The organism is Microbacterium helvum (genome assembly GCF_014779795.1).
Taxonomy (GTDB): Bacteria; Actinomycetota; Actinomycetes; order Actinomycetales; family Microbacteriaceae; genus Microbacterium; species Microbacterium helvum.
Genome location: NZ_JACXZS010000001.1, coordinates 567,336 through 682,678 on the forward strand (window position 1 = coordinate 567,336; position 115,343 = coordinate 682,678).

Annotated in this window: 98 protein-coding genes and 1 pseudogene (2 of these 99 cut by a window edge); 50 read left to right on the forward strand and 49 right to left on the reverse strand. The window is 70.7% G+C overall.

The genetic code is table 11. The annotated features are described in order from the left end of the window. The 5 genes from IF188_RS02525 to IF188_RS02545 all read left to right on the forward strand — a co-directional run. Positions 1-1,250, forward strand: the 3' portion of a protein-coding gene (locus IF188_RS02525; protein WP_191170183.1) for a beta-galactosidase. It extends 1,033 nt beyond the left edge of the window; 1,250 of the gene's 2,283 nt are visible here — the last part of the coding sequence; its start codon lies beyond the left edge, outside the window; it ends in the stop codon at positions 1,248-1,250. Beyond that, positions 1,247-2,554, forward strand: coding sequence for a glycoside hydrolase family 27 protein (locus tag IF188_RS02530; RefSeq protein WP_224751291.1), 1,308 nt, complete (start codon positions 1,247-1,249; stop codon positions 2,552-2,554). Before IF188_RS02525 ends, IF188_RS02530 begins: the two co-directional genes overlap by 4 nt. 365 nt (positions 2,555-2,919) lie before the next feature. Further along, entirely contained in the window at positions 2,920-4,047 is a 1,128-nt protein-coding gene (locus tag IF188_RS02535; RefSeq protein ID WP_224751383.1) for a Gfo/Idh/MocA family protein, read from the forward strand. Between the two features lie 5 nt (positions 4,048-4,052). After that, positions 4,053-5,270 carry a dihydrodipicolinate synthase family protein gene (locus IF188_RS02540; protein WP_191170185.1) on the forward strand — a complete coding sequence of 406 codons (1,218 nt, stop codon included), beginning with the start codon at positions 4,053-4,055 and terminating at the stop codon, positions 5,268-5,270. Continuing rightward, on the forward strand, positions 5,267-6,151 hold the full coding sequence (locus tag IF188_RS02545) for a sugar phosphate isomerase/epimerase family protein (protein ID WP_191170186.1): 885 nt from the start codon (positions 5,267-5,269) through the stop codon (positions 6,149-6,151). The genes IF188_RS02540 and IF188_RS02545 overlap by 4 nt, the downstream gene beginning before the upstream one ends. Positions 6,152-6,446: 295 nt before the next feature. On the opposite strand, the gene IF188_RS02550 is transcribed toward IF188_RS02545, so the two are convergent. Together IF188_RS02550 and IF188_RS02555 are read right to left on the reverse strand one after the other, a co-directional pair. After that, positions 6,447-7,364 carry a carbohydrate ABC transporter permease gene (locus IF188_RS02550; RefSeq protein WP_191170187.1) on the reverse strand — a complete coding sequence of 306 codons (918 nt, stop codon included), beginning with the start codon at positions 7,362-7,364 and terminating at the stop codon, positions 6,447-6,449. Next, positions 7,354-8,289, reverse strand: a complete 936-nt coding sequence (locus IF188_RS02555) for a carbohydrate ABC transporter permease (RefSeq protein ID WP_191170188.1) — start codon at positions 8,287-8,289, stop codon at positions 7,354-7,356. Before IF188_RS02555 ends, IF188_RS02550 begins: the two co-directional genes overlap by 11 nt. Positions 8,290-8,409: 120 nt before the next feature. On the opposite strand from IF188_RS02555, the gene IF188_RS02560 reads away from it, so the two are divergent. From IF188_RS02560 to IF188_RS02570, 3 genes are all read left to right on the forward strand, one after another. Then, complete coding sequence (locus tag IF188_RS02560; protein WP_191170189.1) at positions 8,410-9,411, forward strand: LacI family DNA-binding transcriptional regulator; 1,002 nt, start codon at positions 8,410-8,412, stop codon at positions 9,409-9,411. Beyond that, positions 9,408-10,529 carry a dienelactone hydrolase family protein gene (locus tag IF188_RS02565; protein WP_191170190.1) on the forward strand — a complete coding sequence of 374 codons (1,122 nt, stop codon included), beginning with the start codon at positions 9,408-9,410 and terminating at the stop codon, positions 10,527-10,529. Before IF188_RS02560 ends, IF188_RS02565 begins: the two co-directional genes overlap by 4 nt. Positions 10,530-10,784: 255 nt before the next feature. After that, the gene (locus IF188_RS02570) at positions 10,785-12,080 is read left to right on the forward strand and encodes an ABC transporter substrate-binding protein (RefSeq protein WP_191170191.1); all 1,296 of its coding nucleotides are present in this window, start codon (positions 10,785-10,787) and stop codon (positions 12,078-12,080) included. A 63-nt stretch (positions 12,081-12,143) separates the two neighbouring features. Here IF188_RS02570 and IF188_RS02575 read toward each other — a convergent pair whose 3' ends face one another. Next, the gene (locus IF188_RS02575) at positions 12,144-14,438 is read right to left on the reverse strand and encodes a beta-L-arabinofuranosidase domain-containing protein (protein WP_191170192.1); all 2,295 of its coding nucleotides are present in this window, start codon (positions 14,436-14,438) and stop codon (positions 12,144-12,146) included. A gap of 95 nt (positions 14,439-14,533) precedes the next feature. Here IF188_RS02575 and IF188_RS02580 point away from each other — a divergent pair, with 95 nt between their 5' ends. The 7 genes from IF188_RS02580 (at position 14,534) to IF188_RS02610 (ending at position 22,971) form a co-directional block, all read left to right on the forward strand. Then, positions 14,534-15,568 carry a LacI family DNA-binding transcriptional regulator gene (locus IF188_RS02580; protein ID WP_191170193.1) on the forward strand — a complete coding sequence of 345 codons (1,035 nt, stop codon included), beginning with the start codon at positions 14,534-14,536 and terminating at the stop codon, positions 15,566-15,568. 227 nt (positions 15,569-15,795) lie between these two features. Next, positions 15,796-16,800 (forward strand): LacI family DNA-binding transcriptional regulator, encoded by a 1,005-nt coding sequence (locus tag IF188_RS02585; RefSeq protein WP_191170194.1) that lies wholly within the window; start codon positions 15,796-15,798, stop codon positions 16,798-16,800. A gap of 215 nt (positions 16,801-17,015) precedes the next feature. After that, positions 17,016-18,368 (forward strand): Gfo/Idh/MocA family protein, encoded by a 1,353-nt coding sequence (locus IF188_RS02590; RefSeq protein ID WP_191170195.1) that lies wholly within the window; start codon positions 17,016-17,018, stop codon positions 18,366-18,368. Next, on the forward strand, positions 18,365-19,327 hold the full coding sequence (locus IF188_RS02595; RefSeq protein WP_191170196.1) for an NAD-dependent epimerase/dehydratase family protein: 963 nt from the start codon (positions 18,365-18,367) through the stop codon (positions 19,325-19,327). The genes IF188_RS02590 and IF188_RS02595 overlap by 4 nt, the downstream gene beginning before the upstream one ends. Then, complete coding sequence (locus IF188_RS02600; protein WP_191170197.1) at positions 19,324-20,223, forward strand: 5-dehydro-4-deoxyglucarate dehydratase; 900 nt, start codon at positions 19,324-19,326, stop codon at positions 20,221-20,223. The genes IF188_RS02595 and IF188_RS02600 overlap by 4 nt, the downstream gene beginning before the upstream one ends. Before the next feature lie 128 nt (positions 20,224-20,351). Next, entirely contained in the window at positions 20,352-21,431 is a 1,080-nt protein-coding gene (locus IF188_RS02605; protein ID WP_396652733.1) for a mandelate racemase/muconate lactonizing enzyme family protein, read from the forward strand. 40 nt (positions 21,432-21,471) lie between these two features. After that, positions 21,472-22,971 (forward strand): aldehyde dehydrogenase (NADP(+)), encoded by a 1,500-nt coding sequence (locus tag IF188_RS02610; protein WP_191170198.1) that lies wholly within the window; start codon positions 21,472-21,474, stop codon positions 22,969-22,971. Between the two features lie 103 nt (positions 22,972-23,074). Here IF188_RS02610 and IF188_RS02615 read toward each other — a convergent pair whose 3' ends face one another. Both IF188_RS02615 and IF188_RS02620 read right to left on the reverse strand, forming a co-directional pair. Next, on the reverse strand, positions 23,075-24,103 hold the full coding sequence (locus IF188_RS02615; protein WP_191170319.1) for a magnesium and cobalt transport protein CorA: 1,029 nt from the start codon (positions 24,101-24,103) through the stop codon (positions 23,075-23,077). A 244-nt stretch (positions 24,104-24,347) separates the two neighbouring features. Continuing rightward, positions 24,348-25,484: a glycerate kinase gene (locus IF188_RS02620; RefSeq protein ID WP_191170199.1), complete on the reverse strand. Its 1,137-nt coding sequence runs from the start codon at positions 25,482-25,484 to the stop codon at positions 24,348-24,350. Positions 25,485-25,525: 41 nt separating this feature from the next. Here IF188_RS02620 and IF188_RS02625 point away from each other — a divergent pair, with 41 nt between their 5' ends. Beyond that, a complete protein-coding gene (locus IF188_RS02625) occupies positions 25,526-26,212 on the forward strand; it encodes a ThuA domain-containing protein (protein WP_191170200.1) in 687 nt (228 codons plus the stop codon). Between the two features lie 279 nt (positions 26,213-26,491). Next, entirely contained in the window at positions 26,492-27,469 is a 978-nt protein-coding gene (galE, locus tag IF188_RS02630; RefSeq protein ID WP_191170201.1) for a UDP-glucose 4-epimerase GalE, read from the forward strand. 54 nt (positions 27,470-27,523) lie between these two features. On the opposite strand, the gene IF188_RS02635 is transcribed toward galE, so the two are convergent. The 3 genes from IF188_RS02635 to IF188_RS02645 form a co-directional block, all read right to left on the reverse strand. Continuing rightward, positions 27,524-28,114 carry a hypothetical protein gene (locus IF188_RS02635; protein ID WP_224751292.1) on the reverse strand — a complete coding sequence of 197 codons (591 nt, stop codon included), beginning with the start codon at positions 28,112-28,114 and terminating at the stop codon, positions 27,524-27,526. Positions 28,115-28,125: 11 nt separating this feature from the next. Then, positions 28,126-28,458, reverse strand: coding sequence for a hypothetical protein (locus IF188_RS02640; protein WP_191170203.1), 333 nt, complete (start codon positions 28,456-28,458; stop codon positions 28,126-28,128). A gap of 105 nt (positions 28,459-28,563) precedes the next feature. Further along, positions 28,564-29,577 carry a LacI family DNA-binding transcriptional regulator gene (locus IF188_RS02645; protein WP_224751293.1) on the reverse strand — a complete coding sequence of 338 codons (1,014 nt, stop codon included), beginning with the start codon at positions 29,575-29,577 and terminating at the stop codon, positions 28,564-28,566. 135 nt (positions 29,578-29,712) lie between these two features. On the opposite strand from IF188_RS02645, the gene galT reads away from it, so the two are divergent. The 3 genes and pseudogenes from galT (at position 29,713) to IF188_RS02660 (ending at position 33,449) form a co-directional block, all read left to right on the forward strand. Further along, positions 29,713-30,894: a galactose-1-phosphate uridylyltransferase gene (gene galT / locus IF188_RS02650; RefSeq protein ID WP_191170204.1), complete on the forward strand. Its 1,182-nt coding sequence runs from the start codon at positions 29,713-29,715 to the stop codon at positions 30,892-30,894. After that, entirely contained in the window at positions 30,891-32,090 is a 1,200-nt protein-coding gene (gene galK, locus IF188_RS02655) for a galactokinase (RefSeq protein ID WP_318152733.1), read from the forward strand. Before galT ends, galK begins: the two co-directional genes overlap by 4 nt. Positions 32,091-32,601: 511 nt before the next feature. Then, positions 32,602-33,449, forward strand: a pseudogene (locus IF188_RS02660) (alpha/beta fold hydrolase). 160 nt (positions 33,450-33,609) lie between these two features. On the opposite strand, the gene IF188_RS02665 reads toward IF188_RS02660, so the two are convergent. After that, entirely contained in the window at positions 33,610-35,901 is a 2,292-nt protein-coding gene (locus tag IF188_RS02665; RefSeq protein WP_191170205.1) for a beta-glucosidase, read from the reverse strand. An 87-nt stretch (positions 35,902-35,988) separates the two neighbouring features. After that, the gene (locus tag IF188_RS02670; RefSeq protein ID WP_191170206.1) at positions 35,989-37,287 is read right to left on the reverse strand and encodes an MFS transporter; all 1,299 of its coding nucleotides are present in this window, start codon (positions 37,285-37,287) and stop codon (positions 35,989-35,991) included. A gap of 153 nt (positions 37,288-37,440) precedes the next feature. Between IF188_RS02670 and IF188_RS02675 the strand changes: the two genes are divergently transcribed. Further along, positions 37,441-38,031, forward strand: coding sequence for a TetR/AcrR family transcriptional regulator (locus tag IF188_RS02675; RefSeq protein ID WP_318152734.1), 591 nt, complete (start codon positions 37,441-37,443; stop codon positions 38,029-38,031). A gap of 71 nt (positions 38,032-38,102) precedes the next feature. Here IF188_RS02675 and IF188_RS02680 read toward each other — a convergent pair whose 3' ends face one another. Both IF188_RS02680 and IF188_RS02685 read right to left on the reverse strand, forming a co-directional pair. Further along, on the reverse strand, positions 38,103-39,302 hold the full coding sequence (locus tag IF188_RS02680) for an ROK family transcriptional regulator (RefSeq protein ID WP_191170208.1): 1,200 nt from the start codon (positions 39,300-39,302) through the stop codon (positions 38,103-38,105). A gap of 53 nt (positions 39,303-39,355) precedes the next feature. Then, positions 39,356-40,153 (reverse strand): histidine phosphatase family protein, encoded by a 798-nt coding sequence (locus tag IF188_RS02685; RefSeq protein WP_191170209.1) that lies wholly within the window; start codon positions 40,151-40,153, stop codon positions 39,356-39,358. Positions 40,154-40,340: 187 nt separating this feature from the next. Here IF188_RS02685 and IF188_RS02690 point away from each other — a divergent pair, with 187 nt between their 5' ends. Beyond that, entirely contained in the window at positions 40,341-41,654 is a 1,314-nt protein-coding gene (locus tag IF188_RS02690) for an MFS transporter (protein ID WP_191170210.1), read from the forward strand. Between the two features lie 24 nt (positions 41,655-41,678). Further along, the gene (locus tag IF188_RS02695) at positions 41,679-43,178 is read left to right on the forward strand and encodes a carboxylesterase/lipase family protein (RefSeq protein ID WP_191170211.1); all 1,500 of its coding nucleotides are present in this window, start codon (positions 41,679-41,681) and stop codon (positions 43,176-43,178) included. Positions 43,179-43,458: 280 nt separating this feature from the next. Here the strand turns inward: IF188_RS02695 and IF188_RS02700 are convergent, their stop codons facing one another. The 5 genes from IF188_RS02700 to IF188_RS02720 form a co-directional block, all read right to left on the reverse strand. Next, the gene (locus IF188_RS02700) at positions 43,459-44,445 is read right to left on the reverse strand and encodes an LLM class F420-dependent oxidoreductase (RefSeq protein WP_191170212.1); all 987 of its coding nucleotides are present in this window, start codon (positions 44,443-44,445) and stop codon (positions 43,459-43,461) included. Positions 44,446-44,542: 97 nt separating this feature from the next. Further along, complete coding sequence (locus IF188_RS02705; RefSeq protein WP_396652734.1) at positions 44,543-45,601, reverse strand: DNA-methyltransferase; 1,059 nt, start codon at positions 45,599-45,601, stop codon at positions 44,543-44,545. A gap of 71 nt (positions 45,602-45,672) precedes the next feature. Beyond that, a complete protein-coding gene (locus IF188_RS02710) occupies positions 45,673-46,722 on the reverse strand; it encodes a lipoate--protein ligase family protein (RefSeq protein ID WP_191170213.1) in 1,050 nt (349 codons plus the stop codon). A 191-nt stretch (positions 46,723-46,913) separates the two neighbouring features. After that, complete coding sequence (locus tag IF188_RS02715) at positions 46,914-48,461, reverse strand: glycoside hydrolase family 6 protein (protein WP_191170214.1); 1,548 nt, start codon at positions 48,459-48,461, stop codon at positions 46,914-46,916. A gap of 161 nt (positions 48,462-48,622) precedes the next feature. After that, positions 48,623-49,474, reverse strand: coding sequence for an alpha/beta hydrolase (locus IF188_RS02720; RefSeq protein WP_191170215.1), 852 nt, complete (start codon positions 49,472-49,474; stop codon positions 48,623-48,625). A 72-nt stretch (positions 49,475-49,546) separates the two neighbouring features. On the opposite strand from IF188_RS02720, the gene IF188_RS02725 reads away from it, so the two are divergent. Both IF188_RS02725 and IF188_RS02730 read left to right on the forward strand, forming a co-directional pair. After that, positions 49,547-50,020: a MarR family winged helix-turn-helix transcriptional regulator gene (locus IF188_RS02725; RefSeq protein ID WP_191170216.1), complete on the forward strand. Its 474-nt coding sequence runs from the start codon at positions 49,547-49,549 to the stop codon at positions 50,018-50,020. 5 nt (positions 50,021-50,025) lie between these two features. Beyond that, on the forward strand, positions 50,026-51,363 hold the full coding sequence (locus IF188_RS02730) for an MFS transporter (protein ID WP_191170323.1): 1,338 nt from the start codon (positions 50,026-50,028) through the stop codon (positions 51,361-51,363). Between the two features lie 138 nt (positions 51,364-51,501). On the opposite strand, the gene IF188_RS02735 is transcribed toward IF188_RS02730, so the two are convergent. From IF188_RS02735 to IF188_RS02745, 3 genes are read right to left on the reverse strand one after another with little or no spacing between them, the layout of a single operon-like run. Further along, on the reverse strand, positions 51,502-51,873 hold the full coding sequence (locus tag IF188_RS02735) for a DUF202 domain-containing protein (protein ID WP_191170217.1): 372 nt from the start codon (positions 51,871-51,873) through the stop codon (positions 51,502-51,504). Further along, on the reverse strand, positions 51,870-52,232 hold the full coding sequence (locus tag IF188_RS02740) for a YidH family protein (RefSeq protein ID WP_191170218.1): 363 nt from the start codon (positions 52,230-52,232) through the stop codon (positions 51,870-51,872). The genes IF188_RS02735 and IF188_RS02740 overlap by 4 nt, the downstream gene beginning before the upstream one ends. Before the next feature lie 4 nt (positions 52,233-52,236). After that, entirely contained in the window at positions 52,237-53,493 is a 1,257-nt protein-coding gene (locus IF188_RS02745) for a D-arabinono-1,4-lactone oxidase (protein ID WP_191170219.1), read from the reverse strand. A 147-nt stretch (positions 53,494-53,640) separates the two neighbouring features. On the opposite strand from IF188_RS02745, the gene IF188_RS02750 reads away from it, so the two are divergent. Continuing rightward, on the forward strand, positions 53,641-55,314 hold the full coding sequence (locus IF188_RS02750; RefSeq protein ID WP_191170220.1) for an N-6 DNA methylase: 1,674 nt from the start codon (positions 53,641-53,643) through the stop codon (positions 55,312-55,314). A gap of 58 nt (positions 55,315-55,372) precedes the next feature. Next, positions 55,373-56,557 (forward strand): hypothetical protein, encoded by a 1,185-nt coding sequence (locus tag IF188_RS02755; protein ID WP_318152736.1) that lies wholly within the window; start codon positions 55,373-55,375, stop codon positions 56,555-56,557. 126 nt (positions 56,558-56,683) lie between these two features. Here the strand turns inward: IF188_RS02755 and IF188_RS02760 are convergent, their stop codons facing one another. Continuing rightward, complete coding sequence (locus IF188_RS02760) at positions 56,684-57,352, reverse strand: aspartate/glutamate racemase family protein (RefSeq protein ID WP_191170221.1); 669 nt, start codon at positions 57,350-57,352, stop codon at positions 56,684-56,686. 49 nt (positions 57,353-57,401) lie between these two features. Between IF188_RS02760 and IF188_RS02765 the strand changes: the two genes are divergently transcribed. Next, positions 57,402-57,854: an NUDIX hydrolase gene (locus IF188_RS02765; RefSeq protein ID WP_191170222.1), complete on the forward strand. Its 453-nt coding sequence runs from the start codon at positions 57,402-57,404 to the stop codon at positions 57,852-57,854. An 86-nt stretch (positions 57,855-57,940) separates the two neighbouring features. Next, a complete protein-coding gene (locus IF188_RS02770) occupies positions 57,941-58,807 on the forward strand; it encodes an AraC family transcriptional regulator (RefSeq protein ID WP_191170223.1) in 867 nt (288 codons plus the stop codon). 56 nt (positions 58,808-58,863) lie between these two features. Here IF188_RS02770 and IF188_RS02775 read toward each other — a convergent pair whose 3' ends face one another. Next, entirely contained in the window at positions 58,864-59,883 is a 1,020-nt protein-coding gene (locus tag IF188_RS02775) for a LacI family DNA-binding transcriptional regulator (protein ID WP_191170224.1), read from the reverse strand. Positions 59,884-60,060: 177 nt separating this feature from the next. Here IF188_RS02775 and IF188_RS02780 point away from each other — a divergent pair, with 177 nt between their 5' ends. The 6 genes from IF188_RS02780 (at position 60,061) to IF188_RS02805 (ending at position 67,573) form a co-directional block, all read left to right on the forward strand. Beyond that, positions 60,061-60,468: an L-rhamnose mutarotase gene (locus tag IF188_RS02780; RefSeq protein WP_191170225.1), complete on the forward strand. Its 408-nt coding sequence runs from the start codon at positions 60,061-60,063 to the stop codon at positions 60,466-60,468. Next, a complete protein-coding gene (rhaI, locus tag IF188_RS02785; protein ID WP_191170226.1) occupies positions 60,465-61,631 on the forward strand; it encodes an L-rhamnose isomerase in 1,167 nt (388 codons plus the stop codon). Before IF188_RS02780 ends, rhaI begins: the two co-directional genes overlap by 4 nt. A gap of 111 nt (positions 61,632-61,742) precedes the next feature. Further along, a complete protein-coding gene (locus IF188_RS02790) occupies positions 61,743-62,807 on the forward strand; it encodes an alpha/beta hydrolase fold domain-containing protein (RefSeq protein WP_224751294.1) in 1,065 nt (354 codons plus the stop codon). 92 nt (positions 62,808-62,899) lie between these two features. After that, entirely contained in the window at positions 62,900-64,936 is a 2,037-nt protein-coding gene (locus tag IF188_RS02795; protein ID WP_191170227.1) for a bifunctional aldolase/short-chain dehydrogenase, read from the forward strand. A 280-nt stretch (positions 64,937-65,216) separates the two neighbouring features. Further along, positions 65,217-66,581, forward strand: a complete 1,365-nt coding sequence (locus IF188_RS02800) for a rhamnulokinase (RefSeq protein WP_224751393.1) — start codon at positions 65,217-65,219, stop codon at positions 66,579-66,581. Then, positions 66,578-67,573, forward strand: a complete 996-nt coding sequence (locus IF188_RS02805) for a serine hydrolase domain-containing protein (protein WP_191170228.1) — start codon at positions 66,578-66,580, stop codon at positions 67,571-67,573. The genes IF188_RS02800 and IF188_RS02805 overlap by 4 nt, the downstream gene beginning before the upstream one ends. Positions 67,574-67,612: 39 nt before the next feature. Here IF188_RS02805 and IF188_RS02810 read toward each other — a convergent pair whose 3' ends face one another. The 3 genes from IF188_RS02810 to IF188_RS02820 form a co-directional block, all read right to left on the reverse strand. Continuing rightward, positions 67,613-68,980, reverse strand: coding sequence for a Gfo/Idh/MocA family protein (locus tag IF188_RS02810; protein WP_191170229.1), 1,368 nt, complete (start codon positions 68,978-68,980; stop codon positions 67,613-67,615). 11 nt (positions 68,981-68,991) lie between these two features. Further along, positions 68,992-69,903 (reverse strand): carbohydrate ABC transporter permease, encoded by a 912-nt coding sequence (locus tag IF188_RS02815; RefSeq protein WP_191170230.1) that lies wholly within the window; start codon positions 69,901-69,903, stop codon positions 68,992-68,994. Between the two features lie 67 nt (positions 69,904-69,970). Further along, positions 69,971-70,921: a carbohydrate ABC transporter permease gene (locus IF188_RS02820; protein WP_396652730.1), complete on the reverse strand. Its 951-nt coding sequence runs from the start codon at positions 70,919-70,921 to the stop codon at positions 69,971-69,973. A 288-nt stretch (positions 70,922-71,209) separates the two neighbouring features. Here IF188_RS02820 and IF188_RS02825 point away from each other — a divergent pair, with 288 nt between their 5' ends. The 4 genes from IF188_RS02825 (at position 71,210) to IF188_RS02840 (ending at position 76,379) form a co-directional block, all read left to right on the forward strand. Beyond that, on the forward strand, positions 71,210-72,532 hold the full coding sequence (locus IF188_RS02825) for an ABC transporter substrate-binding protein (protein WP_191170231.1): 1,323 nt from the start codon (positions 71,210-71,212) through the stop codon (positions 72,530-72,532). 86 nt (positions 72,533-72,618) lie between these two features. Next, the gene (locus tag IF188_RS02830) at positions 72,619-74,265 is read left to right on the forward strand and encodes an MGH1-like glycoside hydrolase domain-containing protein (protein ID WP_191170232.1); all 1,647 of its coding nucleotides are present in this window, start codon (positions 72,619-72,621) and stop codon (positions 74,263-74,265) included. Between the two features lie 52 nt (positions 74,266-74,317). After that, positions 74,318-75,319: a LacI family DNA-binding transcriptional regulator gene (locus tag IF188_RS02835; RefSeq protein WP_224751295.1), complete on the forward strand. Its 1,002-nt coding sequence runs from the start codon at positions 74,318-74,320 to the stop codon at positions 75,317-75,319. Between the two features lie 37 nt (positions 75,320-75,356). After that, positions 75,357-76,379 carry a helix-turn-helix transcriptional regulator gene (locus IF188_RS02840; protein WP_224751296.1) on the forward strand — a complete coding sequence of 341 codons (1,023 nt, stop codon included), beginning with the start codon at positions 75,357-75,359 and terminating at the stop codon, positions 76,377-76,379. Positions 76,380-76,434: 55 nt separating this feature from the next. On the opposite strand, the gene IF188_RS02845 is transcribed toward IF188_RS02840, so the two are convergent. Both IF188_RS02845 and IF188_RS02850 read right to left on the reverse strand, forming a co-directional pair. Further along, a complete protein-coding gene (locus IF188_RS02845) occupies positions 76,435-80,493 on the reverse strand; it encodes a S8 family serine peptidase (RefSeq protein WP_191170234.1) in 4,059 nt (1,352 codons plus the stop codon). Positions 80,494-80,629: 136 nt separating this feature from the next. Beyond that, a complete protein-coding gene (locus tag IF188_RS02850; RefSeq protein WP_224751297.1) occupies positions 80,630-81,700 on the reverse strand; it encodes a LacI family DNA-binding transcriptional regulator in 1,071 nt (356 codons plus the stop codon). A 127-nt stretch (positions 81,701-81,827) separates the two neighbouring features. Between IF188_RS02850 and IF188_RS02855 the strand changes: the two genes are divergently transcribed. Next, positions 81,828-81,974 carry a hypothetical protein gene (locus tag IF188_RS02855; RefSeq protein ID WP_191170235.1) on the forward strand — a complete coding sequence of 49 codons (147 nt, stop codon included), beginning with the start codon at positions 81,828-81,830 and terminating at the stop codon, positions 81,972-81,974. Between the two features lie 24 nt (positions 81,975-81,998). On the opposite strand, the gene IF188_RS02860 is transcribed toward IF188_RS02855, so the two are convergent. The 3 genes from IF188_RS02860 to IF188_RS02870 are packed head-to-tail and all read right to left on the reverse strand — an operon-like array spanning position 81,999 to position 85,446. After that, positions 81,999-82,844 (reverse strand): transglutaminase family protein, encoded by an 846-nt coding sequence (locus tag IF188_RS02860; RefSeq protein WP_191170236.1) that lies wholly within the window; start codon positions 82,842-82,844, stop codon positions 81,999-82,001. Continuing rightward, entirely contained in the window at positions 82,841-83,773 is a 933-nt protein-coding gene (locus IF188_RS02865) for an alpha-E domain-containing protein (protein ID WP_191170237.1), read from the reverse strand. The genes IF188_RS02860 and IF188_RS02865 overlap by 4 nt, the downstream gene beginning before the upstream one ends. Next, on the reverse strand, positions 83,767-85,446 hold the full coding sequence (locus IF188_RS02870) for a circularly permuted type 2 ATP-grasp protein (RefSeq protein ID WP_191170238.1): 1,680 nt from the start codon (positions 85,444-85,446) through the stop codon (positions 83,767-83,769). Before IF188_RS02870 ends, IF188_RS02865 begins: the two co-directional genes overlap by 7 nt. Before the next feature lie 97 nt (positions 85,447-85,543). Between IF188_RS02870 and IF188_RS02875 the strand changes: the two genes are divergently transcribed. Together IF188_RS02875 and IF188_RS02880 are read left to right on the forward strand one after the other, a co-directional pair. Then, positions 85,544-87,214, forward strand: a complete 1,671-nt coding sequence (locus tag IF188_RS02875) for a molybdopterin-dependent oxidoreductase (RefSeq protein ID WP_191170239.1) — start codon at positions 85,544-85,546, stop codon at positions 87,212-87,214. Positions 87,215-87,357: 143 nt separating this feature from the next. Continuing rightward, entirely contained in the window at positions 87,358-88,041 is a 684-nt protein-coding gene (locus IF188_RS02880) for a FadR/GntR family transcriptional regulator (protein WP_318152738.1), read from the forward strand. Between the two features lie 24 nt (positions 88,042-88,065). Here the strand turns inward: IF188_RS02880 and rocD are convergent, their stop codons facing one another. The 5 genes from rocD to IF188_RS02905 all read right to left on the reverse strand — a co-directional run bounded on the left by rocD (position 88,066) and on the right by IF188_RS02905 (position 92,057). Further along, positions 88,066-89,256, reverse strand: a complete 1,191-nt coding sequence (gene rocD / locus IF188_RS02885) for an ornithine--oxo-acid transaminase (RefSeq protein ID WP_191170329.1) — start codon at positions 89,254-89,256, stop codon at positions 88,066-88,068. A gap of 70 nt (positions 89,257-89,326) precedes the next feature. After that, positions 89,327-90,223 carry a dimethylargininase gene (gene ddaH / locus IF188_RS02890; RefSeq protein WP_396652731.1) on the reverse strand — a complete coding sequence of 299 codons (897 nt, stop codon included), beginning with the start codon at positions 90,221-90,223 and terminating at the stop codon, positions 89,327-89,329. 157 nt (positions 90,224-90,380) lie between these two features. After that, positions 90,381-91,406, reverse strand: a complete 1,026-nt coding sequence (locus IF188_RS02895; RefSeq protein ID WP_191170240.1) for an NAD(P)-dependent alcohol dehydrogenase — start codon at positions 91,404-91,406, stop codon at positions 90,381-90,383. Between the two features lies 1 nt (position 91,407). Then, positions 91,408-91,623, reverse strand: coding sequence for a helix-turn-helix transcriptional regulator (locus tag IF188_RS02900; RefSeq protein ID WP_191170241.1), 216 nt, complete (start codon positions 91,621-91,623; stop codon positions 91,408-91,410). Beyond that, positions 91,623-92,057, reverse strand: a complete 435-nt coding sequence (locus IF188_RS02905; protein WP_191170242.1) for a hypothetical protein — start codon at positions 92,055-92,057, stop codon at positions 91,623-91,625. The genes IF188_RS02900 and IF188_RS02905 overlap by 1 nt, the downstream gene beginning before the upstream one ends. A gap of 202 nt (positions 92,058-92,259) precedes the next feature. Here IF188_RS02905 and IF188_RS02910 point away from each other — a divergent pair, with 202 nt between their 5' ends. Then, the gene (locus tag IF188_RS02910; protein ID WP_191170243.1) at positions 92,260-93,276 is read left to right on the forward strand and encodes a LacI family DNA-binding transcriptional regulator; all 1,017 of its coding nucleotides are present in this window, start codon (positions 92,260-92,262) and stop codon (positions 93,274-93,276) included. Positions 93,277-93,445: 169 nt separating this feature from the next. Here the strand turns inward: IF188_RS02910 and IF188_RS02915 are convergent, their stop codons facing one another. The 7 genes from IF188_RS02915 to IF188_RS02945 form a co-directional block, all read right to left on the reverse strand. Then, entirely contained in the window at positions 93,446-94,429 is a 984-nt protein-coding gene (locus IF188_RS02915; protein ID WP_318152739.1) for an arabinan endo-1,5-alpha-L-arabinosidase, read from the reverse strand. A gap of 17 nt (positions 94,430-94,446) precedes the next feature. Beyond that, entirely contained in the window at positions 94,447-95,958 is a 1,512-nt protein-coding gene (gene arfA / locus IF188_RS02920; RefSeq protein WP_318152740.1) for an arabinosylfuranosidase ArfA, read from the reverse strand. Between the two features lie 81 nt (positions 95,959-96,039). After that, on the reverse strand, positions 96,040-96,747 hold the full coding sequence (locus IF188_RS02925) for a YesL family protein (protein WP_191170246.1): 708 nt from the start codon (positions 96,745-96,747) through the stop codon (positions 96,040-96,042). After that, entirely contained in the window at positions 96,744-98,033 is a 1,290-nt protein-coding gene (locus IF188_RS02930; RefSeq protein WP_191170247.1) for an arabinan endo-1,5-alpha-L-arabinosidase, read from the reverse strand. The genes IF188_RS02925 and IF188_RS02930 overlap by 4 nt, the downstream gene beginning before the upstream one ends. Positions 98,034-98,035: 2 nt before the next feature. Further along, complete coding sequence (locus tag IF188_RS02935; RefSeq protein WP_191170248.1) at positions 98,036-98,995, reverse strand: carbohydrate ABC transporter permease; 960 nt, start codon at positions 98,993-98,995, stop codon at positions 98,036-98,038. Between the two features lie 8 nt (positions 98,996-99,003). Then, the gene (locus tag IF188_RS02940; protein ID WP_191170249.1) at positions 99,004-99,909 is read right to left on the reverse strand and encodes a carbohydrate ABC transporter permease; all 906 of its coding nucleotides are present in this window, start codon (positions 99,907-99,909) and stop codon (positions 99,004-99,006) included. Positions 99,910-100,028: 119 nt separating this feature from the next. Then, positions 100,029-101,366, reverse strand: coding sequence for an ABC transporter substrate-binding protein (locus tag IF188_RS02945; protein ID WP_191170250.1), 1,338 nt, complete (start codon positions 101,364-101,366; stop codon positions 100,029-100,031). Positions 101,367-101,644: 278 nt separating this feature from the next. On the opposite strand from IF188_RS02945, the gene IF188_RS02950 reads away from it, so the two are divergent. Next, positions 101,645-102,490: a PIG-L deacetylase family protein gene (locus IF188_RS02950; RefSeq protein ID WP_191170251.1), complete on the forward strand. Its 846-nt coding sequence runs from the start codon at positions 101,645-101,647 to the stop codon at positions 102,488-102,490. An 86-nt stretch (positions 102,491-102,576) separates the two neighbouring features. Here the strand turns inward: IF188_RS02950 and IF188_RS02955 are convergent, their stop codons facing one another. From IF188_RS02955 to IF188_RS02965, 3 genes are all read right to left on the reverse strand, one after another. Continuing rightward, entirely contained in the window at positions 102,577-102,783 is a 207-nt protein-coding gene (locus IF188_RS02955) for a hypothetical protein (RefSeq protein WP_191170252.1), read from the reverse strand. Between the two features lie 62 nt (positions 102,784-102,845). Further along, entirely contained in the window at positions 102,846-103,316 is a 471-nt protein-coding gene (locus IF188_RS02960) for a GNAT family N-acetyltransferase (RefSeq protein ID WP_191170253.1), read from the reverse strand. Positions 103,317-103,456: 140 nt separating this feature from the next. Continuing rightward, positions 103,457-107,194 carry a proline dehydrogenase family protein gene (locus tag IF188_RS02965; RefSeq protein ID WP_191170331.1) on the reverse strand — a complete coding sequence of 1,246 codons (3,738 nt, stop codon included), beginning with the start codon at positions 107,192-107,194 and terminating at the stop codon, positions 103,457-103,459. A gap of 163 nt (positions 107,195-107,357) precedes the next feature. On the opposite strand from IF188_RS02965, the gene IF188_RS02970 reads away from it, so the two are divergent. The 4 genes from IF188_RS02970 to IF188_RS02985 are packed head-to-tail and all read left to right on the forward strand — an operon-like array spanning position 107,358 to position 110,067. After that, positions 107,358-108,239: a LysR substrate-binding domain-containing protein gene (locus IF188_RS02970; protein WP_191170254.1), complete on the forward strand. Its 882-nt coding sequence runs from the start codon at positions 107,358-107,360 to the stop codon at positions 108,237-108,239. Positions 108,240-108,267: 28 nt separating this feature from the next. Further along, positions 108,268-108,963: a hypothetical protein gene (locus tag IF188_RS02975; RefSeq protein WP_191170255.1), complete on the forward strand. Its 696-nt coding sequence runs from the start codon at positions 108,268-108,270 to the stop codon at positions 108,961-108,963. Then, complete coding sequence (locus tag IF188_RS02980; protein WP_318152741.1) at positions 108,953-109,558, forward strand: hypothetical protein; 606 nt, start codon at positions 108,953-108,955, stop codon at positions 109,556-109,558. The genes IF188_RS02975 and IF188_RS02980 overlap by 11 nt, the downstream gene beginning before the upstream one ends. After that, positions 109,543-110,067 carry a hypothetical protein gene (locus IF188_RS02985; protein WP_191170256.1) on the forward strand — a complete coding sequence of 175 codons (525 nt, stop codon included), beginning with the start codon at positions 109,543-109,545 and terminating at the stop codon, positions 110,065-110,067. The genes IF188_RS02980 and IF188_RS02985 overlap by 16 nt, the downstream gene beginning before the upstream one ends. On the opposite strand, the gene IF188_RS02990 is transcribed toward IF188_RS02985, so the two are convergent. Both IF188_RS02990 and IF188_RS02995 read right to left on the reverse strand, forming a co-directional pair. After that, entirely contained in the window at positions 109,971-111,338 is a 1,368-nt protein-coding gene (locus IF188_RS02990; RefSeq protein WP_191170257.1) for a hypothetical protein, read from the reverse strand. The two genes, IF188_RS02985 and IF188_RS02990, sit on opposite strands and share 97 nt — an antisense overlap. An 86-nt stretch (positions 111,339-111,424) precedes the next feature. Next, a complete protein-coding gene (locus tag IF188_RS02995; protein WP_191170258.1) occupies positions 111,425-112,033 on the reverse strand; it encodes a hypothetical protein in 609 nt (202 codons plus the stop codon). Positions 112,034-112,278: 245 nt separating this feature from the next. Here IF188_RS02995 and IF188_RS03000 point away from each other — a divergent pair, with 245 nt between their 5' ends. Beyond that, a complete protein-coding gene (locus IF188_RS03000) occupies positions 112,279-114,228 on the forward strand; it encodes a bifunctional diguanylate cyclase/phosphodiesterase (protein WP_191170259.1) in 1,950 nt (649 codons plus the stop codon). Here IF188_RS03000 and IF188_RS03005 read toward each other — a convergent pair. Next, positions 114,220-114,522 (reverse strand): DUF7882 family protein, encoded by a 303-nt coding sequence (locus IF188_RS03005; RefSeq protein WP_191170260.1) that lies wholly within the window; start codon positions 114,520-114,522, stop codon positions 114,220-114,222. The genes IF188_RS03000 and IF188_RS03005 overlap by 9 nt on opposite strands. Positions 114,523-114,564: 42 nt before the next feature. Between IF188_RS03005 and IF188_RS03010 the strand changes: the two genes are divergently transcribed. Continuing rightward, a complete protein-coding gene (locus IF188_RS03010; protein WP_191170261.1) occupies positions 114,565-114,822 on the forward strand; it encodes a hypothetical protein in 258 nt (85 codons plus the stop codon). Positions 114,823-114,858: 36 nt separating this feature from the next. Here IF188_RS03010 and IF188_RS03015 read toward each other — a convergent pair whose 3' ends face one another. Next, on the reverse strand, positions 114,859-115,343 hold the 3' portion of the coding sequence (locus IF188_RS03015; RefSeq protein ID WP_191170262.1) for an EAL domain-containing protein. 304 nt of this gene lie beyond the right edge of the window; the window shows 485 of its 789 coding nt (coding positions 305-789); its start codon lies beyond the right edge, outside the window — the gene reads right to left on this strand; the stop codon is at positions 114,859-114,861.

Here is a 115,343-nt window from a genome sequence, read left to right on the forward strand (position 1 = left end):
AGACGCAGGCGACGGGCTACCCCAACGACATGACACCGCGCGGGTACGACTTCCACGCGCCGATCGGCGAGGCCGGGCGGACTGCCCCGAGCCATGCCGCGCTGCGGCAGCAGCACGCGTTCATCGCCGCGTTCGGCGATCGGCTCGCCCCGATGCGGTCCTACCTGCCCGAGCTGCGGCCGGCCGGGGTCGAGGACTCCACGACGCTGCGCTGGGCCGTGCGGGCCGAGGACGGCGCGGGGTTCGTCTTCATCGGATGGCATCAGCCGCACGTCGCGCTGCCGGTGTACCGCGGCGCGCGGTTCCGCATCGAGACGCCGCGCGGGCCGGTCGAGCTGCCGAGCGCTCCCGTCGACATCCCGCCCGGGACCCTCGCCCGGTGGCCCCTCGGGCTGGAGATCGGCGGCGTGACCATCGACTGGGCGACGGCCTCCGCGCTGACGGTGCTGCCCGGGTCGGTGCCCACCCTGGTACTGGCCGAGGACGCCGGCATCCCCGTCGAGATCGTGCACGACGGCGTCGTGCACCATGTCGAGCCCGGCGCCGACCCCCTGCGACTCGCCGGGGCGCTCGACGTGCTGGTGCTGACCGCCGCCGACGCGGCGGACGCCTGGGTCGTCGAGGCCGGCGAGCGCCGGCTGCTCGTCTCGCCGGACGAGGTGACCTGGGATGCTGCCGGCAGCGTTTCCGTGAGGTCGGGGGCGGCGCACCCCGAGGTGCGGGAGTACGCCGGCGGAGCCTGGCGCGCACTCGACCTCGTGCTCTCGGACGGCGCCAGGCTGGAGGCATCCTGCGCCGTCGGAACAGTGCGTGAACCATCGGTGCCGTCGGGCGACTACGGCAACCGTGACGGGCGCCAGGCGGCGCCGCGCGACGAGGTGCTCGACGCGCATGCGGCGGTGTTCGCCCTCGAGGTGCCGCCGCACACCGACGACGCCGTGCTGCGGGTACGGTGGGCCGGCGACGTCCTGCAGCTTCGAGTGGACGGCGAGACGGCGACCGACCGGTTCTGGGACGGTTCGGAGTTCATCGTCAGCCTGCGCGATGCCGGCGTCGGCCCGGCATCGCACGTTGAGCTGCGCATCCTGCCCCTGCGCGCCGACAGCGGTGTGCATCTTCCGGCCGACGCCGCCGCGCGCCTGGCCGCCGCGCGTGCCACGCTGTGCGCGCTCGACGACGTGACCATCGAACAGCGCGCCCTCTGGCGCGAGACAGCACCCCGACGAGAGCCGAAGGAGACCCTCCGATGACCCTGCGCAAGACCCCGACTCCCCCGATGGGCTGGAACAGCTGGGACTGCTACGGCACCACCGTCACCGAGGACGAGGTGATCGCCAACGCCGAGTTCATGGCCGAGCACCTGCTGGCCCATGGGTGGGACACGATCGTGATCGACGCCGACTGGGCCGACCCGCAGCCGCGGTCGCACGGCTACAACGAGGCCGCGCGACTCACGATCGACGCACACGGACGCCTGCATCCCGACCCCGTGCGCTTCCCGAGCTCTGCGGGCGGGGCGGGGTTCGGTCCGCTCGCCGCGCGCCTTCACGGGCTCGGCCTGAAGCTCGGCGTGCATGTGATGCGCGGCATCCCCCGCGTCGCCGTCGCCGCGGACACCCCCGTGCTGGGCACGGACTCGACGGCGTCGCAGATCACCGACCCGACCAACGTGTGCGAGTGGAACCCGCACTATGTGGGCCTGGATCACACGAACCCGGCCGCGCAGGCCTACTACGACTCGTGCGTCGCGCAGTTCGCCGAGTGGGGCCTCGACTTCGTGAAGGCCGACGACATGCTGTGGCCGTACCAGGTGCCCGACATCGAGGCGTACGCGCTCGCGGTCGAGCGCGCCGACCGCGAGATCGCCCTCTCGCTCTCGCCCGGGCGCGACCTGTCGGCCGCGCACCTCGACCACCTGCGTGCGAACGCGACCATGTGGCGCGTGTGCGACGACGTGTGGGACCGCTGGGACGACATCGAGCCCAACTTCGCCCGCCTCGCGCGGTGGGCGCCGTTCGCCGTTCCGGACGGCTGGCCCGACGCCGACATGCTGCCGCTCGGCCGCATCGGCATCCGGGCCGAGCGCGGCGAGCCCCGCGAAGGCGCGCTGACGCTCGCCGAGCGCCGCACGCTGGTGACTCTGTGGGTCATGGCCCGATCGCCGCTCATGATCGGCGGCGACCTGCCGACCAGCGCGGCCGAGACGATCGCGCTGTTCACGAACGACGACGTGCTGCGCGTGCTGAACGAATCGCACGGCAACCGGGAGCTGCTCCGCGAGCGCGGTCTCGTGGTGTGGGCGGCCCCAGGGCCGGACGGCGAGCGCTGGGTCGCCGTGTTCAACCTCGACGACGAGGCGCGGGTCGAGCCGTTCGACACGCGGTCCCTCGGGCTGGGTGCGGCGCCCGCGGGCGTCGTCGACGTATGGTCCGGCGAGTCCGTCACCGTCGAGGCCGTGCACGAGCAGTCGAACGCCGCGCGCAGCGTGGCTCCCGGCAGCTCGGTCGTGCGCATCGCCCTCGAGCCGCACGGCTGCGTGCTGCTGCGCGTCTGACGCGTCCTGTTCCGCAGTCATTTCTCGCGGCGCTCATGCTCTCAACCCGCACGAGCTGACTGCGGAGCGATCGTGGTAGCTCGCTCCGCAGTCAGCTTCTGCGGGTTACGTGTCCGCGCTGCGACCGAAGGTGACTGCGGAGCAAAGGGGACGGAGAAGGGGATGCCTCGGGAAAGCGCTTGCGAGGCATCCGCTCTCATGGCACACTATTGGAAAGCGTTTACCCAGTGAGCGGACAGCCGCCGGGTACCCAGAGCATTCAGAGAAGAAAGCAGGACCCCGTGACCGACACGACCCTCGCCCCCGCCGGCACCGAGGCGCTCTCCCCCGATGCACCAGCACAGGTGCGTGAGATCGGCATCATCATGAACGGCGTCTCGGGCCGCATGGGCTACCGCCAGCACCTCGTGCGCTCGATCCTGGCGATCCGCGAGCAGGGCGGCATCGAGCTGTCCGACGGCACGCGCGTGACCGTCAAGCCGCTGCTCGTCGGCCGCAGCGAGGCCAAGCTCGCCGAGCTCGCGGCGAAGCACGGCATCGAGGACTACACGACCGACCTCGACGCCGCCCTCGCCGACCCCCGCTGGGAGATCTACGCCGACTTCCTGGTCACCAAGGCCCGCGCCGCGGCACTGCGCAAGGCCATCGCCGCCGGCAAGACGATCTACACCGAGAAGCCCACCGCCGAGACGGTCGCCGAGGCGCTCGAGCTCGCGAAGCTGGCGCAGGATGCCGGCGTCAAGACCGGCGTCGTGCACGACAAGCTGTACCTGCCGGGCCTGCAGAAGCTCAAGCGCCTCATCGACTCCGGCTTCTTCGGCCGCATCCTGTCGGTGCGCGGCGAGTTCGGCTACTGGGTGTTCGAGGGCGACTGGCAGCCCGCCCAGCGCCCGTCGTGGAACTACCGCGCCGAGGACGGCGGCGGCATCATCGTCGACATGTTCCCGCACTGGAACTACGTGCTCGAGAACCTGTTCGGCGACGTCAAGACCGTCTACGCACAGGCCGCCGTGCACATCCAGGACCGCTGGGACGAGAAGGGCGAGCACTACACCGCCACCGCTGAGGACGCCGCGTACGGCATCTTCGAGCTCGAGGGCGACATCGTGGCGCAGATCAACTCGTCGTGGACCGTGCGCGTGAACCGCGACGAGCTCGTCGAGTTCCACGTCGACGGCACGCACGGTTCGGCCGTCGTGGGCCTGTTCGGCGCGAAGATCCAGCACCGCAACGCCACTCCCAAGCCGGTGTGGAACCCCGACCTGGCCGACGACCACGACTACGACGCCGACTGGGCCGAGGTGCCCGTCAACGACGTGTTCCAGAACGGCTTCCGCCAGCAGTGGGAGGAGTTCCTCGAGTCCTACGTGCTCGACACCCCCTACGCGTTCGACCTGCTCTCAGGCGCGCGCGGCGTGCTGCTCGCCGAGGCCGGCCTGCAGTCCAGCCGCGAAGGCCGCAAGGTCGAGCTGCCGGCGCTCACCCTGGAGTGATCGGGATGCCGCACCTCACCCTTCTCTCGGCAGACGGGGTCCTCACCGCCGCCGAGCTGAACGAAGCCCCGGGCTACACGCGCCCCGACGGGCCGCTTCGCTCGCGCGTGGCGTACGCCGCCGCGCACGTGGTGCCCCGGACGTGGGCCGACAACACCCCCGGTCAGCCGGCCGAGGTCGACTGGGATGCCACGCTCGACTTCCGTCGCGCCGTGTACTCGTGGGGCCTCGGCGTCGCCGATGCCATGGACACCGCGCAGCGCAACATGGGCCTCGACGCCGCGGCGACGCGCGACCTCATCGCGCGCTCGGCGCAGGTCGCGCGCGAAGAGGGCGGCTCGGTCGTCGTCGGGGTCAATACCGACCACGTCGACGAGGAGCGCATCTCGATCGACCAGGTGATCGATGCCTACAAGCAGCAGCTGCACTTCACCGAGGAGCAGGGCGCCGGCCCGGTGCTGATGGCCTCGCGCCACCTGGCGCGCGTGGCGGAGTCGGCCGCCGACTACCGCCGCGTGTACCGCGAGGTGCTGCATGCGGCGACCACGCCCGTCGTGCTGCACTGGCTCGGCACGGCGTTCGACCCGGTGCTCGACGGCTACTTCGGCTCGACCGACTGGCGTGAGGCATCCACCGTCCTTCTGGACATCATCGAAGAGAACGTCGACAAGATCGCGGGCGTCAAGATGAGCCTGCTGGATGCCGCCTCCGAGGTGTCGGTGCGCGAGAGGCTGCCGGAGTCCGTGCGCATGTTCACCGGCGACGACTTCAACTACGTCGGGCTCATCGGCGGGGCGGACGTGCCCGAGGCTCGTCAGCCGGAGCGGGACGCGGGGTCTTCCCGGCAGCACTCGGACGCCCTGCTCGGCGCGTTCGCGGCGATCACGCCGGTCGCGTCGGCGGCGATCCAGGCGCTCGACGCCGGCGACCCGGCCCGGTACCTCGAGATCCTCAGCCCGACCGAGGAGCTCAGCCGCCAGGTGTTCGCCGCGCCGACGTTCTACTACAAGACGGGTGTCGCGTTCCTGTCGTGGCTGAACGGTCACCAGCCCGCGTTCCAGATGGTGGGCGGGCTGCACTCGGCGCGCAGCCTCCCGCACCTGTCGCGCATCGTCGAGCTGGCGAACGCGTCGCTCGCGCTCGAGCAGCCGGAGCTCGCGGCGATCCGCTGGCACGGGATGCTGCGCCACAACGGCATCGACGTTCCCGGGGTGATCGCGTGACCGCCACCGTCGACCCACGTCTGTCGATCAACCAGGCGACCATCAAGTACGCCGACCTCGCCACCGCGCTGCGCGTGACGGCCGAGGCCGGGGTGCAGGGCATCGGGCTGTGGCGCGAACCGGTGAACGAGGTGGGACTCTCGACCGCCGCGTCGATGCTGGCCGACTCGGGGCTGCGTTTCACGACTCACTGCCGCGGCGGTTTCTTCACGGTGCCCGAGGGGCCCGCACGCCGCGCGTCGATCGACGACAACCGGGTCGCCATCGAAGAGACGGCGACGCTGGCCGCCGCCGGAGCGCCCGGGTCGACCGCGATCCTCGTGCTGGTCGCCGGCGGCCTGCCCGAGGGCTCGCGCGACGTCGCCGGTGCGCGGGAGCGCGTGCGCGACGCGATCGGCGAGCTCGCTCCGGATGCCGCCGCCGCGGGTGTCACCCTGGCGATCGAGCCGCTGCACCCGATGTACGCGTCGGATCGCTGCGTCGTCTCGACGCTCGGTCAGGCGCTCGACATCGCGGCGGACTTCGATCCCGCTGTCGTCGGCGCCACCGTCGACACGTTCCACATCTGGTGGGACCCGGACGTGCTCGCATCGATCGAGCGCGCGGGCCGCGAGGGACGCATCGCCACGTACCAGGTATGCGATTGGAAGAACCCGCTGGCCGCGGACGTGCTGCTGAGCCGCCACTACCCCGGCGACGGCGTCATCGACTTCGCGTCGCTGACCGCCGCCGTCGAGGCGACCGGCTACGACCGCGACATCGAGGTCGAGATCTTCAACCAGGAGATCTGGGACACCGACCCCCGCACCGTCGTGGAGCGCACGGCCGCCGGGTTCGCGGCATCCGTCTCGCCGCATCTGCGTGCCCGCGTCGCAAGCTGACGCCGCCCGAGTCTCGGAGCGCCCGCGGGGTTCTTGGCCCCCGCGGGCGCTTCGTCGTTCCGTGCAGGTCACGCCCCGGCACAGCCATCCGGTCGTTGAGCGAGCGGAGCGAGTCGAAACGCCGCAAGCCGCCCATCAGACGCAGCCGCTCGCGATGCGCACGCATCCGGGTTTCACGAGAACGTCCCACGACGTCTGGCCCTCGCTCGTTCGTCGCTTTGCCCAACGACCAGGTGAGCCCGAGTTGTCTGAGACAAGGCTCGCGGGGCGCCTCGGGCGACGAGAGAGTCGGCGCCTACTTCATTCCGGTCGTCGCGATGCCTTTGATGAGGAACCGCTGGCCGAAGAGGAAGGCCAGGAACACGGGCACGAGCGAGACTACCGACATCGCGAACATGCCCCCGAAGTTCGACGAGCCCTGAGACGACAGGAACTGGCGCAGCGCGAGTGGAACCGTGAAGAGCTGCGGGTTGTTCAGATAGATGAGGGCTCCGAAGAAGTCGTTCCACACCCACACGAACGTGAAGATCGCCGTTGTCGCCAAAGCAGGAGTCATCATCGGAATGAGGATCTGCAGGAAGATCCTCGCGTGACCGGCACCGTCGATGCGGGCCGCCTCGTCCAGCTCGCGCGGGATGCCGCGGATGAACTGCACCATCAAGAAGATGAAGAAGGAATCCGTCGCGAGCATCTTCGGCAGGATGAGGGGCCAGAAGGTGTTCACCAGGCCCATCTGACTGAACATGATGTACTGCGGCACGATGACGACATGCATGGGCAGCATGATCGTCACCAGCATGATCGCGAACATCGTGCGCTTGAAGCGGAAGTCAAGTCGAGCGAACGCGTATGCCGCCATCGCACACGAGACGAGGTTGCCGATGATGCTGCCCAGCACGACGATGACGGAGTTCACGAGGTATGTGCCGAACGACGGGGACAGCGCGTTCCATCCGTCGATGTAGTTCGACGTATCGAACGAGACCGGCCATAGGCCGGGCAGACGGAAGATCTCGTCGTTGGGACGAAGCGAACTGACAATCATCCAGAGCAGTGGATAGATGAGCAGCACCGACACCACGATCAGGAAAACGTGCCTCGCGAGCGCTCCCAAGGCGGTACGTCGCCGATATACGGAACGGCGCCTGGCATCGGCCCGCACAGCAGCCGGACGCCGGGTTGAGCCCGAGGTGACAAGCGTCTCAGTCGTCATAGAACACCCACAGCTTTGAGAGAGCGAAGTTCACGACCGTGAACCCGGCGATGATCGCGACCAGGAGCCAGGCCATGGCCGAGGCATACCCCATGTCGAAGGCGGTGAAGCCCTTCTGGTAGAGGTACAGCGTGTAGAACAGTGTCGAATCCGACGGGCCGCCCGAACCGTTCGAGATGATGAAGGCCTGCGTGAAGGCCTGAAATGCGCCAATCATCGACAGCACGAGGTTGAAGAAGATGATCGGGCTGAGCAGTGGCAGTGTGATCGAGAAGAACTGCCGCATCGCACTCGCGCCGTCGACGGACGCAGCCTCGTAGTACATCACCGGGATCTGACGAAGCCCGGCGAGGAAGATCACCATCGGCGCTCCGAAGCCCCAGACGCTCAGAAGGATCAGGGTGCCGAGGGCGGTGTCCGGATTGGAGATCCACCCCGGCCCGTCGATGCCGAACAGCGCGAGGAACTGATTCACGAGGCCATCGACTCCGAAGATCTGCTTCCAGAGGATGGCGACGGCCACAGATGATCCGAGCAGGGACGGCAGGTAGAACATCGAGCGGTAGAACGACAGGCCGCGCAGCCCCTTGTCAAGCATCAGCGCCACGCCCAGTGCGGCCCCCATCGCGAGCGGAACCCCGACGAGCACGTACGTGAACGTGACGCCGAGCGAGGCGAACAGACGCGGGTCCTGGAACATCCGCGTGAAATTGTCGAATCCGATGAACGTGGGCGGGTTGAACAGGTCGTACCGCGTGAACGAGAAGTAGAGCGAGGCGACGATCGGGATGAGCGTGATGAAGACGAGCCCGAGCAGCCACGGCAGCAGGAAGACCATCGCAGCCTTGGTATCGGGATGCTTCGCGCGCTGGCGACGGGTTCGTCGCGCGCCTCCGAGGTGCGTCAACTCGGTCATGACACTCATGGCATCACCGTCGATCCGGTCATCTCGGTCCTCCTCGATCTGGCAACAGAAAACGCTTTCTGAGACGATACAGTAACTTGCGCACGACGCAAGACCGCGCTCGATGACGAGGAAGACCCGATGACCAGACCCCCGCGGACGCTCAACATCTCGGACGTGGCCGAGCGCGCCGGCGTGTCACCCGCCACCGTTTCGCGTGTAATGAACGGCAACCCCACGGTCGATCCAGAACTCGCCCGACGAGTGCGCGAGACAGCGGCCGAGCTGGGCTACTCGGCGAATCCGCTCGCGCGCAGCCTCGTGCTCGGGCGGACGCAGACCATCGCCGTCGTCGTCCCGAACCTCGCCAATCCCACATTCCAAGAGATCCTCCGGGGCATCAGCCGCAGCGCCAGCCGCGACGGCTTCCACGTGCTCGTCGCCGACACGAACGAGACCGTCGCCGAGGAGCGGTCGCTGGCCACCGAGGCGCGACGACGCACGGACGGCCTCGTGCTGTGCGCGCCACGCATGGGCGAAGCCGAGCTGACCGCGCTGCTGCCCACTCTCACTCCGGTGGTCGTCGTCAATCGGGACGCTGGACATGACGTCCCGGTGATCGCGGCCGACTATCGGTCCGCGCTCCACGACGTCGCCCAGCACCTGTATGACCTGGGCCATCGCCGGATCGTCTACCTCGCGGGCGTCCGTGCGAGTGCGACGAACACCCAGCGCGCCGAGGCATTGGACGAGCTCCGCCGGCGCCACAACGATGTGTCCGTCATCGAGATCGACTGCGGAGTCAGCTTCCAGGACGGTGCCGGAGCCGTCGACACTGTGATCGCCACGAGAGCGACGGCGGCCATCGGATTCAACGACCTGGTGGCGCTGGGATTGGTGAACGGACTGCGTTCCCGCTCAGTCCGTGTGCCCGACGACATCTCGGTCGCGGGGCTCGACGACATCCCCTTCGCCCAGTTCGCGAGCCCACCGCTCACGTCGGCGACGGTGCCGACGAGCGAGATGGGCGAACACGCCTGGGCGGCCCTGCATAGGCTGATCGAAGGTCGAGAGGCGGCACCTGCGATGTTCTTCCGGCCACGGCTGCAGGTGCGCGAGAGCACGGCGAGGGCACCCCGATGATCACGGACCCGCTCGCCGGCTACGAGGACTGGCCACGATTCCTGCAGGAAGCTGAACCCGCCCCGGCGGGCGACGAGCTGCAGCGCCGTCTCGTCACCGCGCTCGGTGCCCGGGCTGCGTCGGCGTCCGGTGTCGAGGTCGAGCACGAGTGGACGTCAGGCGGTGTCCGCGGGCGGCGACTGCGTTGGCGTCTACCGTTCGGACCGCCCACCGTCGCCTACCTGCTCACCCCGGAAAGGGCGGGCGACGCGCCCCTCCCCGGCTTGCTGGCTCTGCATTGTCATGGCGGCGTCCGCTCCACCGGCGCTGAGCAGCTCGTGCGCACCGACCTCCCTCCGCACGAGTCCGCGGAGCGACTGCGCACCGCGGTCTACGACGGCAGATCGCCGGCGAACGACTTGGCTCGTGCCGGTTTCGCCGTCCTCTGCCACGACACGTTCTCGTGGGGCAGCCGGGCATTCGACCTGAGCGCGCCCACTCCAAGGCTGTCGGGCCTGATTGCCGCGCAGAACGCGCTGTGGCGCGAACAGGGCGTCGTCCCGTCTGAAGCCGAGCGATTCGACGCGGCGGCCTCGCTCCACGAAGACACCATCGCCAAGGCCGCCGGGATGCTGGGCACCACGCTCGCCGGAGCTGTCGTCACAGACGATCTCGCCGCTCTCGACGTACTCGCGTCGCAACCCGAGGTGGATTCGGGACGCATCGGCGTCTTCGGCCTATCCGGCGGCGGCGGGCGCGCCGCGCTGGTCGGCGCGCTAGACGGCCGAGTGCGCGCAGTGGTCATCACGTGCATGATGGCGACGTATGGGTCGATCGTGCCGAACTACCTCGACACCCACTCCTGGCTACTCAACTCCCCCGGACTGTGGCAGGTCTGCGACTGGCCGGAGGTGCCTGCAATCGGACGGGCACGGGCCACGCTCGTCCAGTACGGTGTCCGCGATCCGCTCTTCGCCCGCACCGGAATGGACGACGCACACCAGAAACTCCTTCGGCACCACGGTGACGGCTCGTATCGGGGGTCGTTCCACGACGCGGGTCACCTTTCGACGGCGGCGATGCAAGCCGAAGCAGCGGAATTCCTCGCTGATGCGCTGCGCACTTCCCCAGTCGGTTGACACTCGTGCACGGTCTTGCTACTTTTCGGGAAACGCTTTCTCATCCCGACGAGTCGAGTCACAGAACGTCATCGCAACGGCGCAGCGCTCTCTGACGCGGATACCCGCAGGAATCAGCCTCTCCTGCGAGCTCCCGGCTCAGAACGCCCGGCCCGTGACCGCACCCAGAGTCCCGGATGACGCGTTCTTCTCGGCCCGACGAGAAAACGATTTCTACCCGGCGCATCGTCGCCGCACCGAGATTGGAATCACACCATGACCACAGGCACACGCTCACGGCGAGTCCTCGCGATCATCGCAGCGGTCGGCGTCGCCGTCACCCTCGCCGGATGCTCCAGCAGCAGCGACGGCGCGGCGGACGGCACCGTGACACTTCGGTTCGCGTGGTGGGGCAGTGACGAGCTGAACTCGATCAAGGCCGAGCAGATCGCGCTCTTCGAGAAGAAGTACCCGAACATCAAGGTCGAGGGCGAGCCGAGCGAGTACAACGGCTACTACGACAAGCTCGCCACGCAGGTAGCGGGCGGCGGCGCACCCGACGCCATCCAGATCACGTACGACGCACTGCCCCAATACGTGAGCAAGAACGCGATCCACGATCTGTCGGATGACATCGACCAGTCGAAGTTCACCCCCGGATCGCTGGATTCGGGAATCATCGACGGGAAGCTGTACGCGATCCCGACTGGTGTCGGGTCGAGGGGCATCATCGTCAATCCCGCCGTGTTCGCGGCTGCCGGCGTCGAGATCCCCGACGACACCACGTGGACGTGGGACGACTACATCGACATCGCTGCGAAGATCTCGGCCAACTCGCCGGACGGCACGTACGGGTCGGCACAGATCACCAATGACCAGAGCCTCATGGCCTTCGCGCGTCAGGCTGGCGAGGACCTCTACACCGCCGATGGCGAGAACGGCGTGAGCGAAGACACCGCCACCTCGTTCTTCGCATTCTCCAAGGAGCTGCAGACCTCGGGAGGCTCGCCCGACGCGTCGACAGCAGCCGAAGACGCCGGTGCGTCTCTCGAGCAGAGCCTGATGGGTCAGGGCCGGATCGGCATGACATTCGCGCCGATCAACTTCGTGAGCATCTACGCGCAGTCCTCCGGCCAGGACCTGCAGATCCTGAACGTCCCCGGCGACTCGGGCGGCAAGGCCGGCCTGGTCCTGCAGCCGACGGTCCAGTACGCGGTCTATTCGAAGTCCGCGCACCCCAAGGAGGCCGCACAGCTGATCGACTTCCTCCTCAACAGCCCTGAGGCGGGGCCCCTCAACAAGCTGACGCTGGGGATCCCCGCCGTTCCTGAGGTCCTCGACACGATCAGCGACGACCTCAGCGCGACCGAGCAGGCACAGGTCGACTTCATCGCCCGCTTGTCCGAGGCGGGCGGCACGCCGCAGAACCCGATCGCACTGCCGACGTCGCAACTCGGGCCGATCATCACCAAGCTGTGGGACGACGTCTCGTTCGAGAAGACGACGCCTGAGAAGGCCGGTGCCGACTACGTCGATCAAGTCGACGTCGCGCTGCAGGCCGCGAACGGCTGATCCACCGCAAGCTCGACGAAGCGCTCCTTGGCTCCGCCGAGGAGCGCTTCGTCGATTCGATCTTCAGCGATCGGATGCCTCGGCCAGCAGCCGCAGCTCGTGCAGGCGCGGCGTCGCCCCGTCCACGGCTTCGAGGCGCACCGCTACCTCCACCGCACCCGGCTCGACGGCGATGTGGACCTCGCGCGTCAGCGCGGGCGAGCCGGCGGGCACGGATTCGTCAAGGACGACGGCATCCCCGACCGTCACGCGAAGCCGAGCCGCTTCGGAGGACGCCAGCCACGACACGCGCAGCGCATCCGCGGTGCCGCTCCAGTCGCGCAGCGTGAGCGAGATCCTGCCGCGCGTCCGGCGCCAGCGCGCGTCGCCATCGACGCCGATCTCCTCATCGGTCGCCGTCAGGCCGTGGTCGGACTCCGGCTGCTGGTCCCCGAAGGCCACGAGGTCACGCGTGCGCGCTTCAAGACCGAGGGATGCCTCATCGATCGCCTCGAGTGCGGCCCGACGCTCGGCGACCGATGTGGACACCACCGGCCACGACAGCGTGTACCGGGCATCGTGGATGCCCGCGAACGGCTCCAGCTCGACCGAACCGCCGTCGGCTGTCGGCACCCGCACCCGGCCGGGCGCGAGGCGCTGCGCGCCCTCGAGCGCATCCGGCGCGAGCACCGGCGTCTCGGCGATCGGCCGCAGCGGACCGACCGCGATGTGCCCCATGCGCGCACCGCTCCCCCGGTACGCCAGCCGGTCGTCCGCGATGCGCTGCGCGAGCACGTCCGGACCGTCGACGATCCACGCCCAGTCCGAGCCGTCGGCCGGGCGCTCCCAGTGCAAGGCCCGAGGCAACGCGAACCGCGCGACCGCCACCCCCGGCTCGACCTCGATCACCGCGCGCGTGCCCGCCGGGACCCGCCGGGTGGCGGCATCCCGAACCACCACAGCGGAACCGTCCACCCAGTCCGGGATCAGCACCGCAAGGCGAGCCGGCCGCGAAGCCCGCACCTCGAGCCTCGCATGCACGACGGCGGAATCGGAGTCCGCATCGACCGCCACGACCACCGAGACGCCGTCGACCTGCGCCCGCGACGGCACGAAGGCGTTGACCCGCAGCTCGTCCGCGCCCGCCGAGTACACCAGCGCCCCGTGCCGCGCCTGCGCCTCGAAACCCGACCCCATGCAGCACCAGAAGCCCTCGGCCTCCGGCGAGTACACCCGGTAGTGCGCGGGACGCTGCGGCGTGAAATACACCAGTCCGCCGTGCTCGGGATGCTGCGCCGAACGCAGATGGTTCGCCCGCGCGCGCTCCGCCCACAGCAGGTACGCGTCGTCGCCGGTGAGCTGGTGCAGCTCGGCGGCCAGCTTGACCATGTTGTGCGTGTTGCACGACTCCGGCCCCTCGCGCGCGATGAACATGCTCGCGAAGTCGGCCGGGAAGTGCTCGCGCACGCTGTCGCCGCCGATCGCGGCGCTGCGGTGCCGGGCCACGCGCTCGAAGAACCCCCGCGCCGCCGCACCCTCGCGCGGCTCGACCTCGGGCAGAAGCTCCGGCGCGACGACGCGCGCCGCGCGCTCGATGGTCGCGAAGCCCACGACCACCGGGATCTGCGTGTTCGCATGCAGGCCGTCGAGTTCGTCGCGCCCGGCGGCCAGCGGCTCGACGAGCCCCCGGCCGGCGAACCGGCGGGCGAGGCGCAGGAACGCGGCGTCCCCCGTCACGAGCGCGAGCCGCGCGAACGCCTCGGTCATGCCGCCGAACTCGCACTCCAGGATGCGGTCGAAGGCGGCATCGTCGAGGTCTGCCTGGATGCGCAGCCACCACCCGCCCAGGTCGTCGAGTGCCTCACGGGCGAGGGGATCCGCGGTCAGCTCGACCGCGTCGATGAGCCCCGCGAGGATCTTGTGCAGGTTGTACAGCGGCACCCAGCGCCCGTTGAGGTGGAAGGCGCCGACGTCGATCCGGCCGTCGCGCAGCTCGTCCCACAGCGCCTCGCCGTCCGGAACGCCGCCGACATAACCCGTTCCCGTCGCCCGCTGGCAGTCCCGGATGCCGCGCACCAGCGTCTGCGCGAGACCCGCGCCGACGACATCCCCTCCCGCAGCCAGCGTGCTCGCGGCCGACAGGACGTGGCCGGCGGTGTGCCCGTCGAGTCCGTCGGACTCCCATCCGGGGTACGGCTCGGCGTGCGGAAGGCCCGCCTCGCGACGGAAGGGAGCGAGGAGTCGGTCCGGGTCGAGACGCCCCAGCGTCGCCGCGACGGTGCGCTGCGCGTCGAGATCCGCACCCGGTTCGAGGCGCACGTCGGATGCCGGCACGAAGAGCAGCGGGGCGGACGACGCCGATCGGGGTGTCTCGGGCATGGTGCTCCTTCGCGGGGTCGATCCGGCTCGCGCTACACGGGAAACCGCTTGCCAATCTACCGCGCCAACCGGACACAGGCCCTAGACTCTGGCCTGTGAGCGACACATCCGCGCCCGCCCGGGGCGCTGCCACCCTGCACGACGTCGCACGCGAGGCAGGCGTCTCGCTGGCCACCGCGTCGCGCGTGCTCAACGGCTCGACCCGCAAGGTCGCCGACAGCTACCGCGAGCGCGTCGAGGCCGCCGCCGAGAAGCTCGGCTATACGGCGAACCTGTCGGCGCAGGCGACCGCGCGTGGCACCGCCGCGATCGTGGCGCTGCTGGTCGCCGACATCGCCGACCCGTACTTCGGTCAGCTCGCCGCCGGCGTCGCCCGCGGCGCCGACGAGGCCGGGCTCGTCGTCACGATCGCCATCACCGAGCGCGACCCGCAGCGCGAGGTGCGGCTCGTCCGGGCGCTGCGGGGTCAGCGTCCGCGCGGACTCATCCTCGCGGCATCGCGCACCGAGGGCACCGATGCGGCCGGCCTCGACGCAGAGCTCCAGGCGTTCACGAACATGGGCGGCCGCGTCGCAGTCGTCGGCCCCGGTGGCGGCTCCGCCCGTCACGTCGCCCTCGACAACCGCGGCGGCGCGGCGGCGCTCGGCGCCGAGCTCGCACGCCTCGGGTATCGCGAAGCGGTCGTGGTGGCGGCATCCGAGGGGATCCGCACGTCCGACGACCGCGTCGCCGGGTTCACGCAGGGCTTCGCCTCGGGCGGCGGCAGCGTCCGCGAGGTGCGGCGCGGCGGCTTCACCCGCGACGCCGGGTACGAGACCGCGCAGCAGCTGCTTGCCGACGGCCTGCCCGAAGGCACCGTGGTCTTCGGCATCAGCGACGTCGTCGCGATCGGCGTCATGTCGGCGATCCGGGATGCCGGGCGCCAGGTGGGCGCCGACATCGCCGTCGCCGGATTCGACGACATCGCGACCGGTCGCGACATCCGCCCCGGCCTCACGACCGTCCACGTGCCGCTCGAAGAGCTGGGCTACCGCGCCCTGCACGCCGCGACCGACCCGGAGTGGGACGCCACCGAGCCGCCCCTGCCCCTCGAGGTCGTGGTGCGCGGCTCGACCCCCGCACGCGCCTGAGCCGCCGCGGCCGCGGCCGCCGGCATCCGTTCCTCTTCGCCGCCTCGGCGCGCCCCTCTTCACGCGATCCGAATATCGGACAATCCGCCGTTTTCCGGATCGTAGGGCGCCAGCACTCCGGAAAGCGCCGCCAAGTCCGATTTTCGGATCGCCGGGTGGATGCCGGGCGCCCTGGCCGCAGGAAGCGTTTCCTGTCCCGTTAGGCTGAGCCGACCGGAAGGAGACGCATGACTCGTCGCAACGACGGCACGACCCGCGTCACGATCGCCGATGTCGCGGCCCGCGCGGGCGTGTCGCTGTCGACCGTCTCGCGGGCGCTGAACGGCAATCCGACCGTGGACCCCGCGCTCGCGGAACGCGTCAAGGATGCCGCGGCCGCCCTCGACTACACCGCGAGCCCGGTCGCACGCAGCCTGGTGCTCGGCCGCACGCAGACCGTCGCGGTCGTGGTGCCCGACCTCGGCAACCCGACCTTCCAGGAGGTGCTGCGGGGACTCAGCCGCGCGGCGGCGGCCGACGACTACCACGTGCTGGTGGCGGACTCGGCGGAGTCCGTCGACGAGGAGCGCGTGCTCGCGGGAACCACCCGGCGTCGCACCGATGGCGTGATCCTGTGCGCCCCGCGCCTGCCACAGGACGAGCTCGACCGCCTGGTGGGCGGGCTCCGCCCGGTGGTGCTCATCAACCGGACCGCCGGCGAGGCCCCATCCGTGCGCGCCGACTACCGCAGCGCCCTGACCGCCGAGCTGGAACTGCTGCACGAGCTCGGCCACCGCCGCATCGTGTACCTCGCCGGTGCACCGCGCAGTGTCGCGAACGCCGCGCGTCTCGCGGCGATCGCCGAGTTCGTCGCAGAGCATCCCGACACCGAGGTCGCCGAGATCCCGTGCGGCGTCGACTTCGAGTCCGGCGCCTCGGCCGGCGCCGCGGTGCTGGCCTCGGGCGCCACGGCAGCGCTCGCCTTCAACGACCTCGTCGCGATGGGCCTGCTCAGCGCGGTGCAGGAGAGTGGATGCCGCATCCCGGCCGACCTCTCGATCATCGGATTCGACGACATCCCCTTCGCCCGGTACACGACTCCCCCGCTGACGACGGCCGCGGTGCCGGCTGCGGAACTCGGTGCTCAGGCCTGGGCGCGCATGCGCGAGCTGCTCGAAGGCGCCGAGCCTGGGGAGCCCCTGACTCTCCTCCCCGAGCTGACGGTGCGCGGCTCGACCGGTCCGGCGGCCTGACCTCCGCCGGTCGTTGAGCAAGCGGAGCGAGGCGAAACGGGTGGACCGCCCGTCGGACCCGGCCACTCCCGCGACGTAGGCGTCGTCCCCGGGTTCTCGAGAGCGTCTCGCGACGTTTCGTCTTCGCTCGTTCCTCGCTTCGCTCAACGACCAGGAGGAGGGCGTCGGGAAGCGTTTCCGTGATAGTCTGAGAAAACGTTTCCTGAAGGAGTGAGATGAGCCACCGCCGGTATGCCCTCGTGGGTGCGGGACACCGCGCTCAGATGTACGTCGATGCGATCATCGGGCGGTACGCCGATGATGCCGCGCTGGTGGCGATCTGCGAGCCGAACCCGGTGCGTGCGCAGTACTACGTCGACCGCGTCGTCGCGGCCGGCCACCCGGCCCCGGCAGTGTACGGGCCGGACGAGCTGGAGGCGATGATCCGCGAGCAGCGGGTCGAGCGTGTCGTGATCTGCGCACGCGACGACCTGCACGCCCCGCTCATCGTGCGGTCGCTGGATGCGGGCGCCGACGTCGTGGTCGAGAAGCCGCTCACGATCGACGGGCCCTCGGCGGCGGCCATCGAGGACGCGATCGACCGCACCGGTCGTGAGGTGGTGATCACGTTCAACTACCGCTACTCGCCGCGCAACTCCGCGCTGCGGCAGGTGATCCAGGACGGCACGATCGGGCAGGTCACCAGTGTGGACTTCTCGTGGGTGCTGGACACCAAGCACGGGGCGGACTACTTCCGCCGCTGGCACCGCGAGAAGGAGCACTCCGGCGGCCTGCTGGTCCACAAGGCCAGCCACCACTTCGACCTCGTGAACTGGTGGATCCGCTCGGCCCCGCGCCGCGTGTACGCCTCGGGCGGGCTGCGCTTCTACGGTGCCGAGAACGCGGCGGCACGAGGCATCCACGATCGTCCTTCCCGCGGCACCCACGACGGAGCCGACGCGTTCGAGCTCGACCTGCGGAACGACGAGCGGCTGAAGTCGCTGTACCTCGACGCCGAGCAGCACGACGGCTACCTGCGCGACCGCGACGTGTTCGGCGAGGGCATCACGATCGAAGACAACCTCGCGCTCGTGGTCGACTACGCCTCGGGCGCGACGCTCAGCTACTCGCTCAACGCCCACTCCCCGTGGGAGGGCTACCGGGTCGCGGTCAACGGCACCCTCGGCCGCGCCGAGCTGGAGGTCGTCGAACGCGGTGCCGTGCTCGCCGACGAGGGCCTGCACCCCGTGCTCGACCCGTCCGCCGTCCACGCCGGCGACTCCGGTTCGCTGCGCCCCGAGGGCGAGCGGCTCATCGTGCAGCGCCACTGGGAGGCCGCCTACGAGGTCCCGATCCTCGCAGCCGGAGATGGCGGCCACGGCGGCGGCGACGCCCTGCTGCTGGCCGACGTGTTCGAAGGGCCCGGCGAGGACCCGCTGGCCCGCCCCGCCGACTGGCGCGACGGCGTCCGCTCCATCGCCGTCGGCATCGCCGGAAACCGGTCCCTCGCCACCGGCCTGCCGGTCCAGGTCGCCGACCTCGGCATCCGCTTCCTCGCGTCCGACGCCGCCACGGCGGTCCGGGTATGACCCGCATCGCCGTGACCGGGGGCGCCGGCCGCCTCGGCCGCAGCCTCGTCGCAGGGCTCGCGGCATCCGGGCACGAGCTGGTCTCGCTCGATCGCGCCGTGTCGGATGCCCCCGAACTCGACGGTGTCGAGCAGGTCGGGATCGACCTGAGCGACGCGGATGCCACAGCCGCCGCCCTCGCTGAGACCCGGGCCGACGCACTCATCCACCTCGCCGCGATCGCCGTGCCGTTCAGCGCCCCCGAGGACGTCATCATGCGCACCAACGCCGGCCTGGCGGTGTCGGTGCTGGGCGGCGCCGTGAAGGCCGGCATCAGCCGCATCGTCGCGGCGTCGAGCCCGACCGTCCTGGGCTACGGCGCGCCGACGGGCTGGGTGCCCGACCGCTTCCCGCTCGACGAGCGCACCCCGCCGCGCCCCTGGAACGCCTACGCGCTGTCGAAGCTGCTGATCGAGCAGACGATAGCGATGCTGGCCCGCCAGACCGGCGAGGCGACCCGGTTCGCCGCGTTCCGCCCCTGTTACGTCATCGCGCCCGAGGAGTGGGCCGGTGCGCTCACCCAGCAGGGCCACACCGTGCAGGAGCGACTCGACGACCCGGCGCTGTCGGCGCCCGCGATCTTCAACTACGTCGACGCGCGCGATGTCGCGGTGTTCGCCGACACGCTGCTGGCAGCCCTTCCCGAGATCCCGAACGGCGAGACGTTCTTCGTCGCCGCCGACGATGCCCTGGCCCGCGAACCGCTCGCCGACCTCGTGCCCCGCTTCTACCCGGGCACCGAAGAGGTCGCGGCGGTGCTCACCGGCACGACCCCTGCCTTCTCGAACGCGAAAGCCCGAGATGTGCTGGGGTGGCGCCCCGCGCACTCGTGGCGCGGCGAGCTCGGCGGCGCTTCGACAGGCTCAGTGACCGCGTCCCACCCTCTCCCCGACCCCGCCCGAAAGGACGTGCTGGCGTGAACTTCGACGGCATCCTCTTCTTCCCCGTGACCCCGTTCGACGCACAGGACCGCGTCGATGAGGACCTGCTGCGGCAGCACCTCGAGACGACGCTCGCGCACGCGCCGGGCGGGGTGTTCCCCGCATGCGGCACGGGTGAGTTCCACGCGCTGTCGACCGACGAGGCCACCCGCGTCGTGCAGGTCGCGACCGAGACCGTCGCGGGGCGCGTACCCGTCGTCGCGGGCACCGGCGGTCCGCTCGGTCACGCGAAGGCGCTCGCGCGCGCGGCGGCCGACGCCGGCGCCGACGCGCTGCTCGTGCTGCCGCCGTACCTCGTGGGCGGACCGCAGGCGGGACTCGTGGCCTACGTCGAGGCGGTGGCGGCGGCATCCGATCTTCCCGTCGTGATCTACCACCGCGCCAACGCGCAGTTCTCGGCCGATTCGGTGCGCCGCCTCGCTCAGAACCCGAAGGTCGTCGGCTTCAAGGACGGCGTCGGCGACGTCGGCCTCGCGCAGCAGATCGTGCGCGCGGTGGCGGCCGAGGGTCGCGAGGATTTCGCGTTCTTCAACGGCCTGCTCACCGCCGAGCTGACGCAGGGCGCGTACCGCGGCATCGGCATCCCGCTGTACTCGTCGGCGGCCTTCGCGATGATCCCCGAGGTGGCGAACGCGTACTACCGCGCCTATGTCGCGGACGACGAGGAACGCCGCACCGCACTGCTCGACGGCTTCTACTCGCCGCTCGTGCGCCTGCGCGACGAGACCCCGGGCTTCGGCGTCTCGCTCATCAAGACCGGTCTGCGCCTGGGCGGCCTGCCCGTCGGCTCGGTGCGTGCGCCGCTGGTCGACCCGACTCCGGCCCAGCAGGACCGCCTCGCCGAGATCCTGGCCGCCGGGCGGGCGCTGCTGTGACCGCCTTCCGCGGGGGCGCGGATGCCGGCGGCACGACCCGCGCGGCGGCCGACGTCCGGGTGGCAGAGGTTGCGGCATCCCCACGCTCGACGGCGCCATCCGCGCCACCAGAGGAGCCGAGCACGACGATCGCGTCGCTCGACGCGCGGCTGATCCGGGTGCCGCTGACGCGGCCGTGGGCCGCGGACGTGACCTCGGTCGGAGTGATCGCGACACACCTCGTGCGCTCGGACGGCGCGGAGGGCTGGGGCTTCTCGTGGACCCCGCAGATCGGCGCGGAGGCGGTCCACGCCCTGCTCTCGCATGACATCGCGTCCTTCGCCGCGGGGCGCACCGCCGATCCGACCGCACTGTGGACCGATGCCTGGCGCCACCTGCACGAGGCGGGCGGCGGCGGAGTCACGACGATCGCGCTCGCGGGGCTCGACCTCGCCCTGTGGGATGCGGCCGCCCGCGCCCGCGCGCTGCCCGTCTCGGAGCTCATCGGGCGGCGGCGCGAGTCCGTCCGCTCCTACGGCTCGGGGGTCAACCTGCACTACACACAGGACGAGCTGGTCGCCCAGGTCCAGCGGTGGGTGGACGCCGGATTCGACGCCGTCAAGATCAAGGTCGGAAAGCCCGACGTGCGCGAGGATGCCGACCGGCTCGCCGCCGTCCGCGAGGTGCTCGGTGCGGACCGCGCGCTCATGATCGACGCGAACCAGCGGTGGGACCTCGACCGGGCGACGGCATCGATGGAGGTGCTCGCGGCGTACGCGCCCTCGTGGATCGAGGAGCCGCTGCGCGCCGACGACCTCACCGGCCACGCCGAACTCGCGCGCCGCCTGGCCGCGACGAGCGGCATCCCCATCGCCCTCGGCGAGAACGTGCACACGGCGTACCGGTTCGCGGAGTTCCTGCGGGCCGGTGCCGTGCAGATCGTGCAGCCCAACATCGTCCGCGTCGGAGGCATCACGCCCTTCCTGCGCATCGCCGAGATCGCCGTCGAACGCGGCGCCACCCTGCACCCGCACCTGCTGCCCGAGCTGTCGGGCCAGCTCGCCCTGACCCTGCCGGTCGCGCCGGGCGCGATCGCGCCGATGGCCGAGGACGTCGAGGACGCCGGCTTCGGTGCGCTCGGCGCGCTCGACGGCCCGTCGCCGGTGCGCATCGCCGACGCCACCCTCACCGAGACGCCGCACGTCGGCCTCGGCATCCGCTTCCGCTGACCCCGCTCGCCCCTCCTCCCACCAGGTTCATCCGTCACAGATGTACGCGAAACACGCGATCCGGCGTACATCTGTGACGGATGAACAGAGAAAAGGAACCCCGATGACCACCACGACCGAACTCGATGCCCTCACCGCCGCCGCGGCCGCCGCCGCCCCGGTGTGGCGCGCCGCCGACGCCGCCACCCGCGCCGCTTGGCTGCGCGCCGCGGCCGACACGCTCGACGCGCACATCGACGAGCTGGTCGCGATCGCCGATGCGGAGACCCGCTTGGGCGAGACCCGGCTACGTGGCGAGGTCGGCCGCACCACGGGCCAGCTGCGACTGTTCGCCACGGTCGTCGAAGAAGGCTCTTACCTCGAGCTCACGGTCGACGACGCCGATCCCGCAGCCGCACGCCCCGAGCTGCGTCGCATGCTGACCGGTGTCGGCCCGGTCGCCGTGTTCTCGGCATCCAACTTCCCCTTCGCGTTCTCGGTCGCCGGCGGCGACACCGCCTCGGCGCTCGCGGCGGGCAACCCGGTGATCGTCAAGGCGCACTCCGGTCACCCGCGCCTGTCGAAGCACACCGCCGCGCTCGTCGCCGAGGCGCTCGTCGCCGCCGGGGCGCCCGAAGGCTCGCTCGCGCTGGTCGAAGGCCGCGAGGCCGGCAACGCGCTCGTGCAGCATCCCGTGATCCAGGCGGCGGGCTTCACCGGCTCGCTCGGCGGCGGCCGGGCGCTGTTCGACCTCGCGTCCGGTCGGCCCGACCCCATCCCGTTCTACGGCGAGCTCGGCTCGGTGAACCCCGTGGTGATCACGCCGGCCGCCGTCGCAGCGCGAGGCGAGGCGCTGGCGCAGGGCCTCGTGGGGTCGTTCACGCTCGGCGTCGGGCAGTTCTGCACCAAGCCCGGCGTGGTGTTCGTGCCCGCCGGCGCGGGATTCGAAGACCTCGTCGCACGCTTCGCGACGGGCGCGTCGGGTGGGCCGCTGCTCACCGAGCGCATCACCGAGGCCTTCCCGTCGGGGGTCGCCCACCTGGAGTCCGACCCGTCGGTGGCGATCGTCGCACAGGGCGTCGAGGCGGAGCCGGGAGCTGCGCAGCCGGTCGTGCTGTCGACGGCTGCCGCAGCCGTCGCCGCCCGTCCGTCGGTGCTGCTGGAGGAGTGCTTCGGGCCGGTGACGCTGCTCGTGCGGTACTCGTCGCAGGACGAGCTGCACGCGGCGCTGGAGGCGGTGCCGGGATCGCTCACCGCGACCCTGCACGCCGAGCCCTCGGACGACGTGTCGGACGTGCTGGAGGTGCTGACCCGCAAGGCCGGCCGAGTGCTGTTCGCGGGATGGCCGACCGGCGTGGCGGTCACCTGGTCGCAGCACCACGGTGGTCCGTGGCCGGCCACGACCTCGCTGCACACCTCGGTCGGCGCCACCGCGGTCCGCCGGTTCCTGCGCCCCGTGGTGTTCCAGGACGCCCCCGCGGCCCTGCTGCCCGAGGTGCTGCGCGACGAGTCGCTCGCCCGCCTGCCCCACCGCCGCAACGGCGTGCTGCAGGTCCCCTGAACGCCTCCGAACCCGGTCGTTGAGCGAGCGGGGCGGGTCCTCGAGAACGGCTCACCGCGTTTCGTCTTCGCTCGTTCCTCGCTCTGCGGGGCGACCAGGGTGGTCAGAGCCAGCGCTTGAGCTTGAAGACGCCGTACAGCCCGAACCCGAGGCCGACCATCATGAGGAGGGCGAGCGGGTAGCCGAAGGTCCAGTGCAGCTCGGGCATGTGGTCGAAGTTCATGCCGTAGACGGTGCCGATGAGGGTCGGCGCGAAGAGGATCGCCGCCCATGACGAGATGCGCTTGATCTCTTCGTTCTGAGCGAGCCCGGCCTCGCTCATGCGCCGCATCTCTTCGTTCTGGCGCTGCGCCACGAGCGTGGACTGCACGTTGAGCGCGTTCTCGAGGATCGAACGGAAGGCACCCGCCCGCTCCACGATGCGCAGCACGTGGTCGAGCACGTCACGCAGATAGCGCTGCAGCTCGAGGTCGACGGCGTACTTGTCGGAGCCGCGGCGCAGCGCCTCGAGCATCCCGGCGAGCGGCTGCGTCGCCCGCTGGAAGTCGATGACCTCGCGCGAGAGGTCGTAGATGCGGCGCGACACCGCCTCGACGTCCGCGTCGGCGTTGCCGAACAGCTGGTCCTCGATCTCGTCGATGTCGTTCTCGAGACCGGCGATCACCGGCCCGTACTCGTCGACGACCTCGTCGAGCACGGCGTACAGCACCGCCTCCGGCCCCATCGCGAGCAGTCCGGGGGCCGCTTCGAGCCGGCGGCGCACCTTGCCGAGATTCGGCGCCTCGGCGTGCCGGATGGTCACCACGAAGTCGGGCCCGACGAACACGTGCAGCTCGCCGAACTCGACCTGCTCCGCGGCGTCGAGATAGCGGGCAGGCCGCAGCACGACGAACAGCGTGTCGCCGTAGCGCTCCAGCTTGGACCGCTGGTGGCCGGTCAGCGCGTCTTCGACGGCGAGCGGATGCAGGTCGAACTCATCGGCGATCGAGCGCACCTCGTCGGCGCGCGGACGGTACAGGCCGATCCAGGCCATTCCGCCGCGGTCGCGCATGACCTCGTACGTCTCGTTCAGGTTCGCCGGGTCCTGTGTGCGTCGCCCCTGGACGTACACGGCGTTGTCGATCAGGGCCATCATGATTCACCTCGATTGCTCGCGTCGGCACGGCGCCGAGGCGCCGCGGATTCAGGCGCGCGCACAGCGCGCACCGGCGCCACCGCTCGCGACGAGGGATCAGTGCATCGAGATGCCGACCAGCGAAGACGAGACGGTGGCGCGGCTACTATCACTGGACATCGCGCATCACCTGCCTTCCTGGTCGATCGGCCGAAACGGCCTCCGCCACCTTAGGTGACCTCGCCCGAGAGGTCAACCGACGTCACCCGAGTGCGCGGGCGAGCTGCGCGCCGGCCGCGGTGAGCCATCGCACCGGTTCGCCCATCGCCCCCTCGCCCGATCCCGCGAGCGCCGTGAGAGAGGCGGTCGCGGCGAAGCCCGAGACATCGGCGTCAGACGCGATGCGGCCCGCGACGAGGGCGACCGGCACGCCCGCCGCGGCGGCGAGCGCGCCGACGTGAGCGGGCACCTTGCCCGCGGCCGACTGCCCGTCGTACGAGCCTTCGCCGGTGAGGACGATGGATGCCGCACCGATCGCGTCGCCCAGCCCCACCAGTTGCGCGACCGCCGCCGATCCGGGCACGAGCTGTGCGCCCCATGCCAGCAGCCCGAAGCCGGTGCCGCCGGCCGCGCCTGCGCCGGCGGCATCCCGGTCCGCTCCCGGTGCGGCCTCGGCGATCGCGTCAGCGAACCGTTCGAGGGCTGCGTCGAGCGCCGCGACGTCGGAGGGCGACGCCCCCTTCTGCGGGCCGAACACTGCGGCGGCACCGCGTGCCCCGAGCAGCGGGTTCGTCACGTCGCTCAGCACGGTCACTCCGCCGGCGGGCAGCGCGGCGAGCGCCGACAGGTCGACGGTCGCGACATCCGCGAGCCCCCGCGCGCCGTCGACGATCGGCTGCCCGGCCGCGTCGGCGAATCGCGCCCCGAGAGCCGTGAGCATGCCGGCGCCGCCATCTGTGGACGAGCTCGACCCGATGCCCAGCACGAGTCGCGACACCCCGTGGTCGAGGGCGGCGGCGATGGCCTGGCCGAAGCCGCGCGTGTGCGCATCGAAGGGACGCAGCCTCGGCGGCGTGCCGAGCATCTCGATGCCGCTCGTGCTCGCGAGTTCGACGACGCCGGTGCCGCCCGGAGTCCCGGGCGTCGGAGGCAGCAGCACCCACGAGGCCGCCACGTCGAGGCCTTCCGGGCCGGTGACGGTCACGGACATGCGGCGCGCGCCCGGCACGGCGGCGGCGAACGCGGCGACCGTGCCTTCGCCGCCGTCGGCCATGGGCAGCAGCCGCAGAGCATCGGACGGACGTTCAGTGCGCCAACCCGCCGCCAGGGCCTCGGCGACGGCTGCCGCGGCGACGGTGCCCTTGAACGAATCCGGGGCGATCACGACAGTGTGGGCCATGCGTATTCCTCCTGCGGCGGGAAAGCGTTATCCTGCAGAACATGGTACCCACGGATCGGTCTGCAACCGAGGCTCCCCGCGTCGTCATCGCCACCGGAACCGGTCGCTACGCCGACCCCTGGCATCCATTCTCGGCGACGTCCTCCCGGATCTCCGACATCCTGCGCGCCGACGGCTGGGAGGCCGTCATCGACGAGGACGTCGACCATGCGCTCGCCCATCTGGAGGGCGCGGACCTGCTCATCGTCAACGCCGGCGACCCCTGGCGGGACGGAGGCGCTCCGCACGCCGACGCCGCAGCCGAGGCCGGGCTCGCCGCGGCGATCGCGCGCGGCATCGGGCTGATCGGCGTCCACGCGGCGCTGTCGAGCCTGCGCGACCACCCCGCGTGGCGCAAGGCGATCGGGGGCGAGTGGGTTCCGGGTACCTCGTGGCACCCGCCGATCGGCGAGGCCCGCGTGCGCGTCGTCGACGCCGACCACGACATCACCGGCGACGCCGCACACCTCGACGTGTTCGACGAGCGCTACAGCGACCTGATCGTCGATCCGGGCGCCCGTGTGCTCGCCGTGCACGACGTCGACGGCGCCGAGCACGCCGCGGTATGGGTCCGCGAGCAGCCGACGCGCTGCGTCGTCTCGTCGCTCGGCCACGACGAACGCGCGTACGACTCCCCCGCCGTGGCCGCCCTGCTGCAGCGCGCCGCCCGCTGGGCCGCCCGCGTCTGAGCGGCCCCTGCGACAGGCAACAGCGCGGCCTCGGCGTGCCGCATCCATCGCATCCTCGACTGAGGACGTGAGCCGGATCGCGGGCCGTAGCGCCTGATCCGCTCCGCAGCCCGGCAGATCTCCTCAGCTGAGGGAGCACGAGGATGCCGCCGCCCGGGGCTCCCCGGCGCGGCCTCGGAATCGGCACGCAGACAGGCATCCGAACCGCCCCGGGACGAGGCATCCATCCGCACCCGGCACAATGGAACGCGAAACCCGCCCCCGACCCGACGGAGTGACATGTCCTGGCTCGTGACCGGAGGCGCCGGCTACATCGGCGCCCACATCGTCCGCGCGCTCGCCGATGCGGGCCTGGCGTCCGTCGTCGTCGACGACCTCTCCAGCGGACACGCCGAGTTCGTGCCCGAGGGCGTCCCGTTCGTGAACGGCTCGATCCTCGACACCGCGCTCGTCGAGAGCACGCTGCGCGAGCACGGCGTCGTGGGCGTCATCCACCTGGCCGGGTTCAAGTACGCCGGCGTCTCGGTGCAGCGCCCGCTGCACACGTACGCGCAGAACGTCGAGGGCACCCGCTCGCTGCTGGAGGCCATGCAGGCCGCCGCGGTGTCGAACCTCGTCTTCTCGTCATCGGCTGCGGTCTACGGGACCCCCGACGTGCCGCTCGTGACCGAGGACCTGCCCAAGCGCCCCGCCTCGCCCTACGGCGAGTCGAAGCTCATCGGCGAGTGGCTCATCCGCGACCAGGGCATCGCGACCGCCGACACGCAGCACCCGCTGCGCCACACCGCGCTGCGCTACTTCAACGTCGTCGGATCGGGCGACCCGTCGGTGTACGACACGAGCCCGCACAACCTGTTCCCGCTCGTGTTCGAGGCGCTGATCGAGGGCCGCACACCGCGGATCAACGGCGACGACTACAACACCCCCGACGGCACCAATGTGCGCGACTACGTGCACGTCGCCGACATCGCGGCCGCCCACGTGGCCGCGGCGAAGCGTCTGCTGGCCGGCGAGCCCCTCGAGCCGGCCTACAACCTCGGCTCGCAGAACGGTCTGAGCGTGCGCGAGATCATGGACGCCATGGCGCGCGTCACCGGCATCGACTTCACCCCCGAGATCGCGCCCCGCCGCCCCGGCGACCCCGACCGCATCGTCGCCACCGGCGAGCTCGCCGCGCGCGACCTGGACTGGAAGAACCGCTACACCGTCGACGAGATGGTCCGCACCGGCTGGGAGGCCCGCCGCAACGCCGGCTGACCCCTTCGTGCGATGACGGATGCCGGCGGCCGGGCGCCGGCATCCACTCCGCGTTCAGCCGTAGAGATTCGCCGGCACTTGTGGGCAGGTCGCCGTGAGGCGACCCAGATCGCTCTCAACGATCGCGATGTCTTCGTAAGGCGACCATTGCCCACCGCTCTGAAGGAACACCTGCTCACTCGGCGGCTCGGCCGAGCTCGTATACCCCTCGCGACGCAAGCATTCGAGAAGTTCGCCGGACCGGTAGTCATACAACGTTCGCAACTGTTCGATGGAGAGCGGCGTCATGTATTTCTGCTCGACCGGATACTGCATCTCACATGTGTAGATCGCGAGGTTCAGATTCTTCGCGACCGCGGCGTCGCCGGTTGGTGGGTACGAAAGCCCCTCGCCGTCGGCCGTGAACTCGACGTCGTACCCAGCCTCGCGCAGGCAGTCGCGTTGCGTCGGCGCCCACTCATCAAGCGCGATGAAGCGAACCAGGTCAACATCGGGCGGATCATCGATTCCATAGCTCGCCGCGAGTGCGCGCGCATTCTCTGCGAGGTATGCGGCGGAATCAGAGTCCTTCACCGCCGTCTGCTCGGCGGGCGCAGCGGCGCACGCCGAGCAGACGGAAACGAGGACAACACTCAACGCCGCCAAGCATCGCCATCTTACGTTCCGCAATACGCCGTCCCGATCTGGATGTCGCCACCGATTCCCGTCAAGAACGTCCTCCAGTCGGGGACGCTGGTGCCGTGATTAGTCCATCGGTAGGTGTACGTGGAACCATTGTTCCACGACCCGTAGACGGTGACGCCGGACTGATGGTTGACCTGACCTGTCGCCTTCGACTGAACGTTGACGTAGGGTTGCGGCGGGGTTCCGCATGTCTTCGCGCCGCCGCTGAAGCTCGTCGCGGCCGATGCCGTTGTGGCCGCCCCTCCCATTGCGAGCGCGGCCGCGAGCAGCAATGCTATGCCTGCGCGCGAATGCATCTTCTTCATTCGAACTCCCTCGAGATTTGGCCTGGTCGTGGTCACCATCCTTGGGGGGGCGTCGCCTTGGTTGTCAACGCCTGACAAGCAGAACATCTGCAAGAACATCCGCTCCTATTCCGAATAGCGCATGCGACCGCGCGCGGGCGCGGTGCTCTCGCGCACCACCAGCCTCGTCGGCACCGTATCGAACGCGGCCGCCGCGCCCGCCTCGATGCCGTCGACCAGCGCCGCGACCGCGCGGGCGCCGAGCGCGTCGAAGTCTTGGCGCACGGTCGTGAGCGGCGGACGGTAGTCGGCGGCATCCGCGACGTCGTCGAAGCCGACGACACTCACATCACCCGGCACGGCGCGGCCCACCTCGGCGACGCCCCGCAGCAGCCCGAGCGCCATCTGGTCGTTCGCGGCGAACACGGCTGTCGCGCCCGCCGCAAGAAGAAGGGATGCCGCACCGTGCCCCGACGCCGCCGTCCAGTCTCCGCGCACCAGGTCGGGCACGGGAACTCCGGCCGCGTCGAGGGCGGCCCGCCAGCCGCGTTCACGCTCGGCCGCCGCGAACGAGCCGGCGGGACCGGCGAGGTGATGCACGGTGCGGTGGCCGAGGTCGAGCAGGTGCCGGACGGCCGATTCGGCTCCCCCGGCGTGATCGGTGACGACGACACCGAAGCGCTCGTCGCGGGGCGAGTCGACGACCACGAGCCGCAGTCCGGCCGTCCGCAGGTCGGAATCACGCACGCGCCCGGTCGCCTCATTCAGCACGATCGCGCCATCGACGCCCTGGTCGGCGAGCCGTTCGAAGGCGCCGGCCACAGACGCTTCGGGGCCGAGCGTCACGACCGTGAGAGCGTAGCCGCGCGAGGCCGCGGCATCCGCCACCGCCTGCAGCATGCGCGAGTTCCCGACCGACGCGAGCGTCGACACGACCAGGCCGAGCGTCTGGGTGCGCCCGGTGCGCAGCGCGCGCGCAGCCCGGTGGGGGCGGTAGCCGAGCTCGGCCATCGCGGTCTCGACGCGGGCGCGGGTCTCGGGATCGACGCGCGGGCTGCCGTTGACGACGCGCGACACCGTCTGTCCCGAGACACCCGCGCGCTCGGCGACGTCGGCCATCGAGACGCGCCTGTCCACCATGTGCACCTTTCTGCCGGGGCAGTGCCGCTCAGCTCGGCCGGCGGCATCCACACCTCTCCGACGGCGGGCCGTTCCGAAGTCTGCGGGCGCCATCCGATGTTGACGCTAACATAGCGCCTTGATTAGCATGTTGACGTGAACACACCTGAGTCCGGGACGGATCCCGTCGTGCTCGGCGCCGGCGTCGTCAAGCGCCCGACGCGCCTGGCAGACGGGCGCGAGCTGATCTATTACGACGACCCCGACACGACGCTCGGGCCGGAGCGGGCGATCGATGCCCGCGAGCTCGGACCGCGACCCGAGACCGCCACGATGCGCCGCGACGTCCTCACCGGCGACTGGGTGTCGATCGCCGCGGCGCGCCAGAACCGCGCCTTCCTGCCGCCCGCCGAGCTCGACCCGCTCGCGCCGCAGACGCCCACCAACCCCTCCGAGATCCCCTCGCGCTACGACGTCGCGGTGTTCGAGAACAAGTCGCCGTCGTTCGGGCCCGCGCTCGCGGAGGCCCTCGGCGACGCGCCGGCCGCAGCCGATGCCCCGCACGGCCTCGACGACCTCGACGCGCCCGGCCTCGGCCGCACGCGTACGAGCGTCGGCCGCTGCGAGGTCGTGTGCTTCAGCCCCGAGCACTCCGGATCATTCGGATCGCTCACCCAGACCCGCGCGCGCACCGTCATCGAAGCGTGGGCCGATCGCACCGCGGCACTGTCGGCGCTGCCGGGCATCGAGCAGGTGTTCCCGTTCGAGAACCGCGGCGAGGCCATCGGCGTCACGCTCCCCCACCCGCACGGGCAGATCTACGCCTACCCGTACATCACGCCGCGCACGACGAGCCTGCTGGCCTCGATCGACCGCGAAGGCCCCGACCTTTTCGCGCGCATCCTCGACTTCGAGCGCGCGGGCGACCGCGTGATCCTCGCGGGCGAGCACTGGACGGCGTTCGTGCCGTTCGCCGCTCGGTGGCCGATCGAGATCCACCTGCTGCCGCACCGGCACGTCGCCGACTTCGCCGAGACCACGGGCGCCGAGCGCGACGAGCTCGCGCCCCTGTACCTGCGCCTGCTGCGCGGCGTCGACGCGCTCTACGACTCTCCGACGCCGTACATCGCGGCGTGGCACCAGGCGCCGGTGCACCGCGGCCGCGACACGGCCCGCCTGCACCTGCAGCTGACGTCGCCGCGCCGCGCCGCCGACAAGCTCAAGTTCCTCGCCGGATCCGAGGCCGCCATGGGCGCCTGGATCGGCGACATCCCGCCCGAGGCGGCCGCCGCGAAGCTGCGCGAGGCTGTCGAAACCATCCCCGAGGAGACCCTGTGACCGCCGCCATCGCCCGCAACACGATCGATGCCGCCCGCGCGCTGTTCGCCGAGCGCTTCGACGCCGAGCCCGTCGGCACATGGTCATCGCCCGGCCGCGTCAACCTGATCGGCGAGCACACCGACTACAACGACGGCTTCGTGCTGCCGTTCGCGATCCAGCACCGCACGCACGTGGCGCTCGCGCCGCGCACCGACGGCGTGTTCCGCGTGCGCGTGGCGTCGACGTTCGACGACACGACCGCCGAGGTCGCACTCGATGCGCTGGACGTCGTCTTCCCCGACCAGCGTGACGACGTGCCCGAATGGGCGCGGTACCCCCTGGGCGTCGCGTGGGCGCTGCTGGCGGCATCCGGAACCGATCCCGCCGACGTGACCGGCGTCGACCTCGCGTTCGCGTCCGATGTCCCGGTGGGCGCCGGGCTCTCGTCGTCGGCGGCGATCGAGGGCGCGACGGCCGTCGCGCTCGCCGACACGTGGGGCCTGGAGCTCGACCGCGTCGCCCTCGCGAAGATCGGTCGCCGCGCCGAGAACGAGGCCGTCGGAGCACCGACCGGCATCATGGACCAGATGGCGTCGCTGCTCGGCCGCCCCGACGCCGCGATCTTCCTCGACTGCCGGTCGCTGCAGGCCGAGGTGGTCGACCTGGGCTTCGCCGAGGCCGGGCTGGAGCTCGTCGTCATCGACACGAACGTCAAGCACTCCCACGCGACCGGCGGGTACGGCGAGCGCCGTGCCGCCTGCGAGCGCGGAGCTGCGGCGCTGGGGGTGCCGGCGCTGCGCGACGTGTCGGTCGACGACCTGCCGCGCCTGGCCGAGCTCGTCGACGACGTCACGTTCCGCCGTGTGCGCCACGTCGTGACCGAGAACCAGCGCGTGCTCGACACCGTCCGAACGCTGCGCGAGCAGGGCCCGACCGCGATCGGCGACCTGCTCGTCGCGTCGCACGCGTCGATGCGCGACGACTTCGAGATCTCGGTGCCCGAGCTCGACGCCGCCGTCGAGGCGGCGCTGTCGGCCGGCGCGATCGGCGCCCGCATGACCGGCGGCGGCTTCGGCGGCGCCGCGATCGCCCTCGTCGCGCACGACCGCGTCGACGCGGTGAGGGATGCCGCCACCGCCGCGTTCTCGGCGGCCGGCTTCGCGGCCCCGACGATCTTCACGGTCACGCCGTCGGTCGGGGCAGCGCGCGACTGAGCTCGTCGCCGTCGGGCCGGTTCTCGAGAGCGGCTCGCCACGTTTCGTCTCCGCTCGTTCCTCGCTCCGCTCAACGACCGAGATCCCGCTCGTTGAGCGAGCGGAGCGAGACGAAACGCCGCGAGCCACCCGTCGGAGCCAAGCACTCCGCCACCGCAGGCGAAGAACCGGCTTCTCCAGAGCGGCCCACCACGTTTCGTCTCCGCTCGTTCCTCGCTCCGCTCAACGACCGAGATCCCGCTCGTTGAGCGAGCGGAGCGAGACGAAACGCCGCACGCCGCTCATCGGACGCAGGCACCTGCGCGACCGATGCGCGGGGGCGGCTCCCCGAGAACGGCTCGCGACGTTTCGTCTTCGCTCGTTCCTCGCTCCGCTCAACGACCGCGTAGGGCTGAACGGGGCGTGAACGGTCGTCTCGCGGCGACACACGCACTGGCGGCGAGAGGTGCCGCGGCCTAGCGTCGGACGCAGGGCCGCGGCATCCCTCCCTCGCGGTCCGGAAGGAGCGATCGTGGCGTACATCACCGTCGGGACCGAGAACTCGGTGGACGTCGACCTCTACTACACCGACCAGGGACCGGCCGAGGCGCAGCCCGTGGTGCTGGTCCACGGGTTCCCGCTGAACGGCGAGTCCTGGGGCAAGCAGCAGGCGGCCCTGCTGGACGCCGGCTATCGAGTGATCGCGTACGACCGCCGCGGGTTCGGCGCCTCGACGAAGGCCGGCGACGGGTACGACTACGACACGTTCGCCGCCGACCTGCACGCGCTCATCGAGGACCTCGACCTGCACGACGCGGTCCTCGTGGGCTTCTCGATGGGAACCGGCGAGATCGCCCGCTACCTGTCGCGCTACGGCTCGGGGCGCGTCGCGAAGGCCGCATTCCTCGGCTCGCTCGAGCCGTTCCTACTGATCACCGACGACAACCCCGACGGCGCGGGGCCTCAGGACTTCTTCGACGGCATCGCTCAGTCGGTGCGCGAGGACCGCTACGCGTTCGTCGCCGGCTTCTTCAAGGACTTCTACAACCTCGACGACACGCTCAGCTCGCGCATCTCGCAGCAGGCGCTCGACGCGAGCGTGCAGGTCGCCAATCTCGCCGGGAACACCGCGATCGCCGCCGCGCCGCTCACGTGGCCCACCGACTTCCGGGCCGACATCCCCGCGATCGACGTGCCGACGCTCATCCTGCACGGCACGGCACGGCCGACAACATCCTGCCGATCGACAAGACGGCACGGCGCTTCCGCGAGCTGCTGCCGAACGCGGTCTACGTCGAGCTCGAGGGCGCGCCCCACGGCCTGCTGTGGACCCACGGCGCCGAGGTGAACGAGGCTCTGCTGGCCTTCCTCGCGCGCTGACCGGGACCGCGCCGCACGGCATTCCCAATGCATGCCCCGGCCGTAGTCCGGCCGTGGCGCAGTCGGCCTGTCGAAGGTGCGCACTCGTGTCGCGAACGAGCGGATGCCTCGACCCGGGCCTTCACGAAGGACGGGGTCGAGGCATCCACTGTTCCTGGGATCAGGCCTGCGCGGGCACCCCGCCCGCGTTCGCCATGGAGATGAGGCCGTCGATCATCTCGGGGCTCGCGCCAGCGCCGTCGCCGGCGAGGCTCGCCATCATGCCGATGCGACCGATGGGGAACGAGTCCATCATCTTCGACATGTCGACGCCCTCGGGCATGATCGACGCCGCGCTGTCGGCCATGCCGCCCATCGCCTGCGCGATCATCGACTGCACGATCGGCCCGGCGACCGGGTGGCGCAGCACCTCGCCCATCGACGACGAGCGCGTCAGCGGCAGGGTGAACGCATCGCCCTCGACCGCCACGTCGACGCTGGTCCGCAGGTCGCGGCTGGACGCCCCGACCGACACCGTGTACGAACCGCCCTCGACGACCCAGCGGTCAGCGCGGATGTCCCAGTACGCCAGGTCCTGGCGGCGCACCGTGAGCGTCACCGCCTGCGTCTCGCCCGGCTCCAGCGCGATCGACGCGAACGCCTTGAGTTCGCGCGGCGCGCGCTGCACCTGCGACGAGGCCAGGCCGGTGTAGACCTGCACGACCTCGCGGCCCGCGCGGTCGCCGGTGTTGGTGACCGCCACGGTCACCTCGACATCGCCCGATGCAGACACGGAAGCGGCAGCATCCCCGTACTCGAAGCTCGTGTACGAGAGGCCGTGGCCGAACGGGAACGCGACGTCCATGCGGCGCGCGTCGTACCAGCGGTAGCCGACGAACAGACCCTCGCCGTAGCGGACGTGCGAGAACTCGCCCGGGAAGTCGAGGTACGCCGGGGTGTCCTCCAGGCGCACCGGGATCGTCTCGGTGAGCTTGGCCGACGGGTTGACCTCGCCGAACAGCACGTCGGCGGTCGCGCCGCCGCCGGCCTGTCCGAGCAGCCAGCCCTCGAGGATCGCGGGCACCCGGCCGGCGAACGGCAGGGCGACGACGCCGCCGTTCGACAGCACGACGACGGTGTTCGGGTTCGCCGCGAGCACCGCGTCGAGCAGCTCCAGCTGCGCGGCGGGCAGGTCGATGTCCTCACGGTCGTACCCCTCGGACTCCAGGCGGGCCGGCAGGCCGAGGAACAGCACGACGACCTCGGCCGCCTCGGCGGCGACCACGGCTTCGGCACGCAGACCCTCGGCGTCGTCGTCCGACACCGAGAGGACGTTGCTGAACCCCTGCGCGTACGACACGTCGCCGGTCGCGAGCGCGCGGATCTCGTCGAGCGCGTTGTCCAGGCGCGTCGGGTTGATCATCGACGACCCGGCACCCTGGTAGCGGGGGGATGCCGCGAACTCGCCGATCACGGCGACCCGGGCGTCACGGGCCAGGGGCAGCACGCCGCCCTCGTTCTTCAGCAGCACGATCGATCTGCCGGCGGCCTCGCGCGCGAGCGCGTGGTGCGCGTCGACATCGAGCGGCCCCGCCACGGAGCCCGCGCCCTCGGTCGTCTTGCGCACGAGATCCAGCACGCGGCCCGCGGCGACGTCGACCACCGACTCGTCGAGCGTCCCGTCCTTCACCGCGGCGACGATCTGCGCGTCGGTGACGCCGCCCGACGACGGCATCTCGAGGTCCATGCCTGCGGCCAGCCCCGGGACGCGCTCGTTGACCGCGCCCCAGTCCGAGACCACCAGGCCCTCGTAGCCCCACTCGTCGCGCAGCACGTGCGTGAGCAGCCACGGGTCCTCCGACGCGTACACGCCGTTGATGCGGTTGTACGAGCACATGACCGTCCAGGGCTGGGCGTCCTCGACGACCCGCTGGAAGCCGCGCAGGTAGATCTCGCGCAGCGGCCGCGGGTCGACGTCGGACGACGCGCGCATGCGGTCGTTCTCCTGGTTGTTGGCAGCGAAGTGCTTGAGCGAGGTTCCCACGCCCTTCGACTGGATGCCCTTCACGATCGCCGCGCCGAGCACCCCCGAGACGATCGGGTCTTCCGAGAAGTACTCGAAGTTGCGGCCGCACAGAGGCGAGCGCTTGATGTTGATGCCCGGGCCCAGCAGCACGCCGACGTTCTCGATCGAGGTCTCGGTGCCGAGCGCCTCGCCCACGCGGTGGATGAGGTCCACGTCCCACGACGAGCCGAGCCCCACGGCGGGCGGGAAGCAGGTGGCGGGAACGCTGTCGCCGATGCCGAGGTGGTCGCCACCCTCGCGCTGCTTGCGCAGTCCGTGCGGTCCGTCGGTCACCATGATCGCCGGCACACCCACGCGCTCCACCGGCTTGGTGTACCAGAAGCTCGCGCCGCTGGTCAGCGACGCCTTCTCTTCGAGGGTCAGTTCCGTCACATCGGGGATGCTCATGGAGTTCCTTTCATCGGGGGTCGGTGAGGGGATGGTGGATGCCGCGGCCGCCGGCATCCCCCATCTTCGAGGTCGAGACGGCCGACGTCATCGCGTCGCCTTGATGGGCCAGATCGCAAATGCGCCGAGCAGGCCGAGCACGATGGCCACCGGGAACAGACCCGCGTAGCCGAAGATCAGCACGATCGCACCCGATACCGCGGGGGCGAGCGTCTGCGGCAGGGTCGCGGCGATGTTGACGACGCCGAGGTCCTTCGCGAACGACTTCGCCGACGGCAGCACCTCGCTCATGAGGGCGGTGTCGACGGCCTGGAACATGCCGAAGCCGAAGCCGGCGATGAAGGTCATGATCATCCAGGCGTTGAGGTCCTGCCAGAACCACGGCAGCAGGAACGCCAGGCTCACGACCGCGGCCGACGCGAAGACGAACGGCTTGCGGCGGCCGACCTTGTCGGACAGCGGGCCCGACACGACGGTCGAGATGATGATGCCGACGAGACTCAGCAGTCCCAGGACGGGGATGACGGTCTCGGGCGCATCGATGTGGAAGTAGTTCTGCAGCAGGTACAGCTGGTAGCCGGTCACGGCGAAGTAGCCCGTGTAGAGCAGCAGGCGGCCGGTGAAGGCCCAGAAGAAGTCGGGGTGCTTGACGGGGTTCACCCAGAACGTGCCGAGGAACTCCTTCATGCGGAACGGCTCGGGCTCGATCCTCGTGCTGGGGTAGTCCGGGTTGAGCACGACGAACAGGACGAGCACACCGACCGACACCACGGCGAACGTGACGTAGCCCACGGCGATGCTCTTGAAGAAGATCGAGCCGACGATCTGGCCGCCGATGGCGCCGAGCATGAGGCCGATGCCGGTCAGCGCGGCGAACGTGCCGCGGCGCTTGATCGGCACGCGGTCCGGCATGATCGCCGACAGCGGGCCCTGGGCGAAGTTGTAGCAGATCTGCACGAGGGTCCAGGCGATGATGAAGCCGACGAGGCTGCTCGCGAACGCGAGCCCGATGAGCGCCAGCGCGCCGGCAAGCGCGCCCAGCACGATCCACGGCGCACGACGGCCGAATCGAGAGCGCGTGCGGTCAGAGATCTGACCGGCGATCGGCTGCGCGATCATCGCCGCGAACGCACCGACCGTCGAGATGATCGCGAGGTTCACGACGTTGAGCTGGCCCTCGGTGCCGAACGCCAGCGTGACCTGCTGGGGCAGCAGGATGCCGGGCACCGCGCCCCACACCATGAAGATCGCGATGTTGGCGGGGATGATCGACCACATCAGCCGCCGCAGGCCCTTGATGGGCGCGGGCGGGTCGTCGATTCCTGAGGCGTTCTCGACGAACGTGTTCGTGGTCATCGGGGCGATGGGTTCAGACGGCGCTGTCATGGACGGGTCCTTGGTTCGGGTGGCAGGCGCTCCTCATCGAGCACCTCGAGAGAAAACCATATGTCACTAGGTTTTGAGAAATCAAGCAGTGTTCGGTTTACTTCTCGTATGGCAGAAAGCGGAACGGGGCGACGCGGCTCCTACGCGAAAGGCGTGGCGAAGCGCGAAGAGATCCTCACGCGCGCGCTGGATGTGATCGCCCGCGAGGGATATCGCGGTGCGTCCGTCAAAGAACTGGCGGATGCCGTGGGCCTCAGCCAGGCCGGACTCCTCCACTACTTCGACAGCAAGGAGGAGCTCTTCACCGAGATCCTCCGCAAGCGCGACGAGCTCGACGCGACCGGGCGCGGCCTGAGCGGTGACGTCGAGCACGGGCTCACCGCGGACGCGGAACTCGACCTCGCCGGGGTGCGCGACGGCTATCTCGGCGTCGTCCGGCACAACGCCGATGTGCCGGGGCTCGTGCACCTCTTCGCACGCCTGTCGGTCGACGCCGCCGACCCCGAGCACGCCGCCCACGACTACTTCGTCCAGCGCGGCATCGGCCTGCGCGAGTTCTTCGCCGCGACGATCGCGGCGGGTCAGGAGTCGGGCGAGATCGACGACCGCATCGATCCCGCCGTGCTCGCGCGGCTGTTCCAGGCCGTCGCCGACGGCATGCAGGTCCAGTGGATGCTGGAACCCGAGGTCGACATGGCGGCGACCGTCGACGCGCTCTTCGAGCTGATCACGCGACGTCGCTGACCGCCAACCGGGTCGTTGAGCGGAGGGCGCTCCGGCGCCCGGAGAAGAAACGCCCTCACGGTCGGCGCTCGTCAGATCGCCAGGGGGTCCGCCAGGAGCCGCGTCCGCGCGTCGCTCTGCGCGCCGTGCAGAGCAGCGTCTGCGCCGAGGATGCTCCCGACCACCGGGGGGACCGGCACCGCGGCCGACCGGGCGATGCCTGGCTGGATGCCTCGGAACACCGCGTCGACGTCCGCGGCCAGCGCCGCGAAGAAGCCGCCGAGCACGATGACGTCCGGCCCGAGGGTCAGGGCGACGATCTGCGCCGTGCGGGCGATCTCGCGCGCCGCGCCGCGCCACACCGACGCCGCGGGCTCCTCGCCGGCGCGAACCTGAGCGACGAACGTCTCCAGCGCGACCGTGAGCCCTTCACGGTCGGCGAGCGGGCCGAGCCCGGCCCGCGACAGCAGCACGTCCGGACCGGCCACGGTCACGAGGCAGCCGTGCTGCCCGCACGCACAGAGCTCGCCGTCGGGCACCACAGGCAGATGCCCCAGGGCGGCACCGATCACGCGGACACCCGCGTCCTGATCCGTGAGGACGATCGCACCGCCGATGCCCGAGTCGGACTTCAGGTACAGCAGGGTGTCACCCCCGACCGCGACGTGCTCGGCGAGCGCCGCCACCGAGGAGTCCGGCACCAGCCGGGAGCTGCCGCCCGTCGCCTCGAACGTGGCGAGTGCGGCCGAGCGATCGCGCAGCAGCCCCAAGAGGTCGACCTCTCCCCATCCCAGATCCGTGTCGGCGAGCACACGGGCGGGCGAGCCGTCGACAGGTGCCCAGACGACGACGCAGACGTCGGCGATCCGCCGGCCGGCGGCATCCAGCTCCCCCGCGACGTCGTCGATCGCACGCGCCAGCACGTCGGCGATCGCGCCCGGGTCGCCCATCGGGCGCCCGTGACGCAGCGAGACGCGAGCGAGCTCGTCTCCCGACAGCGTCGCCGCGACCGCGGTCGCGTGGTCGGCGTCGACCATCGCGGTCACGAGGCAGGGCGCCGACGCCGCGAGGGCGAGGGTGGTGCGAGGGCGACCCATGCCGGCCGGCGCGACGACGTCGCTCTCTTCTACGAGGCCTGCCTCGATGAGCTCGGCCACGAGCGAGGTCACCGAGCCGCGCGACAGGCCGGTCGCGGCGGCGATGTCAGCGCGCGCCTCGCCGGCGCCTTCGAGCACACGCCCGAGCACGAGGCCGAGGTTGTGTCGGCGGACGTCGGGGGTGGCGAGGGGCATGACCGCCATCGTAGGCCGGGGCGGAGGCGACGACGCACCCCCGCCCCGCCCGTTCACTGCTGCGTGGCGTAGTGGGTGTCGTTCACCGTCTCGACGGTCCAGGCGCCCGCCTTGTAGGTGAGCAGGTTGACGGCGCCGTTCGCGATCCCGGTCTCGGGCAGGCGGTCCTCCGCGCCGAGGTCGACGAGCAGGCACGAGATCGACAGCCCGCTCGAGACGACGAGCACCTTGTCGTCGCGGTGCTTGGCGGCGTCCGCGGCGATGGCGTCGAGCGAGTCCTGCATGCGGTCGGACACTTGATCGCAGTCCTCGGCAGGGAGCGCGGGCACGGGGTTGGTCGCCACGATGGCGTCGGTCATGCTCTCCAGTGTGAAGTCGAGCCCGTGCTCGCCGAAGTAGCCGAAGAGAGCGCCCTGCATCGTGCTCTGCTTCGCGCCCTCCCAACCGCCGAAGTTCAGCTCGCGCAGGCCCTCGTCGCGGACCGGCGCGAGCTTCGAACCGGCGGCCTGCAGCATGAGCGTCGCGGTCTCGTAGTGGCGCACCATGTCGGCCGAGTAGGCGGCATCCAGCTTACCGACCTCGGCCGCGAGGTTCTTGCCGACCCGCGTCGCGACGGCGACGCCCTCTTCGGTGAGCGGCGCGTCGGACCACCCCTGCACGAGCTTGAGCTTGTTGAGGATCGTCTCGCCGTGACGGGTCAGGTACACCTGCACGACAGCGTCGCGGTTCGAAGCCAGCGGATTCGCGGCGGCGGGCGCGGTCGCCGTGGGGGCGGCGCTCCAGCCGCCAAGCACCGTGGCACCGAGGACGGCGACGGTCGCGAGAGCGATGCGGGAAGTCAGTCGGTTCATGTCATCTCCTTCGATGGGACGGACTGAACGCTAGCGACATTCGGGATTCGCGGGACGCGGTCGTTGCGGGATCGTTACACATAGTTCAGGTCTTGAACTTTGTGCGTGCGTCCGGCACACTGATCCCGAATGCCGTTCGCATTTGGCACCCGACACACCTGAGACGTCTCGACGAAGAGGAGTCAGCATGACCGCACAGCCCGCGCCCGATCCCGCCCTCGACATCGCCCCCACCGGGCTCATCCGCAGCACACCGCCCGCGCCCGGCGAGCCGCCGGCGAGCCCGCCCGCCCGAAGGGCCCTGCTGCCCAGCATGCTGGTCGCCGCGCTCACCCTGTTCGCCACCTACGGCGGCCTGATCGCGATCCTGCTGCCGACGCAGGTCCAGATCCTGTTCGGCCAGGAGCACAGCGAGGCGAACCTTGCGATCGTCACGACGGTCTCGTTCGTCTTCACGCTCTTCGCCCAGCCGATCGCCGGCGCGCTCAGCGACCGCACCCGCTCGCGCTTCGGCCGCCGCGCACCGTGGATGGTCATCGGCGCGCTCGTGGGCGGCATCCTGCTCTTCGGCATGGGATCGCTCACCGACCTCTTCTGGATCACGGTGTTCTGGGTCGTGATCCAGGTCGCGCTCAACTTCCTGCAGGCGCCGCTCACCACGATCACCGCGGACCGGTTCCCGCGCTCGAAGCGCGGCGGCGCGAGCGCCATGATCGGCCTCGGGACGCAGCTGGGCATGACGATCGGCATCATGATCGCGAGCGCGCTGGCCGCCCAGTTCGGGGTCGCGTACGCGGTGTTCGGCGGCGCGGTCATCGTCGTCACGCTGCTGTTCGCGCTGATCAACCGTGACTGGTCGTCGAAGGACGCCGCCGTCGAGCCGTTCCGCTGGGGCGCGTTCTTCCGGGGCTTCTGGATCAACCCGCGCAAGCACCCGGACTTCTTCTGGGCGTTCACGGCACGGTTCCTGCTGATCCTCGGCTACTTCGTCGTCTCGACCTACCAGCTGTACCTGCTGCAGAAGTACATCGGACTGTCGCTGGGCGAGGCACAGGGCGCCGTGCTGACGCTCACGCTCGTCGCCTTCGTGCCGACCCTCATCGCCATCGGACTCTCGGGCTGGTGGAGCGACAAGGTCGGACGCCGCAAGGTCTTCATCTACGCGGCATCGGTGATCATGGTCATCGGCCTCGCGATGCCGCTCGTCATGCCCGACATGACAGGCATGATCCTCATGAGCGTCATCAACGGGGTCGGGTTCGGCCTCTACATGTCGGTCGACGCGGCGCTCATGACCGAGGTGCTGCCGAACCCCGAGGGTTCCGCGGCCAAGGACCTCGGCATCCTCAACGTCGCCACCAACATCCCGCAGGCCCTGAGCCCCTCGATCGCCCTGCTGATCATCTCGGCCCTGGGCGGCTACGCCATGCTGTTCGTGTTCGCGATCGTGTTCGTGATCCTCGCAGCGATCGCCACGGCGCCCATCAAGGGCGTCCGCTAGAGTCCGCACGAAGGGACCCTCCCCATGACAGACACCACGACGACCCTCCGCTACGCCGAGGCCGACACCGTCACCGGGCGCGTGCGCGGCTTCTGGCGGGGCGAGCCCGGCGACGGCGGCAGCGCCGCGTTCCTCGGCATCCCGTTCGCCCAGCCGCCCGTCGGCGAGCTGCGCTTCGCCGCCCCCGTGCCCGCCGAGCCGTGGCAGGGCGTGCGCGACGCGCTGGATTACGGCGCGACGGCGCAGCGCGGCGACCCCGGCGTGACGCTCATCCCCGAGCCCTCGGTGCCGGGTGAGGCGACGCTGAACGTCAACGTGTTCACGCCGGTGCCGGGTGAGACCGACGCCGCGCTGCCGGTGCTGGTGTGGATCCACGGCGGCGGGTACTTCGCGGGCTCCCCCGCGTCGCCCTGGTACGACGGCCGCGCGTTCAACCGGGACGGCGTGGTCACCGTGACGATCTCGTACCGCCTCGGCTTCGACGGGTTCGGCTGGATCGAGGACGCCCCCTCCAACCGCGGCATCCGCGACTGGCTGCTCGCCCTCGAGTGGGTGCAGGCGAACATCGCACAGTTCGGCGGCGACCCGTCGCGCGTCACGATCGCGGGGCAGTCCGCCGGCGGCGGGGCGGTGCTGACGCTGCTCGGGATGCCGGCGGCCCAGCATCTGTTCCACTCGGTGTGGGCGCTGTCCGCGGCCACGGCCGACGTCGCCCCTGCGACGTGCGAGCGCATCGGCCGCGACGTCGCCGCACGCCTCGATGTCGCCCCGACGCGGGCGGGACTGTCGACCGTCGGCGAGGAGAGGATCATCGCGGCGCAGAAGGCCGCGACCGAGGTGTCGGGGTCGGACGGCGTCACGCGGCTCCTCGAGGACGGGCTGACGCTCGGCCCGGCGATCGACGGCGACCTGATCACGCGTCCGACGCTCGAGTCGATCGCCGCCGGCGTCGGCGCCGACAAGCCGCTCGTGCTCGGAGCCACCGAGGACGAGTTCTCGATGGTCGTCTCAGGAGCCGCGAACAAGCTGCGCTGGATCCCGCTGTCGCTGCTGCTCGGCAAGTCGGGCCTCAAGGGCGCGCAGCGCAGGGCCTACCTCGCGGCGAACCAGGACGTCGTGGCCCGCGGCCATGCCGCTGTACTCGGCCGGTACATCACCGACCGCATGTTCCGCACCTTCGTCGTCAAGGCGGCTACCGCCCGCGGCGCCGCGCCGACCTGGGTGTACCGGTACGCCTTCCGCTCCACGCAGCCCGGCATGGTGCACGACGCGGCGGTGCACTGCATCGACGTGCCGTTCTGGTTCGACTGCCTCGACTCTCCGATCGGCATCGACGCGCTCACCGGCCCGAACCCGCCGCAGTCGCTGGCCGACCAGACCCACGGCGCCGCCGTGGCGCTGATCGCCGACGGCGAGCCCGGGTGGCCTGCGTGGTCTGGGGCGCCCGGCACGACCCGCGTCTTCGGCGGTGCCACCCCGGGCGTGGACCCCGACGGCTACGCCGCGGTGGCGTCCCTGCTCTGACCCGCGAACCTGTGAGGGGTGGATGCCGGGCGCCCGGCATCCACCCTTCCCCTCTTCGTTCCGCGGTCAGAACCTGCGGGTCGACCGACCTCGCCCGCGCGACTCCTGACTGCGGAGCAGATTCCCTGTGGCCCCCGCAGTCACATACCGCGGGTCACCTCTTGCTCGATGCGCAAAAGGTGACTGCGGAGCAGATCAAGGCTCCGCAGTCGCAAACCGCGGGTCGACCGCAGGCTCGACGCGCAGAAAGCGACTGCGGAGCAGGAGTCGAGATCAGGCCTCAGGCCAGCGCGGGGATGACCTCGCGCTCGAACAGCTCCACGCCCGACGTGTCGTACGCGGCCTCGGGGAAGTAGTGGATGCTGTAGCCCAGGCCGTGCTCGGCGCGCTCGGCGAGGCGCTCCGCGACCTGCTCGGGGGTGCCGAAGCCGGGCGAGGCGAGATAGTCCTGCTCGATGTGGGCGGCGCGCTCGTCGCCGACGTGTGGGCGCAGCCGCTCGACGACGGTGGCGAGCCGGTCGCGGGCCTCGGCCTCGGTGGCGCCGACGATGGTGTTGAAGTTCGACGAGCGTGTGATCGACGCGAAGTCGCGGCCGAGGGCGTCGCAGTGTCCGCGCAGCACGTCGCTCTTGTGGTCGAACTCCTCCAGCGAGCCCGCGAAGTTCGTGTACGACGCATACTGCGCCGCGATCTTGAGGGTGACCTTCTCGCCGCCGCCGGCGATCCAGAACGGGATGCCGCCGTCCTGCAGCGGGAGCGGCTGCACGATCGCGCCGTCGACCTGGAAGTGGCGGCCGTCGAGCGTCGCGCGGCCGGTCGTCCACGCCTGGTTCATGATGTCGACGCCTTCGCGCAGCATCCGCAGCCGGTCGGCGACGGGCGGGAAGCCGTAGCCGTACGCCTTCCACTCGTGCTCGTACCAGCCGCCGCCGATGCCCATCTCGGTGCGGCCGCCCGACACGATGTCGACGGTCGCGGCCACCTTGGCGAGGTAGGCGGGGTTGCGGTACCCCATGCACGTGCACATCTGGCCCAGGCGGATGTTCGATGTCGAGGCCGCGAAGGCCGCCATGAGCGTCCACGCCTCGTGGGTGGCCTCGTCGGAGTGCACCGGCGTCGTGTGGAAGTGGTCGTAGACCCACAGCGACTCCCACGGCCCGGCGTCGGCGCGCTGCGCGAGGGAGTTCATCACCGCCCAGTGCTGAGCGGGGTCGATGCCGACGAGATCGAATCGCCAGCCTTGGGGGATGAAGGTTCCGAAACGCATGAGCCTCAGCCTAGGGCGACGGGGGATGCCGGTGCCCACGCCCTGCGCAGGCTCGACGGCCACACGCCGGACGGGTATATTCCGCGGCGCGCGGGGGTCAGGAGCCGACGACGGTGGCGTGCGGCATCCGCTCCCGCATCACCGCGATCGCCGCCGGGTTGTGGTCCACCAGCACGGCGTCACGGCCGAGCGCCGATGCCACGGCACCCGTCGTGCCGCTGCCGGCGAAGAAGTCCAGCACCCTGTCGCCGGGCCGCGACGACGCCTGCACGATGCGGCGCAGGATGCCCTCGGGCTTCTGCGTCGGGTAGCCCGTCTTCTCGCGCCCGGTCGTGGGCACGATCGTGTGCCACCAGACGTCGGTGGGGAGCTTGCCGCGTTCAGCCTTCTCGGGCGTCACGAGCCCCGGGGCCATGTACGGCTCGCGGTCGACGGCATCCGAGTCGAACCAGTACGCCTTCGGATCCTTGACGTACACGAGGATCGTGTCGTGCTTGGTGGGCCAGCGCTTGCGCGTCTTGGCGCCGTAGTCGTACGCCCAGATGAGCTCGTTGAGAAAGCGGTCGCGGCCGACGAGCGCGTCCATCAGCACCTTGGCGTAATGCGCCTCGCGGTAGTCGAGGTGCAGGTACAGCGTGCCGTCGTCGGCGAGCAGCCGCCAGGCCTCTTCGAGCCGGGGCTCGAGAAAGCCCCAGTAGTCGTCGAAGCTGTCGTCGTACGCGCGCAGATCGCCCCGGATCCGCTCGTACTCCCGCCCGTGGAAGCCGCGCCGCACGACTCCCGCCCGCGCGGGCGCCTCCCCTTCCTGCGCGACCACGGCCCCCGCGCCGGCCCCCTCTCGGCGAGACCGGTGTGCAAGGACGAGACCGTGGGGTCCACCCTCGGTCTCGTCCCCCGGCATCGGTCTCACCGAGGACGGCGCGGCGAAGGACGGCGCGGACGGCGGGGCGGGGGACGGCGCGGCGAAGGACGGCGCGGACGGCGGGGCGGGGGATGGATGCCGCGACCGCGCGGTCTCGACGGCCCGTTCCTGCGGCCGGCCGGTGTTGAAGGGCGGGTCGAGGTAGATCAGGGTGAACGACCCGTCCGGCAGGGCCCGGATCACATCGAGGTTGTCGCCGTGGTGGATCCGGACCGAGCCGACGACCGGATCGATGGATGCCGCAGCCTCTGCCCCGTGGACATCTGCGGCCGCGCGGGCCTGGCCGCCGGCATCCCCCGATCCGGTCACGGAACCCGGCGCAGCCACGCGTCGGTCGAGAACTTCGACTCCACGAGCGCCTCGGCCTCGGCGTACTCGTCGGGAGTGATGTGGCCCGGCACCGCTCCGTACAGGTTCGTGAAGGTCTCTTCGAGCTTGGCGATGATCGCCTCGCGCGGCAGGCCGGTCTGCCGCCGCAGCGGGTCGACGCGCTTCGCGGCCGAGGTCGTGCCCTTGTCGCTGAGCTTCTCGCGCCCGATGCGCAGCACCTCGGTCATGACCTCGCCGTCCATGTCGTAGCTGAGGGTCGCGTGGTGCAGCACTCCGCCGTTGGCGAGCCGCTTCTGCGCGGCGCCGCCGATCTTGCCCTGCGGCGAGGCGATGTCATTGAGCGGCTGGTACGTCGCCTCGATGCCGAGCGCGCGCAGCGCCTGCAGCACCCAGTCGTCGAGGAACGCGTAGGAGTCCGCGAAAGTGAGGCCCTGGACGAGGGATGCCGGCACGTACAGCGAATACGTGACGATCGAGTTGGCGCCCATCATCATGGCGCCGCCGCCCGAGATGCGCCGCACGACGTCGTACCCGTGCTTGGCGGCGCCGTCGGGGTCGACCTCGTTGCGCAGGGACTGGAACGACCCGATCACGACCGCGTTCTCGTCCCACTCCCAGATGCGCATCGTCGGACGTCGGCGGCCGTCGCCCACGCGGCCGGTGAGCACCTCGTCGAGAGCGAGGTTCATGCGGGGCGACACCGGGCCGTCGTGGACGATCTCCCAGTCGAAGTCGCGCCATCCGGGCGCCGTGACGAGCGCCCGCCGGACGGCGGTGCCGACGGCCTCGGGCGTGAAGCCCAGCAGCTGCGCCCCCTCGGGGAGCGCGCCGCGCACGGCCGCCGCGATGGTCGCGACGTCGGCCTCGATCGGCAGGCCGTTCACGGCGGCGTCGATCTCGAGCAGCGCGTCGTCGGGTTCGAGGAAGAAGTCGCCCGCGAGGCGGAAGTCCGCGATGCGCCCGTCGCGCTCTTCGAGGTCGACCACCACGAGCTTGCCGCCGGGCACCTTGTATTCGCCGTGCATGGGATTCAGCCTATTGCGCGGGCACCTGCCCCGACGCAGACGTCACAGCGGAGGCAGATCCGATGAGCGGCTCACCGCGTTTCGTCTCGCTCCGCTCGCTCAACGACCAGGAGGCTTCCTGGTCGTTGAGCGGAGCGAGGAACGAGCGAAGACGAAACGTCGCAAGACGCCCTCGAGAGCCCGCCCCGGGACTACGACGTGCAGGCGCGCCCGTCGAGCAGGAACTGCCACGGCGTGCTGAGCGCACCCTTCGCGTGCACCACGGTGTCGGGAGCGTTGCCGGTGCGCTTGGGCGTCCCGCTGACCGTAGCGATCCCGTCGGCCTGTACGACCGTCGCGCGCGTCGCCTTCGCGATCGTCTGCCCCTCCGGCACGGCGAAGCTCAGCGAGAACCGGTCGCCCGTGTCACCCGCGAGCCGCACGACCGCGGAGGTGCCGTCGGCGTCCGGCGCCCAGTCGACGTGGCAGTCCAGCGGCGCGATCGCCGGGTTCGCCAGCTCGATCAGCTCACGCGCCTGCTGCACGAACCACTGGCCCGCCGCCGGGTCCTCGTATCCGCGCTCAGGATCGTTGGGCCCGCCGGTGCCGCGGTAGCACTTGCCGTCGGATTCGCCGGGCACCTTGATCCACAGGAACGCGTCGATCAGCGCGTCGCCGGTCTCGGTCGTCGGACGCTCGCCGAGCCCGCGTCCTGGCGGGTTGCACCAGTCCTCCGCGTCGGAGTACTTGCCGGCCGGAGCCGTCCAGGTGCCCTGACCGTTGCGGCTCGTGTCGATGACGAAGTGCGCCATCTCGGCGGGGTCGGCCGTGCGGCCGGTGTCGGCATACGCCTGGGCGAAGGCTGCGTCCGACAGCCCCCACGTCGAGAAGTCCGCCGGGTCGGCCGGGTAGTACTGGCTCGCGCACCACTGCGGCTGCCACCAGGTGTGCTGCGACAGGTCGAGGCACTGCGAGATCCACGAACCGTACTTCTGCAGCCGCTCGGTCGGCACGTAATTCGACGCGTTGAGGAAGAACCCGTCCGCGTCCGCAACACCTGCCTTCATCAGCCGGTCGGTGATGTCACCCACCCCGAGCCAGCCCGAGTGCGTGCCGTCGAGGTAGACCGACGTCGCGCCGTTCGCCTTGAGCGCCTGCACGGCGTAATTCAGCTGCGAGAAGCGGTCCGATGCGGCCGTCGCGGCGTCGGCCTCGGCCGGCTTGCACCACTCGCTGTCGCCGTTGATCGTCGTGTACCAGGGGATGATGCCGAGTCCGTCGGGCTCGAGGATCACGCTGGCGGCACGGTCGCCGATGCCGGCGACGACTCCGTCGATCCACGCCTCGTACTCGGCGGTGTTCGTCGCCCCGCCGGCGGAGTACTGCGCACAGTCACGGAACGGCAGGTTGTACGCGACGAGCACGGGCATGCTGCCCTGCGCCGCAGCCGCCGTCACGATGTCGTCCGTGGCGGCCTGCACCTCGGCGGGCGTTCCCGAGGTGAGCCACTCCGCCGACGGGATCGAGCCGAGCAGCTGCGCGTCGTCGCGCGCCTGGCCGCTGAGCGACTGCGCGGCTTCGAGCGTCGTGCTCCACGGGTTGACGTAGAGGTCCGAGCCTGCGAGGCCGGTGTCGTCGGCGGCGAGTGCCGCGGTCGCGGTGAGCGGCAGCGCGAACGCCGCCGCGAGGACCGCCGTCGCGCCGAGCGCGATCGCGCGTCGCCGCGGTGGCGTCGCCGGATGAATGGATGCCGGGGTCATGAGTTCTCCTGCGGTCGTCGTCGACCACCGGGCGTCGTCGCCCGGGGAGCGGACATCATGCGCGCGTGGGAGCGCTCCCACGATGCTCACTAGGCACAGGATGGCGCACCGGACCGGCCGGCGTCAACGGTCAGATTCTGGAGCGCCGCAGCGCGCAGCGATCAGGCGCGCTCGGGGAACCGCTGGTCGAGCCAGGCGAGCAGGTCGGCGCGGACGTCGGCCTGCATGACCTCGTTGAAGATCTCGTGCCGCGCACCCGGGTAGACGAGCGTCGTGACGTCGGTGAAGCGCGAGCGGGTGCGGTACGCCTCGGCGAGACGGTGCACGCTGCGCGGACCGCCGACGGTGTCGTCCCGACCGACCATGAGAAGCGTCGGGATGCCGCGACCCACGCGCTTGCGCGGGCGACCGTACATGCGCAGGCTGTCGACGATGCCGACGAGTGCGATCGGGTCCTTCGAGGTGGTGAGCGGGTCGTCGAGGAACGCCCGCCCGACGCTCAGATCGCTGGAGAGCCACTCCGTGCCCATCGCGCCGGGGCCGTCCCACGGCTTGTTCAGCCCGCTGGTGTGGATCGATCCCGGCATGCGCAGGGCCGAACCGCTCAGCACCAGCCCGTCGTACGCCTCAGGGTGGTCGTTGACGAGCATCTGCGCGAGCACCGAGCCCGCCGAATGCCCCAGCAGGATGAGCGGGACGCCCGGATTCTCGGCCCGGACCATGCCCGTGAACTGCCACATCGCCGCCAGCGCCGCGCGGAGTCCGCCCGGACCGGGGTGCCCCAGTCGGGACGTGTCGCCGTCGTACTGCTTGAGGCCGGTGCGGCCATGGCCGCGATGATCGGCCGCGTACACCGTGTACCCGTCCGCGACCAGCGCGTCGATCAGGGCACCGTAGCGCCCCGCGTGCTCGCCGATCCCGTGGAGCAGCTGCACCACCGCCCTCGGCGCGGTCTTCGCCGGATGGACGTCGTAGAAGATCGTGATGCCGTAGGCGTCGCTGAACTCGGGCATGCCGAGAAGTCTAGGGTGCGGCATCCCGCGAACTATCTTTAGCAAAGCTAATGAGCTAGGCTAAATATCCGAATGAGCAGCCACGTAACTTCCACGACACGCACCGAAACCGACGCCGACACCGATTCCGACCTCTCCGCCGCCGCCTCGCAGCTGCGGATCGCGACCTTCCGTCTCGCGCGCCGCATGCGGACGCAGCGAGCCGTCGACTCCATGAGCGACGGACAGTTCGCCGTGCTCGCAGCCCTCTGGAAGACCGGGCCCCACACGCTCGGCGAGCTCGCCGCCCGCGAGCGTGTCTCCGCCCCCTCGATGAACCGCACGGTGAACTGCCTGCAGGACTCCGGCTGGATCACGCGCGGCGCCGACGAGAACGACGGCCGCAAGGTCGTCATCTCGCTCACCGACCAGGGCCGCTCCGTCGTCGACGAGACCGCACGCCGCCGCGACGCGTGGGTCGAGTCGGCCCTCGCCGAACTCACCGAGGACGAACGCGCGACCATCGCTCAGGCCGCCGACATCATGGCACGGATGGTGACGCTGTGAAGGCCATGTTCCGCTCGCTGTCGCTCTACAACTTCCGCGTCTGGTTCATCGGTGCACTGATCTCGAACATCGGCGGCTGGATGCAGTCGACCGCCCAGGACTGGGTGGTGCTCACCGAACTGACCGACCACGACGCCACCGCGATGGGCGTCACCATGGCGCTGCAGTTCGGGCCGCCGCTCGTGCTCGTGGGCGTCACCGGGTGGGTCGCCGACCGGTTCGATCGCCGCAAGCTGCTCATGCTGACGCAATCCGCGCTCATGCTGCTCGCCGTCGCGGTCGGCATCCTGCTGCTCACCCACGTCATGACGCTGCCGCTGATGTGGCTGTTCGCCCTCGGTTTCGGCATCGCCAACGCGTTCGACGCCCCGGCCCGCCAGGCATTCGTATCCGACGTCGTGGCGAAGGAGAACACCTCGAACGCGGTCGCGCTCAACGCCGCCTCGTTCAACACCGCCCGGCTGATCGGGCCCGCCATCGGCGGCGTGATGATCGTGCTCGTCGGCACCGGGTGGATGTTCCTGGCGAACGCCGCGACCTTCCTCGCGATGCTGGTGGCGCTCTGGGTCATGCGCACGGACGAGCTGGTCCCCCGCGTCAGGGCTCCCGGCGCTGCGCGCCTGGCCGACGGCTTCCGCTACGTGTCGCGCCGGCCCGACCTCATCGTCACCTTCGTGATGGTGTTCCTGCTCGGCGCGTTCGGCATGAACTTCCCGATCTTCGCCTCGACGATGGCGCTGGAGTTCGGGCGCGATGCCGACGGTTACGGCCTGCTGAGCTCGGTGCTCGCGATCGGCTCGCTGGCCGGCGCCCTGCTGTCCGCGCGGCGCGACCGCGCCCGGCTGCGGGTCGTGATCTACGCGGCCGGCGGCTTCGGCGCGGTGTCGCTGGTGTCGTCCTTCATGCCCGAATACGCGTTGTATGCCGCAACGCTCATGTTCGTCGGCTTCTGCACGGTCACGATGCTGACGACCGCCAACGGCTACGTGCAGACCTCGACCGACCCCGCTCTGCGCGGACGGGTGCTCGCCCTCTACATGGCGGTCATCATGGGGTCCACCCCGATCGGCGCGCCCATCGCCGGGTGGGTGGCGACGACGTACGGACCGCGCGCGGCCATCCAGGTGGGCGCGGTCGCGGGCCTGCTCGCCTGCGCGATCGGCATGACGTGGATGCTGGCCTCCGGCCGCCTGCGCCGCCACGAGTCCCGCCGCTTCCTGCTGACCGTCGACGAGACGCGTCCCCTCACGGTCGTCGCCCCCGAGGAGTTCAGCGACGCGGTGGCCGCGACGACGCCGATCCGAACGATCGGCGACGACGCGCCGCGGGCCAAGGCGGGCTGAACCCGCCCCCTCTCCCTCCTTCGCCGCCAGTGGACACCTCCGCTCGGCGTGTCGCGTGCACGGCTGACGAGGGAACGGAGTGGATGCCGGCGGCCTCGGCCGCCGGCATCCACGGCCCCGCCGCGACGGGGCCGAGCGTCAGCGGGGCACGGCAAGGGCGATCGCGAGCACGACCGCGAGGCCGGTCGCGGCCACCGCGAAGATGAACAGCGCGAGGGCGAAGAGCACCCCTGCTCCGGGCATGCGGGCTTCGTGCCCCTCTCGGCCGAGAGCGAGGTTCACCTGACGGTAGCGGCGGCGGGCTCCCTGGTACAGGGCGGCGGTGACCAGGAGTCCGGCGACGCCGCCGAGCGTCCACCACGCACTGCCGAACGCGGCGGGCAGGAGCCGCAGCGCGACGAGCGAGCCGGCGGCCAGCGCCAGCGCGGTGCGTCGCCAGGCGAGTTCGGTGCGTTCAGGCTGCAGTCCCGGGTCGACCGGCTGCGATCCCCGATCGGGCAGGGCGGTCATCGCACCAGGATCGCGAGGATCACGAGGATCCCGGCCACGGTCACCGAGGCGCCGAGGAGCACGCCGAGGATCGAGGCGGGCAGCGGCCTGCTCTCTCGCAGCGCGATCTCGCTGCGCATCCATCCGATCCACGCGAGCGCCGGGGTGACGATGCCGACGGCGACCAGCACCAGCGATGCCGCGAGGCGCAGCCCGGCGTGAAGGTCGAGGCCGAGCACCTCCAGCGCGACACCGCCGGCGATCAGTGCGAGCGCGGTGCGGATCCACGCGAGGAACGTGCGCTCGTTCGCGAGCGAGAAGCGCGCATCGGGCTCCTTGCCGCGGGAGAAGACCGAGCGGGGGAAGCGGCGGTCGCTCATGCCGTCACCGTCCGCGCGCCTCGCGCACGCCGACGCGCTCGAGGTGCGCGTTCGTGAACCGGCCGTCGGGGTCCAGGCGCTCGAACACGGCGCGTGCGTCGGCCAGGCGAGGGTGCACACGCTCGATCGCGGCGCGGTCGAAGCCGTGCACCTTGCCCCAGTGCGGGCGCGCGCCGAAGGGCTCCAGCGCCGCCTCGATCCTGGCGACGGCGGCCGCGACGTCGTCGGGGTGGTTGCGCCAGGTGAAGTGGATGATCGCGGTGTCGCGGCCGTACGCGGGGCTCAGCCACAGCGTGTCGGCGGCGGCGGTACGCAGCTCGGTCCAGATGAGGTGCGGACGGATGCCGTCGCCCAGGGCCCGGACGGCGTCCAGGGCCGCGGCTGCATCGGCGCGGTCGACGAAGTACTCGGTCTGGATCTCATCGCCGAACGACGGCTGCGCGTCGAGACGGAAATGCGGGAGCCGCAGCATCCACGGTCCGGGCACGCCGCCGATCTCGGTGGCGTTGTCGCCGTCGTCGAACGGGGACACGTCGCCGCGGGTGCGGATGCCGTCCAGCAGCGTGTCGGCCACCAGCTGGTCGTCGGACTCGACCCGCGTCTTCACCCAGACGAAGCCGACGGACGGCTCCTCCCACCGCGAGAACACCGACACGCTGTACCCCGCGGCCGTGAGCTCGTCGTAGCGCGAGAGGGCGGCAGCCCACGACACACCGGTGTAGATGTCCTGCCGCAGCCGGAACGCGGGCACGACGTCGAGCGTCAGCGAGACCACGATGCCGTAGGCGCCGAGCCCCACCACGAGTGCGTCGAAGTCGGCGTCGCCGCGGCGCACCTCGTGGACCTCGGCATCCGCTCCGACGTAGCTGAGCGCCGACACGGCCGCCGAGAGCACCTGGTTGCCGTCGCCGGAGCCATGTGTGCCGGTGGCGGTCGCGCCGCCGACGTTGATGTGGGGCAGCGACCCCATGTTGCGCAGCGCCCAGCCGCGCTCGTGCAGCCACAGCGCGAGGACGCCGTAGCGGATGCCGGCGGGAACGGTCACGGTGCCGGCCGCCTCGTCGAGCGAGAACTCGGGCGCGAAGCCGGTGACGTCGACGAGCGTCCCGCTCGTGTCGGGCAGGTCGGTGAACGAGTGGCGCGTGCCGAGCGCGCGCACGCGGCCCGGCTCGGCGAGGACGCGGCGGACGTCGTCGACGGTGGCCGCCGTCACGATCCGAGGCGCCGTGTACTCGTAGGTTCCTGCCCAGTTGCGCGCCATCGCACGTCCTCTCGCATCTTGGATGCTTCCATCCTGCCTGCTGGGCAGCCCGGCATCCCGCTCCATGTCGGAGCCCCTTCCTAGTCTCGAACACGTCTTCGACGGCGTGCGCGTCATGTCGGATCCCGAGCGAGAAGGTGGGCGAGAATGAGTATCGTGCCGGAACTGCTGGAGCGAGCCGCCGACGATACGGCGGGTGCGCGAAAGGCGCGCGGTGCGTTCTTCACTCCCCCGGCGATCACGCGCTTCCTCGCGCAGTGGGCGATCCGCGAGGGGACGGATGCCGTCCTCGAGCCGTCTGCCGGCGACGCCGCGTTCCTCGTCGAGGCCGTGCGGCGCCTGCGCGATCTCGGCGCCGCAGAGCCGCCCGCGGTCAGCGGCATCGAGATCCACCCGCACAGCGCCGAGGTCGGTCGCGAGCGCATCCAGCGGATCGGCGGCGCGCCCGCGCTGATCGTGGACGACTTCTTCAACGTCCAGCCGACCGCGCGCTTCGACGCCGTCATCGGCAACCCTCCCTACATCCGGTATCAGCAGTTCACCGGCGAGGCCCGCGCCCGCGCCCGTGAGGCGGCCTTCCGCGCCGGTGTGGCGCTGACCGGCCTCGCCTCGAGCTGGGCGGCGTTCACCGTGCAGTCGGCGCTGCACCTGCGCCCGGGCGGGCGGCTGGGGCTCGTGCTTCCGGCCGAGCTGCTGAGCGTCAACTACGCCGCGCCGGTGCGGCGGTTCCTGTTCGAGCGGTTCGCCCGGCTGGAGCTCGTGCTCTTCACCGAGCAGGTCTTCGCCGAGGCCGAGGCCGACGTCGTGCTGCTCATGGCATCCGGCTTCGACGAGGGCTCGAGCCGCCACGCGACGGTGTACGAGACGACGAACGCGGCGGGGCTGACCGCGCTGCCCGACGGCCTCACGTTCACCCCGGCCGACCCGTCCGACAAGTGGAACAGCGCCCTCGTCGACCCCGACGCGATCGAGCCGCTGCACTCGCTGCGACAGGCGGGCGCCTTCGTGCCGCTCAAGGAGTGGGGCGAGACGACGCTGGGCATCGTGACCGGCAACAACGGCTACTTCACGCTGAGCCCGGCGCGCGCAGCAAAGCTGAAGCTCGACCCGTCGGAGCTCGTGCCGCTCTCGCCGCCGGGCAGCAGCCACCTGCGCGGACTCGCGCTGACGCCGGGTCAGCTCGACGCCCTCGGCGAGGCCGGGCGCGCCACACTGATGTTCCGGCCGACCGGCGACACCCTGTCGCCGGCGGCGAAGCGATATGTGCGCGCCGGTGAGCGCGACCGCGTGCACGAGGCGTACAAGTGCCGCACGCGCAGCCCGTGGTACCGCGTACCGCTCGTCGCCCCGGCCGATCTGCTGCTGACGTGTATGAACGCCGACACGCCGCGCCTGACCACGAACGAGGCCGGCGTCCACCACCTCAACTCGGTGCACGGCGTCTATCTCGATCCGGAGCTGCGCGACCTCGGGCGCGAGCTGCTGCCGCTCGCGAGCCTCAACTCGGTCACGGTGCTGAACGCCGAGATGGTGGGGCGCGCCTATGGCGGCGGCATCCTCAAGATCGAGCCCCGCGAGGCGGACCGCTGGGCCGTCCCCTCGGCCGGGCTCATCGCCGAGCGCGCCGCCGCGCTGCGCGCCGTGCGCGAGCCGGTCGCGGCCGATCTGGCGGCGGGCCGGCTGTGGCATGCCGTGCAGCGCGTCGATGACGCGCTCTTCGCCGACCGCGACCTGCCGACCGAGGCCGACCTGCACGCGGTCCGCGCCGCGCGCGCCCGGCTCATGGAGCGCCGCATCGCGCGGTCCCGCACGATCCGCTGACACGCGCGGACCGCCCGCGCCCCGCTCCCGCCCACCGACCCGAAGGACACCGCCCGCCGTGCCGATCAGGAAGCCGTCCATCGCCGAGCAGGGCTGGGCGCTGTTCGACCGCATCGTCGAGCGGGCGACCGTCGACGGTCACACCTCCCCGTGGACGGCGGAGGGCGCGGTCGTCACGTACCGGCCGGACTTCGAGACGCTCCGTCTGCTGCTCGGCGTGCCGCTGCACCTGGGCGCCAATTCCCAGTCCGGCGTCCCCGCCCTCGCCCTCGACGTGTGGATCGCGTACGAACTGCGCCGTGCCGGCTTCGACCCCGATGCGGTGTGGCCGCGCGAGTCCGATCCGCGCATCATGCCCGCGGCGCTCGCGGCCCTGCTCGAGGCGACGCCGGTGCGGGGCGGCGAGCGCGCACGGCTCGAGGAGCGCATCCGCATCAGCGGCTCCCGGTCGGGTCTGGTCGCGGGCAAGGCGAAGATCCTGGGCAAGAACTACGAGAAGCAGGTCGACGTCGTGCTGTCGGACTGGCGCACCGGGCCCGAGATGCTGATCAGCACCAAGCGGATGGACTCCTCGTTCGGCAAGAACGCCGCGAACCGGGTCGAGGAGTCCTACGGCGACGCGAAGAACCTGCGGCTGCGGCATCCCCTCGCCTCGCTCGGATTCGTCTTCGGCCTGCGCACGACGATCTACGAGAAAGAGGCGGCGAAGGCCGCGTGGCTGATCGACCTGCTCGGCAAGCTCGGCCAGGAGGACGATGCGTACGACGCCGTCGCGCTGGTGCTGATGGAGTATGCGCAGGACCCGCCTGCCGACGGTGACGATGTCAACGAGCCCGAGACCGGGCCGGACGCCGGATCGGACGCATCGGAGGATCTGCCCGACTCCACGGCCGGCGCGGCGCCGGCGACCGACGCGCTGGACGTGAGCGGCGACGACGATCAGCTCTTCGCCCTCGACGCGCCAGGTTCGGCGCCTGTCGCCGATCCGGCGGCGACGCAGGCCGCCGAGCGGGCCGAAGAGCGCGCGGCCGAACGCGCCGAGCTCGACGCGGCGATCGCCGCGCTGCCCCCGGTGTCGATCGTGCTCGACGACCGGGTGCCCGACGAGCTGCACCCGGCACGGTTCCTGCGCGCGATGGTCGAGCGCACGCTCGCGATCACGCCGGTGGATCACCACGAGCGGGCCCGCGCACTGCTCGACGCCGCGCGGCGCGAGGCGCGGCAGGCGGCGACACACGGCTGAGCCGACAACGCATACAAGCGCACCGCGGTGCAGCAGCCATCCGAGCCTCAGCCCCGACGTGGCGTAGCCGTCTGCGCTTCCATGACGCGTCAGGGCGGCAGGTCGACCACCTCGCGCCGTCGAGGCTCAGGTGTGGGCGCCCGAGAGCCGGGCGGCCAGGCGCTCCATGGCGAGCCGTGGGCTCGTCAGCACGGGCACCGCGACCGACACGGCGCCCGCCGCGGATGACATCGACGCCTGCGCCAGCACGATGACGTCGGCCTGCGCCGCACCGCGCTCGATGGCCTCCGCCACCAGGGCGTCGTGTGTGGCGCGGTCGCCCACGGCGACCGCCGCGAAAGCGCCGCCCACGACCTCGCTCGACAGCTCGGGCTCGACGCCGGCGAGCACGGCACGCTCCCTCAGCAGCGCGAGGGTCGGCCGACGGGTCGTCTCCAACGTGGCGAGCACGTGGATGCGGTCACCGGTCCGCACCGCGGCATCCGCCAGCGCCTCGTCCACCCGGAGCACCGGGACGCCGGCCTCGGCTCCCGCCGGGGCGGCGAGCGCCGAGATCGACGAGCAGGTCAGCATGACGGCATCCGCCCCTCCCGCCGCGGCGGCGCGGACCAGTTCGCCGACGCGCTCGGGAACGGACGCCGCCCGGTCCGCATCGGCCAGGTCGCGGATGATCGCGTCGTCGAGGTAGTTCACGACCGTCGCATCGGGCAGCAGTTCGGCGGCGAGCGCCGTGAAGGGCGCGATGTTGACGGCACCGGAGTGCACGAACGCGATGCGCGTCGCAGCGGAGGTCATGTGCTCAGTCTCGTCGATGCGCGAGGCGGTCGCGGTAGGGTCTCGTGAAGTGAGCCGCTTCAGCATCGTCCCCTCGTCGTACGTGTACCTCCGCCGAGGCTTGTCCGTGCTGCTGCAGCTGCGGCAGAACACGGGCTACATGGATGGATGCTGGGCCGCCGGCGCCGCAGGCCACGTCGAGCGCGGCGAGACGGCGACGGGCGCCGCGATCCGCGAGGCGCGCGAAGAGCTCGGCCTCGCGCTCGACCCGGCCGCGCTGTCGCCCATCGCCGTCATGCAGCGCACCGACGGCACCGACAACCCGATCGAGCAGCGCGTGGACTGGTTCTTCGCGTGCGACGCCTGGGACGGCGAGCCCCGGATCCTCGAGCCGCGCAAGTGCGCGGAGCTCGCCTGGTTCGACCTCGACGCTCTGCCCGAGCGCATGCCCGACTACGAGCGCACGGCACTCGCGGCCCTGCGCGAGGGAGGATCCGCGACCCTGCTGGCGGTGGGGTTCTGACACTCCGCCGACCGCCGACCGGATCGGGCACGGATCATCGGGCGGGACGCGTCCTCGATCGGGAGGGTTGAAGCGAAGGGAGAATCGTGATCGCGACGCTCAACCGGCTCACCGAGCACATCGAGGAGCATCTGACCGATGACCTCGATATCGCGGCGTTCGCCCGCCGCGAGGGCACCACCGAGTATCACCTGCGCCGGATGTTCTCGGCGCTGGCGGGAATGCCGCTGTCGGAGTACGTCCGTCGCCGGCGCATGACCGTCGCCGCGGCCGACGTTCTCGGCGACGAGGATCTGCTCGACATCGCGGTCCGTCACGGCTACGGCTCGACCGAGGCGTTCGCACGGGCGTTCCGCGCCGTGCACGGCATCGCGCCGGGCGAGCTGCGCCGCGGTCACGGCCCCCTTCGCACGCAAACCCAACTCAGGTTCCGCCTGACCGTCGAAGGAAGCATCCCCATGGACACCCGCATCACCGACCGCCCCGCGTTCCGCCTCATCGGCCACGCCGCCCGCGTGCCGCTCATCCACGAAGGCGTCAACCCGCACATCCAGGCGCACATCGCCGCACTGCCGGTCGAGGAGCACAGCCGGCTGAAGAGCCTCAGCACCACCGAGCCCGCAGGGCTCCTGCAGGTCTCGGCCGACGTCGATCCCGACTACACCGAAGGCACACCGCTCACCTACCTGCACGGCGTGGCCGTGGACGCCGACGCCTCCGTCCCGGGCGACCTCGACATCATCGACGTGCCCGCCGGGACGTGGGCCGTGTTCCGCACCACCGGCGACTATCCCGCGGCGCTTCAGCAGACGTGGGCCGCGACCGCGGCGGACTGGTTCCCCTCGAACCCGTGGCGGCTGCGGCCGGACCCGTCGATCGTGGCGATCCTCGACCGTTCCGCGGACTTCTCCACGGCGACGTGCGAGCTGTGGCTCCCGGTCGAGCGCGCCTGACCGCCGCCTGGCCCGCGAGGCACCGCGGCGTCGGCCCCGACCCTCGCCGCGGTGCCTTATTCGTCCGAGGCCGGCGCCGTGGACTCGCGCACCACGAGCTCGGGCCGGAAGCGCACGGTGCGCTCGTGCCCGCCGTCGGGTTCCTCCAGTTCGCGCAGCAGCAGGTCGACCGCGGTGTACCCGATGAGGTGTGCGGGCTGGCGCACCGAGCTGAGCGGCACGACGGTGGCCGAGGCGAAGTCGATGTCGTCGTAGCCGATCAGGGCGATGTCGTGGGGCACCCGCACGTCCGACATGAGCGAGAACGCCTGGAGTGCTCCGACCGCGAGCAGGTCGTTCGCCGCGAAGACCGCGTCCGGTCGCTCGCCCGGTTCCCGCGCCCGCAGACGCTCCCCCGCCTCGCGGCCTTGCAGCACCGTGAGCGCCGCCATCTCGATCGCCTCGAGCGTCGCGCCGTCGACCTCAGCCACGGCACGGCGTGCCCCCTCGAGGCGGTCGGCGACCTGGTGGATCGAACGCGGTCCGCCGAGGAACGCGATGCGCCGGCGACCCGTCGACAGCAGGTGCGCCACGGCGAGATACCCGCCCTCGACGTCGTCGACCGACACCGATGCGAGCGCGCTGGCGGCGTCCTCGTGATCGACGAGCACCACGGGCACTCCCCCGCGCTGCAGCCGCAGGAGCGCCGACAGATCGTCGCCGGTCGGCGTGACCAGCACGCCGTTGACGCGCTGCTCGCGGAACAGGTCGAGGTACGCGTCCTGGCGTTCGGAGCGCTCGTCGCTGTTGCCGAGCAGCACGCTCATGCCCGATTCGGCGGCACGGTCCTCGGCACCGCGCGCCACCTCGGCGAAGAACGGGTTGCCCGAATCGAGCACGATCAGCGCGATGCTGCGGCTGCGGCCGGCCCGCAGCTGACGGGCGGCATCGTTGCGCACGAACCCGAGCTGCTCGATCGCCTGCGTCACCCGCTCGACCGTCGCCGGCGACACCTTCTCGGGCCGATTGAGCACGTTCGACACGGTCCCCACCGACACGGATGCCGCCGCCGCGACATCGCGCACGCTCACTGCCATCGAGGCACCTCCTCGCGCGAAACGCTACCGCTTCCCGGCGCGAACCCGTCGACGCACGCCGGTAAGCGTTCTCCCGTTGCGTGCACCGCGCTCGACAGGTTATAGTTTGAAACGATTCATGAATGACCGCGATGGATGCCTCGGCCCGAGGCATCCAGGAACCACCAGGAGTCGACGATGACCAGCCCCACCGCGACGAAGCGCGTGTGCTTCCAGCTCGTGGTCCGCCCCGAGCTGCTGGACGAATACATCGCCCGCCACACGCCGGTCTGGCCCGAGATGCTCGCCGAGATCGCCGCGGCGGGCCGTCGCAACTACTCACTGTTCCTCGGTGAGGGCGGCCGGCTCATCGGGTACTACGAGACCGACGACGACGAGGCGGCCCAGGCGTACCTGGCGCACTCCGAGGTCGCCGCCCGCTGGGAGGCCGAGATGGCGCGCTTCTTCGTCGGTCTGGAGGGCCGGCCGGATCAGGCATCCACTCCCCTCACCGAGATCTTCCACCTGCACGACCAACTGGCAGCGGCGCAGGCTGCGGCCGCCGCATCCGAGAACCCGCACGAGAACGAGAGCACCGCATCATGACGACGCTGTCACCCGACATCCTGACCACGCTCGAGGGGCAGGGCATCGAACTGCCCAGCTGGGCATTCGGCAATTCCGGCACGCGCTTCCGCGTGTTCACCACGCCCGGCACGCCGCGCGACCCGTACGAGAAGATCGCCGACGCCGCGCAGGTCAACGCCTACACGAAGCTCGCCCCGAGCGTCGCACTGCACATCCCGTGGGACAAGGTCGAGGACTACTCCGACCTTCGCCGCCACGCGGAGGACCTCGGAGTGACCCTGGGCACGATCAACTCGAACACCTTCCAGGACGAGGACTACAAGTTCGGGGCGCTCACGCACCACGACGACCGCATCCGCCAGAAGGCCATCGACCACCACTTCGAGTGCATCGACATCATGCACGCGACCGGTTCGCGCGACCTCAAGATCTGGCTCGCCGAGGGCTCGAACTACCCCGGCCAGGCAGACATGCGCGCTCGTCAGGACCGCCTGCACGATTCGCTGCAGGAGATCTACGACCGTCTGTCGGATGAGCAGCGCCTCGTGCTGGAGTACAAGTTCTTCGAGCCGGCGTTCTACCACACCGACGTTCCGGACTGGGGCACCTCGTACGCCCAGGTGGCCGCTCTCGGCGACAAGGCGATGGTGTGCCTCGACACCGGCCACCACGCGCCGGGCACGAACATCGAGTTCATCGTCATGCAGCTGCTGCGTCTCGGCAAGCTCGGCTCGTTCGACTTCAACTCGCGCTTCTACGCCGACGACGACCTCATCGTGGGGGCGGCCGACCCGTTCCAGCTGTTCCGCATCATCTTCGAGGTCGTGCGCGGCGGCGGGCTCAACAACCCGGACGTGGCGTTCATGCTCGACCAGTGCCACAACATCGAAGACAAGATCCCCGGGCAGATCCGCTCGGTGCTCAACGTCCAGGAGATGACGGCGCGCGCGCTGCTCGTCGACCGCGACGCCCTCGCCGCCGCCCAGCAGGCGAACGACGTGCTGGCGGCCAACGCCGTCTTCATGGACGCGTTCTACACCGACGTGCGCCCGTCCCTGGCCGCGTGGCGCGAGTCGCGCGGACTCGCGGCCGACCCGATGGCCGCGTACGCGGCATCCGGCTACCAGTCGAAGATCGCTGCCGACCGCGTCGGCGGCACGCAGGCCGGCTGGGGCGCGTAAGCCCTGGCAGTCAGACCCACTCGGGGTGCGGGAAGCCGATCCCCGCGCCCCGGGTGCACCACTTCACTTCGATCCCGGCATCGCAGCCGGCCCGAACTCCGAAGGACCCACATGAGCGAGCCTTACTCCGCCGCCGACGGCCTCGTGCGCGTCTATCCCGCGCGCGAGCCGAACGGCACCGGCCTGCTGTGGGCCCACGGCGGCGCCTTCGCGTTCGGCGACCTCGACATGCCCGAGTCCGACTGGGTGGCTTCGCAGCTTGCCGCGCGCGGCACGACGGTCGTCTCGGTCGACTACCGTCTCGCCCCGGTTCCCGAGGGGTGGGATGCCGGCGGCCGCGCGCCCGGTGGCCACCACTACCCCGCGGCCTCCGACGACATGCTCTCGGCGTGGGCGTGGACCGTCGACAACGCCGACCGGCTGCGCATGGACCGCGCGCGCCTGGCGATCGGCGGGACGAGCGCGGGCGGCAACCTCGCCGCCGGCGCCGCGCTGCGGCTCATCGAGCGACGCGCCGAGGTGCGTCCCGCGCTGGCGCTGCTCGCCTACCCGACGCTCCTCGCGGTGCAGCCCGCTCCTGACACCGACCTGCGCGCCGCACTGGATGCGCAGCCCGAAGCCGACCGGTTCAAGCCCGACATGGTGCTCGCGATGTACGAGAACTACCTCGGCGGCCCGGTCGATCGTGCGCCGCTCGGTGCGATCCCGGGCCTCGCGCGCCCCGTCGACCTCGTGCAGTTCCCGCCGACGCTCATGGTCAACGGCGAGGTCGACGAGCTCCGGGTCTCGGGCGAGGCGTTCGCCGCGGCGCTGCTCGCCGCCGGCCGCCCCATCGAGGTGGTGACCGAGCCGGGCACCGAGCACGGCCATCTGAACCGTCCGCAGGAGCCGGCGGCATCCCTCACCCTCGCCCGCTTCGCGGAGCGCCTCGCCGCGCTGCCCGCGTCCGCCGCGGCCGCCGCGCCCACCGCACCCTCCGCGCACGCCACGCACGCTGCACACCCCGCGCCCACCGCCTCCTCCGCGCCCACTGCACACCCCGCGCCCGCCGCACACCCCGCGCCCGCCGCCCCCTCCGTGCCCGCCGCTTCGGCAACGCGCACGGCCACGGCTCCGCAGTCACCTTCTGCGGCCCCGACCACCGCTCTTGCGCAAGAAGTGACTGCGGAGCCCTAGACCCCTCCTGTTCCGCAGTCACCATCTGCGCATCCACCGTCCGCGAACCGCACGAAATGACCGCGGAGCACCACGAACCCGAAGGACATGACATGACGAACGAAGCCGTCGAGCAGCTGATCGCGCGGTCGAACCGCCTCGGCGCCGACCCGAAGAACACCAACTACGCCGGCGGCAACACCTCGGCCAAGGGCACCGAGACCGACCCGGTCACCGGCGAGCCGGTCGAGCTGCTGTGGGTGAAGGGCTCGGGCGGCGACCTCGGCACGCTGAAGCCCGAGGGGCTCGCGGTGCTGCGCCTGGACCGCATGCGCGCGCTGGTCGACGTGTACCCGGGCGTGGAGCGTGAGGACGAGATGGTCGCCGCGTTCGACTACTGCCTGCACGGCAAGGGCGGGGCCGCCCCGTCGATCGACACCGCGATGCACGGCCTCGTGGATGCCGCGCACGTCGATCACCTGCACCCCGACGCGGGCATCGCGATCGCGACCGCGGCCGACGGCGAAGAGCTCACCGCGAAGATCTTCGGCGACAAGGTCGTGTGGGTGCCGTGGCGCCGGCCCGGCTTCCAGCTCGGGCTGGACATCGCCGCGATCAAGGCGGCCAACCCGCAGGCGATCGGCACGATCCTCGGGGGTCACGGCATCACCGCGTGGGGCGACACGTCGGATGAGGCCGAGGCCAACTCGCTGTGGATCATCGAGACCGCGCAGGCCTACATCGACGCGAACGGCACGGCCGACCCGTTCGGAGGAGTTCGTGCCGGGTTCGAGGCGCTGCCCGAGGCCGAGCGCCGGGCGAAGGCCGCCGCGCTGGCCGCCACGATCCGCGGGCTCGCGTCGACCGACAAGCCGATGGTCGGCCACTTCACCGACGCGGCCGTCGTCACCGACTTCCTCGCGTCCGTGAAGGCGCCCGCCCTCGCGGCGCTCGGCACCAGCTGCCCTGACCACTTCCTGCGCACGAAGGTCAAGCCGCTGATCCTCGACCTTCCGGCCGACGCGACGGTCGAGGCATCCATCGCCCGCCTGGCCGAGCTGCACGAGGCCTACCGGGCCGACTACCAGGCGTACTACGACGCGCACGCGACCGCCGAGTCGCCCGCGATCCGCGGCGCCGACCCGCTCATCGTGCTGATCCCCGGTGTGGGCATGTTCTCGTACGGCGCGAACAAGCAGACCGCGCGCGTGGCCGGCGAGTTCTACGTCAACGCGATCAACGTGATGCGCGGCGCCGAGGCGCTGTCGACGTACGCGCCGATCACGGACGCCGAGAAGTTCCGCATCGAGTACTGGGCGCTGGAAGAGGCGAAGCTGCAGCGGATGCCCAAGCCCAAGACCCACCAGGGCCGCATCGCGTTCGTCACCGGCGCCGCGTCGGGCATCGGCAAGGCGATCGCGACCCGCCTGGCCGCCGAGGGCGCGTGCGTCGTGGTCGCCGACCTCGACCTCGAGAAGGCGCAGGCCGCGGCCGCCGAGCTCGGCGGCACCGACGTCGCGATCGGGGTGGCCGCGAACGTCGCCGATGCCGAGGGCGTGCAGGCCGCGATCGACGCGACGCTGCTCGCGTTCGGCGGCATCGACCTGGTCGTCAACAACGCCGGGCTGTCGCTGTCGAAGCCGCTGCTGGAGACCACCGAGAAGGACTGGGACCTGCAGCACGACGTCATGGCCAAGGGCTCGTTCCTCGTGTCGAAGGCGGCCGCGAAGGCCCTCATCGAGCAGCGGATGGGCGGCGACGTGATCTACATCTCGTCGAAGAACTCCGTCTTCGCCGGCCCGAACAACATCGCGTACTCCGCGACGAAGGCCGACCAGGCCCACCAGGTGCGGCTGCTCGCGGTCGAGCTCGGCGAGCACGGCGTGCGCGTCAACGGCATCAACCCCGACGGCGTCGTCCGCGGCTCCGGCATCTTCGCCGCCGGCTGGGGCGCCAACCGTGCCGCGACCTACGGCGTCAAGGAAGAGGACCTCGGCCAGTTCTACGCCAACCGCACGATCCTCAAGCGCGAGGTCGTGCCCGAGAACGTCGCCGACGCCGTCTACGTCCTGACGGGCCCCGAGCTCAGCCGCACCACGGGCCTGCACATCCCCGTCGACTCCGGCGTCGCCGCCGCCTTCCTGCGATGACCGGCGTGACCCTTCCCCGTCGAGAACCCGCGATCTCGGCGAGAGACCACGCTGTCGGCGTCGATACCGGGGTTGCTCGGCGAGAAACCGCGTTGTCGGCGAGGGATGCCGGCGGCAACAGCGGCAAGAGCGGCAACGGCGGCAAGCGCGGCAAGAGGAGCGTCCGGTGACCGCGCCCACGCCCACTTCGCAGGGTGCCGGCGCGCCGCGTGACGCCGCGGGGCGCGTGAGCCCAGGGGTCGTCGCGGCGGTCGACCTCGGTGCGACCAGCGGGCGCGTCATGCTCGGCTACGTCGGCGACGGCGTGCTGCGGCTCGAGCAGGTCGCGCGGTTCCCGAACGGACCCGTCGAGGGCCCCGACGGCGGACTGCACTGGGACTTCACGGCGCTGTACCGGCACATCGTCGAGGGCCTCGCCGAGGCGCTGCGGCGCGAGCCCGGCATCGCGAGCATCGGCATCGACTCGTGGGCGGTCGACTACGGCCTCGTCCACGGCGGCGAGGTGCTCGGCGAGCCGTTCCACTACCGTGACGAGCGCACGGCGCGGGGGGTGGATGCCGTCCACGCGACGGCCCCGTTCACCGAGCTGTACCGACGCAACGGTCTGCAGTTCCTCCCCTTCAACACGCTGTACCAGTACGCGGTCGAGGAGCGGCTGACCGACGCCGAGGTGTCGCTGCTCATCCCCGACCTGGTCGCGTTCCTGCTGACCGGCGCGCGGGTCGCCGAACGCACCAACGCGTCGACGACGGGGCTCGTCCACGTCGGCACCGGCCAGTGGGACCTGCAGCTGGCGGAGCGCCTCGGCATTCCGGCATCCGTCCTCCCGCCCCTGGTCGATCCGGGCGATGTGCTCGGCACGTTGCGCGGTGAGGCGCGCGAGCGCATCGGCGCGCCGCTCGAGGTGATCGCGGTCGGCTCGCACGACACCGCGTCGGCGGTCGTGGCCGTGCCGCTCAGCACCCCCGACGCCGCCTACATCTCGTGCGGCACCTGGGGACTCGTGGGCGTCGAACTCGACGCGCCTGTCGTCAGCGACGAGGCGCGCGAGGCGAACTTCACCAACGAGGGCGGCGTCGACGGGCGCGTGCGGTTCCTGCACAACGTGACGGGCCTGTGGCTGCTGAGCGAGGCGGTGCGCACGTGGGAGGCGGAGGACGGCGCCGCGATCGACCTTCCCGCCCTGCTGGCCGAGGCCGCTGCCGTGACAGGTGAGATCCCGCTCTTCGATGCGAACGATCCGCGGCTGTCGGCGCCCGGCGACATGCCGGCCCGCATCGCCGCGGTGATCGCCGAGTCCGGCGCAGCCGTGCCCGCCACGCGCGCGGCGTTCGCGCGCACGATCGTCGAGAGCATCGCACAGGCGTTCGCCGACGCCGTCGCGACGGCCGCGCGGCTGACCGGCCGCGACGTGGACGTCATCCACGTCGTCGGCGGCGGCGCGCTCAACCGCCTGCTGTGCCAGGCCACAGCCGACCGCTCGGGGCTGCCCGTGCTCGCCGGCCCCGTCGAGGCGACCGCCCTGGGCAACGTGCTGGTGCAGGCGCGCGCCCACGGCTGGTTCGGACCCGACGCGACCCTGGAAGACCTGCGGCGCGTGGTGGCGGCATCCACCTCTCCCGAGCGCTACGAGCCGCACGCGTGACCGGCTACGACGCTGCGTTCGACTGGGCGCGCCGGCATGTCGCAGCCGGGCGCCTGCCGACCGCGGTGCTGGGCGTCGCGACGGCGGACGGTGTCGTCGCGCTCGACGCGTTCGGCGCGACGGACGGGCGCCGCGCCCGGGCCGAGGATCCGTACTGGCTGTTCTCGATCACCAAGGTCCTGACCGGGATCACCGCTGCGCGCGCCGTCGAGCGCGGGTTCCTCACGTCCCAGACGCCGCTGACCGATGCGCTCCCCGCGTTCGGCGCCGGCCGCGACGCCGACGACGTCGTACGTCTCGCGCACCTCGTGAGTCACACCGCCGGCATCCCCGAGCCGACGCTGGATCCCGCAGACGGCCTGCGCGCCGCGCTGCTCGCGCCCGGACGCGACTTCGCGGCCGGCGCGGCCTCGCGCTACTCGACGGTGGCGTTCGACGGCATCGTCGAGCTCGTGCGGCACGCTGCCGGATGGGAGTGGGATGCCGACATCTCGGCGTGGTCCGGCGAGCTCGGTGCCGACGGGTTCACGCTCGACCCCGGCGCCGGCCCTCACACCGTCGTCGACGCCGAACGGCTCGGCCTCGACATGCGGGGCTTCGCGAGCCATCGCAATCCCGGCGCCGGCATGATCGGCACCGCGACAGACCTGCTCGCACTGGGCTCCGCCCTGCTGCGCATCGGCCGCGGCGAGCGCGACGGGGTCATCCAGCCCGCCACCCTCGCCATGATGCGGCGCCCTCTCACCGGCGACATCCCTCGGCTCGACCCGTATCCCGCCTCGGCAGGGCAGGACTGGGGCTTCACGCTGAACCTGCGCACGCGCGCACCGGGGCTCATCGACCGCGATGTGTACGGCCACGCGGGCTGGGCGGGCACCGAGTTCTGGGTGCACCCGACAGCGGGCGTCGTCTACGTGCTCCTGACGAACCAGGCCGAACGGCCCGGAGTCGACGCCGACCAGCTCGACAACGCGGTGGTGTCGGCGCTCTGACCGGCCTGAGCGCCGCGCTCCCGCAGGGCGCCGCGCCGCTCACCGCGTGAGCGCCTCCTGGGTGAGAGCGGACGACGCCTCACCGAGGTCGAGCTCATCCACCCGCACCGCCTGACCGGTGGCCAGCGAGCGGTTGCCGGCGAGGCCCACTGCGACCGATCGCACACCGTCGTGCCACGTCGCCGCGCGCCCCAGCGGATCGTTCCCGACACCGCGGAACAGCTCCGTCAGCAGCTGCGCGTCTCCCCCGCCGTGCGCGCCGGCCCCGTCGGGAATGACGAGGCGTCGGGCCGGCTCGAAGTGCTGCTGGACCACCAGATGCTCGGCGACCGGGCGCACTTCGTCGCCGCCGGCGGCGTCCGGGTGGGCGCTCGGGTCGACGATCGCCGTCGGGCGCCCGCTGGCCGCGAGGCGCACATCGCCCCGCTCGACGACCGTCAGCTCTGCCCGGCCGCGCGTGCCGTTGACACCGACGACATAGCCCTCCCACGGCGAATGGGCGTTGAGCGAGTACGACATCGAGGCGCCGCGCGCGTAGTCGACGACGAGCGACAGGTTGTCTTCGATCGTGATGCCGTCGCCGAACACGTCGCGATCGCGCAGGTAGCCGTCGTGACCCTCCTGCTCGAAGTACAGCCCTCGGAGTTCGGGATCATCGCGCAGGTCGAGGCTGAACGCGTCGCGCAGCGCGGAGTCCTCCGATCCCCGCGCCGGTCGGGGACCGAGTCCGCGGGCCGCCGCGTTGCCGGCGCCGTAGAAGCGCAGCCCGCCGCTCGCGAAGACGCGGGCGGGTGCGTCGTCCAGCCACCAGTTGACGAGATCGAAGTGGTGCGACGCCTTGTGGATCAGCAGGCCGCCGGACTTGTCCTTCTCGCGGTGCCAGCGGCGGAAGTAGTCGGCGCCGTGCGAGGTGTCGAGCAGCCATTCGAAGTGCACCGAGGTGACCTCGCCGATGCGCCCGGACTGAACCACCTCTTTGAGCGCCGAGTTGCGCGGCGAGTAGCGGTAGTTGAAGGCGACCGTGACCGACCGGCCCGTCCGAGCTGCGGCATCCGCGATGAGCCGGACGCCCTCCTCGCTCGTGGTGAGCGGCTTCTCGACGACGGCGTCGGCGCCGGCCTCGAGCGCTGTCACGACATGAGCGGCGTGGGTGAAGTCCGGTGAGGTCACGATGACGCGGTCGATGTCCCGGCGCGCGACCGTCTCCGCCAGCCGGTCGGGCGAGAAGCGCGCGGGCACCGCCGCGCCGCGTGCGCGCAGCCGCGCTTCGTGCCAATCGAGTCGCCCGGGGTTGGGGTCGGTCCACGCGACGAGCTCTGCCACATCGGCGTGCGGGCCGGCGATCGCGTCGATGTACATCTGGGCCCGACTGCCGGTGCCCACCAGCGCGTATCTCGTCCGTGCCACTGCGGCGCCCTTCACTTGATCCCCGATGTCGCGAACCCTTTGACCAGATACCGCTGGCCGAGCAGGAAGGCGAGGAACAGCGGGATGAGCGACACGACCGACATCGCGAACATCGCGCCGTAGTTCGACGACGACTGCGCGTCGATGAATCCCTTGAGCGCCACCGACACCGGGAAGTTCTCGCGGGTGCGCAGGTAGATCAGCGGGCCGAAGAAGTCGCCCCACGTCCAGATGAAGGTGAAGATCGCCGTCGTCGCGAGCGCAGGCACCATGAGCGGCAGCGTCACCTGGCCGAAGATGCGCAGGTGCCCTGCGCCGTCGATGCGGGCCGCCTCGAAGATCTCCTTCGGCAGGCCGCGGATGAACTGCACCATCAAGAAGATGAAGAAGGCGTCCACCGCGAGGAACTTCGGCACGATCAGCGGCAGGAAGGTCTCAAGCCACCCGAGCTGCCGGAAGATGATGAACTGCGGCACCAGCACGACGTGGAAGGGCAGCATGATGGTGCCGAGCATGATCGCGAAGTACGCGTTGCGACCCCAGAACTTCAGGCGTGCGAACGCATAGGCGGCGAGCGAGCACGAGACCAGGTTGCCGATGGTCGCGCCGATCACGAGGATCGTCGAGTTGATCAGGAAGTGGCTGAACGGCAGCTGCTGCGACGTCCACCCGTAGACGTAGTTGTCGAGCGTGAGGTTCGTCGTGAAGATCCCGAGGTCCGTGAAGATCTCGCTGTTGGGCTTGAGCGAGGACACCACGAGCCAGATGAGCGGGTAGATCATCAGGATCGACAGCGCGATCAGCGTGATGTGCTTGATCACCGACCGGACGTTGCTGCGACGTCGCAGCCGGCGTCGGCGCCGGTCGGAGGCATCCTGAGGCTCGACGGCGCGGGACGTCGCGACTTCCTGGAGGGTGGTCATGGGGGTTCGTGCTCCTCGGCGGACGGGCGGATTCTCGCTGACGGGCGGGGACTCGGTGACGGACGCGTCAGTCGTCATAGAAGACCCAGTACTTCGAGAACCAGAAGTTGATGGCAGTGAAGGCCGCGATCACCAGGAGCAGCAGCCAGGCCATCGCCGAGGCGTAGCCCATGTTCAGCTCGGTGAAGGCCTGCTTGTACAGGTACAGCGTGAAGAACATCGTCGAGTCCGACGGGCCGCCGGTCCCTCCCGAAACGATGTAGGCCTGCGTGAACGACTGGAACGCGAAGATGATCTGCAGCACCAGGTTGAAGAAGATGATGGGCGTCAGCAGCGGCAGCGTGATCGAGAAGAAGCGGCGGAACCGCCCGGCGCCGTCCATCTGGGCCGCCTCGTGGTACATCTCGGGGATCTGGCGCAGGCCCGCCAGGAAGATCACCATCGGCGACCCGAACGTCCACACGTGCAGGATGATGATCGTCGCCAGGGCGAAATCGGGATGTGAGATCCAGCCCGGACCCTCGATGCCGAACCACGACAGGAAGGCGTTGACGAGCCCCTCCTTGCCGAAGACCTGACGCCACAGGATCGCGATCGCGACGGAGCCGCCGAGCAGGCTGGGCAGGTAGAAGATCGACCGGTAGAAGGCGAGCCCGCGCATGCCGCGGTCGAGCACCACGGCCACCGCGAGCGCGAGCGCAAGCTGCAGCGGCACCGACACGATCACGTACACGAGCGTCACGCGCAGCGAGTTCCACAGCCGCGCATCGCCCATCATCTGAGCGAAGTTGTCGAGCCCCGCCCATGTCGGCGGCTGCAGCAGGTTGTAGTCCGTGAACGCCAGGAACAGGGATGCGATCATCGGGCCGATCGTGAAGACGATGAGCCCGATCAGCCAGGGCGCCAGGAACAGATGCCCGGCTTTGTTGTCGGGGTTCCTGCTCTTCGTCTTCGCGCCGCCGGATCTGCTGCGTCGCGCCTGCACCGCCATCTGGCGCAGCTCGCCGATGCTGCTCACGGGGACCTCCTCGTCGCCGGAAACCGAGAAAGCGGTTTCACCGTGGGCATCAGTATTACCCGATGCGTGCAGGAAGGTCAAACGTCGATCATCGTGAGTATTTCGCGGAATGGATGCCGCACCGCGACGCGCGGGATTCAATAGCGTGCCGGTCACAACAATTGACAGCCATGCCCGGCTTTGCTACTTTCCGGTGAAAGCGGTTTCTCCATGCCACCGGTGACGTCCCGCCACCGGCGCTGCCACCCGATGCCGGAGCCCACCGGCACGACGAAGAAATGAGACGCAATGACGCGTAACGCACGTCCCATCGCGACACGGGTCGCGATGGGAGCGACCCTCGCCGCCACCCTGGCACTCGTCGGCTGCTCCGGCACCGGCACGGGCGCGGAGGCGACACCCACCGGCGGGTTCGATCCCGACGAGAAGGTCGAGCTCCACATCGCCTGGTGGGGCAACGACGAGCGCGCGGCCATCATGGCCGAGGCGATCGACATGTTCGAAGAGGAGTACCCGAACATCACGGTCGTCGAAGAGCCCGTCGGCGCTCCCGACGACCTGTTCAACCGGCTCGCGACGGACTTCGCCTCGGGCACCGCGCCGGATGTGTTCGCACTCGGCGGCGCCAAGCCCCAGGAGTACGGCGACGCGGGCGCGCTGCTCGACCTCTCGACCGTGAGCGAACAGCTGCCCACCGATGCCTACCCGGACTTCACGCTCACCAACGCCACCGTGGACGACACGCTGTACGGCCTGCCGACCGGTGGCAACGCGATCGGCCTGCTGGTCAACAAGGCCGTGTTCGAGAAGGCCGGCGTCGACCTGCCCGACGGCACGTGGACGTGGGACGACTTCATCGATGCGGCCAACGAGATCACCGCGAACGCCGGCGACGGCGTCGTCGGACTCGATCTGCGCATCCAGGACATCCTCGGCACCTACGTCGCGCAGTACGTCGACACCGGCATCTACGACTGGGACGGAGACCTCGCCGTCGACGCCGACACCATCCAGGACTGGTACGAGATGGAGCAGCAGCTGGTCGCCGACGGCGGCCTGCCCGACCCGTCGGTCATCGTCGAGCATTGGAACGTGACACCCGACCAGACGCTCTTCGGCACCGGCAAGGCCGGCATGTCGTTCGCCTACAGCAACCAGATCGGCTCGTACGGGGGCGGAGCGGGCGGCGACGTCGAGATCGTCGCCCCGCCGACATCGACCAAGAGCTCGGGCGTGGCGGTGCTGCCCTCGCAGTTCTGGTCTATCGCGGCGAGCACGAAGCACCCGGAGGCATCGGCCCTGCTCGTCGACTGGCTGCTGAATCAGCCCGAGCCGGCGAAGGTGATCCTCGCCAACCGCGGTCTGCCGTTCAACCCCGAGACGCTCGCGGTCGTCAAGCCGCTGCTGGCCCCGGCCGACACGCAGGCGGCGGAGTACCTGGAATCCGTGCTCGACGTCGGCGTCGTCGCTCCCCCGCAGCCGGCGGGCGGGTCGATCCTCAACGAGCTGTCACAGCGCATCGAGTCCGACATCCTCTTCGGCAACACCTCTGCCGCCGACGGCGCACAGCAGTGGGTCGATGAGCTGACGGCGTCGCTCGCGAACGACTGACCCTTCAGGTGTGCGGGCGGCTTCTCCGCGGAGCCGCCCGCACGCCTCTTTCCCGGTCGCGATACGACCACGACCACGGAGGCGCAATGGCTGCAATCGACGACGCCCTGGCACGGCTGCGAGAGACCGACGCCGCCGGGCGTGCCGGCATCCCGAGTTCCAGTCCGCTGCACGCCGGACTGCAGCGGAGCGGAGTCGGGTTCGCCGCGCTCGGCGGCGGCATCGAAGAGCGCTGGCACCGTGCACTGGGCGAGCTTGCGGAGTGCATCGGGCCGCTGGCCGGCGTCGACGCCCTGTTCGAGGGCGGGGCATACCCGGGCGCGTGGCTGGAGAGCACCGCCACCATCAGCGCCGAGATCCTCGACCGGTTCGCACCGTCCGTCACCCGGGCCACGCACCTGCTCTTCGCCGACCTGGCGCGCGAGGACGGACTGCTGCCCTACAAGGTCACCGCGGATGGTGCGGCGTTCACGCAGATCCAGATGGTGACACCGCTCGCGCGCGGAGTCTGGCACCATTACCTGCGCTCCGGCCGGACGCCGGACGCCCGCGACTACCTGCGGCGCATGTACGACGCCATGTCGCTCCACGACGCGTGGCTCGCGCAGCATCGCGATACGCGCGGCACGGGTGCCGTCGAGGCGTTCTGCACCTTCGACACCGGCCACGACCTGTCGCCGCGCTTCTGGCACGTGCCCGAGCGCTGCTTCCGCGGGGATCCGGCGCGCTTCGACCCGGACGTCCCCGGGCTGCCCCGCATCGCGCCGGATCTCGCCGCGAACGTCGCGTGTCAGCGAGAGCACCTGGCGCTCATCGCGGCCGAGCTCGGCGAAGACGGGGCGCCGTGGCAGGAGCGGGCGGCAGCATCCGTCCGCGCATTGTTCGACCAGTGCTGGGACGAGTCCGACGGCATGTTCTACGACCGCACGCCTGACGGGCACGTGCGGATCGCGTCGGACGTGCTGCTGCGCGTGCTGGCGTGCGGGATCGGCGACGACGACTTCTTCGAGCGCGCGCTGGAGCGCCACCTCATGAACACCCGGCGATTCCTGTCGCAGGCAGGCTTCACCTCGATCGCGATGGACGACCCGCGCTTCGACGGCGATCACACCCGCAACTCGTGGGCGGGTCCCGTCAACCATCTGACACTGTTGCGCGCGCCGCAGGCATTCGCGGACCACGGCCGGCACGCCGAGCTCGGCCTCGTCCACCGTGCCGTCCTCGGAGCGGCCGCCGGGCACGACCGCTTCGCGCAGTGCCTCGACCCGTGGACCGGCGACGCCGGCTACACCAACGGCTACTCCCCCGCGATGCTGTGGCTGCTCGACGCCCTCGAGACCGACTGCGGCGTGCTGCCGCGCGCGGACGGCGAGGTGTGGCTGAGCGGGATGCCGCCCACGCGACTGGATCACGGTCAGTCTGCCGCCGCGACCGCGGCCGCCCGCACCGTCGGCGGAACGCGCTACGAGCTCGCCGCAGACGACGAAAGGGTCGAGGTGCATCGGGAGGGGCTCCTATGGCTGCGCTTCCCCCGCGGCTGGCGCGTGGTCGTGGGGCGCGACGGGCGCATCACCGGCGTCGTGGGGCTGTCGCCGGCGGTCGTCTCGGGAGAGCTGCGAATGGATGCTGCGCCCCCGCTGGCGCTCACACTCGGGCCGAACGACCACGTGTCGGTGGCCGACGGACAACCGACGGGCTGGCATCGCCCGGGATTCACACCGCCGCGCTTCTAGGATGAAGGCGCTGCGGCAGAGGGGGCCGGAGCGCCCGCGAGAGGAGACCTCCTTGGTCAGACGCACCCGAGCGACGACGATCGCCGAGGTCGCCCGGCACGCCGGGGTGTCGCCGGCGACGGTGTCGCGGGTCATGAACGACCGCTTCCTCGGCGAGCCCGAGATCGCGGACCGCGTGCGCGCGGCGGCACGCGAACTCGAATACTCGCCCAACCACCTCGCCCGGAGCTTCGCCCTCGGGCAGACGAACGCGATCGCGTTCCTGGTGCCCGACCTCGCCAACCCGTCGTTCCAGGCGGTGCTCTCCGGCCTCAGCAAGGCGGCGGGCGACGAGGGGTACCGCGTGCTCGTGGCCGACTCCGCCGAGATCCCCGAGGACGAGCCGCTGCTCGCCGCCGAGATCCGTCGTCGCTGCGACGCGCTGGTGCTGTGCGCACCGCGCATGGCCGAGGACGCTCTCGTGCGCACCACCGAGACGCTGGGCCCCGTCGTGCTGATGAACCGGTCGAGCCCGTCGGTCACCGCCCCGACGCTGTCGGTCGACTCGCGCAGCGGCTTCGAGGCGCTCGCCCGCCATCTCTACTCGCTCGGCCACCGGCGGCTCGTGTACGTCGAAGGGCCGCCAGGGGTGGCGAACGAGAAGCGGCTGCAGGGGCTCGACGACTTCCGCGCGTCGGTCAAGGGCGTCACGGTCGAGCGGGTCGCCGGCGGTCCTGGAAGCGAGAGCGGCCTCGACGCGGTCGAGGCGGTGGTGCGGTCGAAGGCGACAGCCGCGCTGGCCTTCAACGATCTCGTCGCGGTGGGTCTCGTGCATGGCCTCGTGGAGCGTGGCGTGCGGGTCCCCGACGACCTCTCGGTGACCGGGTTCGACGACATCCCGTTCGCCCGCTTCATGTCGCCATCGCTGACGACGGCGTCGGTGCCGCACGAGGTGCTCGGCGCGCTCGCGTGGAGCCGCATGCGCTCGCTCATCGAGGGCACGACGCCCGAGCACGACGTCGTCTTCCAGCCCCGTCTGGAGGTGCGCCGCTCGACGGCGGCGCCGCGAGGTTGAGCGTCACCGGGCGGGCGACCTCAGTGAGAATGGGAACATGCTGCGGGATCTCGGTCTGGAGAGTTCCGGCTCGGACGACGCCGTCTACCGGTTCCTCATCGCCCACGCCTCGGCGAGCGCGTCCGACCTCGCCAGGGCGCTCGCGATACCCGCGCCGATCGCGGACGGTGCGATCGCGCACCTGCGGGATCTCGGCCTGATCGTCCTCGAGCCCACGGGACCGGCATCCGCATCGCCGACCGAGTCGCGCTGGCGCGCCGTCGCGCCGGAGCTCGCGATCGGGCCCATGGTGGCGCGGTCGCGCGATCGGCTGCGTCGCGCCGAGGATGCGTTCCTCGAGCTGGTCGAAGCCTACCGGCGCGAGCACACGGCCGCCGCCGCGTCGGACCTCGTCGAGTTCGTCGACGGCCGGTCCGCGCAGGCCGCCTGGATCAGCAGGCTCGAGAGCGGCGCGCACCGATCGATCGACGTGTTCCAGACCGGACGCAACCTCGTGGTGCCCGTCGCCGACAGCATCTACGAGGATCCGCCCGAGCCCGACGCGGAACCCGAAGCCTCGACCGGCTTCGATCCCCTTGCGGAGCCCGCCGCCGCGCATCATGACGGGGTGCGCTACCGCGTCGTCGTCGACAGCGACTTCCTCACCGAGCCCGCCGCGATCCGCGCGCTGGACGAGCGGCTGGCGCTCGGCCACGAGGTCCGTATCGTCGATGACCCGCTCGCCAAGCTCGTGATCGTCGACGGCGAGCTGGGCATGATCCAGGTGAGCGGCACCGCGTCGGTCGTCCTGCGTGCGCCGCTGGTCGTGCTGGGCGCCCAGCTCTTCGAGACGACGTGGCGCCACGCACGCCCGTACTTCAGCGACGGTGCACAGCTGTCGACGGACGACCGGCGGGTGCTGCAGCTCATGCTGGCCGGGCTGACCGATGCCGCGGCCGCAAGTCAGCTCGGCACGTCGCCGCGCACCATCCAGCGGCGGCTGCGAGCGCTCATGAACCGCGCGCAGGTGACCTCGCGTGTGCAGTTGGGGTGGCACGCGATGCGCAACAACTGGATCTAGCGGAACAGCGAAGGGCGGCCGGCTCGCGACCGACCGCCCCTGCCTCGTACGACCGTCAGGGCATGGACGCGACGATCTTGTTGAGCGTCTGCCCCTTGTCCTTCGACACCGGCACCGGCACGTGCTCGGCCGTGACGTTGCGGGCGAACCAGTTGGTGATGACCCACTGCAGGTCGTCCGAATCGACCACGCCGTCGAGGTTGACGTCCGCCCCGCGGTCGGCCGTGCCCCGGGCGGCGTAGATCGCCGCCGCATCCTTGACGTCGATGACGTCATCGCCGTTCACGTCGCCGGCGAGCAGCGCGGGAATGGTACTGAACCGCTGACCCGCGAGCCCGAACTCGCCGTGCGTGGCGAGGTCGATGTCCTGATACCAGGCGAAGTGACCAGGGGTGCGGACGACGGCGGCGGCCTTCTCGTCGTCGTACGGCAGTCCATCCAGCGTGGCGCCGCCCTTCGCGTCGAACGTCCAGGTCTTGGCCGTGCCGTCGGGAAGCGTCAGCGTGCCGACGGTGCCCACGGTCGAGTAGTCGCGGTTCGCGTAGTCGAACGCGAACGACTGCGTGAGGAGCGCCTGCGGCGCGGGCTGGATGATGGCCGATGACACCGGGTTGAGGTAGCGGGTGCCCGGGTACACGACCTGGGGGGCCTTGCCACCGGTCAGCGACGTCGCGTAGACGCCGCCCGAGTACAACCCGGTCTGCTCGATGTAGCCGCCGTCGAGCACCTTGAAGGTCACACGGAACGTCGGCAGCTCGGCCGCGGTGACTCCCGCCGTGTCGTCCATCGCGACGCTGATCTTCTTGACGACCTGGCTCGACACCGTGCGCTCCGTCGTGGTCACCTCACCGGAAGCCACCGCAGCGAGTTCGTCGGTCTTCTCGATCGAGAGGATCTCGGTCGACGAAGGGCTGTAGCGCAGGTCCATGGCGTAGCTCGACCAGGCTTGGGTGTCGTGCGCTGTGAAGGTGTACGTCACGACGTCGCCCGGACGGGCCCAGGCCGCATCGGCTTCCCCGATGACGTATGGGTAGCCGTCTCGCAGCAGATAGACCTCCTGGCGGGTGCTCACGTTGCCGGCCGCGTCGGCGGCCCACATGCGCACGCTGGTCGCCGGGCCGGGGCTCAGTGTGACCTTGCCGTTGACCGCCCCGCTCGCATCCGGGTACCAGAGTCCCTCGGGGGCGCCGGTGAAACGCGTGAAGTACAGCCGGTTGTCGGACTGCGCGAGGTCGATGCCCGCGGCACGGATCTGGTCGAGCTCGCCGTCGACGAGTGACGCCCTCATCGTGTACTCGGTCGCGTCCGCCGGGACGCGGACGACCTTGGGGCGCGCCATGCTGTACGCCGCGAGTCCGTCGTCGTACACCGGGCTGGTCGTGTCGACGAACAGCGGCCGCGTGGTCTGGAACGTGTTGCCGTCGATGTCCACGCCGATGAGCTTCAGTGTGTACGCGCCCTGCGTCGCCCAGACCGGACGGTGGCTGACCGGCGCGGCCTCGTCACCTGTGAAGGGGTAGTACTGCCCCAGCAGGTTCACGTAGCCGTACCAGCGGTCCTCGAGCAGCGGCTGCGTGTCGACGGTACCGACCACGCCGAGGTCATTGCCGTCGGCATCGGCGAAGACGATGTCCATGTGGTCGATCTGCCCGGCCAGCTTGAAGCCGAAGACCGCTTGGCCATTCGTCGCCTCGCCGACGACCGACATGTCCTGGCCCTGCCGGTTCGTCACGACCGACTTGACCATGTCGACATCCGCGATGCCGCGATCAGCGACGCGCAGGCCGAACGGGATCTCGATCGGGTCCACCCCGGACGCGGTGAGGACGACATCCCCCTCGTAGTATCCCTTGGCCGCACTCGCGGGAACCTCGAGGTCGAACGTCACCTTGCCGCCGTTCTTCGACGCGGTCACCGTGCTCTTGGCAGCGGTGAGCCGCACACCGTTGGCGGCGGCATCCATCGACGTCCCGGAGCCCTGCGTGAACCGGACCGCGACCGCATATTTCGCGGGGGACGGGGCGGCCACCTCGACGGTCGCGGAGCGCGCGGCGCCGACACCGACGGCGACCAGCCCGAAGTCCAGGGCACCGGTGCGGTAGGGGTGATCGACCGTGGTCTGGTCGGGAAGCTCCAGTTCGGTCGTGGCATCCACCCACGCGGCGGTCTTCGCCGTGACGGCGGCGAGCGGGTCGACCTGACCGGCGCCGACCTCGTAGACGCTGCTGTCGACCGGCGGGGCGGCCGCGGTGTTCATGAGCGCGAGCTTGACCTGCTCCGGTGTCCGCGTGCGGTCGTACTGCAGAGCGAGCGCCGCGACGCCCGCGACGTATGGCGTCGCCATCGAGGTGCCGGACAGGTAGGCGTAGGCGTTCGTGTAGTCGGTGCCCTGCGGGTCGACGATGTCGAGAGGGATGCTGGACAGCACGCTGACACCGGGTGCCGTGATCTCGGGCTTGATCGCCATCGTGCCGTTGACCGGCCCGCGAGAGCTGAACGACGCGAGCGAGCCGTCGCCGAGTGTCAGCGTCCCATCGGGGGCGAAGGTCACCGCTGCCGAGCCGTCAGCGAGTGCCGCGTACAGCGCGGCACCCTGCTCGTCGGTGACCGAGAACGCCGGAACGAACTTCGTGCCCGACCCGAGGAATGCCGGGATGTGCCCCGTCGACCCGGCCTCGTTGACGACGATGACGGCCACGGCCCCGCGCTGCTTGGCATACTCGACCTTCGCGTTCAGCGTGATCTCGCCGCGGCGCACGAGCGCGACCTTGCCCTGCGGCACGTCTCCCGTGTAGCCGGCGCCGTTGCCGATCCCGCCGTCGAACATGTCGAACGTGCCGGCGAGCGGGCCGAACGGGTCGCTGTACGGCTGCGCGAGCAGGCGCCCCTGCACCTCGGCGCCGTCGGCGGTGATGGTGGCCGCCGGCAGGTCGAGCGGCGAGTCGTTCGCGCCGACCGTGATGGGCAGGGCGGCAGCCGCCGGCGCACCGATGGTGAACGCGTCGCTGCCGTCGTTGCCTGCCGCGACGACGGTCGTGATGCCGGCCAGCACGAGGTTGTTGGCTGCCATCGACTGCGGGCTGAGCGGGTCGTTGACAGACGCGCCGAGGGACATGTTGACGACGTCCATGCGATCGGTGAGCGCGCGGTCCATACCCGCGAGCACCGCGGTGGTGCTGCCCGAGCCGTACGGCCCGAGCACGCGGTACGAGTAGACGCGCGCGTCCGGAGCCACGCCCTGTGCGGATCCGGTCGTCGTACCGGTCCCGGCGATGATGCCGGCGACGTGCGTGCCGTGCTCGGTGTAGTACGTGCTGCCGTTCGACACCTCGGCCTTCTTCGAGGACTTCCAGTCCTCCCACGTGGTCTCCATCGGATCGTCGTCACCGTCGACGAAGTCGTAGCCGCCCGCATAGACGGCCTGCAGATCGGGGTGGTGGTAGTCGATGCCGGTGTCGATGATGCCGACCTTGATCCCGGTGCCGGTGACGCCGTCGGCGTGCAGCTTCGCCAGTCCGGCGGCGATCCCGTCCTGCACGTCGGCCGCTGTCGGCTCGGCCGCCGCGCTGCGACCGCCGAGAGCGGTCACCTCTGCATCGGGCCACACAGAGCTGACCTCTGCCGAGTCGAGGAGCTTCTCCACCTGGTCGCCGGGGAGCGTCAGGCTCACTCCGTTGAAGGCCTCGGTGTATTCGGCGGCGATCGTCGGCGCCGCTGCGGCCCCGTCCTCGCCCGTGAAGATCTGCGCCACGTCCTCTGCGAAGCGACGGTGCGAGTCGGCGACCTTCTTGCGAGCAGCGTCCTTCGGCAGGTCGACGCCGTCCTCGGCGGCGAGCAGGCGCTCGACGTCGGCGGGCTGCTGGGTGAACGACACGATCACCCCGACCGGGTCGGACGAAGCGAGCGTCTTCTCATCGAAGTTGAGCGGATCGACGTCGATCGCGCCGAGAGCATCGAGAGCGGCACGCTGGTCGTCGGTCAGCCCGGCGAGGATGGCTGCGGCATCCGACGCAGGATGAGGGGCGGCCACCGCCGCGACGGGGATGAGCCCGCCGACGACGACGGCGCCCGCTGCGACGGCAGCGAGCGCGCGAGGGAAGGTGGAGCGTTTCATGGGAATCTCCGGAAGGGCTTGTCACCCCGGCGACGAGTGCCGCGGGTCTGCCCTTCGACTCTCACACCGCGGCAGGCGGTTTCCCTAGCCGAGAGGCTGGCGAGACGACGACATGGCGCGAAGTCGACACCCGGGGTCAGTCGCGCGGCGGCCTCGTCGACGCGCGGGGCTTGAGCGAGGCCTCGAACACCTCGCGCACCGCGGTGCTGCGGCCCGCGATGCGCTCCAGCAGCATCTCGACGGCGCGGGCGCCCATGCGCTCGCCCGGCTGGTCGACGCTCGTGAGGCCGATCCCGGGGTGCGACGCCATCGCCACATCGTCGTAGCCGATCACCGACAGGTCGGCGCCGGTGTCGGAGAGCGCGCGCATCGCGCCGAAGGCCAGCTCGTCGTGTGCGGCGAAGACCGCCGTCGCCCGCGTGCCTCGGTCGATCGCCTCGCGCGTCGTCCGGTACGCGGCATCCGCACCGTCTTGGGTGCCCCACACCTCGGGTTCGAGTCCGCGCGCGGCCATCGCCGCGAGATACTCGCGCAGGCGCCCGCTGTGCGGGTACGGCGCATCCGGGTCCTCTCTCGGCAGCGTCAGGTGGGCGATGCGGGTGTGACCGAGATCGAACAGATGCTGCAGCGCCAGTCGCGCGCCGCCCAGATCGTCGCCGGCGACGACGTCGTACCTGTCCGACGTGTCGAGCCGCCCGAACATCACGAGGGGGACGGATGCCGCGATCCGTTCGAGCGCGTCCTCGTCGACCCGCGGCGACACCGCGATGAGCCCGTCGACCTGGCGGTCCACGAGGGCTTCGAGAGCACGGTAGCCGAGCCGGGACCCGGTCTCGGCCGGCGCCAGGATGATCTGGTACGGGGTGCCCTCGAGCGCCGAGGTGGCGCCGCGCACGATGCGCGTGAAGAACTGGTTGGCGAGGTCGGGCAGTTCGATGCCGATCGTGTACGTGCGCCCGCGCATGGCACGCGCGGCGATGCTGGGGCGATAGTTGAGCTCGGCCATCGCCGCCGTCACGCGCTCCCGCATCGAATCGCTCACGCCGTACGCGTCACGCAGCACCTTCGACACGGCGGCGCGCGACACGCCCGCCCGCGCCGCGACGTCCTCGATCGTCGCTCGCCGCGCCGGTGTGCCCGGGCCCATGCGCCCCGAGGCTCCGGACGCCGCATCTGCGGCGCCTGGCGAGGGCGTCGGACCCGTCATGCTTCTCCTTCGGACACCGGCTTCTGCAGTGCAAACGTACCCCGGCTCGGCGGGGCTGTTCGATGCAGAGTCCGTCGCGGCCGTCAAGTCCCTGTGACCGGGCTCGTGAAGGCGCCACGGTGGCTTCATGGATGCGCGACCCCACGGCGAAGACGACCCCGACCAGGACAATCCGATCGGGGGCGACGAGATCACCGAGCAGCAGCTCGAGGCCGACAACCCCGCGGAGGAAGAGACCCTCGAGACGCTGGACCCCGACAGCCCGCCGGCCTGACGAGCCGGCCCAGACGACTGATGATCACGCCTCGCGGGTGATCGTCACCTTGACGTGCAGGCTGCTCTTGAACGGTCCCGCGTAGACGCCGCGCAGCGGGGGCACGTCGTTGTAGTCGCGGCCGCGCCCGACGAGAACGTGGCGGTCGCCGATCTCGATGTTGTTGGTCGGGTCGAAGCCCTGCCACTCCCCCGCGAACCACTCGATCCACGCGTGCGACTCGCCCGTGACCGCGACGCCCACCTCGGCCGACGGCCGCGGGTGCAGGTACCCCGAGACGTAGCGCGCCGGGATCCCGACGACGCGCAGGGCGCCGAGGGTGATGTGCGCGATGTCCTGACAGACCCCCTTGCGGGCCTCCCAGGCTTCGGCGGCGGTGGAGTGCACTCCCGTCACCCCGTGCATGTACTCGACGGCATCCCCCACCGCCACCGCGATGGCGTGCGCGGCGCGGCCGGGATGGTCGTGCTGCGCCGCGATGGAGCGGGCGAGCTCGGCGACCTCGTCGTGCGGGCGGGTGCGGTTCGTCAGCGACAGCTGCTCGACGGTCTCGATCGAGCGGTTCGCTTCGCGGGCCAGTCCGTCCCACGTGACGTCGATGTGCTCGAGCGGGCGGGGGCGCACCTCGACGAGCGAGCGCGCCGTGATCGACAGCGCGGAGTGGGGCGACAGCACGTCGAACGCGGCGACGCGCGTGCCGAAGTAGTCGACATACTGATTGACCGACGTCGACGGTTCGATGTCGAGCGACGAGTTGAGCACGAACTGGCTGTCGGTCGAGACCGGCAGCATGCGCGCCTCGTTGTACGACGCCGTGACGTCGCCACCGTAGCTGAACCCGGTCTGGTGCTCGATGCGCAGCCGTTTCATGAGATCTCTCCGATCCAGCTCGGCTCGGCCTGCGTCGGGAAGAACCGGCCGCGGATCGCCTCGGACGCCTCGCGCGTGACCTGCTGCACGCGGTCCATGTGGGTGGGCAGCTCGCTCAGGATCTCGGAGATCGGCCGGTACTCCAGGTCGTTGCGGATCTGACCGAGGGCGCGCAGCACGGTGTTGGAGTGGCCGACGCGGTCGGCGCGCGGATCGATGGCGCTCATGCACTCCTCGGCGCGCTGGATCGAGTAGATGATCGACCGCGGGAAGAGGCGGTCCAGCAGCAGGAACTCCGCCGCGTTGCGCGCACTGGGCATGCCGCGATACGTGCGCAGGTACGCTTCGTACGCGCCGCACGAGCGCAGGATCGTGGTCCACGACGGGCCCGACGCCTCGGTCAGCGAGCGGGTGGCGAGCAGACGTGCCGTCATGTCGGTGCGCTCGATGCTGCGGCCGAGCGTGAAGAACTGCCAGGCCTCGTCGCGGCTCATGGAGGAGTCGTGGATGCCGACGGCCAGGGCCGCCCGTTCGCGCACCCACTGGAAGAACTCGTGCACGCGGTCGTTCTGCAGGCGCCGCGGCATCCGGGCGTTGGTGGTGTTGAGGGTCTCCCACAGCTCGGTCGAGACGATCTCGCGGGCGCGACGGGCGTTCTCGCGCGCGGCGGTGAGGGCGTAGGCGATGCTCGACGGGTTCATGCGGTCGACGGCCAGGCGCGACAGCACGTCCTCGCGGCGCACGTGCTCGACGCCCTCGGGCGGGAGCGACCCCATGACGCTCAGCAGCGACCGGCACGCGGTGTCTTCGTCGATCCACGGATCTTCGAGCAGCAGCTGCAGATGGACGTCGAGGATGCGGGCGGTGCCGTCGCTGCGCTCGATGTAGCGCCCGATCCAGAACAAGCTCTCGGCGATGCGGCTCAGCATGACGCCCCTCCGTCCTGCGCCTGCTGCTGCTGCTCGTGCTGCGCGTGGGTGCCGTTGCCGGGGTCCTGCGGAGAGTGCGTGGGCTCGCTCTGGGCGTCGTAGACGATCGGGATCGCAGCCGTCACGTTGGCCGCCTGGTCGGCGACGAGCTCGGGAACGCCGCGGCCGTGGCTGTACTCGACGGCTCCCGGGGCGGCGCCGCCGACGATCCAGGTGTCCTTCGACCCGCCGCCCTGGCTGGAGTTGACGACGAGCTGCCCTTCGGGGAGCGCGACGCGGGTCAGGCCGCCGGGCAGCACCCAGACGTCTTCGCCGTCATTGACGGCGAACGGACGCAGGTCGGCGTGGCGCGGGCGCATGCCGTCCTCGACGAGCGTCGGGATCGTCGAGAGCATCACGACCGGCTGGGCGATCCACCCGCGAGGGTCGGACTGCAGCTGCCGGCGCAAGCGGTCGAGTTCGGCGGGCGAGGCGTCGGGTCCGACCACGAGGCCCTTGCCGCCCGAGCCGTCAACGGGTTTCACGACGAGCTCGTCGAGCCGGTCGAGCACCTCTTCGAGCGCGCCCGGGTCTTCGAGACGCCACGTGTCGACGTTCTTGAGGATCGGCTCCTCCGCCAGGTAGTACCGGATGAGGTCGGGCACATAGGTGTACAGCAGCTTGTCGTCGGCGACGCCGTTGCCGACGGCGTTCGCGATCGTGACGTTGCCCAGGCGCGCCGCGAGCATGAGCCCGGGGGCGCCGAGCATCGAGTCCGCGCGGAACTGCAGCGGATCGAGGAAGTCGTCGTCGACGCGACGGTAGATGACGTCGACGCGCTGGGGCCCGCGCGTGGTGCGCATGAACACCTTGCCGCCCACGCACAGCAGGTCGCGCCCCTCGACGAGCTCGACGCCCATGAGGCGCGCGAGCAGAGTGTGCTCGAAGTACGCGGAGTTGTAGACGCCGGGCGTCAGCACGACGACGTTGGGGTCCTCGATACCCGCCGGCGCCGAAGCGCGCAGGGCCGCGAGCAGCTTGTTGGGGTAGTCGCCCACGGGCCGCACGCGCATCGAGACGAACAGCTCGGGCAGGGTCTGCGCCATGACCCGCCGGTTCGAGATGACGTAGCTGACGCCCGACGGCACGCGCACGTTGTCTTCGAGCACCCGCATCTCGCCGTGCTCGTCGCGGATGAGGTCGATGCCCGACACCTGGATCCGCACGCCGTTGGCGGGCTGGATGCCGGCGGCCTGGCGATAGAAGTACTGCGAGCTGGAGATCAGCCGGGCGGGGAGCACCTCGTCGCGCACGCAGTGCTGGTTGCCGTACGCGTCGGCGAGGAACGCCTCGAGCGCGCGCACACGCTGCTTGACCCCCGCCTCGATGCGCGACCACTCGTCGAACGCGATGATGCGCGGCACGGCGTCGAGCGGGAACGGCCGCTCCTCGCCCGCGAAGTCGAAGGTGACGCCCTGGGCGAGGTACGAGCTGGCGAGCGAATCGGTGCGTCCGCGCAGCTCTTCCTGCGTCATCTGGGCCAGCGCCTGGTACAGCTCTCGATAGGCCTCGCGCGACTCGGCCGGAGCGCCGGGGTGGGCCGGGCTCCCGAACATCTCGTCGAACGCGGGCACCCCCGAGGGCGTCTTGCGCGGCGCGAGCGTCGAGCCGTAGCCGTCGAACAGATCACCCATGCGAAGAGCCTAATGCGGCGCTGATTGCCGACATGTTTCGGAGCGCGCCTGCCCGACGAGTGGTGCGGATGCCGCGGCCCGAACGTACCCTGAGACCATGGCTCGTGCGTCCCGGCGGGACCGCGTCGCGGCGCCCCTGGCGTGGGCGGCCGGCGTCGCCGCCGTCGCGCTCGGAGCAGGGCTCGGCGAGCTCGTCGCCGCGGTGGTGTCACCCTCGTCGAGTCCGGTCGCCGCGATCGGCGGCGCGCTCATCGACCTGGCACCGCCGTGGGCGAAGGACGCCGCTATCGCCCTGTTCGGCACGGGCGACAAGGCCGCCCTGCTCACCGGCATCGCGATCGGGATGATCGTGCTCGCCGCCCTCGCCGGCTGGCTCGAGGCGCGCGTCCCGCCATGGGGCGTCGTGGTGGTCGCCGCGTTCGGCACGGGCGGCGCGATCATCGCCGTGACCCGACCCGGCGCGGGAGCGCTGGCGTGGCTGCCGGCCGTCGTCGCGGGCGCCGTCGGCGCCGTCGCGCTGGGGCTGCTGGTCAGGATGCTGCGGCCGCGACCCGCGGAGACGCCCGCTGCGCCCGCGGGCACAGAATCGGATCCGCAGGAGCGGACCGGCGCCGAGACACGCCGTCTCGTCCCCGCCCATGACGGCGTGTCGCATCCTCCATCCGCACCTGCGGATCCACGCGAACCCGCGGCATCGCCCCCGAGCCGCCGGGCGTTCTTCGCGTGGGCGGGGGCGGCGACCGCCGTCGGCGTGCTCGCGATCGCGATCGGCGGCCTGCGCACGACCGCGTCGGCCGGCGTCGCCGCGGCGCGGCGGGCACTGCGTCTTCCCGAGCCTCGGATGGCGGCATCCCCCGCTCCCGCCGGGGCGGAGCTCGACCTGCCGGGCCTTGCCCGCGTCGTGACGCCGAACGACCGGTTCTACCGCATCGACACGGCGCTCATCGTTCCCGAGCTCGACCCCGCCGACTGGCGACTGCGCATCCACGGCATGGTCGCGCACGAGGTCGAGCTCACGTGGGACGAACTGCTCGCGCTGCCGCTGCAGGAATCGTGGACGACGCTCACGTGCGTCTCGAACGAGGTGGGCGGCGACCTCATCGGCAATGCGCGGTGGCTCGGGTACCCGGTGCGCGAGCTGCTGGCGCGGGCAGTGCCGGACGCCGACGCCGACATGGTGCTGTCGCGCTCGATCGACGGGTTCACGGCATCCACTCCGCTCGAAGCGCTCACCGACGCGCGCGACGCGATCCTCGCAGTCGGCATGAACGGCGAGCCGCTGCCGCTGGAGCACGGCTTCCCGGTGCGGATGGTCGTGCCGGGGCTGTACGGGTATGTGTCGGCCACGAAGTGGGTCGTCGACCTGGAGGTGACCCGCTTCGACCGGGCGACGGCGTACTGGACGACCCGCGGCTGGTCGGCGCGCGGGCCCATCAAGCTCGAATCGCGCATCGACGTGCCACGCCGCGGACAGGGACTCAAAGCCGGCGAGGTGGTGATCGCGGGCGTCGCGTGGCAGCAGCAGGTGGGGATCGACGCCGTCGAGGTGCGCATCGACGAGGGCGAGTGGCGGCCCGCCACCCTGGCGGCCGCGATCTCGGACGACACCTGGGTGCAGTGGAGCATGCCCTGGGCGGCAGATAAGGGCGACCACGTCATCCAGTGCCGGGCCACCAGCAAGGCGGGCGAGGTGCAGACCGATGAGGTCGCGCCGCCGGCGCCGGACGGCGCCACCGGCTGGCACTGGCGGACGGTCTCGGTGTTCTGACGCGCGCCGACGGCACCCCGACCGCCCGGGGCGATATGTCCAGGTGTGCCCGGGTTTCGCGAACCGGACGCATCCGGCCGGTGCGCCCGATAGCATGCGAGGAGGACCGGCCGCTGGGGAGCGCCGGCACCGGGGAGGTATGGGTGCCTGATCCGTTGGAGCTGCTCGTCGCGCGCCTGATCGAGCTGGCGACGATCGACGAGACCACCGGCATGCGCCGGCTGCCTCCCGAGCGCGAGCTGTGCGACGCGCTCGGAATGAGCCGCGGCACGCTGCGCGAGCAGCTCGCGGTGCTCGAGCGCCTCGGCTTCCTCACGCGCACGCAGGGCCGCGGCACGTACCTCAGCAACCCGTCGTACGACTTCGTGCGCACGTTCTTCGCCATCGCGCGCGAGCTCGGGCATCTCACCGACGCCGAGTTCTCAGAATCCCGCGTGCTGCTCGAAGAGGCGCTGGCCGAGGCCGCCGCCCGCCGCGCGACCGCCGACGAGATCGCGCAGCTGCGCGCCGAGGTCGATCGCATGGTCGCCTCGCAGGCCGCCGGCGACCCCGACGAGGCGCGCGAGGCCGATGTCGCCTTCCACCGCCGCCTGCAGACGGTCGTCGACAACTCCGTGCTGCAGTTCCTGCACGAGGGCCTCAGCCACGTCCTGCGCGACGACATCGCCGCACGCCGGCTCGCCGTCGCCGAGACCGACGAGGATCGCCGGACCGACAGCATCCACTACGAGATCGTCGACGCGATCGCCGCCGGAGACCCGGCCGGCGCGCGCTCGGCGATGCGCCGCCACTTCGGCGACGTCGCCCCCGGAGTGCGGCCGGCCTGACCCGCCCGCGGGTCGGTGGCGGGTTCAGCCGGCGAGCACCGTCCGCAGCTGCTCGACCGCCCAGTCGAGCTCGGTCGCGCGAATGACGAGCGGCGGGGCGATCCGGATCGTCTGGCCGTGCGTGTCCTTCACGAGCACGCCACGAGCGATGAGGCGCTCGGCGACGTCGCGCCCGGTGCCGGCGGCTGGGTCGATGTCGACGCCCGCCCACAGGCCCGCGACGCGCACGGCGGTGACGCCGTGGCCGATGAGCTCCCCCAGTTTCGCCTCGAGGTGCTCGCCCAGCAGCTTCGCACGGTTCTGGAACTCTCCGGTCTGCAGCAGTTCGACCACGCGCAGTCCGACCGCCGCCGCGAGCGGGTTGCCGCCGAACGTCGAGCCGTGCTCGCCCGGGCGGATCACCCCGAGGACGTCACGATCCGCCACGACGGCAGAGACGGGAAGGATGCCGCCGCCCAGCGCCTTGCCGAGCAGATACACGTCGGGCACGACGCCCTCGCGATCGCAGGCGAACGTCTCGCCCACGCGGCCGAGACCGGACTGGATCTCGTCGGCGATGAACAGCACACCGTGCGCCGTGCAGATGTCGCGCACGGCACGCAGGTAGCCATCGGGCGGCAGGACGACGCCCGCCTCGCCCTGGATGGGCTCGATCAGCACGGCCACCGTCTCGGGCGTGATCGCGGCCTCGATCGCCGCGGCGTCGCCATACGGAACCGACACGAAGCCGGGCGCGAACGGGCCGAAGCCGTCGCGCGCCGAGGCATCGTCGCTGAAGCCTACGATCGTAGTGGTGCGGCCGTGGAAGTTGCCGTGGGCGACCACTATGGTCGCGGCATCCACCGGCACGCCCTTCACGCGGTACCCCCACGCGCGGGCGACCTTGATGCCCGTCTCGACGGCCTCGGCGCCGGTGTTCATCGGCAGCACGAGGTCCTTGCCGCAGAGCTCGGCGAGCGCCGCGGCGAAGGGACCGAGACGGTCGTTGTGGTAGGCACGGCTGGTGAGGGTGAGGCGGCCCAGCTGCTCCTGCGCGGCGGCGAGGATCGCGGGATGCCCGTGCCCGAAGTTCAGCGCCGAGTAGGCCGACAGCAGGTCGAGGTACCGCTTGCCCTCGACATCGGTCACCCATGCTCCCTCGCCGCCGGAGATGACGACGGGGAGCGGGTGGTAGTTGTGGGCGAGATGCTCGTCCTCACCGGCGATGATGCGGATCGTCGCGGTATCGGTGAAATGCTGGTCCCCGAGTTGGTCGAGGGGCGTGGTGGTCACGGGATTCCTCCGCTCAGCGCCGCAACTCGAGCGTGCAGCACTTGATGCCGCCGCCGCCGAGCAGCAGCTCGGACAGGTCGACGAGCACCGGGTTGTAGCCGCGCTCGCGCAGTTGCGCCTCGAAGCCGGTGGCGCGCGGCGAGATGATGACGTTCCGGCCGTCGCTGGCCGAGTTGAGGCCGAACACGGCGCCGTCGGCGTCGGCGACCTTGATCGCGTCGGGGAAGCGCGCGGCGAGCTCCTGCTGTGAGGCGGCGTCGAACGCGTGCTCGAGGTACGCGATGTTGGCCTTGTCGACGCCACCCGGGCCCTGGACGGGGTCGAGCACCGAGATCGCGGTGTCGAGGTGGTAGAAGCGCGGGTCCACCAGCGTGAGCGACACGACCTCTTTGCCGAACACGTCCGCCAGCTCGCGGTGGCTGTCGCCCGTGGAGCGGAACCCGGTGCCGGCGAGGATCGTGTCGCCGACGAGCAGGAAGTCGCCCTCGCCCTCGTTGACCTCGACCGGCTCGGCGACCTCGAAGCCGTTGTCACGGAACCAGTCCATGAACGCCGGGCCTTCGGGCACCCGCTCCTGGTATCGGAACTTCGCGCCGTACGCGACTCCGCCGATCACGAACCCGCCGTTGGCCGTGTAGACCATGTCGGGAAGCCCGGGGATCGGGTCGATCAGCTGCACGTCGTGCCCGAGCGCGATGTACGTGTCGTACAGCGTCTGCCACTGCCGCACCGCCAGAGCGGTGTCGGTGGGGTTCGCCGGCTCCATCCACGGGTTGATCGTGTAGCTCACCGTGAAGTGCTCGGGGCGGCACATCAGGTAGCTGCGGTGCTGCTGGATCCGGCCCTCGGCCCCTGAATCGGTGGGGGCCGCGGCGGTCTCGGCGGGTGCAGGCGCGATGTCGTTGGACATGTGTCTCCTTGCGAAGTACGGCGGACGCTGTCCACAGGCCCGGCGGCTCCGTCTCACTCGGTCCAGAGTGCGGCGAAGAGCAGTCCCGGGCACGCCGGTCCTATTCTCTCACGCCCCCTGCATGGGGCCTGGGAGTGAGGAGAGGGATGCCGCATCCTCACTCCGCGATCACCACGACCTTGCCCGCCACGTGGCCGTCGGCGACGTGCGCGAGCGCGTCGCGCGCGTCGGCGAACGCGAAGCGCCGCTCGATCACGGGATCGAGCTCGCCCGAGACGGCGAGCGCGACGAGGGCGGCCAGCACGCGGGGCTTCGGGGTCGCGGCGAGCGGCACGAGGGTACGCCGCGAGCCGATCGACAGCAGCCCGGCCCGCAGCAGACGCCCGATCGGTCCGAGCACGCGACCGCCCTCGCCCGAGACGAGCACGACGCGGCCGCCGTCGCGCACGAGGCGACGAAGCTCGCGCAGCGGCGCGGCGCCGGCGATGTCGATGACCGCGTCGAACTCGTGCTCGCCGAGCTCGGGCGACCCCGGCTGCACGCGGTGATAATCGAAGGTCCTTGACGCGCCGAGGGACTCGACGAGCGATCGGTTGCGCTCGCCGCACAGCGCCCACACGTCGGCACCGCGCAGGGCAGCCAGCTGCACCGCGAACGTGCCGACGCCGCCGGACGCGCCGATCACGAGCACCCGCGCATGGTCCGGGCCTGCGCCGTCGACGGATCCGAGCCGGGCGAGCTCGAGGGCCTGCCACGCCGTCCCGCCGGCGACCGGCAGCGTCGCCGCGAGCACGGCGTCGAGACCGGGCGGGCGCGCCACGAGCCGCGACGCCGGCGCGAGGGCGTACCCGGCGAGCGCGCCGCCGGCCAGCTCGCCGACGACCTCGTCGCCCACCGCGAGCCCCGTCACGCTGTCGCCGACGGCGACCACGGTGGCGGCGGCATCCATCCCCCGCACCGGCTGGCGCGGCCGACGCATGCCGAACGCGAGGCGCACGAGGAGCGGCTCACCGCGCATGACGCGGATGTCGCCGTTGTTGAGGCCGGTCGCACGCAGGCGCAGCAGCACCTGGCCGCGATCGGGAGAGGGCACGGCGACCGTCTCGAGCGAGACGGCGTCGGCGTCGCCGTAGCGATGCTGCCGCCAGGCGGGCATGGTGGCGGTGGTCGTCGGGGTGCGCATGTCAGCCCTCCGGGTAGTCGAAGAGGTCGTCGAGCCCGACGCCGAAGGCGCGGGCCAGCTGGAAGGCGAGTTCGAGGCTGGGCGAGTAGCGCCCCTGCTCGATCGCGATGAGGGTCTGCCGCGTCACACCCACGGCGCGGGCGAGATCGGCCTGCGTCATGCCGGCGGCCTCGCGCGTCGCGCGGATGGAGTTGGTGACCCGCGTGGGCTTGACCATCAGACGAGCCCGCGGCGGTAGGCGATGACGCTCGCGATGCCGCCGACGATCGACGACACCGCGAAGCCGAAGAACATCGTGTTGGCGATCCAGAACCAGTCCGCTTCGAACGCGCACAGCACGATCACGCCGAGTCCGGCGATCACGAGGAACGCCTGCCCCACCCTGGTCGACATGTGGGCGATGTCGCGGTCGCGCTGATCGCTCGTGCCGACGCCGTCAGGGTCCCGCATGCCGGCGACGATGCCCCAGGCGATGCTGACGACGATCGCCGCGACGATGCCGCCGCCGATGACCCACAGCATCAGCGGCACCCAATCGGTCTCCGCCAGCGGACCGCCGCCGGCCTGCTGAAGCACGAGCACGACGTAGACGATCACGCCGACGATGCTCACGATGAGACTCGCCCAGATGTTGCGCTCTTCGTAGACCATGACTCCACCCTCCGGCCATGTAAAGAATCTTTGACATGAGGTTAGGTCGACGCGAGTGTGATGTCAAGGATTCTTTACATTGCCTCGAGCGGCGCAGCTCGGCCACAATGAGGAACGGCGGGCGGAACGGTCCTTACAACGTTGTAGGCTCGGAGGGCGCCGACCGGGGAGCCGACGGCATCGAGGCGATCGGGGGTGGGCGATGGCGGCAACGCTGCACGACGTCGCGCGCCTGGCCGGCGTGTCGATCAAGACCGTGTCGAACGTCATCAACGACTACCCGCACATCCGCCCCACCACCAAGGAGCGCGTCGAAGCCGCGATCGCCGAGCTGGGCTACACCCCCAACCTCACCGCGCGCAGCCTGCGCTCCGGGCGCACCGGGTCGATCGCACTGGCCGTCCCCGACCTCGCGCTCGCCTATTTCGCCGAGCTGGCGGCATCCGTCATCGCCGCGGCCGAGGCCTCGGGTTTCGTCGTCACGATCGAGCAGACCGGCAGCGGCGGGCGGCAGCGCGAGCTCGACCTGCTCACGAGCCCGCGCCGCAAGATGAGTGACGGCCTGATCTTCAGCCCGCTCGAGATGAGCCAGGACGACGTCGCGCACCTGGACGTCGACTACCCGCTGGTGCTGCTCGGCGAGCGCATCTTCGAGGGGCCCACCGACCACCTCACGATGCGCAACGTCGAGGCCGCGCGCGCCGCCACCGAGTACCTGATCGACTCGGGCCGGCGCCGCATCGCCATCGTCGGCGCCCACGAGGGCGAGCTGATCGGCTCGGCCGCCCTGCGCCTGCAGGGCTATCGCGAGGCGCTCGAAGCGCGCGGCATCCCGTTCGACGGCCGCCTCATCGGCGGCTCCATCGAATGGCACCGCGCCAACGGCGCCCGGTCGATGCGCGAGATCATCGAGCGGGGCGTCGGCTTCGACGCCGTGTTCGCCCTGAACGACACGCTCGCCTTCGGTGCCATGCGCGCTCTGCAAGAGGCGGGGCTCCGCGTGCCCGACGACGTCGCCGTCATGGGCTTCGACGACATCGACGAGGCCCGGTACTCGATCCCCTCGCTCACAACCGTGGACCCCGGGCGCGCCTGGATCGCCCGCACCGCGGTGTCGGCCGTCATCGAGCGCATCGAGGGTCTCGGCGCTCCCCCGCGCCTGCTGCTCGCCGACTTCGAGATCGTGCAGCGCGAGTCGGCTCCAGCCGTCGCCCGCTGACGCTCGCGCCCCGCGCGCGCTCGTCACGTCTTCCGCCCCCCTCTCGTTCATCCGTCACAGATGTACGCGCGAGGGCCGGAATCGCGTACATCTGTGACGGCTGAACGGGAGGGGAGGGACGGATGCCGCGGCCCGCGGCCTACCGCAGCGCCCGGGACGCGGCATCCGGTCACTCCCCGGCTGGCCATTCCACGAGCGGCCAGCCGTCGCGCCACTGCAGGGGCAGCAGGCCGAGGCGGAACTGGCCGTCGAGGTTCGCGTCGTACCAGTGGAAGGCGAGCAGACCACCCGACGCCGACTGCCCGCCGGGACCCACGCGGCTGCCGTCGGTGGCGAGCACCGGGGTTCCGCCGTCTTCGAGCAACGACACGCCGTCGGCGTCGACGTACTGCCCGGTGACGTCCTTCGACCGCCCGACGGCGATGTTGTACGTGCTGTCGGCGCCCTTGCAGCAGGAGTCGCGCGAGACGAACAGATAGAAGTAGTCGTCGTGCCGCACGATGTACGGCGCCTCGACGGCGTTAGGCGGCGACTGCCGGTCGGCCAGCCGCAGCGGTTCGTCGTCCTCGGTGCCGGCGGCGCGCAGACCGCTCGGCCACTCGAGCGGCACCATGCGGATGCCGCTCCAGAACGAGCCGAAGGCCATGTAGGGGTTGCCGTCGGCGTCTTCGACGATGCCGGGATCGATCGCGTTGAAGTCGGTGCCGGTGGATTCGATCACGATGCCCTGGTCGACCCATTCGTAGTCGGGGTCGTCGGGATCGAGCGTCGTGTTCGTGGCCAGCGCGATGAGCGAGGTGTTCTTGCCGAACGTCGACGCCGAGTAGTACAGATACCACGTGCCGTCGTGCTCGTAGAGCTCGGGAGCCCAGAGGTTGTCGACGCCCGGCACGGCGTCGGATAGCCACTGGGGCTTCTCGTCCCACACCGTGCCGGCGTCCTCCCAGTCGGCGCCGTCGGCCGACCGCCGGATCTGGATGTTGCCGTCGCCGATCTGCCCGTTGCCCGTGGAGTAGATGAACGACGGCTCGCCGTCCGTGCCCGCGACGAACGCGGGGTCGTGCACGAATGTGTCGCCGGTCAACTCCGGCGCGGCGGGCGTGCCGGCGCACCCGGTCGCCGCGACGGCGACGGCAAGGAGGAGAGCCGCCACCGCCGCGAGTCTCGACCTCATGCGAGCGCGATCGCCGACCACGACACCGGGGGCAGGGTGACGGTCAGCGTGTCCGCCTCGAGCGCGACGCCCTCGAGCGTCTTGAGGCCCACGCGCTCCTGATCGGCGAGCGTGTTCTTCGCGTACACGTCGTCGTCCCACAGCGTGACGGCCTCGGTGACAGCGGCGACCCCGAGCTCCCACACGTCGACGGTGACCGTGATCGCCTCGGTCAGGCTGCGGTTCACGAGGAACACCGCCGCGGCGTCCTCGTCGACGGTGACCACCGAGTCGACGAGCGGCGCGTCGCCGTAGACCGCGGTCGGGTAGGTGGCGGCGTCGATGCGGGGCTTCAGCACCTCGCCGCGCGCGAGGCGCGAGGTCACCGAGAACGGGAAGAACGTCGTCTGGCGCCAGGCCGGCCCGCCGGGCTCGGTCATGATCGGCGCGATCACGTTCACGAGCTGCGCGAGCGAGGCCGAGGCCACCCGGTCGTGATTGTTCAGCAGCGTGATCATGAGGTTGCCCAGCACGACGGCATCCGCCACCGAATAGACGTCCTCGAGCTGACGCGGGGCGTAGCGCCACTCGTCGTTGACCTCGTCGGACTCGCGGTGCTCGTCGAGGTACCAGATGTTCCACTCGTCGAACGAGAGCTTGATCTTCTTCTTCGACTTGAGTTTGTTGCCCACGTGGTCGGCGGTCGATACGACGGTCTCGATGAAGTACTGCATGTCTAGCGACGATGCCAGGTACGAGCCGAGGTCGCCGCCGCGCTCCTGGTAGTACGCGTGGCACGAGATGAAGTCGACGTGGTCGTACGCGTGCTCGAGCACGGTGCGCTCCCAGTCGCCGAACGTCGGCATGGCCGAACCCGACGACCCGCACACGACGAGCTCCAGGGTGCGGTCGGCGGCCTTCATCGCCTGCGCCGTGCGGGCGGCCAGCTTGCCGTAGTCGTCGGCCGTCATGTAGCCGGTCTGCCAGGGGCCGTCCATCTCGTTGCCCAGGCACCACATCTTGATGCCGTGGGGCTCGGGCGTGCCGTTGGCGATGCGCTGGTCGCTGAGCGCCGTGCCCGACGGGTGGTTGCAGTACTCGAGCAGGTCGAGGGCGGCCTCGATCCCGCGGGTGCCGAGGTTGACGGCCATCATGAGCTCGGAACCCGTGAGCTCCAGCCACCGGGAGAACTCATCGACGCCGACCTGGTTGGTCTCCAGCGAGTGCCAGGCGAGGTCGCGCCGCACCGGACGCTGCTCGCGCGGGCCGACCGAGTCCTCCCAGCGGAAGCCCGAGACGAAGTTGCCGCCGGGGTAGCGGATGGTGGTCGAGCCGAGTTCGCGCACCAGGTCCACGACGTCGAGGCGGAAGCCGTCCTCGTTGGCGGTGGGGTGGCCGGGCTCGTAGATGCCGTCGTAGACGCAGCGGCCGAGGTGCTCGACGAACGAGCCGAAGATGCGGCGGTCGATCGGGGCGACGACCGCCTCGCGGTCGACCGAGATGCGGGCGGTGGCGGGTGACGTGGTCACGTTTCTCCTCCAGGGACGGGCCGGCTGCGGGCAGCACGGCATGGCGGTGCGGGACGAGCCCGCGAGTTCAGTGGTGTGGTCTCAGTGGCCGGATGCCGCGGCCGCGGGCAGGGGGTCGGCGCGGAGTTCTGCGGCGACAGGGTCGGCGGCATGGCGATCCGCGGCGCGGGGATGGTCAGGATCCAGCGCCGCCAGCCTGTGGTCGACGAACCACCCCGCGACGAACAGGACGATGGCGAACCCGACGAGCGGGATCAGCATGGGAAGAAGGCCCAGCGCGATGCCGACCACCGCGAGCGTGACGAGCAGCGCGAGGCTCATGACCGGCGAGGTGAACGGCAGCACGGCGGCGTAGCGCAGCACCGCTCCGGGGGTCTCGGCATAGCGGACCGCGACGGTCAGCGCGGCCGTGAACGCGAGCAGCGCACCGGCGCCGACCACCCACGTGAATCCTGCGAGGGCCGCCGACACCGCCCCGTCGAGCGCAGACAGCACGGCCGTGTCGAGGGCGAGCAGCACAGCGATGACGCCGAACGGCAGGCCGATGAGGTTGGCACACCAGAACCGGGAACGGTAGGTGCGGGCGAACGTCCGCACGAGCCCCGACTCGAGCTCGCCGTCCCGCATCAGCGTGAGGCATGTTGTGGCGGCGAGCGCAGCCGGAGCGAGGCCCAGCACCACGAGTCCGACGACGGTCCCCAGCACGAACAGCAGGTTCACCACGATGAGGGCGGCGACGACCCGCAGCCACGACATCACGCGGCCGGCCCACCCGGATTCGGCGATCATGCCGCCGCCTTCGAGCCGGTCCACACGACGCCCTCGGCATCGAGGCCCGCGAAGGCCAGCACCGGCCGCTCCGACACGGGGTCGAACGCGCCGAACACGACGGCATCCAGCACGACGTCGCCGTCCGCGGCCGCCACGATGAGCGGCGTCGTCAGCGGCTGCCCGTCGGTGTGGGCGGCGGCGACGATCCGAAGGCGGACGGATGCCACGACGCCCCGCTCGGCCGGGTCGAATCGCACGACGTCCCAGTCACCCGAGACCGACTCGGGCGCGGGCAGGCGCTCGGTGTCGTAGCCCGCGAACGGATGCGGCGACACGAGCGGCCACCCCGAAGCCGTGACGTGGACGCGACGGATCTGCGCCTCGTGGCGTGTCGGGTCGTCGGCGTGGCGCACGTGGTGGACGAGGAACAGCCGTTCGCCGTCGCGGAACACCGAGTTGTGGCCGGGCGCGATCCACGCCGTCCCGCCGGCGAAGCGATGGCCGCCGAGGATCTTCGTGCCGACGGCATCCGGGTCCTCATCCGTCACGTCGGTGAGCGCGCGGCCCTTCGCGTCGACGTACGGTCCGGTGACCTGGTGCGCCGACGCGACCCGCACGCTGTAGCTGTCGAACAGCGAGTCGTACGAGACGAACAGCACGAAGCGGTCCTCTTCGGGCCGGTACACGATGTACGCCCCCTCGACCGCGCCGTCGACGCTCGCCGGCCGTCGCGCGATGAGCGTGCCGATCTCGCCCGGGTTCTCGGCGAATCCCGTCTGCTCATCGAGCGGCAGGATGTGGATGCCGCCGAAGAACGAGCCGTACGTCAGCCACGGCCGCCCGCCCCGGTCGAAGACCACGGCGGCGTCGATGGCGTTGTGCCCGTCGAGCCGGTGCGTCGTCGTCACGACGGGACCGGCATCCGTCCAGGGTCCTGCCGGCGACGCTGCGGTCGCGAGCCCGATGACGGACGTGCGCGAGCCGAACGTCGACGCGGAGTAGTACATGTGCCACCGCGGGGTGCCGTCGGCCGTAGGCCAGCGCACCACCTCGGGTGCCCACAGCCCCTCGGCGCCGGTGTGCGCGAGTGCGGTGGCGGGCACGCCGTCCAGCGCCGTGCCGACGAAGGTCCACTCGACGAGGTCGGGCGATGTGCGCACGTGCACGCCGGCGGGGATCTCGTCCACGCCGACCGCCGCGTCGGTCGAGAACATGTACCACTGGCCGTCGTCGCCGCGCACCACGGTGGGGTCGTGGGCGTTCAGCGTTCCCCAGGTCGTGGGGTTGGTCGAAAAGCGGGACATGATCAGCCCTTCGCTCCGGTGAGGGCGACCGATTCGATGATCTGGCGCTGGAAGATGACGAACACCGCGAGCACCGGGATCAGCGCGATGAACGAGGCCGCCATGATGAGCGGGTAGTCGGTCTGGCTGGCGTACGTGGCGTTGAAGCTCGCGATGACGAGCTGCAGCGTCTGCTTCTCGGGAGAGTTCAGGTAGATGATCGGCGCGAGGTAGTCGTTCCACACCGCCATGAACCACAGGATGAACTGCGCCGCGATCGCGGGGCGGATCGCGGGGAAGATGAGCGTGAAGAAGATGCGCAGGTAGCCGGCGCCGTCGATCTTCGCGGCCTCGATGATCGAGTCCGGCACCGAGTCGAGGTACTGCCGGATGAAGAAGATCATCACGATGTTGCCGAACACGCCGGGCAGGATCAGCGGCCACAGGGTGTCGACCATGCCGAGGTCGGCGAACAGCTTGAACTGCGGGATCATGATCGTCGGGAACGGGATCATGATGGCGGCCAGCAGCATCAGGAACAGCACGTTCTTGCCCGGCAGGCGCAGCTTCGCGAATGCGAAGGCCGCGAGCATCGACGTGATGGTGCCGATGATCGTGACGGTCGCCGACACGATGACCGAGTTGACGATGCCCGACAACAGCGGGCCCGCCGACCAGACCCGCACGTAGTTCTCCCACATGACCGGGTCGGGGAGCCACTGCGGCGGCAGCGCGAAGACGGCTTCGCGGGTCTTGAGCGAGGTCGAGAACGTCCACACCAGCGGCGCGATCATCACGATGCCGCCGATCGACAGCACGATCGTGAGGATGACGTTGACGATGCCGTACGCGCCGTACCAGCGGCGGCGTCCGGCCGAGTTTCCGGTGGGTCGGCCGATGCGGCGCTTCGGGAGCTTGCGCCCCGGCGCGCCCTCGAGGTCGGAGTTCAGGGCCGACACGGCCCCGGGAGTGGTGAGCGTCATGATGTGCCTCAGTCGATCGAGAACTGGAAGCGGCGGTTGAGCCGGAACTGGATCGCGGTCACGACGAAGACGAGCAGGCCGAGGACCACCGACATCGCCGTCGCGTAGCCCATCTGCAGATAGTTGAACGCCTTCTGCCAGATGTACCAGACGATCGAGGCCGAGCTGAACTCGGGACCGCCTGTGGGGGTCATGATGTTGATCTCGATGAAGATCTGCGCGCCGCCGATGATGCTCGTGACGACGAGGAAGAACGTCACCGGGTTGAGCATCGGCACCGTGATGTGGCGGAACTGCTGGAACGCGCCTGCCCCGTCGAGGGCGGCCGCCTCGTACAGGTGCCGCGGCACCGACTGCAGGGCGGCCAGGTACAGCAGCATCGAATAGCCGAGGCCCTTCCACACCGCCATGATGATGATCGCGGGCTTGACGGTGTCGGGGTTCTGCAGCCAGTTGGGACCCTCGATGCCGAACAGCGCCAGCACCTGGTTCACGAGGCCGAAGTCGCCGTTGTAGGCCCACTGCCACAGGATCGCGACCGCCGCCAGCGACGAGATCACCGGAACGTAGTAGACCGTGCGGAAGAACGTGGTGCCGCGCATCTTGCGGTTGAGGGCGAGCGCCAGCAGCAGCGACAGCACGAGCCCGATCGGGATGCCGATCATGTAGAAGATCGTGTTGCCCATCGCCTGCCAGAAGTAGCGGTCGTTCGCCATCTCGACGAAGTTGGCGAGGCCGTTGAAGACCGGCTCGCTCAGACCGTTCCACTTCGTGAACGAGGCATACACCGAGAACACCAGCGGGTAGCCGGTGAACACCAGGAACCCGACGATGGGGATCGCGACCAGCGCGAGCGCGGCGCGGTGTTCGCGGCGGTGCAGCCGCGAACGACGGACGGGGGTCGTCGTCGACATGATCAGCCTCGTTTCGAGAGATTCAGGAGAAGTGGATGCCGCACCCCGGGCCCTCGGGGACGTCCGAGGTGCGGCATCCTGTCGATCTGCGGGGTCAGCCGCGTCAGGCTTCGACGAGCTCAGCCGATGCCGGCTTCGGCGTTCGCCTTGTCGAGCATCTCCTGCATGCGGGGCTGGACCTCCTTCAGGTAGTCGGCGGCCGTCTGCTTGCCGTCGAGCACCGTCTGGATGTTCTTGTACAGCTCGTCGTACCACTCGGCACTGTAGGTGGTGTTGGCGGGGAGCGCCCGGCCGTAGTCCTGCACGACGTCGAGGAACTCCTGCTTGTTCTCGGGCGGGAGCGTCGAGGAGGTGACCCACTCCTGGGCCATGTCGATGAGGTTGGGGATCTGCACGCCGGCGTCGACCAGCGACTGCTGAGCGGTGGGGTCGGTCGACAGGTAGATCGACAGCTTCGCCGCCATGTCGGGGTCCTTGGTGGTCTCGCTCACGGCGATGCCGAGCGTGCCCGTCCAGGTCGCGGTCTCACCGGTCGAGCCGACCGGCCAGGGGATGAGGTCCCAGTCGAAGTCGAGCTTCTCGTACGTGGGCACGTCCCACGGGCCGACGGGGAAGAAGCCGATCTGTCCCTGCATCCAGCGCTGGTAGGTGTCGAGGGTCTGCGCGTCGGTGGCCGACGGGGTCACGCCCTCGACGTTGGTGAGGTCGGCGAAGTACTGCAGCGCCTCGGCGAACTCGGGGGTGTCGACCGTGACCTTGGTGCGGTCCTTGTTCAGCCAGTCGCCGCCGTTGGACCACACGAACGCCTGGAGGTTCCACACGACATTGAGGCCGGTGCCCCACTGGTCGGGGGTGCCGTCGCCGTTGGTGTCCTGCGTGAGCTGCTTGGTCACGGCGGTGAACTCGTCCCAGGTGTAGGGCTTGTCCTTGTCGGGCAGCGGGATGCCGGCCTTCTCGAACATCGTCTTGTTGTAGCCGAACGAGAACGGGCCGACGTCCTTGGGCATCGCGTAGATCGCGCCCTGGCCCATGAGCTTGCCGTCGAAGCGGTAGCTGTCGACGCCGTACTGCCACACGTTGTCGAGGTCGAGGTCATCGTCGCCCTCGACGTACTCGGTGATGTCCTTGATGATGCCGGTCTTGACGTAGGCCTGCACGCTGCCCGGGTCGACGTAGAACACGTCGGGGACCTGCTTGCCGGTGATCGCGGCCTTGAGCTTGGTGTTGTACTCGTCGGCCGTCGTCATGATGATCTTGACGTCGACGTCGTTGTCTTTCTCGAACTGCTCGATCGCCGCGGTGTAGGCAGCCTTCTCGGCGTCGCTGCCGCGGAACATGAAGGTCAGCTGCTCGGTGCCGCTGTCGCCCGATCCGCCGCCTGCGCAGCCCGACAGCGACAGTGCGCCGACCGCCAGCATCGCCGCCGCGGCGATGACCGGCTTCCGTGACTTCGTCATCACGTTTCCTCTCGTAGTGCTGTGTGATCAGCCTGCGGGATCCCGAGGGGATCGATCGCCGCTGACCGGTGGTGTCCGTTGATTTACAACGTTGGAATGACTGGGTGGAGAACAGTGTGCGACGCGATCGGAGGCGCTGTCAAGCTGTCCGGGAGAAAAAGTTCCAACGTTGTAGAAGCGTAACCGACGCACGCGCGTCGTTCACCGAGCACTGTTCGGTTTATGATGCCTCAGCCCGTCATCGCCGACGGGCGCTCACAGCACCCCCGGAGTCCCACATGCGCAAGCGCTGGATCGCGCTCATCGTCGTCGCATCCGTCCTGGTCGTCGCCCTCGTCGGCGTGTACTGGGCCGGCCGCAGTCTGTTCCACATGCCGACCGCGAAGGGAGTCGACTCTGTGGTCGGCGAACTCGGCGGCACGCGGGTGCTCGGGGTCTTCGCGCACCCCGACGACGAGCAGACCGTCAACGGCCTGTTCTGGCGTGCCAAGACCCAGGACGGCGCCTACACCGCCATGATCACCGCCACGCAGGGCGAGGCCGGCCACCAGGTGCCCGTCGTCGCACGTCAGGAGGACCTCGGCGACATCCGCAAGGCGGAGGCGCTCAAGAACAGCTTCAACCTCGGCGTCGATGAGCACGAGGTGTGGGACTACCCCGACGGCGGCGTGCCCGAGGTGGACGAGCAGGAGCTCGTCGACCGCGTCGCCGACACCATGAAGCGCATCCAGCCCGACGTCGTCGTGGCGTTCTGGCCGGAATCCGGCGCGACCGGCCACAAGGACCACATGCGCATGGGCGAGGTCACCGAGAAGGCGATCGCCCAGCTCGAGGACGAGGACGGCTCGTACACCGGCCCCAAGCACATCGTCTACACGATCAGCCCCACCAAGGCCCTGGAGATGTTCGGCGGCGAGGCCGGCGCGTTCGTCGTGAAGAACCAGCCCGACCCCGAGTACGCGATGTCGGCCGAGACCGGCAAGAAGATGGAGGGCTGGAAGATCCACTCCTCGCAGGAGAACTACCTCCAGGAGGCGTACCACCTGCCCGCCTGGCTCGTGTATCTCCTGTGGGACCAGGAGTTCTACCACGTCCGCGATCTGCAGGCCGATCCCCTGGACTGACCCCGCGTGCGGCAGTCGACAGGTCGGGGCCCCATCGGCAGGGACGGAGTGGATGCCGGGCGCCCGGCATCCACTCGCTCACTGCGTCAGCGGTTCACGCCCGTCCCTGCGGGAGCCGGCTCGCGGGCGGGCCAGACGACGAGCAGGAAGGCGGCGATCGGCCCGAGGAAGAACGTCAGCAGGAACCACGTCCACGCCGAACGATTGCGCGTGCGTGCGAACCCTCCCGCCAGGATCGCGACGGTCAGCCACAGGGCCGAGACGATGGAGCTGAGAGCGGCGACATCCTGCATGCGCGCAACGCTAGCGCAGCCCGTCGACGCGAGCGTGCGCTTCGGCGGAGGAGCGCGTCGCCCTACCGGATCGACTTGACGAGAAGCTCGTCGGTCTCTGTGGCTTGACGCCTGGTGCCGCCGTCATCCACGTACTCGTACGTCGTCGTGCTGATCTCGCCCGTCGCCGAGTACCCCAACCGCTCATACAAGGCACGAGCACGCGGGTTGTCGAGCCCGACGCCGACCGCGAGCGAGCTCCCCGGCTGCATCCGGATCTCAGCCTCGCGGATGATCGACGTGCCGATTCCTGAACCCCTGTGGCGGGCATCGACGTGGAGGTTCTTCAGCTCGGGCGGAGTCGATCGCCAGTCGAGCTGGCCGGAGCCCACCGGATCGGCGCCCACCCAGGCAACGAGAAGAAGACTGAGCCCCTCCTGCTGAAGCCGCCACATCGCCTCGACGAAGCCCTTGCCCTCCGGCTCAGTGCGTGCGATCAGCTCGACGTCACGCTCTGCCAGCTCGCGTACGTCGACCCGATGCGTTGCGTCCATGCGCGCAACGCTAGTGGATGCCGGGAGCCCGGCATCCGCCCCCCCCTACGCGCTCGCGCTGCTCAAACCTTCATCCGCGCCCGAACCACACGAGCGCGAATGCAGGTTTCGACAGCGCTGGCGCCGCGAGCGACCTGCGGTCAGATCACCGACTCGCTCCACGGGTCGGGGTTGCCGAAGCGGTGCGCCGTGATCGTGACGGACTGCTCGTGCAGGAACGGGAGCAGCTCCAGACGGCCCGCTGTGGTGACCTCGTTGTCGTAGACGGCGAGGTCGGGGTCACCGCCGACAGCCTGCGACACGAGGGTGTGCAGCGCGGCGACCGACTCGGCCTGGCCGATCAGCCGCACGCGCGAGGGGCGCGGAGCAGGAGTCTCGTCAGCCACGGCGTCGAGCAGATCGTCGGGCGCCGTGATGCGCTGCAGCCATTCGGCGTCGTTCTCGACGTACACGGCGATGCCCTGGTCCGTCAGCACGCGGCGCACCGCGGCCGGCAGGCCGACCGGCGCGCTGAGCGTCAACGTCGACCCCGCCCGCAGACCCGCCACGACGACGCGCAGCACGGACTGCCATGACGCGTCGGCGGTGGCGCGCAGGGCGACGGAGCCGATCGGGCGATAGCGGAACAGGTTGCGCTCGACACCGAGCCCCGACACGTCCTTCACCTGGCCGAACTCGCGGTCCCACGCGATCGCGTCCGACAGCGCACCGCGGCGCAGCCACTCGAACGCCTCATAGTCCAAGGACGGCTGCGCGGCCTCGATGAGCGAGGCGATGCGCGTGTCGAGCCCCCGCAGATGAAGGGTGGTGGATGCCGGCGCCCCCGAGGTCGCACGCCACCGGCCGAGGCCGACAAGGTAGTTCGGGCCGCCCGCCTTCGCGCCGGCGCCGACCGAGGAGCGCTTCCAGCCGCCGAACGGCTGCCGCTGCACGATGGCGCCGGTGATGCCGCGGTTGACATAGAGGTTGCCGGCCTCGACGCGGTCGAGCCACAGCGCGAGGTCGTCGGGGTTCTGCGTGTACAGCCCCGCGGTGAGTCCGTAGGCGACGGCGTTCTGCAGCTCGATCGCGTGCGACAGCGAGGTCGCGTGCATGACGCCGAGCACGGGCCCGAAGAACTCCTCGTGGTGGAACCGCGAGCCGGGCTGCACGCCCACCCGGACGCCGGGCGTCCACAGCCGGCCGCGGTACTCGGGTGCGTCGTCGACACGGCGCGGCTCGACGAGCCACTGCTCCCCCTCATCGAGCGTCGTGAGCGCCCACTCCAGCTTGCCGCGGGGCGCCCCGACGACCGGCCCGACCTCGCTGAGCGGATCCGACGGCGGGCCCACCCGCAGCGAGTTCACCGCATCCACCAGCTGGCGCGCGAAGCGGCGCGAGTGCCCGACGGGGCCGACCAGGATCGCGATCGACGCGGCCGAGCACTTCTGGCCGGCGTGGCCGAACGCGCTCTTGACGAGATCGGATGCCGCGAGGTCCAGGTCGGCGGTCGGCGTGACGATCATCGCGTTCTTGCCGCTGGTCTCGGCCAGCAGGGGCAGGTCGGGCCGCCACGAGCGGAAGAGCGCCGCCGTCTCCCAGGACCCGGTGAGGATCACGCGATCCACCGCCGGGTGCGACACGAGCGTCCGCCCGAGGTCGCCCTCATCGATGTCGACGAGCGCGAGCACGTCGCGGGGCACCCCGGCCGCCCACAGCGCCTCTGCCACGACGGCCGCGCACCGCCGCGCCTGCGGCGCCGGCTTGAACACGACACCCGAGCCCGCGGCGAGCGCGGCGAGCACCCCGCCCGCGGGGATCGCGATCGGGAAGTTCCACGGCGGCGTCACGACGGTCAGGCGCGCCGGTTCGAACACGGCGCCGCTCACGCGGTCGAGCTCGCGCGCGGTCGCCGCGTAGTAGTTCGCGAAATCCACGGCTTCGCTGACCTCGACGTCCGCCTCGGCGAACACCTTGCCCGTCTCCGAGGCGGCGACCTCGATGAGCTCGCCGCGGCGTGCCTCCAGCGCGCGGGCCGCGGCCGTCAGCACGCCGGACCGGTCGGCCGCGGGCAGCGAACCCCATCGGCCGGCGGCATCCGTCACCCGCGCGATGATGGCCTGCAGCGTCTCGTCGTCGGTGACCCGCGCCGCCGCGATGGTCTCGTCGCCGGCGCGGGACGTCTCGATGCGGGAGAGGATGCCGCGGGCCCAGGCGCGATTGGCCGGCAGCGCGGGGTCGCTGTCGGGCGTGTTGCGGAACCCCGGTGCGCCGGCCGCGCGTGCGTCGGTCTGGCGCGGGGCGAACACCGCCGTCTCGATGAAGGCCTCGGCGCCGAACACCTGCTCGGGGACGGCGGGTTCGAGCGGGGCGGTGTCGGTGGATGCGGCCGAGCGCGCGATGCCCATGACGGCCTGGGTGAGGCCGGCCTCGTCGGCCCGTCGCAGGCGCGCGCGCAGACGCGGCGGCTGATCGCCGGTGGCTGCGTCACCGTCGGCGGCCGCCAGCTCGGCGGCCTCGGCGAGCCGGTCCTGGTCGCGCTTCGGTCCGAGCGCGAGGGCCGGGTCGTCGGCGCGGTCGAGCGACGCGAGGAAGCGGTCGCGCTCACGCTCGAACATCGCGGGGTCGTCGGCGAGGTCGAACGCGGCGGAGAGGAAGTTGTCGCTCGACGCGTTCTCTTCGAGCCGGCGCACCAGGTAGCTGATCGCGACGTCGAACTCGTCGGGCCGCACCACCGGCACGTACAGCAGCACGTGCCCGACCTCGCGCGCGACCGCGGCGACCTGGCCCTGCGCCATGCCGAGCAGCATCTCGAACTCGACATCGGGACGCACCCCGGCCGCCCCGGCCAGCAGCCACGAGTACGCGATGTCGAAGAGGTTGTGGCCGGCGACGCCGATCCGCACTCCGCGGGTGTGTGCCGGATCCAGCGCGTGCCGCAGGCACCGCACATAGTTGGCGTCCGAGTCGACCTTGGCGTCATAGGTGGCGAGCGTCCACCCGTGCATGACGGCATCCACCCGCTCCATCGCGAGGTTCGCGCCCTTGACGAGCCGCACCTTGATGCGCGCGCCGCCGGCGTCGACGCGCTCGAGCGCCCACGCCGTCAGCTCCTGCAGGGCGGGCAGCGCGTCGGGCAGGTAGGCCTGCAGCACGATGCCCGCCTCGAGCCCGCGCAGCCGCGGGTCTTCGAGCAGCCGGATGAACACCGCGATGGTGAGGTCGAGGTCGCGGTACTCCTCCATGTCGAGGTTGATGAAGGTGCCATCGGCCGCGGCCGTCAGGTACAGCGGCAGCAGGCGCTCGACGACGTTGTCGACGACCTCGTCGAACGCCCACATCGAGATGTGGCTCGCGATCGCCGACACCTTGACCGAGACGTAGTCGACGTCGGGGCGGCGGATGAGATCGTGGATGCCGTCCAGCCGGCGCCGCGCCTCGTCTTCGCCGAGCACCGCCTCGCCGAGCAGATTCAGATTGAGTCGCGCGCCGCCCGCGCGCAGCTGCTCGATGGCCGTGCCGAGCTTGTCGGGCCGGGCGTCGACCACGAGATGGCCCACCATCTCGCGCAGCACTCGCCGCGCGATCGGCACGACCGGCGTCGGCAGCACCGGTGCGACAGCGCCGCCGACGCGCACGGCCGAGCGCAGGTACCAGGGCAGGAACCCGGGCACGAGCGGTGCGACCCGGTGCAGGTGGGACGCCGCCGCCGACAGGCTCTCGGGACGCATCACGCCGTCCACGAACCCGATCGTGAACGGCAGGCCGTTCGGGTCTTTCAGCACTCCGGCCAGCCGTTCGGCCGCGGGATCCGCCTCGACCTCCGCGCTCTCGGCCGTCCACCGCTGCGCCAGCGCCACGGCATCCTCGACCAGATCCCGATGGGCTTGCGGTTCCATGCGCGCTCCGTCCGCCTCTGCGTTCACCTGAGTGACTCCAGCCTGCACCTCTTCGTGCGCGATCGGCTCGACATGTGCCATGCGTCCAGGGTGCGGCATCCATTCATTCATGAAAAGCGAGCATCTATGATCTGTATCGTTCGATTCTGTCGATGGGATGCCGGTGCTCGAACTTCGCCGTCTCAGGCTGCTGCACGAGCTCGCGCTGCGGGGAACGCTCGCCGCCGTCGCCGACGCCCTGTCGTACAGCCCGTCGACGATCTCGCAGCAGCTCGCGCTGCTGGAGAAGGAGGCGGGCGTCGCACTGCTCGTCCCGGACGGGCGACGGGTGCGCCTCACCGAGCACGGACGCGTGCTGGCCGCCCACGCGGCGCGCGCGCTCGACCTCGACGAGCAGGCCAGGGGCGAGCTCGAGTCGCTGACGCCGGGACTCGCTCCGGTCCGCGTCGCAGTGATGCAGACGGCGACGCTCGCCCTGCTGCCCGGGGCACTCGGACTGCTGAACGAGCGTGCGCCGTCGTTGCGCGTCGAACTCGTGCAGCTGCCGCCGGAGCAGGGCCTGTTCGAACTGACGGCGCGCGGCGTCGACCTCGTGATCGCCGAGCAGTACCCCGGGCACACTCGCGCGCACGTCGCCGGGCTCGAGCGTGAGGTGCTGGGCACGGACCCTCTTCACCTGGCGGTGGCACCCGCCGATCCCGCCGGTTCGCTCGATGATCTGCGACAGCGGGCGTGGGCGATGGAGCCCGCGGGCACCGCGGCCCGCCAGTGGGCGGTGCAGCAGTGCCGTGCCGCCGGGTTCGAGCCCGACGTGCGCTTCGAGCTGGCCGATCTCACCGCCCACGCACGGCTGGTCGCGGCGGGTCAGGCGGTGGCGGTGCTCCCCGACCTGCTGTGGACCGGCGCGCCGGCACCCGTCCGGCTGCTCGACCTTCCGGGGCGTCCCGCACGCGAGGTCTTCCTGGCGCAGCGGATCGCGTCACGCGACCGCGCGGGCATCGTCGAGGTGCGCCGTGCGCTGCGCGATGCTTTCGCCGCGAAATGACCCGCGCCCGGCCCTCTAGGCTGGGCAGGTGTCTGAGCAGCCTCCCGCAGCCCCCGCGCGGAAGAGCCGCTTCACCTGGGTGCGAGCGGCGACCGATCGCGTGCCCACGGCGTGGTTCGCGGCGATCGGCACGGGCGTGTTCCTGGCCGCGACGGCGGCGTTCGGCGGGCTGGCGGAGGCGACACCGCCACCGCTCGCCGAGCTGAAGCCGGGCGAGGCTCACGTCACCGACATGCGCACCCTCACGGTCGTCAAAGCCGTGCTGATCGACGAGCTTCCGGGATCGGGCACCTGGCCCGAGGACGGCGAGCGCGTGCTCGCGGTCGTGGTCGACGTCACGAACAACTGGGATCAACCCCTGCGCACGACGGGAGCGTGGAGCGTGGAGGAGTCGTTTTCGATCAAGGGCCTCGAGAGCGACCGCGACCTCGGCGATGACGAGAAGGACCCCGGGCCGAGCGTCGCCCGCTATGACGACACCACGCTCGGCCCGGCACTGCAGCCGGGAGTCCCTGCCAAGATCGTCTACTCCTGGGCGGTGGACGCCGACGACTATCAGGCTGGTGACGAGCTCGAGGTCGCCCTCGATGACATGACGCTGTACACGGCGTCGTTCGTCGCCCAGGGCAGCAACTGGCAGGATCCGGTGCCGACGGCGACCATGTCGCTGCCGATCGAGGACGTCGGCGCCGGCGTGGAGGAGGAGGGGTCCGGTGACGGCTGAATATGCGCCCGCGACCACGCCCATCGCCACGACGTCATCGTCCATGCTCCCGTCATGGGCCGCGTGGACCATCGGCCTTATTTTCATCGTCGCAGCCTGGTTCGTCTCGCTGGCGACGCCGGGCGACGTGCAGAAGAAGGCGCCGTTCGAGGTGCCCGCGACGATCGGTCAGGCCGCCACCGGGCGGAACATCGCTGTGACCTTCACCGACCTCCGTCGTGCCGACACGGTGAATGCGACGGCCTGGTCGGCCGAGGGGAACTGGCTGGTCGTGGATCTGGATGCGGAGGCCGTTCTCACCGAGACAGGAGCCTCGCTCCGCTCTGCACAGCTGCGGATCGACGGCAAGCAGTTCGACGCGAGCGAGCGGCCGAAGTCGTTCTACCGGGGAGCGCTGCACGTCGGCGTCCCGCAGTCAGGCAGCCTCGCGTTCGAGCTGCCCGCCGACCTCCGTGCCGGCGAGGGCCGGATCGAGCTGGCGCTCAACGGCGTCAACCCCGAGCTCGACTCGATGATCGTGCTGACAATCGACCTCGCCGACGTGCCTGCGGTCGACGAGACGGACCTGCTGACGACGGGATGGACCAACCCGTGACCGGATGGTGGCGTTCCAATGCGGTCGCGCTGGGCGCAGTCCTGGTGCTCGTGCCGGCGACCTACGCCGCGATGGCGTGGAACGAGTGGTCGGAGACGCTGCAGGGCACACCGACCCAGCCGATCCTCCTGCAGCCGGGTGAATCGACCGAGTACGTGGGTGCGACGATCGGCCCGGTCGCGGCGGAGTACGGCGAGTTCCCCGATGCCCCGCAAGGCGGCAAAGTGATCACGGTCGAGATCCAGATCGATCCCGCGGGCGCCGAGTTCGCGTGCTCCACGCCCGAACTGCACGAGACCGGCGGCCTGGAACGACAGTGGAGCTACACCACCGATCTGGGCCGGGAGTGGGACGACGACCTGCATACCGGGTGCGACTCCGAGCTGACCGAGCCCTATGCGATCACGGTCGACTACCTCGTCGCCGAGGACGTGTCGGGGCCGTTCACCGTCTGGCTCGCGTCCAAACCCGGGCTGCCGGAGTTCGTGAGCGCCGTCGTCGACCCCTGATCCGTGACCGCCTGCGGCGACGAAGAACCGGATGCCGCGGCATCCGTCTCTCCCCCCGCGAGGCGTCCGCGCAGTCGCCCGATGACGCCGTCGTAGCCGCCAGCCACGAGCGCGATGCGCACAGGCTCGATGAGGACCGGGGCGATCAGGAAGATCAACTGGTCGTTGATGAACCAGAAGCTCAGAGGCTGTGGGCCGAACGCACGCGGAATCGCCCATTCGAGCACCCCTTGCACCCAGAGCAGCAGGGTGTAGAGCAGCACGAATCCCCCGATGAGCACCGGCCCGGCGCGCCACATCAGCACCAGCGCGTTGCCGATCGGCGTGAACCGGCTGATGAGCTCGCTCCAGATGTCCGCCAGGCGTGAGCGGAGGCGTGCCGGCAGCGATGTGTATCGCGTGCGGATGCGGCGACCCACCTCGCCGCCGAGTTCCGTCGCGTCGATCGCCTGCGGCGCGACCGCCTGCCCGTACAGCACGCCCGCGATCGTCAGCCACGCGATCGGCAGCAGGATGATGCCGCCGGCCTCGCCGAGCAACCAGTCGGTCGCACCCCACAGCCAGCCGAGCGGCACGAACACCGACTCCATCAGCGACCGGATGTCGCCGAGCCACACCATGCCCTGCCGTGAGCCGACCCATGCCGTGACGGCTCCGACAACATCGGAGATGACGATCGCCGCGAAGTACACCCACACGGCTTCGAGGTAGGCCGCGATGAACCCGAACCCGCGCGGAAGACGATCGCGATGGCGCTTGAGCAGCCAGCGCAGCGCGAAGGCGACGACCACGATCGCGACGGTCAGGGGCGTGGCCGTGACCATCCCGCCCACCCCGTCCCCGCGAGCTTCGTCGGTCAGCAGTCGCCCGGTCGAGAGCTCCAGCGCACGGAGCGAATAGGCCACCGCGTCTTCGCGCAGGTACCCCCATGCCGCGTAGAACGCGAAGAACGGGAGGATGCCGACCATCAGGGCGTCGAAGAACTCGCGGCGTCGGGTCGGACCGTCGGTCGGCAGCGGGGCGATCGCCCGCAGCTGCCGCATGCCGTCGCGCAGCACCAGGAACATGGCGACCAGCGCGACGAGTCGCACGAGGATCGCGATCGGCAGCAGCAGCGATCCGGCGACGGCGTTGTACGAGCCGACCCATCCCGCCACCTCGATGACCCCGTACCGGACGAGGATCGCACCGAGATACAGCGCCAGCAGCACCGGCCAGTGCCGCCACAGCAGGCGGCCTGCGGTGCGCAGCACGGCGAGCAGATCGGTCACCCGCCTACGCTATCGGGCGTCGGAGTCCTGTTTCGCGCGCGAGAGGCGGCCGCGCCGCGTGGCCCCCGGCCGCGGCGCGGCCGCGGTCAGATGCGCTCCCTGCGCGTGGGCGGGGTGGCGGGATCGGTCGCGTCGTCGGCGGGCAGATCGTCGCGGCGGTCGTCGATGGTGGCGGCCGTTCGCGGGGCGGGGGTGTCGGCGGTGTCGGAGCGCCGCGGGCCGACGCCGTCCGTCTTCGGCGTGTCGTGCACGTCGTGTCCGTCGACCGTCCGATCGCGATCCTCGGTCGTCGCTGTCGCCCCGGCGTCCTCGCCCGCGTAAGGGTCGACCTCGTCGGCCTTGCGCAGCGTCTCAGCCTGCTTCTGCCGCAGCTGAGCGGCCTCGTCGCGGTGCTCGTCGATGGTTCCCGCACGCCGGTCGGCGTCGATCGCGGCTTCGGCCGCTCGAGCCTTCGCTGCCTCGGCAGCCGCTGCGGCGGCGGCCGCGTCGGCCTTCGCCTGCGCCGCCTGGGCTTCGTGCTCGCGGGCAGCGAGCTCGGTCTCGCGCGCGTCGGCGCGCATGCGCTCCGCCCTGTCGTGCTGATGCTCCTGGCGCCGCGTCCTGCGCCCTCGGGCCGTCAGCAGCAATGCCACGACGACGATCACGAGCACGATCGCGATGCCGACGATGATCCAGATGAGAGTCGTCGTGTCCACGGCTCCTTCTCCCTCCGGCGCTGAAGGGGGTCTCAGCGCCACCTCAGCCAGCGAATCGCCATCCGGTCGCGGCGTACAACCCGTTGCGCCTTCGTCCTCGTTGCGCTAGTCCGACGCCCGATCGTGCGCGCCGATTCGTCGCCTCGCCGGGGCGACCCGACCTCCCCACGCCGGAGCCCGGTGCGTAGGATGAAGATGCTCGCTGGCGCAACTCGCCCCCGTTCCCGGCGCTGAAGGGCATCGCCTTGACCGATATCTCCCGTTCGACCTTCGACGGCGACCCGTCCCGTGACGAAGCGGAGCTGCTGCGCCTGCGGGAGTGCTCGACCGAGCCCATCCGCCTGATCGGCCGCATCCAGTCGCACGGCGGGCTCTTCGGCGTCGACGAACTGACCGGGCAGGTCGTGGTCGCCAGCGAGAACCTCGAGCACTGGCTGGGTCGCGATCTGCGAGAGGCAGGGAGCGAGACGTTCCGGTGGGCCCTCGACCACGGACTCGCCGTCGACCCGGTGCGCGCCGAGTTCGAAGGCGTGAGCTACGACGTCATCCCGCATCCCGGGACGTCTCCGAAGCTGCTGGAGCTCGAGCCCGCCATTCCGGGAATGGATTACGTGCGCACCGGCGTCGTCGGTGCCATCCATCGGCTCTCGACCATCACCGACCCCGACGAGCTGCGTCAGCAGGCAGCGCGAGAGATCAAGGCCGTCACCGGATACGACCGCGTCATGTGCTACCGGTTCCACGACGACGGCCACGGTCAGATCGTCGCCGACGAGCACGAGCCCGACATGGAGTCGTACTTCGGCCTGCACTTCCCGGCCTCCGACATCCCCGTGCAGGCGCGGGCGCTGTACGTCGAGAAGCGCTCGCGGGTCATCGCCGACACCGAGGATCCCGGTGTCGCGCTGAAGAGCCTGCTGCCCGAGGATGCGGTCGTGGACCTCGGGCCGTCGGAGCTGCGCGCGGCGTCACCGCACCATCTGCAGTTCATGCGCAACATGGGCCAGGCATCGACGCTCTCGCTGAGCATCGTCGCGGGCGATCGGCTCGTCGGGATGTTCACGTGTGCGCACCGCACGACGCGGCGGGTTCCCGTGCTGCTCAGACGCGCGCTCGAGGTGCTGGCGACGCACGTGGCGACCCAGCTCGCCGCCGCCGAGCAGATCCGACGGCTGCGGCGCCAGCTCGACGTCCGCGAGCGCCGCATCGCCCTCACCGCGCCCATCTACGGCCGCTCCGACGTGGCGACGGTGCTCATGAGCGGCGACCGCACGGTGCTCGACGTCGTCCCCGCCGACGGAGCTCTCCTGCGCCTCGGCGACACGGTCGCGACGGTGGGCCTCGTCCCGGACCCGGATCGCCTGTTCGCCGTCGTGGACGAGCTCGGCGCCGGCCGCTTCGTCTGGGAGGCGCTGCCCTTGGACCACCCGGAGCTCGCCGTCGAGGTCCCCGGTGTCACGGGGCTGCTCGTCGTCCCGCTCGGCACGGACGGCGACGCGCTGGTGTTCGTCCGCAGTGAAGTGGCCCGGACGGTCGATTGGCTCGGCGACCAGCGTCCGGAGAACCGCGACACCGCTCTATCTCCCCGGCGCTCGTTCTCTCTCTGGCGCGAGAGTGTCACGGGACGGAGCCTGCCCTGGGGCGAGCACGCCCAGGATGCCTATGACCTCGGCGAGGACATCCGCGCCGCCATCGTGGCGCGGACGCAGGCCGAGCTGGCCGAGCTCGCGCTGCGCGACGCCCTCACGGGACTGCACAACCGGCGATTCCTCGACGACCGGCTCGAGGACGTGCTGCAAGGCTCTGAGAAGTCGGTCGCCGTGGTGTTCCTCGATCTCGACGACTTCAAGCTCGTGAACGACACCTACGGGCATGAGGTGGGCGATGCCGTGCTGGCCGCGGTGGGGCGTCGACTGAGCGGCGTCGCCCGCGCCGCCGATGTGGTGGCGCGGTTGGGCGGGGACGAGTTCGTCATCGTCTGCGTGGATGCCGAAGCCGACGACGCGGCGGCCGTGGCCGGACGCGCGCTCGGCGTCCTGCGCGAGCCGATCCTGGTGCGCGACACCGTCGTCAGGATCGATGCCTCGGCGGGCATCGTCGCCGGGCGCGGCCTCGCCCCGGGCGAGCTGCTGGACGCGGCGGACGCCGCGATGTACCGCGCGAAGCGCGACGGAGGCGGGCGACTCTCAGTGTGAGGGCAGTTCGGGCTCGGGGACGATCCGCAGTCCCCCGGACGAGTTCGCGGTGTCCACGAGCTCGTGCAGCCACAGCCGGTTGATCTCCGGCATCGGTCCGTCGTACTCGAATCGCAGCTGCGTCACGGGCGAGATCCACATCGACTGCCGGACGGAGGTCTTCTCGTCGACGAGTGCGAACGACAGGTTCTCGCGGCGACGCAGCTTCGCCATGATGACGAGTTCGATGTGCGCCAGCGTGCGGTCGTCGATGGCGAACGCCGCAGAGGGCGAGCCGTAGTGAAGTGTGCCCACGCTCTGATCCTACGTGTCCCGGGCCGCGCTACCCTGGACACCATGGCGATCGTGAACCGGCTCACCGTGGACGGACGAGACTATTTCCTCCCTGACCCGGTCACGGAGCTCAAGGCGAAGATCCTCGAGGCGATCAAGGCGGGCGGCGGCTACGTCAACGTCCCTCCCCTCCGCGGCGGTCCGGGCGTCGACATCCTCTTCTCGCCGGGCATGCCGGTGACGTGGTCGCAGTTCGAAGTCGGCGAAGCCGGCGGCGCAGCCGATGAGCCGGCCGACGACAACGTCGACTACGACCTCTGATCCGGACGCGGCGGCCGCTGTCGGCGGCTGCCGTATTCAGCGCCGACGGCGCAGGAGCTCGCCCATGTCGCTGACGGCCAGCGGGGCTCCCCACAGGTAGCCCTGGCCCCGTCGACACCGGCGGCTCACCGCACGGGCGAGGTCGGCGATCGTCTCGATCCCCTCGGCGACGACGCGCCAGCCGTGGCCTTCGCTCGTCTCCACCACTGCCGCGATCGCGTCATCCGCCGCCGCGTCGGTGCGCTGGGTCAGGGAACGGTCGAGCTTCACCTCGTCGATCGGCAGCAGCTCGAGCATCTCCACGGTCGTGTCGCCGGCCGCGAAGTCGTCGACCGAGATCGTGACGCCTATGGCCCGCAGCGACTCGATAGCCGACAGCATGGGCGGGCGCAGTTGCGGAGAAGGCGCCTCGGTGATCTCCACCGTCACCACTCGCGGGTCCAGGTCGAGCTCTTCCAGACGTGCCATGACGATGTCGGCGTACCCCGTCGAGAAGTGCGCCGGCGAGGCGTTGACGGCGA

Excerpts from the sequence above, each read along its gene's own strand:
- IF188_RS02530 (WP_224751291.1), top strand. The coding sequence starts at position 1,247 with ATGACCCTGCGCAAGACCCCGACTCCCCCGATGGGCTGGAACAGCTGG.
- IF188_RS02535 (WP_224751383.1), top strand. The coding sequence starts at position 2,920 with ATGAACGGCGTCTCGGGCCGCATGGGCTACCGCCAGCACCTCGTGCGC.
- IF188_RS02540 (WP_191170185.1), top strand. The coding sequence starts at position 4,053 with ATGCCGCACCTCACCCTTCTCTCGGCAGACGGGGTCCTCACCGCCGCC.
- IF188_RS02550 (WP_191170187.1), bottom strand. The coding sequence starts at position 7,364 with ATGACGACTGAGACGCTTGTCACCTCGGGCTCAACCCGGCGTCCGGCT.
- IF188_RS02555 (WP_191170188.1), bottom strand. The coding sequence starts at position 8,289 with ATGAGTGTCATGACCGAGTTGACGCACCTCGGAGGCGCGCGACGAACC.
- IF188_RS02560 (WP_191170189.1), top strand. The coding sequence starts at position 8,410 with ATGACCAGACCCCCGCGGACGCTCAACATCTCGGACGTGGCCGAGCGC.
- IF188_RS02565 (WP_191170190.1), top strand. The coding sequence starts at position 9,408 with ATGATCACGGACCCGCTCGCCGGCTACGAGGACTGGCCACGATTCCTG.
- IF188_RS02570 (WP_191170191.1), top strand. The coding sequence starts at position 10,785 with ATGACCACAGGCACACGCTCACGGCGAGTCCTCGCGATCATCGCAGCG.
- IF188_RS02575 (WP_191170192.1), bottom strand. The coding sequence starts at position 14,438 with ATGCCCGAGACACCCCGATCGGCGTCGTCCGCCCCGCTGCTCTTCGTG.
- IF188_RS02585 (WP_191170194.1), top strand. The coding sequence starts at position 15,796 with ATGACTCGTCGCAACGACGGCACGACCCGCGTCACGATCGCCGATGTC.
- IF188_RS02590 (WP_191170195.1), top strand. The coding sequence starts at position 17,016 with ATGAGCCACCGCCGGTATGCCCTCGTGGGTGCGGGACACCGCGCTCAG.
- IF188_RS02595 (WP_191170196.1), top strand. The coding sequence starts at position 18,365 with ATGACCCGCATCGCCGTGACCGGGGGCGCCGGCCGCCTCGGCCGCAGC.
- IF188_RS02610 (WP_191170198.1), top strand. The coding sequence starts at position 21,472 with ATGTACGCGAAACACGCGATCCGGCGTACATCTGTGACGGATGAACAG.
- IF188_RS02615 (WP_191170319.1), bottom strand. The coding sequence starts at position 24,103 with ATGGCCCTGATCGACAACGCCGTGTACGTCCAGGGGCGACGCACACAG.
- IF188_RS02620 (WP_191170199.1), bottom strand. The coding sequence starts at position 25,484 with ATGGCCCACACTGTCGTGATCGCCCCGGATTCGTTCAAGGGCACCGTC.
- IF188_RS02625 (WP_191170200.1), top strand. The coding sequence starts at position 25,526 with ATGGTACCCACGGATCGGTCTGCAACCGAGGCTCCCCGCGTCGTCATC.
- galE (WP_191170201.1), top strand. The coding sequence starts at position 26,492 with ATGTCCTGGCTCGTGACCGGAGGCGCCGGCTACATCGGCGCCCACATC.
- IF188_RS02640 (WP_191170203.1), bottom strand. The coding sequence starts at position 28,458 with ATGAAGAAGATGCATTCGCGCGCAGGCATAGCATTGCTGCTCGCGGCC.
- IF188_RS02645 (WP_224751293.1), bottom strand. The coding sequence starts at position 29,577 with ATGGTGGACAGGCGCGTCTCGATGGCCGACGTCGCCGAGCGCGCGGGT.
- IF188_RS02665 (WP_191170205.1), bottom strand. The coding sequence starts at position 35,901 with ATGAGCATCCCCGATGTGACGGAACTGACCCTCGAAGAGAAGGCGTCG.
- IF188_RS02670 (WP_191170206.1), bottom strand. The coding sequence starts at position 37,287 with ATGACAGCGCCGTCTGAACCCATCGCCCCGATGACCACGAACACGTTC.
- IF188_RS02680 (WP_191170208.1), bottom strand. The coding sequence starts at position 39,302 with ATGCCCCTCGCCACCCCCGACGTCCGCCGACACAACCTCGGCCTCGTG.
- IF188_RS02685 (WP_191170209.1), bottom strand. The coding sequence starts at position 40,153 with ATGAACCGACTGACTTCCCGCATCGCTCTCGCGACCGTCGCCGTCCTC.
- IF188_RS02690 (WP_191170210.1), top strand. The coding sequence starts at position 40,341 with ATGACCGCACAGCCCGCGCCCGATCCCGCCCTCGACATCGCCCCCACC.
- IF188_RS02695 (WP_191170211.1), top strand. The coding sequence starts at position 41,679 with ATGACAGACACCACGACGACCCTCCGCTACGCCGAGGCCGACACCGTC.
- IF188_RS02700 (WP_191170212.1), bottom strand. The coding sequence starts at position 44,445 with ATGCGTTTCGGAACCTTCATCCCCCAAGGCTGGCGATTCGATCTCGTC.
- IF188_RS02710 (WP_191170213.1), bottom strand. The coding sequence starts at position 46,722 with ATGCACGGCGAATACAAGGTGCCCGGCGGCAAGCTCGTGGTGGTCGAC.
- IF188_RS02715 (WP_191170214.1), bottom strand. The coding sequence starts at position 48,461 with ATGACCCCGGCATCCATTCATCCGGCGACGCCACCGCGGCGACGCGCG.
- IF188_RS02720 (WP_191170215.1), bottom strand. The coding sequence starts at position 49,474 with ATGCCCGAGTTCAGCGACGCCTACGGCATCACGATCTTCTACGACGTC.
- IF188_RS02725 (WP_191170216.1), top strand. The coding sequence starts at position 49,547 with ATGAGCAGCCACGTAACTTCCACGACACGCACCGAAACCGACGCCGAC.
- IF188_RS02730 (WP_191170323.1), top strand. The coding sequence starts at position 50,026 with ATGTTCCGCTCGCTGTCGCTCTACAACTTCCGCGTCTGGTTCATCGGT.
- IF188_RS02735 (WP_191170217.1), bottom strand. The coding sequence starts at position 51,873 with ATGACCGCCCTGCCCGATCGGGGATCGCAGCCGGTCGACCCGGGACTG.
- IF188_RS02740 (WP_191170218.1), bottom strand. The coding sequence starts at position 52,232 with ATGAGCGACCGCCGCTTCCCCCGCTCGGTCTTCTCCCGCGGCAAGGAG.
- IF188_RS02745 (WP_191170219.1), bottom strand. The coding sequence starts at position 53,493 with ATGGCGCGCAACTGGGCAGGAACCTACGAGTACACGGCGCCTCGGATC.
- IF188_RS02750 (WP_191170220.1), top strand. The coding sequence starts at position 53,641 with ATGAGTATCGTGCCGGAACTGCTGGAGCGAGCCGCCGACGATACGGCG.
- IF188_RS02760 (WP_191170221.1), bottom strand. The coding sequence starts at position 57,352 with ATGACCTCCGCTGCGACGCGCATCGCGTTCGTGCACTCCGGTGCCGTC.
- IF188_RS02775 (WP_191170224.1), bottom strand. The coding sequence starts at position 59,883 with ATGGCAGTGAGCGTGCGCGATGTCGCGGCGGCGGCATCCGTGTCGGTG.
- IF188_RS02780 (WP_191170225.1), top strand. The coding sequence starts at position 60,061 with ATGACCAGCCCCACCGCGACGAAGCGCGTGTGCTTCCAGCTCGTGGTC.
- rhaI (WP_191170226.1), top strand. The coding sequence starts at position 60,465 with ATGACGACGCTGTCACCCGACATCCTGACCACGCTCGAGGGGCAGGGC.
- IF188_RS02790 (WP_224751294.1), top strand. The coding sequence starts at position 61,743 with ATGAGCGAGCCTTACTCCGCCGCCGACGGCCTCGTGCGCGTCTATCCC.
- IF188_RS02795 (WP_191170227.1), top strand. The coding sequence starts at position 62,900 with ATGACGAACGAAGCCGTCGAGCAGCTGATCGCGCGGTCGAACCGCCTC.
- IF188_RS02800 (WP_224751393.1), top strand. The coding sequence starts at position 65,217 with ATGCTCGGCTACGTCGGCGACGGCGTGCTGCGGCTCGAGCAGGTCGCG.
- IF188_RS02815 (WP_191170230.1), bottom strand. The coding sequence starts at position 69,903 with ATGACCACCCTCCAGGAAGTCGCGACGTCCCGCGCCGTCGAGCCTCAG.
- IF188_RS02825 (WP_191170231.1), top strand. The coding sequence starts at position 71,210 with ATGACGCGTAACGCACGTCCCATCGCGACACGGGTCGCGATGGGAGCG.
- IF188_RS02830 (WP_191170232.1), top strand. The coding sequence starts at position 72,619 with ATGGCTGCAATCGACGACGCCCTGGCACGGCTGCGAGAGACCGACGCC.
- IF188_RS02840 (WP_224751296.1), top strand. The coding sequence starts at position 75,357 with ATGCTGCGGGATCTCGGTCTGGAGAGTTCCGGCTCGGACGACGCCGTC.
- IF188_RS02845 (WP_191170234.1), bottom strand. The coding sequence starts at position 80,493 with ATGAAACGCTCCACCTTCCCTCGCGCGCTCGCTGCCGTCGCAGCGGGC.
- IF188_RS02850 (WP_224751297.1), bottom strand. The coding sequence starts at position 81,700 with ATGACGGGTCCGACGCCCTCGCCAGGCGCCGCAGATGCGGCGTCCGGA.
- IF188_RS02855 (WP_191170235.1), top strand. The coding sequence starts at position 81,828 with ATGGATGCGCGACCCCACGGCGAAGACGACCCCGACCAGGACAATCCG.
- IF188_RS02860 (WP_191170236.1), bottom strand. The coding sequence starts at position 82,844 with ATGAAACGGCTGCGCATCGAGCACCAGACCGGGTTCAGCTACGGTGGC.
- IF188_RS02865 (WP_191170237.1), bottom strand. The coding sequence starts at position 83,773 with ATGCTGAGCCGCATCGCCGAGAGCTTGTTCTGGATCGGGCGCTACATC.
- IF188_RS02870 (WP_191170238.1), bottom strand. The coding sequence starts at position 85,446 with ATGGGTGATCTGTTCGACGGCTACGGCTCGACGCTCGCGCCGCGCAAG.
- IF188_RS02875 (WP_191170239.1), top strand. The coding sequence starts at position 85,544 with ATGGCTCGTGCGTCCCGGCGGGACCGCGTCGCGGCGCCCCTGGCGTGG.
- ddaH (WP_396652731.1), bottom strand. The coding sequence starts at position 90,223 with ATGTCCAACGACATCGCGCCTGCACCCGCCGAGACCGCCGCGGCCCCC.
- IF188_RS02895 (WP_191170240.1), bottom strand. The coding sequence starts at position 91,406 with ATGCGCACCCCGACGACCACCGCCACCATGCCCGCCTGGCGGCAGCAT.
- IF188_RS02900 (WP_191170241.1), bottom strand. The coding sequence starts at position 91,623 with ATGGTCAAGCCCACGCGGGTCACCAACTCCATCCGCGCGACGCGCGAG.
- IF188_RS02905 (WP_191170242.1), bottom strand. The coding sequence starts at position 92,057 with ATGGTCTACGAAGAGCGCAACATCTGGGCGAGTCTCATCGTGAGCATC.
- IF188_RS02910 (WP_191170243.1), top strand. The coding sequence starts at position 92,260 with ATGGCGGCAACGCTGCACGACGTCGCGCGCCTGGCCGGCGTGTCGATC.
- IF188_RS02925 (WP_191170246.1), bottom strand. The coding sequence starts at position 96,747 with ATGATCGCCGAATCCGGGTGGGCCGGCCGCGTGATGTCGTGGCTGCGG.
- IF188_RS02930 (WP_191170247.1), bottom strand. The coding sequence starts at position 98,033 with ATGTCCCGCTTTTCGACCAACCCCACGACCTGGGGAACGCTGAACGCC.
- IF188_RS02935 (WP_191170248.1), bottom strand. The coding sequence starts at position 98,995 with ATGACGCTCACCACTCCCGGGGCCGTGTCGGCCCTGAACTCCGACCTC.
- IF188_RS02940 (WP_191170249.1), bottom strand. The coding sequence starts at position 99,909 with ATGTCGACGACGACCCCCGTCCGTCGTTCGCGGCTGCACCGCCGCGAA.
- IF188_RS02945 (WP_191170250.1), bottom strand. The coding sequence starts at position 101,366 with ATGACGAAGTCACGGAAGCCGGTCATCGCCGCGGCGGCGATGCTGGCG.
- IF188_RS02950 (WP_191170251.1), top strand. The coding sequence starts at position 101,645 with ATGCGCAAGCGCTGGATCGCGCTCATCGTCGTCGCATCCGTCCTGGTC.
- IF188_RS02955 (WP_191170252.1), bottom strand. The coding sequence starts at position 102,783 with ATGCAGGATGTCGCCGCTCTCAGCTCCATCGTCTCGGCCCTGTGGCTG.
- IF188_RS02960 (WP_191170253.1), bottom strand. The coding sequence starts at position 103,316 with ATGGACGCAACGCATCGGGTCGACGTACGCGAGCTGGCAGAGCGTGAC.
- IF188_RS02965 (WP_191170331.1), bottom strand. The coding sequence starts at position 107,194 with ATGGAACCGCAAGCCCATCGGGATCTGGTCGAGGATGCCGTGGCGCTG.
- IF188_RS02985 (WP_191170256.1), top strand. The coding sequence starts at position 109,543 with ATGGACCAACCCGTGACCGGATGGTGGCGTTCCAATGCGGTCGCGCTG.
- IF188_RS03010 (WP_191170261.1), top strand. The coding sequence starts at position 114,565 with ATGGCGATCGTGAACCGGCTCACCGTGGACGGACGAGACTATTTCCTC.